At 74.2% G+C, this 115343-nt stretch carries 109 protein-coding genes and 5 tRNA genes (2 of these 114 cut by a window edge); 28 read left to right on the forward strand and 86 right to left on the reverse strand.

Annotation, left to right across the window (positions count from 1 at the left end; genetic code table 11):
- The 3 genes in view from FB380_RS19725 to pyrR are tightly spaced (each overlapping or abutting the next) and all read right to left on the reverse strand, a layout consistent with a single transcriptional unit that may run on beyond the window.
- On the reverse strand, positions 1-579 hold the beginning of the coding sequence (locus tag FB380_RS19725; RefSeq protein ID WP_166756977.1) for a dihydroorotase. The gene continues 702 nt to the left of window position 1, outside the view; 579 of the gene's 1281 nt are visible here — the first part of the coding sequence; the start codon lies at positions 577-579; its stop codon lies off the left edge, out of view.
- Positions 576-1496 carry an aspartate carbamoyltransferase catalytic subunit gene (locus FB380_RS19730; protein WP_166756978.1) on the reverse strand — a complete coding sequence of 307 codons (921 nt, stop codon included), beginning with the start codon at positions 1494-1496 and terminating at the stop codon, positions 576-578. The genes FB380_RS19725 and FB380_RS19730 overlap by 4 nt, the downstream gene beginning before the upstream one ends.
- Entirely contained in the window at positions 1493-2113 is a 621-nt protein-coding gene (gene pyrR / locus FB380_RS19735) for a bifunctional pyr operon transcriptional regulator/uracil phosphoribosyltransferase PyrR (protein ID WP_166756979.1), read from the reverse strand. The genes FB380_RS19730 and pyrR overlap by 4 nt, the downstream gene beginning before the upstream one ends.
- 253 nt (positions 2114-2366) lie before the next feature.
- Here pyrR and bldD point away from each other — a divergent pair, with 253 nt between their 5' ends.
- On the forward strand, positions 2367-2909 hold the full coding sequence (gene bldD, locus FB380_RS19740) for a transcriptional regulator BldD (protein WP_166756980.1): 543 nt from the start codon (positions 2367-2369) through the stop codon (positions 2907-2909).
- A 188-nt stretch (positions 2910-3097) separates the two neighbouring features.
- Here the strand turns inward: bldD and nusB are convergent, their stop codons facing one another.
- The 16 genes from nusB to FB380_RS19820 form a co-directional block, all read right to left on the reverse strand.
- A complete protein-coding gene (gene nusB / locus FB380_RS19745; RefSeq protein WP_166756981.1) occupies positions 3098-3502 on the reverse strand; it encodes a transcription antitermination factor NusB in 405 nt (134 codons plus the stop codon).
- Positions 3503-3506: 4 nt separating this feature from the next.
- A complete protein-coding gene (gene efp / locus FB380_RS19750; protein ID WP_166756982.1) occupies positions 3507-4067 on the reverse strand; it encodes an elongation factor P in 561 nt (186 codons plus the stop codon).
- Positions 4068-5183: a M24 family metallopeptidase gene (locus FB380_RS19755; RefSeq protein WP_166756983.1), complete on the reverse strand. Its 1116-nt coding sequence runs from the start codon at positions 5181-5183 to the stop codon at positions 4068-4070.
- The gene (gene aroQ / locus FB380_RS19760; protein ID WP_166756984.1) at positions 5180-5614 is read right to left on the reverse strand and encodes a type II 3-dehydroquinate dehydratase; all 435 of its coding nucleotides are present in this window, start codon (positions 5612-5614) and stop codon (positions 5180-5182) included. Before aroQ ends, FB380_RS19755 begins: the two co-directional genes overlap by 4 nt.
- Positions 5611-6729 carry a 3-dehydroquinate synthase gene (aroB, locus tag FB380_RS19765; protein ID WP_166756985.1) on the reverse strand — a complete coding sequence of 373 codons (1119 nt, stop codon included), beginning with the start codon at positions 6727-6729 and terminating at the stop codon, positions 5611-5613. Before aroB ends, aroQ begins: the two co-directional genes overlap by 4 nt.
- Positions 6726-7256, reverse strand: coding sequence for a shikimate kinase (locus FB380_RS19770; protein WP_166756986.1), 531 nt, complete (start codon positions 7254-7256; stop codon positions 6726-6728). Before FB380_RS19770 ends, aroB begins: the two co-directional genes overlap by 4 nt.
- A 13-nt stretch (positions 7257-7269) precedes the next feature.
- Entirely contained in the window at positions 7270-8463 is a 1194-nt protein-coding gene (gene aroC / locus FB380_RS19775; RefSeq protein ID WP_166756987.1) for a chorismate synthase, read from the reverse strand.
- Positions 8464-8535: 72 nt separating this feature from the next.
- The gene (locus FB380_RS19780; RefSeq protein WP_166756988.1) at positions 8536-9186 is read right to left on the reverse strand and encodes a prepilin peptidase; all 651 of its coding nucleotides are present in this window, start codon (positions 9184-9186) and stop codon (positions 8536-8538) included.
- A gap of 10 nt (positions 9187-9196) precedes the next feature.
- A complete protein-coding gene (locus FB380_RS19785) occupies positions 9197-9988 on the reverse strand; it encodes a shikimate dehydrogenase (RefSeq protein WP_166756989.1) in 792 nt (263 codons plus the stop codon).
- Between the two features lie 28 nt (positions 9989-10016).
- Positions 10017-12071: an endolytic transglycosylase MltG gene (gene mltG, locus FB380_RS24205; RefSeq protein WP_166756990.1), complete on the reverse strand. Its 2055-nt coding sequence runs from the start codon at positions 12069-12071 to the stop codon at positions 10017-10019.
- Complete coding sequence (gene ruvX, locus FB380_RS19795) at positions 12068-12550, reverse strand: Holliday junction resolvase RuvX (RefSeq protein WP_166756991.1); 483 nt, start codon at positions 12548-12550, stop codon at positions 12068-12070. Before ruvX ends, mltG begins: the two co-directional genes overlap by 4 nt.
- Entirely contained in the window at positions 12540-12920 is a 381-nt protein-coding gene (locus tag FB380_RS19800) for a hypothetical protein (RefSeq protein ID WP_166756992.1), read from the reverse strand. The genes ruvX and FB380_RS19800 overlap by 11 nt, the downstream gene beginning before the upstream one ends.
- A 149-nt stretch (positions 12921-13069) precedes the next feature.
- Complete coding sequence (gene alaS / locus FB380_RS19805) at positions 13070-15739, reverse strand: alanine--tRNA ligase (RefSeq protein ID WP_166756993.1); 2670 nt, start codon at positions 15737-15739, stop codon at positions 13070-13072.
- A 57-nt stretch (positions 15740-15796) separates the two neighbouring features.
- The gene (locus tag FB380_RS19810; RefSeq protein WP_166756994.1) at positions 15797-16096 is read right to left on the reverse strand and encodes a hypothetical protein; all 300 of its coding nucleotides are present in this window, start codon (positions 16094-16096) and stop codon (positions 15797-15799) included.
- Positions 16096-16521, reverse strand: coding sequence for a DUF948 domain-containing protein (locus FB380_RS19815; protein WP_166756995.1), 426 nt, complete (start codon positions 16519-16521; stop codon positions 16096-16098). The genes FB380_RS19810 and FB380_RS19815 overlap by 1 nt, the downstream gene beginning before the upstream one ends.
- A 116-nt stretch (positions 16522-16637) precedes the next feature.
- Positions 16638-17972: a replication-associated recombination protein A gene (locus FB380_RS19820; RefSeq protein ID WP_166756996.1), complete on the reverse strand. Its 1335-nt coding sequence runs from the start codon at positions 17970-17972 to the stop codon at positions 16638-16640.
- 34 nt (positions 17973-18006) lie between these two features.
- On the opposite strand from FB380_RS19820, the gene FB380_RS19825 reads away from it, so the two are divergent.
- Together FB380_RS19825 and FB380_RS19830 are read left to right on the forward strand one after the other, a co-directional pair.
- Positions 18007-18864, forward strand: a complete 858-nt coding sequence (locus FB380_RS19825) for an aldo/keto reductase (RefSeq protein ID WP_166756997.1) — start codon at positions 18007-18009, stop codon at positions 18862-18864.
- A 207-nt stretch (positions 18865-19071) separates the two neighbouring features.
- Positions 19072-19947, forward strand: coding sequence for a DUF559 domain-containing protein (locus FB380_RS19830; RefSeq protein ID WP_229682167.1), 876 nt, complete (start codon positions 19072-19074; stop codon positions 19945-19947).
- A 79-nt stretch (positions 19948-20026) separates the two neighbouring features.
- Here the strand turns inward: FB380_RS19830 and aspS are convergent, their stop codons facing one another.
- The 4 genes from aspS to FB380_RS19850 are packed head-to-tail and all read right to left on the reverse strand — an operon-like array spanning position 20027 to position 24865.
- Entirely contained in the window at positions 20027-21805 is a 1779-nt protein-coding gene (aspS, locus tag FB380_RS19835; RefSeq protein ID WP_166756998.1) for an aspartate--tRNA ligase, read from the reverse strand.
- 45 nt (positions 21806-21850) lie between these two features.
- Entirely contained in the window at positions 21851-22876 is a 1026-nt protein-coding gene (locus tag FB380_RS19840) for an aldo/keto reductase (RefSeq protein ID WP_229682168.1), read from the reverse strand.
- A complete protein-coding gene (hisS, locus tag FB380_RS19845; protein ID WP_166756999.1) occupies positions 22873-24126 on the reverse strand; it encodes a histidine--tRNA ligase in 1254 nt (417 codons plus the stop codon). The genes FB380_RS19840 and hisS overlap by 4 nt, the downstream gene beginning before the upstream one ends.
- Before the next feature lie 55 nt (positions 24127-24181).
- Positions 24182-24865: an MBL fold metallo-hydrolase gene (locus FB380_RS19850; RefSeq protein WP_166757000.1), complete on the reverse strand. Its 684-nt coding sequence runs from the start codon at positions 24863-24865 to the stop codon at positions 24182-24184.
- 161 nt (positions 24866-25026) lie between these two features.
- Here FB380_RS19850 and FB380_RS26090 point away from each other — a divergent pair, with 161 nt between their 5' ends.
- Together FB380_RS26090 and FB380_RS19860 are read left to right on the forward strand one after the other, a co-directional pair.
- Positions 25027-25842, forward strand: coding sequence for a peptidylprolyl isomerase (locus FB380_RS26090; protein WP_166757001.1), 816 nt, complete (start codon positions 25027-25029; stop codon positions 25840-25842).
- 41 nt (positions 25843-25883) lie between these two features.
- Positions 25884-26612, forward strand: a complete 729-nt coding sequence (locus FB380_RS19860) for a class I SAM-dependent methyltransferase (RefSeq protein WP_166757002.1) — start codon at positions 25884-25886, stop codon at positions 26610-26612.
- A gap of 64 nt (positions 26613-26676) precedes the next feature.
- Here FB380_RS19860 and FB380_RS19865 read toward each other — a convergent pair whose 3' ends face one another.
- The 24 genes from FB380_RS19865 to FB380_RS19980 all read right to left on the reverse strand — a co-directional run bounded on the left by FB380_RS19865 (position 26677) and on the right by FB380_RS19980 (position 49077).
- A complete protein-coding gene (locus tag FB380_RS19865) occupies positions 26677-29082 on the reverse strand; it encodes a RelA/SpoT family protein (protein ID WP_166757003.1) in 2406 nt (801 codons plus the stop codon).
- A gap of 102 nt (positions 29083-29184) precedes the next feature.
- Entirely contained in the window at positions 29185-29772 is a 588-nt protein-coding gene (locus FB380_RS19870) for an adenine phosphoribosyltransferase (protein WP_166757269.1), read from the reverse strand.
- Complete coding sequence (secF, locus tag FB380_RS19875) at positions 29769-31358, reverse strand: protein translocase subunit SecF (protein WP_229682169.1); 1590 nt, start codon at positions 31356-31358, stop codon at positions 29769-29771. Before secF ends, FB380_RS19870 begins: the two co-directional genes overlap by 4 nt.
- Positions 31355-33031: a protein translocase subunit SecD gene (gene secD, locus FB380_RS19880; RefSeq protein WP_166757004.1), complete on the reverse strand. Its 1677-nt coding sequence runs from the start codon at positions 33029-33031 to the stop codon at positions 31355-31357. The genes secF and secD overlap by 4 nt, the downstream gene beginning before the upstream one ends.
- 14 nt (positions 33032-33045) lie before the next feature.
- Complete coding sequence (yajC, locus tag FB380_RS19885) at positions 33046-33378, reverse strand: preprotein translocase subunit YajC (protein WP_166757005.1); 333 nt, start codon at positions 33376-33378, stop codon at positions 33046-33048.
- A 161-nt stretch (positions 33379-33539) separates the two neighbouring features.
- Entirely contained in the window at positions 33540-34667 is a 1128-nt protein-coding gene (ruvB, locus tag FB380_RS19890; protein WP_268237752.1) for a Holliday junction branch migration DNA helicase RuvB, read from the reverse strand.
- The gene (gene ruvA / locus FB380_RS19895; RefSeq protein ID WP_166757006.1) at positions 34664-35299 is read right to left on the reverse strand and encodes a Holliday junction branch migration protein RuvA; all 636 of its coding nucleotides are present in this window, start codon (positions 35297-35299) and stop codon (positions 34664-34666) included. The genes ruvB and ruvA overlap by 4 nt, the downstream gene beginning before the upstream one ends.
- The gene (gene ruvC, locus FB380_RS19900) at positions 35296-35877 is read right to left on the reverse strand and encodes a crossover junction endodeoxyribonuclease RuvC (RefSeq protein ID WP_229682170.1); all 582 of its coding nucleotides are present in this window, start codon (positions 35875-35877) and stop codon (positions 35296-35298) included. The genes ruvA and ruvC overlap by 4 nt, the downstream gene beginning before the upstream one ends.
- 197 nt (positions 35878-36074) lie before the next feature.
- The gene (locus FB380_RS19905) at positions 36075-36827 is read right to left on the reverse strand and encodes a YebC/PmpR family DNA-binding transcriptional regulator (RefSeq protein ID WP_166757007.1); all 753 of its coding nucleotides are present in this window, start codon (positions 36825-36827) and stop codon (positions 36075-36077) included.
- Complete coding sequence (gene pdxT / locus FB380_RS19910) at positions 36824-37519, reverse strand: pyridoxal 5'-phosphate synthase glutaminase subunit PdxT (RefSeq protein ID WP_166757008.1); 696 nt, start codon at positions 37517-37519, stop codon at positions 36824-36826. The genes FB380_RS19905 and pdxT overlap by 4 nt, the downstream gene beginning before the upstream one ends.
- Positions 37516-38445: a pyridoxal 5'-phosphate synthase lyase subunit PdxS gene (pdxS, locus tag FB380_RS19915; RefSeq protein WP_425563424.1), complete on the reverse strand. Its 930-nt coding sequence runs from the start codon at positions 38443-38445 to the stop codon at positions 37516-37518. Before pdxS ends, pdxT begins: the two co-directional genes overlap by 4 nt.
- Before the next feature lie 64 nt (positions 38446-38509).
- The gene (locus tag FB380_RS19920; protein WP_166757009.1) at positions 38510-39046 is read right to left on the reverse strand and encodes a hypothetical protein; all 537 of its coding nucleotides are present in this window, start codon (positions 39044-39046) and stop codon (positions 38510-38512) included.
- An 11-nt stretch (positions 39047-39057) separates the two neighbouring features.
- Entirely contained in the window at positions 39058-40284 is a 1227-nt protein-coding gene (locus tag FB380_RS19925) for a glycosyltransferase family 4 protein (RefSeq protein WP_166757010.1), read from the reverse strand.
- Positions 40284-41246 carry a phosphatidylinositol mannoside acyltransferase gene (locus tag FB380_RS19930; protein WP_188959625.1) on the reverse strand — a complete coding sequence of 321 codons (963 nt, stop codon included), beginning with the start codon at positions 41244-41246 and terminating at the stop codon, positions 40284-40286. Before FB380_RS19930 ends, FB380_RS19925 begins: the two co-directional genes overlap by 1 nt.
- Positions 41243-41896 carry a phosphatidylinositol phosphate synthase gene (gene pgsA, locus FB380_RS19935; protein ID WP_166757011.1) on the reverse strand — a complete coding sequence of 218 codons (654 nt, stop codon included), beginning with the start codon at positions 41894-41896 and terminating at the stop codon, positions 41243-41245. Before pgsA ends, FB380_RS19930 begins: the two co-directional genes overlap by 4 nt.
- On the reverse strand, positions 41897-42547 hold the full coding sequence (locus tag FB380_RS19940) for an HIT family protein (RefSeq protein ID WP_229682171.1): 651 nt from the start codon (positions 42545-42547) through the stop codon (positions 41897-41899).
- Positions 42544-44619, reverse strand: a complete 2076-nt coding sequence (gene thrS / locus FB380_RS19945) for a threonine--tRNA ligase (protein ID WP_188959626.1) — start codon at positions 44617-44619, stop codon at positions 42544-42546. The genes FB380_RS19940 and thrS overlap by 4 nt, the downstream gene beginning before the upstream one ends.
- Before the next feature lie 86 nt (positions 44620-44705).
- On the reverse strand, positions 44706-45839 hold the full coding sequence (locus FB380_RS19950) for a CapA family protein (protein WP_229682172.1): 1134 nt from the start codon (positions 45837-45839) through the stop codon (positions 44706-44708).
- A gap of 46 nt (positions 45840-45885) precedes the next feature.
- The gene (locus FB380_RS19955; RefSeq protein WP_229682173.1) at positions 45886-46443 is read right to left on the reverse strand and encodes an MOSC N-terminal beta barrel domain-containing protein; all 558 of its coding nucleotides are present in this window, start codon (positions 46441-46443) and stop codon (positions 45886-45888) included.
- 10 nt (positions 46444-46453) lie between these two features.
- Positions 46454-46861: an HNH endonuclease gene (locus FB380_RS19960; RefSeq protein ID WP_166757012.1), complete on the reverse strand. Its 408-nt coding sequence runs from the start codon at positions 46859-46861 to the stop codon at positions 46454-46456.
- Between the two features lie 98 nt (positions 46862-46959).
- Positions 46960-47031: transfer RNA gene (locus tag FB380_RS19965), tRNA-Val, on the reverse strand.
- Positions 47032-47057: 26 nt separating this feature from the next.
- Positions 47058-47549, reverse strand: a complete 492-nt coding sequence (locus FB380_RS19970) for a TIGR02611 family protein (protein ID WP_166757013.1) — start codon at positions 47547-47549, stop codon at positions 47058-47060.
- A gap of 14 nt (positions 47550-47563) precedes the next feature.
- Entirely contained in the window at positions 47564-48463 is a 900-nt protein-coding gene (locus tag FB380_RS19975; RefSeq protein ID WP_166757014.1) for an anti-sigma factor domain-containing protein, read from the reverse strand.
- Positions 48460-49077 (reverse strand): sigma-70 family RNA polymerase sigma factor, encoded by a 618-nt coding sequence (locus FB380_RS19980; RefSeq protein ID WP_208383708.1) that lies wholly within the window; start codon positions 49075-49077, stop codon positions 48460-48462. The genes FB380_RS19975 and FB380_RS19980 overlap by 4 nt, the downstream gene beginning before the upstream one ends.
- A 173-nt stretch (positions 49078-49250) precedes the next feature.
- Between FB380_RS19980 and FB380_RS19985 the strand changes: the two genes are divergently transcribed.
- The 4 genes from FB380_RS19985 to FB380_RS20000 all read left to right on the forward strand — a co-directional run bounded on the left by FB380_RS19985 (position 49251) and on the right by FB380_RS20000 (position 50204).
- A complete protein-coding gene (locus tag FB380_RS19985) occupies positions 49251-49769 on the forward strand; it encodes an SsgA family sporulation/cell division regulator (RefSeq protein WP_166757016.1) in 519 nt (172 codons plus the stop codon).
- A gap of 119 nt (positions 49770-49888) precedes the next feature.
- Positions 49889-49961: transfer RNA gene (locus tag FB380_RS19990), tRNA-Gly, on the forward strand.
- A gap of 44 nt (positions 49962-50005) precedes the next feature.
- A tRNA-Cys gene (locus FB380_RS19995) sits at positions 50006-50076 on the forward strand.
- 53 nt (positions 50077-50129) lie between these two features.
- Positions 50130-50204: transfer RNA gene (locus FB380_RS20000), tRNA-Val, on the forward strand.
- A 93-nt stretch (positions 50205-50297) separates the two neighbouring features.
- Here the strand turns inward: FB380_RS20000 and FB380_RS20005 are convergent.
- Entirely contained in the window at positions 50298-50789 is a 492-nt protein-coding gene (locus FB380_RS20005; RefSeq protein WP_166757017.1) for a VOC family protein, read from the reverse strand.
- An 81-nt stretch (positions 50790-50870) separates the two neighbouring features.
- Positions 50871-51467: a dephospho-CoA kinase gene (coaE, locus tag FB380_RS20010; protein WP_166757018.1), complete on the reverse strand. Its 597-nt coding sequence runs from the start codon at positions 51465-51467 to the stop codon at positions 50871-50873.
- A 182-nt stretch (positions 51468-51649) separates the two neighbouring features.
- On the opposite strand from coaE, the gene FB380_RS20015 reads away from it, so the two are divergent.
- Complete coding sequence (locus tag FB380_RS20015) at positions 51650-51907, forward strand: hypothetical protein (RefSeq protein ID WP_166757019.1); 258 nt, start codon at positions 51650-51652, stop codon at positions 51905-51907.
- A gap of 437 nt (positions 51908-52344) precedes the next feature.
- Here FB380_RS20015 and rpsA read toward each other — a convergent pair whose 3' ends face one another.
- On the reverse strand, positions 52345-53811 hold the full coding sequence (gene rpsA / locus FB380_RS20020; RefSeq protein ID WP_166757020.1) for a 30S ribosomal protein S1: 1467 nt from the start codon (positions 53809-53811) through the stop codon (positions 52345-52347).
- A gap of 233 nt (positions 53812-54044) precedes the next feature.
- Here rpsA and FB380_RS20025 point away from each other — a divergent pair, with 233 nt between their 5' ends.
- Both FB380_RS20025 and FB380_RS20030 read left to right on the forward strand, forming a co-directional pair.
- Positions 54045-54905, forward strand: a complete 861-nt coding sequence (locus FB380_RS20025; RefSeq protein ID WP_166757021.1) for a class I SAM-dependent methyltransferase — start codon at positions 54045-54047, stop codon at positions 54903-54905.
- Positions 54906-55012: 107 nt separating this feature from the next.
- Complete coding sequence (locus FB380_RS20030; protein WP_166757022.1) at positions 55013-55579, forward strand: 2'-5' RNA ligase family protein; 567 nt, start codon at positions 55013-55015, stop codon at positions 55577-55579.
- A 178-nt stretch (positions 55580-55757) separates the two neighbouring features.
- Here FB380_RS20030 and polA read toward each other — a convergent pair whose 3' ends face one another.
- Entirely contained in the window at positions 55758-58502 is a 2745-nt protein-coding gene (gene polA, locus FB380_RS20035) for a DNA polymerase I (RefSeq protein WP_166757023.1), read from the reverse strand.
- 83 nt (positions 58503-58585) lie between these two features.
- Here polA and FB380_RS20040 point away from each other — a divergent pair, with 83 nt between their 5' ends.
- From FB380_RS20040 to FB380_RS20070, 7 genes are all read left to right on the forward strand, one after another.
- Complete coding sequence (locus FB380_RS20040; RefSeq protein WP_166757024.1) at positions 58586-58993, forward strand: PaaI family thioesterase; 408 nt, start codon at positions 58586-58588, stop codon at positions 58991-58993.
- Between the two features lie 298 nt (positions 58994-59291).
- Positions 59292-60545, forward strand: coding sequence for a branched-chain amino acid ABC transporter permease (locus FB380_RS20045; RefSeq protein ID WP_229682174.1), 1254 nt, complete (start codon positions 59292-59294; stop codon positions 60543-60545).
- A gap of 3 nt (positions 60546-60548) precedes the next feature.
- Positions 60549-61547, forward strand: coding sequence for a branched-chain amino acid ABC transporter permease (locus FB380_RS20050; protein ID WP_166757025.1), 999 nt, complete (start codon positions 60549-60551; stop codon positions 61545-61547).
- Positions 61537-62574, forward strand: coding sequence for an ABC transporter ATP-binding protein (locus tag FB380_RS20055; RefSeq protein ID WP_166757026.1), 1038 nt, complete (start codon positions 61537-61539; stop codon positions 62572-62574). The genes FB380_RS20050 and FB380_RS20055 overlap by 11 nt, the downstream gene beginning before the upstream one ends.
- A 5-nt stretch (positions 62575-62579) precedes the next feature.
- A complete protein-coding gene (locus tag FB380_RS20060) occupies positions 62580-63458 on the forward strand; it encodes an ABC transporter ATP-binding protein (protein WP_229682175.1) in 879 nt (292 codons plus the stop codon).
- A 100-nt stretch (positions 63459-63558) separates the two neighbouring features.
- The gene (locus tag FB380_RS20065) at positions 63559-63882 is read left to right on the forward strand and encodes a hypothetical protein (protein ID WP_166757027.1); all 324 of its coding nucleotides are present in this window, start codon (positions 63559-63561) and stop codon (positions 63880-63882) included.
- Positions 63879-64304 carry a DUF1772 domain-containing protein gene (locus tag FB380_RS20070; RefSeq protein ID WP_166757028.1) on the forward strand — a complete coding sequence of 142 codons (426 nt, stop codon included), beginning with the start codon at positions 63879-63881 and terminating at the stop codon, positions 64302-64304. Before FB380_RS20065 ends, FB380_RS20070 begins: the two co-directional genes overlap by 4 nt.
- Positions 64305-64433: 129 nt before the next feature.
- Here FB380_RS20070 and FB380_RS20075 read toward each other — a convergent pair whose 3' ends face one another.
- Positions 64434-65759 (reverse strand): ABC transporter substrate-binding protein, encoded by a 1326-nt coding sequence (locus FB380_RS20075; protein WP_166757029.1) that lies wholly within the window; start codon positions 65757-65759, stop codon positions 64434-64436.
- Positions 65760-65984: 225 nt separating this feature from the next.
- The gene (locus FB380_RS20080) at positions 65985-66605 is read right to left on the reverse strand and encodes an ANTAR domain-containing response regulator (protein WP_166757030.1); all 621 of its coding nucleotides are present in this window, start codon (positions 66603-66605) and stop codon (positions 65985-65987) included.
- A gap of 68 nt (positions 66606-66673) precedes the next feature.
- Here FB380_RS20080 and FB380_RS20085 point away from each other — a divergent pair.
- Both FB380_RS20085 and FB380_RS20090 read left to right on the forward strand, forming a co-directional pair.
- Positions 66674-66747, forward strand: a tRNA-Leu gene (locus FB380_RS20085).
- A 166-nt stretch (positions 66748-66913) separates the two neighbouring features.
- Positions 66914-68998: an aminotransferase class V-fold PLP-dependent enzyme gene (locus FB380_RS20090; protein ID WP_229682176.1), complete on the forward strand. Its 2085-nt coding sequence runs from the start codon at positions 66914-66916 to the stop codon at positions 68996-68998.
- Between the two features lie 78 nt (positions 68999-69076).
- Here FB380_RS20090 and FB380_RS20095 read toward each other — a convergent pair whose 3' ends face one another.
- The 17 genes from FB380_RS20095 to FB380_RS20175 all read right to left on the reverse strand — a co-directional run bounded on the left by FB380_RS20095 (position 69077) and on the right by FB380_RS20175 (position 92307).
- Positions 69077-69964 carry an acyl-CoA thioesterase gene (locus FB380_RS20095; RefSeq protein WP_229682177.1) on the reverse strand — a complete coding sequence of 296 codons (888 nt, stop codon included), beginning with the start codon at positions 69962-69964 and terminating at the stop codon, positions 69077-69079.
- Positions 69961-71376 (reverse strand): pyruvate kinase, encoded by a 1416-nt coding sequence (gene pyk, locus FB380_RS20100; protein ID WP_166757031.1) that lies wholly within the window; start codon positions 71374-71376, stop codon positions 69961-69963. The genes FB380_RS20095 and pyk overlap by 4 nt, the downstream gene beginning before the upstream one ends.
- Positions 71377-71531: 155 nt before the next feature.
- The gene (locus FB380_RS20105) at positions 71532-73016 is read right to left on the reverse strand and encodes a glutamate synthase subunit beta (RefSeq protein WP_166757032.1); all 1485 of its coding nucleotides are present in this window, start codon (positions 73014-73016) and stop codon (positions 71532-71534) included.
- On the reverse strand, positions 73009-77706 hold the full coding sequence (gene gltB / locus FB380_RS20110; RefSeq protein WP_208383710.1) for a glutamate synthase large subunit: 4698 nt from the start codon (positions 77704-77706) through the stop codon (positions 73009-73011). The genes FB380_RS20105 and gltB overlap by 8 nt, the downstream gene beginning before the upstream one ends.
- A gap of 402 nt (positions 77707-78108) precedes the next feature.
- Positions 78109-79230: a prolipoprotein diacylglyceryl transferase gene (gene lgt, locus FB380_RS20115; RefSeq protein ID WP_166757033.1), complete on the reverse strand. Its 1122-nt coding sequence runs from the start codon at positions 79228-79230 to the stop codon at positions 78109-78111.
- A complete protein-coding gene (trpA, locus tag FB380_RS20120; RefSeq protein WP_166757034.1) occupies positions 79227-80027 on the reverse strand; it encodes a tryptophan synthase subunit alpha in 801 nt (266 codons plus the stop codon). Before trpA ends, lgt begins: the two co-directional genes overlap by 4 nt.
- Positions 80024-81439 (reverse strand): tryptophan synthase subunit beta, encoded by a 1416-nt coding sequence (trpB, locus tag FB380_RS20125; RefSeq protein ID WP_166757035.1) that lies wholly within the window; start codon positions 81437-81439, stop codon positions 80024-80026. The genes trpA and trpB overlap by 4 nt, the downstream gene beginning before the upstream one ends.
- A 118-nt stretch (positions 81440-81557) precedes the next feature.
- Entirely contained in the window at positions 81558-82367 is an 810-nt protein-coding gene (trpC, locus tag FB380_RS20130) for an indole-3-glycerol phosphate synthase TrpC (protein ID WP_166757036.1), read from the reverse strand.
- 167 nt (positions 82368-82534) lie between these two features.
- On the reverse strand, positions 82535-83194 hold the full coding sequence (locus tag FB380_RS20135) for a Trp biosynthesis-associated membrane protein (RefSeq protein ID WP_166757037.1): 660 nt from the start codon (positions 83192-83194) through the stop codon (positions 82535-82537).
- The gene (locus FB380_RS20140; protein ID WP_229682178.1) at positions 83191-84696 is read right to left on the reverse strand and encodes an anthranilate synthase component I; all 1506 of its coding nucleotides are present in this window, start codon (positions 84694-84696) and stop codon (positions 83191-83193) included. The genes FB380_RS20135 and FB380_RS20140 overlap by 4 nt, the downstream gene beginning before the upstream one ends.
- Positions 84693-85067 (reverse strand): phosphoribosyl-AMP cyclohydrolase, encoded by a 375-nt coding sequence (gene hisI, locus FB380_RS20145; protein ID WP_166757038.1) that lies wholly within the window; start codon positions 85065-85067, stop codon positions 84693-84695. Before hisI ends, FB380_RS20140 begins: the two co-directional genes overlap by 4 nt.
- Before the next feature lie 34 nt (positions 85068-85101).
- Positions 85102-85533 (reverse strand): hypothetical protein, encoded by a 432-nt coding sequence (locus tag FB380_RS20150; protein ID WP_166757039.1) that lies wholly within the window; start codon positions 85531-85533, stop codon positions 85102-85104.
- 353 nt (positions 85534-85886) lie between these two features.
- The gene (locus FB380_RS20155) at positions 85887-87542 is read right to left on the reverse strand and encodes an FAD-binding dehydrogenase (protein WP_166757040.1); all 1656 of its coding nucleotides are present in this window, start codon (positions 87540-87542) and stop codon (positions 85887-85889) included.
- Positions 87543-87805: 263 nt separating this feature from the next.
- Complete coding sequence (locus FB380_RS20160) at positions 87806-88225, reverse strand: hypothetical protein (RefSeq protein ID WP_166757041.1); 420 nt, start codon at positions 88223-88225, stop codon at positions 87806-87808.
- A 39-nt stretch (positions 88226-88264) separates the two neighbouring features.
- On the reverse strand, positions 88265-88696 hold the full coding sequence (locus tag FB380_RS20165; protein WP_166757042.1) for a hypothetical protein: 432 nt from the start codon (positions 88694-88696) through the stop codon (positions 88265-88267).
- A gap of 60 nt (positions 88697-88756) precedes the next feature.
- The gene (locus tag FB380_RS20170; RefSeq protein ID WP_229682179.1) at positions 88757-90562 is read right to left on the reverse strand and encodes an ABC transporter ATP-binding protein; all 1806 of its coding nucleotides are present in this window, start codon (positions 90560-90562) and stop codon (positions 88757-88759) included.
- On the reverse strand, positions 90559-92307 hold the full coding sequence (locus FB380_RS20175; protein ID WP_229682180.1) for an ABC transporter ATP-binding protein: 1749 nt from the start codon (positions 92305-92307) through the stop codon (positions 90559-90561). The genes FB380_RS20170 and FB380_RS20175 overlap by 4 nt, the downstream gene beginning before the upstream one ends.
- 232 nt (positions 92308-92539) lie before the next feature.
- Between FB380_RS20175 and FB380_RS20180 the strand changes: the two genes are divergently transcribed.
- A complete protein-coding gene (locus FB380_RS20180) occupies positions 92540-93169 on the forward strand; it encodes a TIGR03085 family metal-binding protein (RefSeq protein ID WP_166757044.1) in 630 nt (209 codons plus the stop codon).
- Between the two features lie 19 nt (positions 93170-93188).
- On the opposite strand, the gene hisF is transcribed toward FB380_RS20180, so the two are convergent.
- Genes hisF through FB380_RS20200 form a run of 4 tightly spaced genes read right to left on the reverse strand, consistent with a single transcriptional unit; the run spans position 93189 to position 95991 of the window.
- Positions 93189-93983: an imidazole glycerol phosphate synthase subunit HisF gene (gene hisF / locus FB380_RS20185; protein WP_166757045.1), complete on the reverse strand. Its 795-nt coding sequence runs from the start codon at positions 93981-93983 to the stop codon at positions 93189-93191.
- Entirely contained in the window at positions 93980-94369 is a 390-nt protein-coding gene (locus FB380_RS20190) for a RidA family protein (RefSeq protein ID WP_166757046.1), read from the reverse strand. The genes hisF and FB380_RS20190 overlap by 4 nt, the downstream gene beginning before the upstream one ends.
- Positions 94366-95097, reverse strand: coding sequence for a bifunctional 1-(5-phosphoribosyl)-5-((5-phosphoribosylamino)methylideneamino)imidazole-4-carboxamide isomerase/phosphoribosylanthranilate isomerase PriA (priA, locus tag FB380_RS20195; protein WP_166757047.1), 732 nt, complete (start codon positions 95095-95097; stop codon positions 94366-94368). The genes FB380_RS20190 and priA overlap by 4 nt, the downstream gene beginning before the upstream one ends.
- Positions 95098-95106: 9 nt before the next feature.
- Positions 95107-95991: a helix-turn-helix domain-containing protein gene (locus FB380_RS20200; RefSeq protein WP_166757048.1), complete on the reverse strand. Its 885-nt coding sequence runs from the start codon at positions 95989-95991 to the stop codon at positions 95107-95109.
- A 38-nt stretch (positions 95992-96029) separates the two neighbouring features.
- Here FB380_RS20200 and FB380_RS20205 point away from each other — a divergent pair, with 38 nt between their 5' ends.
- From FB380_RS20205 to FB380_RS20215, 3 genes are read left to right on the forward strand one after another with little or no spacing between them, the layout of a single operon-like run.
- Positions 96030-96578: a TIGR03086 family metal-binding protein gene (locus FB380_RS20205; protein WP_166757049.1), complete on the forward strand. Its 549-nt coding sequence runs from the start codon at positions 96030-96032 to the stop codon at positions 96576-96578.
- A 33-nt stretch (positions 96579-96611) separates the two neighbouring features.
- The gene (locus tag FB380_RS20210; protein WP_166757050.1) at positions 96612-97211 is read left to right on the forward strand and encodes a nitroreductase family protein; all 600 of its coding nucleotides are present in this window, start codon (positions 96612-96614) and stop codon (positions 97209-97211) included.
- Between the two features lie 16 nt (positions 97212-97227).
- Entirely contained in the window at positions 97228-97995 is a 768-nt protein-coding gene (locus tag FB380_RS20215; RefSeq protein WP_166757051.1) for an SDR family NAD(P)-dependent oxidoreductase, read from the forward strand.
- A 68-nt stretch (positions 97996-98063) separates the two neighbouring features.
- On the opposite strand, the gene hisH is transcribed toward FB380_RS20215, so the two are convergent.
- Genes hisH through hisD form a run of 6 tightly spaced genes read right to left on the reverse strand, consistent with a single transcriptional unit; the run spans position 98064 to position 102585 of the window.
- A complete protein-coding gene (gene hisH / locus FB380_RS20220; protein ID WP_166757052.1) occupies positions 98064-98702 on the reverse strand; it encodes an imidazole glycerol phosphate synthase subunit HisH in 639 nt (212 codons plus the stop codon).
- A gap of 10 nt (positions 98703-98712) precedes the next feature.
- Positions 98713-99342 carry a nucleotidyltransferase family protein gene (locus tag FB380_RS20225; RefSeq protein WP_208383712.1) on the reverse strand — a complete coding sequence of 210 codons (630 nt, stop codon included), beginning with the start codon at positions 99340-99342 and terminating at the stop codon, positions 98713-98715.
- Entirely contained in the window at positions 99339-99515 is a 177-nt protein-coding gene (locus FB380_RS20230) for a hypothetical protein (protein ID WP_166757053.1), read from the reverse strand. The genes FB380_RS20225 and FB380_RS20230 overlap by 4 nt, the downstream gene beginning before the upstream one ends.
- A 27-nt stretch (positions 99516-99542) precedes the next feature.
- The gene (gene hisB / locus FB380_RS20235; RefSeq protein WP_166757054.1) at positions 99543-100139 is read right to left on the reverse strand and encodes an imidazoleglycerol-phosphate dehydratase HisB; all 597 of its coding nucleotides are present in this window, start codon (positions 100137-100139) and stop codon (positions 99543-99545) included.
- A complete protein-coding gene (locus FB380_RS20240; protein WP_166757284.1) occupies positions 100136-101263 on the reverse strand; it encodes a histidinol-phosphate transaminase in 1128 nt (375 codons plus the stop codon). The genes hisB and FB380_RS20240 overlap by 4 nt, the downstream gene beginning before the upstream one ends.
- A 5-nt stretch (positions 101264-101268) precedes the next feature.
- Positions 101269-102585, reverse strand: a complete 1317-nt coding sequence (gene hisD, locus FB380_RS20245; protein WP_166757055.1) for a histidinol dehydrogenase — start codon at positions 102583-102585, stop codon at positions 101269-101271.
- An 80-nt stretch (positions 102586-102665) separates the two neighbouring features.
- Here hisD and FB380_RS20250 point away from each other — a divergent pair, with 80 nt between their 5' ends.
- The gene (locus FB380_RS20250; protein WP_229682181.1) at positions 102666-103613 is read left to right on the forward strand and encodes an LON peptidase substrate-binding domain-containing protein; all 948 of its coding nucleotides are present in this window, start codon (positions 102666-102668) and stop codon (positions 103611-103613) included.
- A gap of 70 nt (positions 103614-103683) precedes the next feature.
- On the opposite strand, the gene FB380_RS20255 is transcribed toward FB380_RS20250, so the two are convergent.
- The 5 genes from FB380_RS20255 to lspA form a co-directional block, all read right to left on the reverse strand.
- Positions 103684-104406, reverse strand: coding sequence for a DUF2567 domain-containing protein (locus FB380_RS20255; protein ID WP_166757056.1), 723 nt, complete (start codon positions 104404-104406; stop codon positions 103684-103686).
- Between the two features lie 109 nt (positions 104407-104515).
- Positions 104516-108070, reverse strand: coding sequence for a DNA polymerase III subunit alpha (gene dnaE / locus FB380_RS20260; protein WP_194505918.1), 3555 nt, complete (start codon positions 108068-108070; stop codon positions 104516-104518).
- 230 nt (positions 108071-108300) lie between these two features.
- Positions 108301-109098 (reverse strand): CPBP family intramembrane glutamic endopeptidase, encoded by a 798-nt coding sequence (locus tag FB380_RS20265; protein WP_166757057.1) that lies wholly within the window; start codon positions 109096-109098, stop codon positions 108301-108303.
- A 12-nt stretch (positions 109099-109110) separates the two neighbouring features.
- Positions 109111-110079, reverse strand: a complete 969-nt coding sequence (locus FB380_RS20270) for an RluA family pseudouridine synthase (protein ID WP_188959628.1) — start codon at positions 110077-110079, stop codon at positions 109111-109113.
- 56 nt (positions 110080-110135) lie between these two features.
- Positions 110136-110714, reverse strand: coding sequence for a signal peptidase II (gene lspA / locus FB380_RS20275; protein ID WP_166757058.1), 579 nt, complete (start codon positions 110712-110714; stop codon positions 110136-110138).
- 326 nt (positions 110715-111040) lie between these two features.
- Here lspA and mqo point away from each other — a divergent pair, with 326 nt between their 5' ends.
- Positions 111041-112525 carry a malate dehydrogenase (quinone) gene (gene mqo / locus FB380_RS20280; RefSeq protein WP_166757059.1) on the forward strand — a complete coding sequence of 495 codons (1485 nt, stop codon included), beginning with the start codon at positions 111041-111043 and terminating at the stop codon, positions 112523-112525.
- Positions 112526-112716: 191 nt separating this feature from the next.
- Here mqo and FB380_RS20285 read toward each other — a convergent pair whose 3' ends face one another.
- The gene (locus FB380_RS20285) at positions 112717-114228 is read right to left on the reverse strand and encodes a potassium/proton antiporter (RefSeq protein ID WP_166757060.1); all 1512 of its coding nucleotides are present in this window, start codon (positions 114226-114228) and stop codon (positions 112717-112719) included.
- A 108-nt stretch (positions 114229-114336) separates the two neighbouring features.
- Here FB380_RS20285 and ileS point away from each other — a divergent pair, with 108 nt between their 5' ends.
- Positions 114337-115343, forward strand: the beginning of a protein-coding gene (ileS, locus tag FB380_RS20290; protein ID WP_229682182.1) for an isoleucine--tRNA ligase. It continues 2137 nt past the right edge of the window; only the first 1007 of its 3144 coding nucleotides appear in the window; its start codon is at positions 114337-114339; its stop codon lies off the right edge, out of view.

Consider the following 115343-nt stretch of genomic DNA (forward strand, 5'->3'; position numbering starts at 1 on the left):
GGCGGAGCGGTCACCCTCGTTCATCTGGGCGCCCACGGTGAGCCGGGGCTCCTCGGCGTGCTGGGCGACGACGCCGTCCAGGGCCTTGACGTACTCCAGGGCCCGGCGCATCAGCGCGGGGTCGGCGACGCAGTGCCCGTCGTCGGAGAACACCCGCACCCGCGCGGCGGAGTCGGCCATCGCGCCGAGCTCGGCCAGCCGTTCCCCGCGCAGGCCGACCGTGACCGCCCCGACCGGGACGACGTCGACCAGCCCGGCCTCCTGGCCCAGCCGCCAGACCTGCTCGACGACGCCGGCGGTGTCGGCGACCGGGTCGGTGTTGGCCATCGCGTGCACCGCGGTGAACCCGCCCAGGGCCGCTGCCCGGCTGCCGGTCTCGACCGTCTCGGCGTCCTCCCGGCCCGGCTCGCGCAGGTGGGTGTGCAGGTCGACCAGGCCCGGCAGCGCGACCAGTCCACCGCCGTCGACGACGTCGTCGTCCCCGGCCAGACCTGGGCCGATCTCGGTGATCCGGCCGTCGGTGATGCGGATGTCCACGGCGTCCTCGCCGTACGGACGGACGTTCGTGATGAGCGTCATTCGGGAGCCCCTCCCAGCAGCAGGTACAGGACGGCCATGCGCACGCTGACGCCGTTGCCGACCTGGTCGACGATGGTGGAGCGGGCGGAGTCGGCCACCTCGGCGGCGATCTCCATGCCGCGGTTCATCGGACCGGGGTGCATGACGATCGCGTGGTCGGGCAGCACCGCCATCCGCCGGGCGTCCAGGCCGTAGCGGCGGCTGTACTCGCGGGCGCTGGGGAAGAACGAGGCGTTCATCCGCTCGGCCTGCACCCGCAGCATCATCACCACGTCGGCCTTGGGCAGGACGGCGTCCAGGTCGTAGGAAACCGCGACCGGCCAGCTGCCGACCCCGACCGGCAGCAGGGTCGGCGGGGCGACCAGGGTGACCTCGGCGCCCAGGGTGGACAGCAGCCAGACGTTGGAGCGGGCCACCCGGCTGTGCAGCACGTCACCGACGACGACCACCCGCACCCCGTCGAGCCGGCCCAGCCGCTGCCGGATCGTGTACGCGTCCAGCAGCGCCTGGGTGGGGTGCTCGTGGGTGCCGTCGCCGGCGTTCACCACGCTGCCCTTGACCCAGGTGGCCAGCCGGTGCGGCGCCCCGGAGGCCCCGTGCCGGACGACGATCCCGTCGGCGCCCATCGCCTCGAGGGTCAGCGCGGTGTCCTTGAGGCTCTCGCCCTTGGAGACGCTGCTGCCCTTGGCGGAGAAGTTGATCACGTCGGCGGAGAGCCGCTTGGCCGCCAGCTCGAAGGAGATCCGGGTGCGGGTCGAGTCCTCGTAGAAGAGGTTGACCACGGTGCGCCCGCGCAGGGTCGGGAGCTTCTTGACCTCCCGGCCGGCCAGCGCCGACTCGATCTGGCCGGCGGTGTCCAGCACCAGGGTCGCGTCGGCCCGGTCCAGGTCGCCGGCCTCCAGCAGGTGCCGCTTCACTGCTCTCCCCCGGTGACCAGGACCTCGTCGAGCCCGTCGATCTCGGCCAGGTGCACCTCGACCTTCTGGGTGCGGGCGGTCGGCACGTTCTTGCCCACGTAGTCGGCCCGGATCGGCAGCTCCCGGTGGCCGCGGTCGACCAGCACCGCCAGCTGCACCGCGCGGGGCCGGCCGAGGTCGCGCAGCGCGTCCAGGGCGGCGCGCACGGACCGGCCGGAGAACAGCACGTCGTCGACGAGCACGACCAGCCGGCCGTCGACCCCGGCCTCCGGCAGCCGGGTGTCCTCCAGCGCACGGACGCCGCGCAGCCGCAGGTCGTCGCGGTAGAGGGTGATGTCGACCGTGCCGACGTCGACCGCGGTGCCGCTGAAGGCCTCGATCCGGGCGGCCAGCCGCCGGGCCAGCGGGGCGCCGCGGGTGGGGATCCCGACGAGCACCAGGTCGGCGAGGCCACCGTCGGCGGCGCCGGCGGGCGAGGCGCTCGCGGCCCGCTCGATGAGCTGGTGGGCGATCCGGTCGACCACCCGGGCGACGTCGTCCGCGCCCAGCAACGGCGGGGGGCCACCGGCGGACGGCTCGGTGGGCGGTGGTGCGGGCAGCTCTGATGACATGGTCATCAAGCCTCCTTCCCCGCCTCACGGGACGGGTCGTTAAAGGAGATCTGCGCCGCCGGCCGGACCGGCCGACGACGGGTGGGACCGGCGACGACGGTACTGCACCGGCGCAGGTGACCCGCATCTCGCCCGGGAGACGGCCGGATGAACGCGATCTGACTCGTTGGGGGTTCCCGGGCTGTCGCCGCACCCGGTCTGCCAGTACTCTGCGTGACCAGAACCGTTCCCTACCGACGACAGTCAGTGAGCAGAGGTCATGAGCACCGACTACTCCAGGGCGCTGGGCGCCCGCCTGCGGGCCATCCGCAACCAGCAAGGGCTGTCGTTGCAGGGCGTGGAGGACAAGTCCCACGGCCGGTGGAAGGCCGTCGTCGTCGGCTCCTACGAGCGCGGCGACCGCGCGGTCACCGTGCAGCGGCTGTCCGAGCTGGCCGTGTTCTACGGCGTGCCCGTCTCCGAGCTGCTGCCCGACCCGCGGCCGAGCTCCGCGGTCACCAAGAGCACCAAGATCGTGCTCAACCTGGAGTCGCTGGGCTCGCTGCCCGCCGACGAGGCCGGCCCGCTGGCCCGCTACGCCTCGACCATCCAGGCGCAGCGGCACGACTACAACGGCAAGGTGCTCTCGATCCGCGCCGAGGACCTCAAGTCGCTGGCGATCATCTACGACATGAGCCCCGACGAGCTGACCACCCGGCTCATCGAGTGGGGCGTGCTGTCCCCGGGTGCCGACGGCGTCGGCTACGCCACCGAGGAGGACGACGACGCGTCCTGGGGCGAACGGCGCCGCACCCCGCGCTGACGCTGCGGTCCTGACGGATCGCAGCGCTGCAGGAGCGGTCCCGACCTGCGTGGAGCCGCTCCCGGCCCTGCGCCGGGCCCGCCGCCGGCCTCAGCGCGCTGACGCGCGCACCGTGGTCAACCTCCGTCGCAGAACGCGAAGAGCCCGCCCTGGACGACCAGGGCGGGCTCTTCGCGCGTGTGCGGCTGCTACGTGGGGATCTCGGCGCGGACGATGCCACCGAGGACGCCGTTCACGTAGCCCGGGGAGTCGTCGGTGGACAGCGCCTTGGCCAGCTCCACCGCCTCGTCGATCACCACCGCGTCGGGGACGTCGTCGACCCACAGCAGCTCGTAGACGGCCATCCGCAGGATGGCCCGGTCCACGTCGGGCAGCCGGTCCAGGGACCAGCCGGAGGCGTGCTCCTCGATCAGCTCGTCGATCCGCGGCTGCTGCCCGACGACGCCCTCGACCAGCCGGACGGCGTGCTCGGGCACCGGTGGGTTGCCGTCGGCGACGCGGTCGCGCAGGACGGCGAGCGGGTCGCTGGAACGCAGGTCGGCCTCGTAGAGGACGTCGACCGCGCGCTTGCGCGCCTTGGAACGGGCGGCCACGAGGTCAGCTGACCCGGCCGAGGTAGCGGCCGTCGCGGGTGTCGACCTTCAGCTTCTCGCCGGTGGTGATGAACAGCGGCACCTGGATCTCCGCCCCCGTCTCCAGGGTCGCGGGCTTCGTGCCGCCGGTGGAGCGGTCGCCCTGCAGGCCCGGGTCGGTGTGCTGGACCACCAGCTCCATCGTCACCGGCAACTCGACGTACAGCGGGGTGCCGTCGTGCACCGCCACGATGACCTCGGTGTTCTCCAGCAGGTAGTCGGCCCCGCCGCCCAGCGTCGCGGCCGAGACCGGGATCTGGTCGAAGGTGTCGCCGTCCATGAAGACGTAGTCGGCGCCGTCCTGGTAGAGGTAGGTCATCGACCGCTTGTCGACGTTCGCCGTCTCGACCTTCGTGCCGGCGTTGAACGTCCGGTCGACGACCTTGCCGGAGAGCACGTTCTTCAGCGTGGTGCGGACGAAGGCGCCGCCCTTGCCCGGCTTCACGTGCTGGAAGTCGGTGACGGTCCACAGCTGGCCGTCGAGGTTGAGGACGGTGCCGTTCTTGAGGTCGTTGGTGGTAGCCATCTAGAGGACCAGCAGTTCCTTGCTCGTGAGGGTCAACAACTCGGGCTCGTCGTCCGTGACGATCAAGGTGTCCTCGATCCGGACACCGCCGTGGCCGGGCAGGTACACGCCTGGCTCCACGGTGACGGCCATGCCAGCGGCCAGGGTACCTGCGCCCGCTGCTCCGATGCCCGGAGCCTCGTGGATCTCCAGCCCGACACCGTGCCCGAGGCCGTGGGTGAAGTGCTCGCCGTGCCCGGCGGCGACGATGACGTCGCGGGCCGCGGCGTCCACCGCGGTCACCTCGGCGCCCACCGCCAGCGCCGCGCGGCCGGCCGCCTGCGAGGCCGCGACCAGCTCGTAGACCTCGCGCTGCCAGTCCGCGGCGTGCCCCAGCACCAGGGTGCGGGTCATGTCGGAGTGGTAGCCGTCGACGGTGGCCCCGAAGTCCAGCTTGAGGAAGTCGCCGGCGCGCAGCTCGGTGGAGTCGGGACGGTGGTGCGGGATGGCGGAGTTCGCCCCGGTCGCCACGATCGTCTCGAAGCTCGGCGCCTCGGCCCCGAGGGCGAGCATCCGGGCGTCCAGCTCCCGGCCCACCTGCAGCTCGGTGCGACCCGGCCGCAGCGCGCCCTCGGCGGCCAACTCGGCCAGCGCGGCGTCGGCGACCGCGCAGGCCCGGCGGAGCGCCTCGACCTCGCCGTCGTCCTTGATCGCGCGCAGCGCCTCGACCGCCCGCCGGACGCTGACCAGCTCCACGGTCGCGCCGTCCTCGCCGAGCAGCCGCTCCAGGCCGTGCAGCTCGTCGACGGTCACCACGTGCGACTCGAACCCGAGCCGGGTCGCGCCGCCGGTGCGGGCCGCGCGGGCCAGTGCCGGCATCGTGGCGCGGTCGACCAGCAGCTCCACGTCGGGCACCTGGGTGCCCGCCTGCGTCGTGTACCGGCCGTCGGTGCCGAACACGTCGCCGCCGGTCGAGCCGTCGACCCGCAGCAGCAGCGCGCCGTTGGAGCCGGTGAACCCGGTCAGGTAACGGACGTTGAGCAGGTCGGTGACCAGGACGGCGTCCAGCCCGGCCGCCGCAGCCGTGGCCCGGAGGCGGTCCCGGCGGGCGGCCTCTCGGCTGGTGTCGCGGGTCATCGCACGCCCTTCGCGGCCAGGTAGCGCAGGGCGAGCTCGTAGCCGACCACACCGAGCCCGGCGATCACGCCGTCGGCGACACCGGAGACGAAGGAGTGGTGCCGGAACTCCTCGCGGGCGTGGATGTTGGTCAGGTGCACCTCGACGACCGGGCCGTGCACCGCCGACAGCGCGTCCCGCAGCACCACCGAGGTGTGCGACCAGCCACCGGGGTTGACCACCACGGCGTCCCCGGCGTCGGTGGCGTCGAAGACCCAGCCGAGCAGCTCGGCCTCGGAGTCGGTCTGCCGGACGACGACGTCCTGGCCCAGCCCGGCGGCCGCCGCCTGGACCAGCTGCACCAGCTCGGCGTACGTGGTCGTCCCGTACTTCTCCGGCTCGCGGGTGCCCAGCCGGCCGAGGTTGGCGCCGTTCAGCACCTGGATGGTCATGCGGGCTCCGTCGGGGTGGAGGGGTGGGTGGACGACGCAGTGTCGGTGGGGTGGGTGGACGGCTCGGAGACCGCCGCCCAGGCGGCGTCCAGCCAGGCCTGGTCGGGATCGGTGAGGATGGCCGGCGCGCCGAGCCCGTCGAGGACGACGAAGCGCAGCGAGGCACCGCGCGCCTTCTTGTCCACCCGCATCACCGACTGCAGCAGGGCCCAGTCGCCCTGGTAGCTGGTGGGCAGACCGAGGGCGGCGACCAGGTCGCGGTGCCGGTCGGCGTCGGCGCGGGAGAGCCGCCCGGCCTGGCAGGCCAGCTCCGCGGCGAACACCAGCCCGACGGCCACCGCCTCCCCGTGCCGCCAGCCGAAGTCCTCCACCCGCTCGATGGCGTGCCCCAGGGTGTGGCCGTAGTTGAGGAACTCCCGGCGACCGGTGTCGTAGAGGTCCGCGGCCACCGCGTCGGCCTTGACCTGCACCGCCCGGGCGATCAGCTCGGCGGTGTCGGCGCGCCCGGTGGGGTCGGCCGCGAGCAGGTCGAGGATGGCGCCGTCGGCGATGAAGCCGCACTTGACCACCTCGGCCAGCCCCGACCGGAACTCCGCCTCGGGCAGCCCGGCCAGCGCGTCGGTGTCGGCGAGCACCGCGGCCGGCGGGTGGAAGGCGCCGACCAGGTTCTTGCCGGCCGCGGTGTTGATGCCGGTCTTGCCGCCGACCGCGGCGTCGACCATGGCCAGCAGGCTGGTCGGCACCTGCACGACGCGGATGCCGCGGGTCCAGGTGGCGGCCAGGAACCCGGCGAGGTCGGTGACCGCTCCCCCGCCGATGCCGACCACGGCGTCGGACCGGGTGAGCCCCAGCCGGCCGAACTCCTCCCAGGCGCCGGCGGCGACCTCGGCGGTCTTCGCGGCCTCGCCGTCGGGGACGACGACCGCCTCCGCGGCGACCCCCGCCTGCTGCAGCGTCTCGACCGCGGCACCGGCCGCGGCGGCCAGCGCCCGGCTGTGCACCACGGCCGCGCGGGCGGTGCCGTCGAGCACCAGGCCGAGCTGCGCCTGCACGCCCGGGCCGATGACCACGTCGTAGGGCCGTTCGCCGCCGACGGTGATCCGCTGGGCGGTCACCGCGTGCCTGCCCCGACGGCGGTGAGCACGTCGGCCACGACGTCCTCGATCGGGCGGGCGGAGGTGACGACGGTCGCGGTGGCGACCTCGGCGTAGAGCGGGGCGCGGGTCTCGAGCATGGTCCGCAGCATGGCGCGTGGGTTGACCGCCAGCAGCGGCCGGTCCCGGGACAGCCCCACCCGCCGGGCCGCCGAGGCGACGTCGACGTCCAGCCACACCACGGCCCGGCCGGCGCGACCGTGGGCGACCAGCCGCTGCCGGGTGGCGGCGCTGGTGACCGCGCCGCCGCCCAGGGCCAGCACGCCGTCGTGCTCGGCCAGCGCCCGGGCCACGGCCTGCTCCTCCAGCGCCCGGAAGTGCGGTTCGCCCTGCTGCACGAAGAGGTCGGCCACCGTCGTCCCGGCCTCGACCTCCACGTCGGCGTCGGTGTCCCGGAAGGCCAGGTCCAGGGCCGCCGCGACCGCCGCGCCCACCGTCGACTTCCCCGACGCCGGCGGGCCGACCACGATCAGCACGGGGCCGGTCACCGGGACGGGCCGCTCATCGGTAGGGCAGCGCGTCGAGGTAGCCCTGCACGTTCCGCCGGGTCTCCGCCACCGAGTCACCGCCGAACTTCTCCAGCACCGCGTCGGCCAGCACGAGGGAGACCATGGCCTCCATCACCACGCTGCCGCGCGGCACCGCGCAGGCGTCGCTGCGCTGGTTGATCGCAACCGCGGCCTCGCCGGTGGCGGTGTCGATCGTGGCCAGGGCGCGAGGGACGGTGCTGATCGGCTTCATCGCGGCGCGCACGCGCAGCACCTCGCCGTTGGTCATGCCGCCCTCGATGCCGCCGGCCCGGTCGGTGCGCCGGGAGAGGCTGCGTCGTCCGTCTGCGGAGTCGTCCACGTCGATCTCGTCGTGGGCGACCGAGCCGCGCCGGCGTGCGGTCTCCAGCCCGTCACCGACCTCGACCGCCTTGACCGACTGCACGCCCATCAGGGCACCGGCCAGCCGGGAGTCCAGCCGGCGGTCCCAGTGCACGTGGCTGCCCAGGCCCGGCGGCAGGCCGTGGACGACGACCTCGATGACCCCGCCCAGGGTGTCGCCGGACCGGCGGGCGTCGTCGATCTCGGCGGTCATCCGGGCGCTGGTGGCCGGGTCGGCGCAGCGCACCGGGTCCTCGTCCAGCCGGGGGTTGTCCTCCGGGCCGGGCAGCACGCCCTCGGGGACGGTGACCGGGCCGATGCCCACCACGTGGCTGACCACCCGCACCCCGAGCACCTGGTGCAGGAACGCCTGCGCCACGGTGCCCAGCGCCACGCGGGCGGCGGTCTCCCGGGCGCTGGCCCGCTCCAGCACCGGGCGGACGTCGTCGAAGCCGTACTTCTGCATGCCCGCGAGGTCGGCGTGGCCGGGCCGGGGGCGGGTGAGCGGGGCGTTGCGCGCCTGCCCCTCGAGCACCTCGGGGTCGACCGGGTCGGCGGCCATGACGCTCTGCCACTTCGGCCACTCGGTGTTGCCGACCTGGACGGCGATCGGGCCGCCCTGGGTCACCCCGTGCCGGACGCCGCCGGTGAGGGTGACGACGTCCTCCTCGAAGCTCATCCGCGCGCTGCGGCCGTGGCCGAGACGGCGGCGGGAGAGCTGGGCGTCGAGGTCGGCCGTCTGCACCCGCACCCCGGCGGGCAGCCCCTCCAGGATGGCGGTGAGCTGTTGACCGTGCGACTCACCTGCGGTCAACCAGCGCAACATGCCCGCGATCCTAGAAGAACGCCCTCCGCCCCCCTCCGCCGCGGGCCGTGGACGGGCTCCCGGAGTGCGGGCTCACGGCAGGGGCGCCGCCAGCGCCAGCGCGACGTAGGCGCCGCCCAGCAGCGGCGGACCGAACGCCACGGCCGTGCGCCACCCGGCCCGCCCCAGGGCGACGAGCAGCAGCGCGCCGAGGGCCCCGAGGACGAACCCGGCCAGCACCCCCGCCGCCAGCACGCTCCACCCCACCCAGCCCAGCAGCAGACCGAGCAGGCCGAGCAGCTTCACGTCGCCGCCCCCGAACCCGCCGGGCTGGACCAGCCGGGCGACGGTGCCCAGCCCCCAGGCGACCGCTGCGGCGGCGACGGCGCGGCCGAGCGCGGGCCAGGTGCCCAGCACGGCGGCGTCCACCGACAACGCGAGGGCGACGACGGCAGCCGCCGGGAGGACGACCCGGTCGGGCAGCCGGTGCCGCGCGACGTCGACCCCGGCCAGCACCACGGCCGCCGCGCCGAACCAGGCCAGGGCGACGGTGGCCGGCCGCGGCCCGGCGAGCGCGGGCGCAGCGGCGAGCGCCGCCGCGCCGGCGACCGCGGTGACCACCACCCGCCGGGACGACGGACGCGCCGCCCGGTCGCGTTCGGCCAGCCGGACCGTGATGGTGGCCAGCCACGGGCCGAGCAGCAGGCCGAGGACGGCGGCGGCGACGGTGAGCACCGCGGTCACCGGGGTGCGGTCAGGCGTCCAGCGCGGCGCGCATGGCCTCGATCGGCGCCGGCCGGCCGGTCATCAGCTCGACCTGGGCGGTGGCCTGCCAGAAGAGCACCTCCAGGCCGCTGATGGTCCGGCCGCCCGCGGCGTCCACGCGCTGGGCCAGCGGCGTCGGCCAGCCGGCGTAGAGCACGTCGAGCACCGTCTGCCCGCGTGACCAGGTGAGCTCGGCGACGGCCTCCTGGCCGGAGACCGGGACCGTGCTGACCACCACCGGCGCGGTGAGCGTGCCGGTGCGGTCCAGCCGCTGGACGTCGGCGCTCACCCCGAGGGCAGCGAGCACGCGGAGCAGGTCACCGGCCCGCGCCGGCTCCCGGACGACGACGTCCACGTGCTGGGCGCCGAGGGAGGCGAGCGCGGTGGCCGCGGCGGCCGCCGTCCCGCCGGCCCCGAGGACGGCGGCGTGCTCGACCTGCTCGACACCGCCCAGCTGGAGGGCCATGCCCACGCCGGCGACGTCGGTGTTCTCCGCCCGCCACCCGGCCTCGGTGCGCAGCAGGGTGTTCGCGGCGCCCAGCAGGCGCGGCAGCTGGTCGACCTCATCGGCCACCGCCACCGCGGCCTGCTTGCAGGGCATGGTCACCGAGAAGCCGCGCCACTCGGGCCCGAGGCCGGCCAGCAGCACCGGCAGCTCCTCGGCTCCCACGTCCAGGGCGTCGTAGCGCCAGTCGTCCAGGCCGAGCGCGGCGTAGGCCGCCCGGTGGAGCAACGGCGACAGGGAGTGCCCGACCGGCCGGCCGAGGACAGCTGCCCTCATGCCGGCCGGACCGGGGTGCGACCGGGTGTCAATTGCCCGGGTTGTCCCGCAGCCACTGCTGGAACAGCAGCACGTTCTGCTGGTGCTCGGCGCCGGTGGCGGCGAAGCGGGTCTCCCCGGTGTCGGGGTCGACCACCACGAAGAAGCGCCAGTCGCCCGGGGTGGGGGCCAGCACCGCGCGCAGCGCCTCCTCACCGGGGTTGTTGATGGCGCCGGGCGGCAGGCCCGGGTGGACGTAGGTGTTGTAGAGGGAGGGGTTGGCGCGGTCCTCGGCGCTGGTGGTGATCCCGGCCTTGTCGTTGGCGTAGTTCACCGTGGTGTCCAGCTGCAGCGGCATGCCGTCGGCCAGCCGGTTCTCCAGCACCCGGGCGACCTTGCCCATGTCCTCGATCGAGCCGGCCTCGGCCTGCACCAGGCTGGCCTTGGTCAGCACCGTGAGCCGCTGCTCCACCGGGATCTGCAGCTCGGTGAGCACCTGGTCGGTGCGCGCCACCATCTCGCTGAGCACCTCGACCGCGGTCTCGCCGGGCTCGATGTCGTAGGTGGCCGGGAAGAGGAAGCCCTCCAGCAGGCCGTTGGCGTAGGCGGGCAGCCCCAGCTGCGCGGGGTCGGCGGCCGCCGCCTCCAGCTCGGCGAGCGGCAGACCGGTCTCGTCGGCCAGTCGCTGCAGCACCTGGGTGACGCGCAGGCCCTCGGGGAGAGTGACCCGGGTGACCTGGCGGGACGCCGGGTCCAGCAGCAGGTCGAGGGCGGCCTGCCCGGACATCTGCTGGCGCAGGCGGTAGACGCCGGGCTGGATGCCGGTCGCGGCCGGGTTGGCCTCGGCCGCCTCGGTGAACGGCGCCACCGAGGCGATGACGTCGGCCTCGACCAGCGTGTTGCCGATGGCCCGCAGCGAGTCGCCGGGCTCGACCCGGACGTCGACCTCGCCGGTGCCGGTGCCGGTGTAGTCCTCGGCCACCGGGTTCACCTGGTTCCAGAGGGCCTTGCCACCGACGACGATCCCCGCGATCAGCGCGGCCAGGACGACCAGGGACAGGCCGACGACCACCGGGCCCCGGCGCCGGCGGCGTCCACCGCGCCCGCGGCGACCGCCGCCGACCCCGCCGTCGTCGTGTCCGTCGTGGTCGTCGTAGTACTCGTCGTGGTGCTCGTCGTGGTCACCGCCGCCGACGACGTCGAGGCCGCCGGTCTGCGGGGCCGCGGAGGCGTCCGGGGCGAAGGGACCGTCGTCGTGGGGGTCGTGATGATCGGGGTCGAGGTCGCCCTCGTCGCGCCCGTCTCGTTCGGAGACCATCCGCCAGCCCTCCTCGTCCGGGTCGGGGCCGTCGACGGTCAGTGCGGCGTGCACCACGGTCGCCGGCTCATCGACAGGCGTGTCCCGAGATGCGGTGTGCACCTCGGCGCCGCGCTCCCCGGTGACGAGCCCGGCCAGCGCACCGGAGGGCCCGCTCGTCGGGACCGACGACGGTCCAACCGGCCCGGGAACGGGACGGTTGGCTGCCGACAGCCAACCAGGGTCGGTCCCGGCGTCGGCGAACCGGTCCGCCCGGACGTGGTCGGCGGTGCTGGGTTCGGTGGGCGGCCGGGGGGTCGGGACGCGCCGGCCGGCGGCCGGACCGGTGCCGTGCGCCGCTCCGCCGAGGGCCGGGACGGCCGGCGGTGCGGCCGGCATCTCGGTGGTCCGCGGGACGGCGACCTCCCGGGCGCGTGCGCCGGGGACGGCCCCGACCGGGCCCCGGGGAGCCGCCGCAGCCGAGGGGGCCGCGCTGCGCCGAGCGAGGTCGAAGGCGCTCACGTCGAGGCCGGCGGCCGCGAGACCGGCGTCGGCGATGCCGGAGGCGGCGAGCCCGGTGATCTCCACGTCGGCGACGTCGACACCACCGCCCACCGCGCGGATCCCGGCACCGGTGTCCGGGGCGTACCGGCGGCGTCGGCGCGGGCGGAGCGTGGCGTCGGCGGGGTCGTCGGGCAGCTGCAGGGTCGCAGCGCCCGCCCAGGCGGCCAGGAAGTCGGCTGCCGGGCGCCCGGCATCGGCGTCGGAGTGGCGGCCGCCCGGAGGCGGCTGGATCGGGCCCGTCACGAGTGGCGCCCCCTGAGGTCGGGGCCAGTGCGTCGTCGCTCGTCGAGATGGCTCTGCAGGATCACCACGGCCGCCGCCTGGTCGATCACCGAGCGCTGGCGGCGGGCATCGATGCCGCCGGCGCGCAGGTGACTCGCTGCGGTCACGGTGGAGAGCCTCTCGTCGACGAGGTGCACCGGGACGTTCCCGATGCGACTGGCCAGGGCTTCAGCGTATGCACTGGCATCTCTTGCCGACGCGCCCGACGCTCCGGACAGGTGCTTTGGCAATCCCACAACCACCTCGACCACCTCGTGTGTCACAACCAGCTCAGCGAGGTGGTCCAGGTCCCGCTCGTCCTTCGCGCGCCGGACCGTCTCCAGCGGGCTGGCCAGCATGCCGGTGGCGTCGGACAGCGCGAGCCCGACGCGGACGGTCCCGACGTCGACCCCGAGTCGACGGCCGGGCACCCAGGCCGGCCCGGTTCCCTCAGTCGCCATCGCGGGCGCCCTCGTGCCGCGGCACGGCTGCGGGGTGGGGGCGGGCAGCCCGGGGCACCCGCGGCGGGTAACCGCCGAGCTCGAGCCGACCGGTCTCCGGCGGCCGGGCGGCAGGCTGCTGGACGGTGACCGGCGGCCCGGCGGGTGGCCCACCGGGCCCGGGGACCGGGAAGGGCACCCGCTCGGTGCGGTGCCGGCCGTCGTGCCCACCGTCCTGCACAGCACCGTCACGCACAGCACCGTCGCCCGCGGCGCCGTCCTGCACGGCGCCGTCCTGCATGGCTCCCTCACGCCCGGCGCCGTTCTGCCCGGCGCCGTCCTGCACAGCGCCGTCCTGCACAGCGCCGTCCTGCACAACGCCCTCACGCACGGCACCGTCCTGCACAGCGCCGTCCGGGGCGGCGCCGTCCCTGGGCGGCGTGGCGGTGTCCGCTCGCGCGGCGGCCGGCACCGGCGGGCGACCGGCCCGCCTGGTCCGCTCCTCCACGGGCCCGGTGCCGAACCCGTCGGACGCCTCGCTCACGTCGTGGCCGCTCCGATCATCTGCTCGACGGCCGCCAGGGCGGCAGGGATGCCGGAGGGGTCGGTACCGCCACCCTGCGCCACGTCGGCCTTGCCACCACCGCGACCGCCCACCGCCGGCGCCGCAGCCCGCAGCAGGTCGTTCGCCGACAGGCCCTGCTGCTGCGCCGCCGGGTTGACGGCGGCCACCAGTGCCACCTTGCCGTCCGCGGCCGAGGCGAGCAACACCGCCGCCGCCCGTTCACCGAGCCGACCGCGGACGTCCAGGGCGAGGCCGCGCAGGTCGCCACCGGACAGCCCGGCCGGCGCGCCGGTCACGACGGCCACCCCGCCGAGGTCGCGGGCGCCGGCAGCCAGGTCCCCGGCGGCCGCCAGGGTCTGCCGGGCGCGCAGGTCGGCGAGCTCCTTGTCGGCCTCGCGCAGCCGCTCCAGCATCCCGCTCACCCGGTCGGCGATGCCGTCCTGCGGGGTCTTGAGCAGGTCTGCGAGCTGACGGACGAGATCGCGCTCCCGCGCCAGGTACCGGAAGCCCTCCAGGCCCACCGCGGCCTCGACCCGGCGGGCCCCAGAGCCGACCGAGCTCTCCCCGGTCAGCGCGAGGGTGCCGATCTGCGCGCTGCCGTGCACGTGGGTGCCACCGCAGAGCTCCCGGGACCACTCGCCGCCGATCTCCACGACCCGCACCTGCTCGCCGTAGGTCTCGCCGAACAGCGCCAGGGCGCCGAACTCCCGCGCCTCGGGCAGCGTCATGTACAGCGCGCGGACCCCGTGGTCGGCCCGGACGGCGGCGTTGGCGACGTCCTCGACGTCGATCCGCTGCTGCGCGGACAGCGCGCCCTGCCAGGCGAAGTCCAGTCGCAGGTAGCCCGGCCGGTTGTAGGACCCGGACTGCAGCGCCTGCGGGCCCAGCACCTGGCGCAGCGCGGCGTGCACCACGTGCGTGCCGGAGTGCGCCTGGCAGGCGGAGAGCCGCCACTCGCGGTCGACCTGGGCGGTGAGCTCGGTGCCGGCCCGCAGCTCCCCCTCCAGCACCCGCACCTGGTGGGCGACCAGGCCCTTGACCGGGCGCTGGACGTCGATGACCTCGGCCCGGCCGCCGTCCCAGGTCAGCTCGCCGGCATCGGCGACCTGGCCACCGGACTCGGCGTAGAAGGGCGTCCGGTCCAGCACGACCCGGGTGACCGAGCCCGGCCCGACGACCGGCTCGCCGTCGGTGTCCTCCTCGTCGACCACCCCGAGCACGCGGGAGTCGGTGCGCAGGGTGTCGTAGGCGCGCCAGTCGGTGGGCCCGTGCTCGCCCAGCAGTCGCCGGTAGGCCAGCACGTCGACCGCGCCGGTGCGCTTGGCGCGGGCGTCCGCGCGGGCCCGGTCCCGCTGCTCCTTCATCAGGGCACGGAAGCCGTCCTCGTCGACGGTCACGCCCTGCTCGGCGGCCATCTCCAGGGTCACGTCGATCGGGAAGCCGTAGGTGTCGTGCAGCGAGAAGGCCTGCTCCCCCGACAGCGCGGGGGTGCCGGCCTTCCGCGCCTGGCCGACGGCGGTGTCGAACAGCGCCGTGCCGGCGGTGAGGGTGCGCCGGAACGCCTCCTCCTCGGCATAGGCGATCCCCGAGATGCGGGCGAAGTCGGTGGCCAGCTCGGGGTAGCTGGGGCTCATCGCGTCGCGGGAGACCGGCAGCAGCTCCGGCAGCGACGCCTCCTCGACCCCGAGCAGCTTCATCGACCGGACGGCGCGGCGGAGCAGCCGGCGCAGGATGTAGCCCCGCCCCTCGTTGCCCGGCGTCACGCCGTCGCCGATGAGCATCAGGCCGCTGCGCACGTGGTCGGCGACGACCCGCAGCCGCACGTCGGCCTCGTGGTCGGCGCCGTACCGCACGCCGGCGAGCTCGGCGGCCCGGTGCAGCACGGGCGCGACCTGGTCGATCTCGTACATGTTGTCGACGCCCTGGAGCAGGAAGGCCACCCGCTCCAGGCCCATGCCGGTGTCGATGTTCTTCTTCGGCAGCTCACCGAGGATCGGGAACTCCTTGCCCTCCCCCGGGCCCCGCTCGAACTGCATGAAGACCAGGTTCCAGATCTCCAGGTACCGGTCACCGGTGGGATCGGACTCCGGCCCGCCCTCGGGGCCGTAGGCCGGCCCGCGGTCGTAGTGGATCTCCGAGCAGGGCCCGGCCGGGCCGGCCGCGCCGGTGGACCAGTAGTTGTCGTCCTTGCCGCGTCGCTGGATGCGCTCGGCCGGGACGTAGGCCCGCCAGGCGTCGAACGCCTCGTCGTCGTCCAGGTAGACCGTGGGCCAGATCCGCTCGGCCTCCAGCCCCAGGCCGCCGTCCTCGACCTTGCCCGTCACCAGCTCCCAGGCGAACTGGATCGCCTCGGCCTTGAAGTAGTCGCCGAAGGAGAAGTTGCCGTTCATCTGGAAGAACGTGCCGTGCCGGGTGGTCTTGCCCACCTCCTCGATGTCGAGGGTGCGCACGCACTTCTGCACGCTGGTGGCGCGCGGGTACGGCGCCGGCTCACGGCCGGTGAGGTACGGGATGAACGGCACCATCCCGGCCACCGTGAACAGCAGCGAGGGGTCCGGCGACACCAGCGAGGCGCTCGGGACGACGGTGTGCCCCCGCTGCTCGAAGTGCTCCAGGAAGCGGCGGCGGATCTCGGCGGTCTGCATGCGGGTGGTCTCGGTCCTTCAGCGCGGGGTGGGCGCAGGCGCCCGGGGGGAGGTGGTTCAGCTGTCCGCGGCGTGTGCCCCGCCACGGCGGGGCAGGGCGGCAGGCAGGTCGGCAGCGCCGCTCTCCGGCAGCGGGGCGTCGAGGCCCGTGCCGGCACGCAGCTCGTCCTCCCGCACCGCGGCGGCGGCGCGGACGTCGGCGCCGAAGTCACCGATCGCCTCGGCCAGGTCGCGCAGCCCGTCGGCGAGGTTGGCGGCCAGGCTCTGCGGGGTCAGCTTCTCCGCGGTCTGCGACAGCTTGCGGACGACGAGCGCACCGATGGTGATGCCCATGGCCAGCCAGAACAGCCGGCGCATCAGGCGGCCCGCCGGGCGCCGCGGCGAGCCCGCCGCTCGGCCTTGTCCCGGGCGGCGGCGTCAGCGACGGCCTGCCCCTCGCGCTTCTTGCGGGCCGCGCTGCGCACGCCGTAGCTGAAGGCGGCGACCTTGATCAGCGGGCTGCCCAGGGTGGCGGCGAACACGCTGGTCAGCGCGGCGACGTTGCTGGAGACGTTCGCGGCGTTGCCGGTGATGTCGTCGACCCGCTCGAGGTTGGCGTTGACGTGGGTGACCGTCGTGGACGCCTGGCTCAGGATCGGCTGGCTCTGCTCCCGGACCTGGCGGATGGTCAGCGTCGTCTCGTCCAGGGTGCGCCCGAGCTTGAGCAGCGGCACCGCCACCAGGACCACCAGCAGCACCAAGGCACCGGCTGCGATCAGCCCGGCCCACTCTCCTGCAGACACTCGAGGGTCCCCTTCGTCTTCTCGTGCACGTCGCCGGTGACGGCCCACCGGTCGGGCAACCCTAACCGCCGGCACCGACAGCGAGCGCTGACGTTCGGGACGGCGACCGCCCGGGCTCAGCCGCGGCGGCGGACGATCGCCCGGAGCTTGGCCAGCCGGGCCCCGATCTGGGCCTCCACCCCGCGCCCGGTGGGCCGGTAGTAGTCCCTGCCCACCAGCGCGTCGGGCGGGTACTGCTGCGGGACGACGCCGTCGGGGTGGGCGTGCGGGTAGACGTAGGTCTTCCCGTGCCCGAGCTTCTTCGCCCCGGCGTAGTGCGCGTCGCGCAGCCCCGGTGGCACCGGCCCGGCCAGCCCGGCGCGCACGTCGGCGACCGACTCCCCCATGGCGGTGGTGATCGCGTTGGACTTCGGGGCGGTGGCCAGGTGGACGACGGCGTGCGCCAGCGGGAAGTGCCCTTCGGGCATGCCGATGAAGGCGACCGCGTCGGCGGCGGCGACCGCGGTGAGCAGCGCGGTCGGGTCGGCCATGCCGATGTCCTCGCTCGCCGAGATCACCAGCCGGCGGGCGATGAAGCGCGGGTCCTCCCCCGCCTCCACCATCCGGGCCAGGTAGTGCAGCGCGGCGTCGACGTCGCTGCCCCGGATGCTCTTGATCAGCGCGCTGGCGATGTCGTAGTGCTGGTCACCGGAGCGGTCGTAGCGCACCGCGGCCTGCGCGACCGCCGTCTCCAGGGTGGCGAGGTCCAGGACGTCGGAGCCGGCCGCCCGGGCCGCCCCGGCGCCGCTCTCCAGCGCGGTCAGCGCCTTGCGCGCGTCGCCGCCGGCCACCCGCAGCAGGTGCTCCTCGGCCTCCGCGGTCAGCGTCACCGCGCCGTCCAGGCCGCGTTCGCTGGTCAGCGCCCGACGCAGCACGGTGCGCACGTCCTCGTCGTCCAGTGACTGCAACGCGAGCACCAGGCTGCGGGACAGCAGCGGGCTGACCACGGAGAAGAACGGGTTCTCGGTGGTGGCGGCGATCAGGCTGACGATCCGGTCCTCGACCGCGGAGAGCAGCGAGTCCTGCTGGGTCTTGGAGAAGCGGTGCACCTCGTCGATGAACAGCACGGTGCGCCGGCCGGCGTGGGTCAGCTCCCGCTTGGCGTTCGCGATGACGGCACGGACCTCCTTGACCCCGGAGTCCAGTGCCGACAGCTGCACGAAGGAGCGCTGGGTGGCCAGCGAGATGACGTGCGCCAGCGTCGTCTTGCCGGTGCCGGGCGGGCCGTAGAGCACCAGGGACATCGGCTCGTCGGCCTCCACGAGCCGGCGCAACGGAGCCCGCGCGCCGAGCAGGTGCTGCTGGCCGACCACCTCGTCCAGGGACTGCGGCCGCATCCGGACCGCCAGCGGCGCACCCGGGTCGACCGGCGGCGGGCCGTCCTCCGGAGCCGGGTCGAACAGCGACGTCACGGTTGCGACGCTACCTGCGGGGCACGACGGTCCCATGCAGAAGCGACGCATCGGCAACCGGACGGTCAGCGCGGTGGGGCTGGGGGCGATGCCCCTGTCCACCAAGGACCCCCGCCCCTCGCCGGAGGAGGCCGAGGCCGTGGTGCACGCCGCGCTGGACGCCGGCGTGACCGTGATCGACACCGCCGACGCCTATTCACGGGACGAGGCGGAGTTCGGCCACAACGAGGAGCTGGTCGCCCGCGCGCTGGCCTCCTACGGCTCCGCGGGCGACGTGCTGGTCGCGACCAAGGGCGGCCACACCCGGCGCGGCGCGGAGTGGGAGCTGGACGGGTCACCGGCGTACCTGCGCCGGGCCTGCGAGGCCTCCCTGCGCCGGCTGGGCGTCGAGGCGATCGGGCTCTACCAGTTCCACCGACCCGACCCGGTGACGCCGTGGGAGGAGTCGATGGGGGCGCTCCGCGAGCTCGTGGACGACGGCCTGGTGCAGCTGGCCGGCATCTCCAACGCCGACGTCGGCCAGATCGACGCGGCCCGGGCGATCGTCGGCGACGCGCTGGTCAGCGTGCAGAACCAGTTCTCCCCCGGCTGGCGGTCCTCGGCCGGCGAGCTGGCGCACTGCGCGCAGCACGGGCTGGCGTTCCTGCCGTGGAGCCCGTTCGGCGGGGTCTCGGCCGCCAAGGAGCTGGGCTCCACGGCCGCAGAGTTCGCCGCCGTCGCCGACGAGCTGGGCGTCTCGGTGTACCAGGTGACGCTGGCCTGGCACCTGGCCCAGGCCGACGTCGTCGTGCCCATCCCCGGCGCCTCCCGTGCCGAGTCGATCACCGACTCCGCCGCAGCCGCCGACCTCCAGCTGACCGACGACCAGCTCTCCCGCCTCAACGCCGCCTGACCCTCACCCTCATGTTCACCCTGAGGGTGCGCCACCCGCCCGGTGGTGAGTGCGCAGTAGTGGTCGTCGACACGGCGGGACACGCCGCGCTGGGCGACGACAACTGCTCACTCGCCGCCGGGAGCCGGGTTCTCCACAGCCTCCTGAGTCCTCCACAGATCGCGCTCGGCTCTCGGGTGGCCGTCATGTCCGGCCGAGCCTGGCGGCATGACCACGGGGCTGCCGCCGATCTACACCCGCCAGGACGCCGATGCAGCAGGGCTGACCCGGGCGGAGCTGCGGGACGACGGCGTCCGGGTCAGCCGCGGGGCGTACGTCTCCCGGTCCCTACCGCTGACCGTGCACGCGCGGTGCCGGTCACTCGTCGCCGTCCTGCCCGCCGGCGCGGCGTTCAGCCACGCCACGGCAGCCGGGCTCCTCGGCGCACCGGTACGCGACGCCCGCCCGATCCACGTCGTGGTGGCGCCTGGCAGCCCACGCCCCCGGCGCCGCGGGCTGCAGGTGCACGTCCGTGACCTGACGGCAGCCGACCGGGTCGCCCATCGCGGGCTGCCGCTGACCAGTGGCGCCCAGAGCTGGCTCGACCTCGCCGCCGACACCGCGCCGGACGAGCTCGTGGCCATCGGGGACGCCCTCTGCCGGGCCGGGCATCTCAGCACGGCGCGGCTGGCAGAGCGTCTCGCGCAGGCAGGACGCACGCGCGGCGTCGTGCGCGCCCGGCACTGCGCTCCGCTGCTGACGCCGCTGGCCGCCTCCCGCCCGGAGAGCCTGATCCGGTACTGGCTGCTGGACAGCGACCTGCCGGCACCCGAGGTGCAGGTGCCGGTGTTCGACCACCGGGGCGTCGCGGTCGTGCACGGCGACCTCGGTTACAGCCGCTGGAAGATCGCGATCGAGTACGAGGGCCGTCAGCACGCCGAGTGGCGGCAGTTCGGTCGGGACGTCGACCGTTACTCGTTCATGGCCAGCCGTGGCTGGCTGGTGCTGCGCTTCGGCGCCGTCCACCTGGATCGCCGCGCGACCGTGCTCGACCGCGTCGGCGCCGCCCTGCTCAGCCGGGGCGCCCTGCCGGGCCGAGCGTGAGTGTGCAGTTGTGGTCGCCGACACGGCGGGACACGCCGCGCCGGGCGACCACAACTGCTCACTCGACTGCTGCGGAGCGTCAGGCCTTCGTGGGGTCGGTGGGGCCGGGGGCTCCGGGCTCGCCGGGGGCGGGCTCGGCGTCGGGGTCGACGTCGATGCCGGCCTCCTTGCGCTGCGCGGCGGTGATCGGCGTGGGGGCGCCGGTCAGCGGGTCGTAGCCGGCGCCGGTCTTCGGGAAGGCGATGACCTCGCGGATCGAGTCGACGCCGGCCAGCAGCGCCACCGTGCGGTCCCAGCCGATGGCCGCGCCGGCGTGCGGCGGGGGCCCGTAGTCGAAGGCCTCCAGGAACCAGCCGAACTGGGCCCGGGCCTCCTCCTGGGTCATGCCGAGGGTCTGGAACACCCGCTCCTGCAGCGCGGCGTCGGCGATGCGGACCGAGCCGCTCATCAGCTCGTTGCCGTTGCAGACCAGGTCGTAGGCGTCGGACAGCGCCGCGCCCTTGTCCTCGGCGAACCGCTCCCGCCACTCCGGCGTGGGCGAGGTGAACGGGTGGTGCATGAACGTCCAGTCGCCGTCCTCGGTCTCCTCGAACATCGGGAAGTCGACGACGAACAGGAACGACCACGAGCCCGGTGTGATGAGCTCCAGCCGCTTGGCGATCTCGTTGCGCGCCGCCCCGAGCAGCTCCTGGGCGCCCCGACGCGGCCCGGCGGCGAAGAAGACGCAGTCCCCCGGCTCAGCCCCCACGGCCTCGACCAGCCCGGCCCGCTCGGCCTCGGAGATGTTCTTCGACACCGGGCCACCGAGCGTGCCGTCCTCGGCGATGGTCACGTAGGCCAGGCCCTTGTGCCCGCGCGAGCGCGCCCAGTCCTGCCAGGCGTCAAAGGCCCGCCGCGGCTGCGAGCCACCGCCGGGCATCACGATCGCGCCGACGTAGGGCGCCTGGAACACCCGGAACGGGGTGTCCGCGAAGTACGACGTCAGCTCGGTCAGCTCGATGCCGAAGCGCAGGTCGGGCTTGTCGGAGCCGAACCGGTCCATCGCCTCGCGGTAGGTCATCCGCGGGATCTCCGGCACCGTGTAGGAGGCCAGCTCCTGCCACAGCGCCCGGATGACGTCCTCGGCGACGGCGAGCACGTCGTCGCGGTCGACGAAGCTCATCTCGAAGTCCAGCTGGGTGAACTCCGGCTGCCGGTCGGCGCGGAAGTCCTCGTCCCGGAAGCAGCGGGCGATCTGGTAATAGCGCTCCAGGCCGCCGATCATCAGCAGCTGCTTGAACAGCTGCGGCGACTGCGGCAGGGCGTACCAGTGGCCCGGCTGCAACCGCACCGGGACGACGAAGTCGCGGGCGCCCTCGGGGGTGGAGCGGGTCAGCGACGGCGTCTCCACCTCGGTGAACCCGTGCCCGGCCATGACGCCGCGGGCGATCCGGTTGACCTCGCTGCGCAGCCGCAGCACCGACGCCGGCCCCTGACGGCGCAGGTCCAGGTAGCGGTGGGCGTACCGGACGTCGTCGCCGGCCGCCTGCGCCGTCTCGATCGGGAACGGCAGCGGCGCGGACGCCGAGAGCACCTGCAGCGTGCTGGCGACGACCTCGATCTCCCCGGTGGGCAGCTCGGGGTTCTCGTTGCCGGCCGGGCGCCGCTGGACGTCGCCGGTCACGAGCACGCAGTACTCGTTGCGCAGCGCGTGCGCCTCCTCCTCGCGGACGACGACCTGGGCGTAGCCCGAGGCGTCGCGCAGGTCGAGGAAGACGACCCCGCCGTGGTCGCGCCGGCGGGCGACCCAGCCGGCGAGGGTGACCGTGGAACCGGCGTCGGTCGCGCGGAGCGTGCCGGCGTCGTGGGTGCGGAGCAAGGTGATGCCTTTCTCAGGGAGTGCGAGAGCAGGGGATGCGGTGGGTCACCAGCGGTCGTGCACGTGGGCGCGGATGCGCTCGTCGTACACCCGCTCGAGGTCGGCGAGCTGGCCGGCGGTGAGCGACGGCAGCGAGGCGGCGGCGACGTTGCCCAGCGCCTGCTGCACGTTGCGCGCGCCCGGGATGACGGTCGTGACGCCGGGCTGGTCGATGACCCAGCGCAGCGCGAACGCGGCGGTGGTCACGTCGGGACCGGCGACCTCGGCGACCTCGCGGGCGGCGGCGACGCCCACCTCGAAGGGCACCCCGGCGAAGGTCTCGCCGACGTCGAAGGCCTCACCGTTGCGGTTGAAGTTCCGGTGGTCGTCGGCGGCGAAGGTGGTGTCGGTGGAGTACTTGCCCGACAGCAGGCCACTGGCCAGCGGCACCCGGGCGAGGATGCCGACCTCGGCGCGCTGGGCGGCGGGCAGCAGCTGCTCCAGCGGCTTGCGCCGGAAGACGTTGAGGATCACCTGAATCGACTGCACGCCCGGGTGCTGCAGGGCGGTCAGGCCCTCGGCGACGGTCTCGACCGAGACGCCGTAGGCGGCGATCGCCTGCTCCTCGACCAGCGCGTCGAGGGTCTCGTAGACCCGCTCGTCGGAGTAGACGGCCGGGGGCGGGCAGTGCAGCTGCACCAGGTCGAGGGTGTCGACGCCGAGGTTGCGCCGGGACCGGTCGATCCAGGCGCGCAGGTTCTCGGGCGTGTAGGTCTCGGCGACGAACGGGTCGGCGCGGCGGCCGGCCTTGGTGGCCACGAAGGGGCGCTCGCCGCGGGCGGCCAGCGCCTTGCGGATGCGCTCCTCGGAACGGCCGTCGCCGTAGACGTCGGCGGTGTCCAGCAGGGTGACCCCGGCGTCCAGCGCGGCGTCGAGGACGGCCGCGGCGTCGTCCTCGGTGACGTCGCCCCAGTCGCCACCCAGCTGCCAGGTGCCCAGACCGACGACGGAGACGTCGGCGCCGGTGCGGCCCAGGGGCCGGGTCTCGAGGGGGGTGTTGGCGGACTCGGCGATGCCGTCGGTGACTGTCACGCACCCACCGTCGCACGCACCCGGTCGAACAGCTCACCCAGGGGGACGGCGACCTGCTCGTGCGACCGCAGGTCGCGCAGCTGGGCGACCCCCTCGGCGAGGTCCCGGTCACCGAGCACCACCGCGTGCGAGGCACCGGACCGGTCGGCGGCCTTCATCGCGCCCTTGAGCCCGCGGTCGCCGTAGACGGTGTCGGCCGAGATGCCGGCCTCCCGCAGCTGCCCGACGAGCGTCACGGCGAGCCGCTTGGCCTCCGCCCCCAGCGGGACGACGAACGCCTGCACGCCGGCCGACGTGGCGATGTCCAGCCCCTCGGCCTGCACCGCCAGCAGGGTGCGGTCGACCCCGACGGCGTAGCCGATGCCGGAGAGGTCGGGCCCCCCGAGCGCGGCCGACAGCCCGTCGTAGCGGCCGCCGCCGCCGATCGCCGACTGCGAGCCCAGCCCCGAGTGGACGAGCTCGAACGTCGTCTTCGTGTAGTAGTCCAGCCCGCGCACCAGCCTCGGGGCCTCGGTCCAGCTGACCCCGAGGTCGGTGAGGTGCTCGCGGACGGCGTCGTAGTGGGCCTTCGTCGAGTCCGACAGGTGGTCGACCATCAGCGGGGCGTCGTCCAGCTGGGCCTGCACCTCGGGCCGCTTGTCGTCCAGCACCCGCAGCGGGTTGATCTCCGCGCGGCGCCGGGTGTCCTCGTCCAGGTCCAGCTTCGCCAGGAAGGCCACGAGCAGCTCGCGGTACTGCGGCCGGCAGGTGGCGTCGCCCAGCGAGGTCAGCTGCAGCTCGAAGTCGCGCAGCCCCAGGTCGCGGAAGCCCTGCACGGCCAGCGCCACCACCTCGGCGTCCAGCGCCGGGTCGTCGACGCCGAGGGCCTCGCAGTCGACCTGGGTGAAGTGCCGGTAGCGGCCGGCCTGCGGGCGCTCGTAGCGGAACGCCGAGCCGACCGCCCACAGCTTCACCGGCAGCGCACCGGAGTAGAGCCGGTGCTCGATGAAGGACCGCATCAGCCCGGCGGTCAGCTCGGGCCGCAGCGTCAGCGACCGGCCACCGCGGTCGGTGAACGTGTACATCTCCTTGGAGACGACGTCGGTGGACTCCCCCACCCCGCGGGAGAAGACGGCGGTGTCCTCGAACGTCGGCGTCTCGATGTAGCCGTAGCCCGCCCGCCGCAGCGGCGCGGTGAGGGTGTCGCGGACGGCGAGGAACTGCGCCGAGGCCGGGGGCAGCGTGTCGAACGTGCCCTTGGGAGCCCGCATGGGCTCGGTCACTGTGCCATCACTCGCTTCGCTCGTCGGTCCGGGCGGGGCCCGCTCACAGGCCCCGTCCCTTCGGTGCCCCGGCGGCTTGCGCCAGGTAGGGGTTGGTGGCGCGCTCGCGCCCGATCGTGGTGGCCGGCCCGTGCCCGGGGAGGACGACGGTCTCGTCGTCCAGCGGCAGGACGACGTCGCGCAGCGAGCCGAGCATGTCCGGCCAGGACCCGCCGGGCAGGTCGACCCGGCCGACGGAACCGGCGAACAGCACGTCGCCGGCGAGCAGGCCCGGGGCCTCCCCGAGGTCCAGGGAGAAGACGACGGAACCGCGGGTGTGGCCCGGGGCGTGCCGCACGGTGAGGTCGACGCCGGCCAGCGAGATCGTCGCGCCGTCGGCGAGCGGGAGGACGTCGGCCGGGTCCGGGAGCCGGACGCCGGTGATCAGCGGGGCGAGCTGCGGGCCGTGCCAGCGCGCCGGGTCCGACAGCATGCCGCTGTCCTCGGGGTGCAGGTAGGCGGGGATGTCGTAGCCGTCGCAGACCGGCAGCACCGAGAAGGTGTGGTCGAGGTGGCCGTGGGTGAGCACGACCGCCACCGGCTTGAGCCCGTCGTCGGCCAGCATCCGGGCCAGCGGCTGGACGGCGTCCATCCCCGGGTCGACGACGACGCACTCCTGCCCGGCCCCGGTGGCGACGGCGTAGCAGTTGGTGCCGAACGCGCCGGCGGGGAAGGAGCGGATGAGCACCCGTGCAGGTTACGCGGGCGACATCGGCCCAGCTGGCGCTGCCAGGGAGCCGCCAGGGAACGCACCTACACTCCGCAGTCGACATCCACCGCGGTGTGGGCACGCGGCCCAGGTCCGCGTCCGCCGGCGGCAGCGCGCAGAGCCCGAGGAGCCCGAGAAGAGTGCCGACCAACAAGCAGCGTCGTCAGGCCGCGCAGAAGCGGCTCCAGCGCCAGCTCGAGCGGCGCGAGGAGCTCGCCAAGAAGCGCCGGCGCAACCTGCTGGTCGGGGTGACCGTCCTCGCCGTGGTCGCCGTGCTCAGCGCGGTGTTCCTGATCACCGGCCTGGGCGGCGACGACGCCGAGGACACCGCGGCCGCCCCGGAGAGCACCTCGGAGTCCCCCGAGACCACCCCGGTCGTGGACGGCAGCGACGGGACCTGCGACTTCGTCCCGGACACCTCCGGCAGCGCCACCCTCACCGACGTCGGCATCCCGCCGGCCGAGGTGCCGACCACCGCCACCACGGACCTGACGCTGGCCACCTCCGCCGGTGACATCGGGCTGACCCTGGACCAGGCGAACGCCCCCTGCGCCTCGGCGAGCATGGCCTACCTGGCGCAGCAGGGCTTCTTCGACGGCACGCCCTGCCACCGGCTGACCAGTGGCGGCCTGAGCGTGCTGCAGTGCGGCGACCCCAGCGGCACCGGCACCGGTGGGCCCACCTACGACTTCCCGACCCAGGTCACCGGCTCGGAGACCTACCCCCGCGGCACGCTGGCCATGGCCAACGCCGGGCAGGGCACCGACGCCAGCCAGTTCTTCCTGGTCTTCGCCGACAGCCAGCTGCAACCGGACTACACGGTCGTCGGCACGGTCGACGAGGCCGGGCTGGCCACGCTGGACGCCATCGCGGCCGCCGGCATTGCGGGGGGTGCCTCCGACGGCGCACCGGCGACGCCGGTGACCATCGAGTCGGCGACCGTCGCCGCACCCTGACCGTTCGCGGGGCCGCGTGGTCGCCCGCACACTGGGGCATGATGGACGCCGACCGCTACGCCGGCTTCCCGGCGGGGTTCTTCGACCGCAGCGACGACGGGCCGGACGCCGGGTTCTACGACCGGCCCCGGCTCGTCACGCACATCGACGAGGGGGCGATCGCCGCCGTCGGTGAGCTGTACGCCGAGCTGGGCATCGACGGCGCCGCGCCGGGTCCCGACGGCTCCGCGCCGGGTCCCGACGGCTCCGCGCCGGGTCCCGACGGCTCCGCGCCGGGTCCCGACGGCTCCGCCCGACGGCCGACGCGGGTGCTGGACCTGATGTCCTCGTGGGTGTCGCACTTCCGCACGCCGCCGGCCGAGCTGGTGGTGCTCGGGATGAACGACGAGGAGCTCGCCGCCAACCCGGCCGCGACGCAGCGGCTGGTGCACGACCTGAACGCCGACCCCCGTGTGCCGCTGCCCGACGCCGACGTCGACGCCGCGGTCTGCTGCGTCTCGATCGACTACCTCACCCGCCCCGTCGAGGTGCTGGCCGAGGTGGGCCGGGTGCTGCGCCCGGGCGGCCCGCTGGCGATCACCTTCTCCGACCGCTGCTTCCCCACCAAGGCGGTGCGCGGCTGGCTGGCCACCGACGACCGGCAGCACGGCGCCGTCGTCGCCGAGCTGGTGCGGCGCACCGGCCGGTTCACCGAGCCGACGGTCTCCCTGCGCACCCCGCCGGGCCCCGGCGACCCGCTCTACGCCGTCGTCGCCACCCGGCTCCCCTGACGGAGGACCACTCCCTCGCCCCCCACCGCTCGCACGCTCGCGGCGGGGCCCCGCGAGGCCGCCTCTAGGCGGTGACGCGCTCCACGTCGAAGACGCCGTCGACGTTGCGCACCGTCTGCAGCACCGAGCCCAGGTGGGCCGGGTCGGCGAGCTCGAAGGTGAACCGGCTGATCGCCACCCGGTCGCGGCTGGTCTGCACCGACGCGGAGAGGATGTTGACCCGCTCGTCGGCCAGCGCCCGGGTGACGTCGGAGAGCAGCCGGTGCCGGTCCAGCGCCTCGACCTGGATCGCCACCAGGAACACCGCCCCCGGCTGGGAGGCCCAGTCGACCTCGACCAGCCGCTCGGGCTTGGCCTGCAGGTCCGCGGCGTTGGTGCAGTCGGTGCGGTGCACGCTCACGCCGCCACCGCGGGTCACGAAGCCCAGGATGTCGTCGCCGGGCACCGGCGTGCAGCACTTGGCGAGCTTGGCCCACACGTCGTGCATCCCGTGCACGACCACGCCCGGGTCACCGCTGGCGGTGCGGGCGACGGTCCGCTTGGTCGGGATCGCCGTCTCGGCGATGTCCTCCGTCGCGCCCTCGGACCCGCCGAGGGCGGTGAGCAGCTTCTCGACCAGCGAGTGCGCCGAGACCTGGTTCTCCCCGACCGCGGCGTACAGCGCGCTGACGTCGGGGTAGTGCAGGTCGGCGGCGAGGGTGGCCAGGGACTCCCCGCCCAGCAGGCGCTGCAGGGGCAGGCCGGCCTTGCGCATCGCCTTGGTCAGCGCGTCCTTGCCGGCCTCGACGGCGTCCTCGCGACGCTCCTTGGTGAACCACTGGCGGATCTTGGTGCGGGCCCGCGAGCTGCCCACGAAGGTCAGCCAGTCCTTCGACGGCGCGGCGCTCGGCGACCGGGAGGTGAAGACCTCCACGACGTCGCCGTTGGACAGCCGGCTGTCCAGGGAGACCAGGTTGCCGTTGACCCGGGCCCCGATGCACCGGTGCCCGACCTCGGTGTGCACGGCGTAGGCGAAGTCGACCGGCGTCGACTCCCCCGGCAGGCTGATCACGTCGCCCTTGGGCGTGAAGACGAAGACCTCCTGCGGACCGAGGTCGTAGCGGAGCGTCTCCAGGAACTCGCCGGGCTCCTGCGCCTCGCGCTGCCAGTCCAGCAGCTGACGCAGCCACAGCATGTCGTCGCCCGGTGCACCCGGCGCCGGGGTCAGGTCGGCCTTGCCGCCGGCGGCCCGGGCCTTCTCCTTGTACTTCCAGTGCGCCGCGATCCCGTACTCCGCCGTGCGGTGCATGTCGTGGGTGCGGATCTGCAGCTCGACCGGCTTGCCCTGCGGGCCGATGACCGTCGTGTGCAGCGACTGGTACATGTTGAACTTCGGCATCGCCACGAAGTCCTTGAACCGGCCCGGTACCGGCTGCCAGTGCGCGTGCATGATTCCCAGCGCGGCGTAGACGTCGCGGACGGACTCGACCAGGATCCGGATGCCGACGAGGTCCCAGATGTCGGTGAAGTCCCGGCCGCGGACGATCATCTTCTGGTAGATCGAGTAGTAGTGCTTGGGCCGGCCGGTGACGGCCGCCTCGATCTTCGCCGCCTTCAGCTGCTCGGTCACCGCCGAGGTGACCTCGGCCAGGTAGGTGTCCCGGGACGGCGCGCGCTCGGCCACCAGCCGCACGATCTCGTCGTACCGCTTCGGGTACAGCGTGGCGAACGCGAGGTCCTCGAGCTCCCACTTGATCGTGTTCATGCCCAGCCGGTGGGCCAGCGGGGCCAGGATCTCCAGCGTCTCGCGCGCCTTCTTCTCCTGCTTCTCCGGCGGGAGGAAGCGCAGCGTGCGCATGTTGTGCAGCCGGTCGGCGAGCTTGATGACCAGCACCCGGGGGTCGCGGGACATCGCGACGATCATCTTGCGGATCGTCTCGGCCTGGGCCCCGTCGCCGAACTTGACCTTGTCGATCTTGGTGACGCCGTCGACCAGGTGCGCCACCTGGGGGCCGAAGTCGGCGGTGATCGACTCCAGCGTGGTGCCGGTGTCCTCGACCGTGTCGTGCAGCAGCGCGGCGACCAGCGTCGTGGTGTCCATGCCCAGCCCGGCGAGCACCGTGGCAACGGCGAGCGGGTGGGTGATGTAGGGGTCGCCGCTCTTGCGCTTCTGCTCCGCGTGCGCAGCCTCGGCCACGTCGTAGGCCCGCTGCAGCAGCGCGAGGTCGGCCTTCGGGTGGCTCTGCCGGTGCAGCACCGACAACGGCTCCAGCACCGGGCGGATCCCGGTCGACCGCTGCCCGGCGACGATCCGGCGGGCCAGCCGGTCACGGACCCGCCGGCGGGGGACGGTCTCGGCCTCCCCACCCGGCTCCGGGGCCACGTCGTCGGGACGGCGGACGGCGGGCCGCTCGGGCAGCGCCACCCGGGGCGGCGCCTCCTCGGCGGCGGGCGCGCCGGACGTCTGCGGTGCGACGACGTCAGAGGCCACGGGTGCTCCTGCACTGTTGAGGAGGGTGGACCCTGCCCATGTTAGCCGCGCCCGACCGGGTCGCGCCCCCTGCGCTCACCCCCGGGTGGGGTGCCGTCGGACTCAGACCCGCCAGAGCGCGTGCACCGGGTGCGGCGAGATGCGCTCCCGCCCGCCGAGCGCCATGAGCTCGACGACGACGGCCACCGCGGTGACCACCCCGCCGAGCCGCTCCACCAGGGCGATCGCGGCCTGCAGCGTGCCCCCGGTGGCCAGCACGTCGTCGACGAGCAGCACCCGCTGGCCGGGCCGGATCGAGTCGGTGTGCAGCTCCAGCGTCGCCGTCCCGTACTCCAGGGCGTACTCGGCGGCGACGACCTCGCGGGGCAGCTTGCCGGCCTTGCGCACCGGGAGGACGCCGGTCCCGGCGTCCAGCGCGACGGCGGCGGCGAGCAGGAAGCCCCGCGCCTCGACACCGGCGACGACGTCGAAGCCGGGCCCGCCGTCGGCGGCACCGAGCGCGGCCGCCCGCGGGTCGACGTCGGCGGGCTCGGTGAGCGCGTCGACCACCCGCCGGAACGCCCCGGGGTCGGCGAAGACCGGGGTCAGGTCGCGGAACAGCACCCCGGGCTCGGGGAAGTCGGGCACGTCGACCGAGAAGGCGGCCACCAGCTCGTCGATCGGCAGCTCGCCGTCCCGGAGGGTGCTCATCGCCGCTTCCGCCCCGCCGGACGCTGTCCCGGCCGGCTCGGCCGCTGACCGGGCCGCGGCGTGGTGGTCCCGCCCCGGGGGCTGGGGCGGACCGAGGCCGGCGACTCGACCTGCACGTCGGCCATCGGCTGACCCGGCAGGGTCTCCTCCCGCTCGGCGACCGCCACGGCGGACCGACGGGTGGCCCCGCTCCCCCGCCGGGCCGTCGCCACGGGGGCGTCCACCCGGGCGCCGCCCTGGCGGGCCTCGGCCGACCGGCGGGCGAGCACCCGCCGGCGCAGCGCCTGCTGCTCGGGCCGGCGCTCCTCCAGCTCGGCGAGCACCGGGGTGGCCAGGAAGATCGAGCTGTAGGTGCCCGCGGCCAGGCCGACGAAGAGCACCAGGGCGAGGTCCTTCAGCGTGCCGGCCCCGAGCAGACCGGCGCCGACGAACAGCAGCCCGGCCACCGGCAGCAGCGCGATGACCGAGGTGTTGATCGACCGCATGAGCGTCTGGTTGACCGCCAGGTTCGCGGCCTCGCCGTAGGTCGAGCGAGCGCTCTTCTCCAGGTCCTTGGTGTTCTCGTCGACCTTGTCGAAGACCACGACGGTGTCGTACAGCGAGAAGCCCAGGATCGTCAGCAGCCCGATGACCGTCGAGGGGGTGACCTCGAACCCGACCAGCGCGTAGATGCCCGCGGTGACCACGATGTCGTGCAGCAGCGCGACGATGGCGGCGATCGCCATCGTCGGCCGGAACCGCACCGCGAGGAAGGCCACCACCGCGACCAGGAAGACGGCCAGGGCGATGAGCGCCTGGTTGGTGACGTCGCCACCCCAGTCCGCGCTCACCGACTGCGGGCTCACCTGGGACGGGTCGACGCCGGCCGCCTCGGCGACCGCGGCCACGACGGCGGTCTCGGTCTCGTTGTCCAGGGCGCTGGTGCGCAGCAGGACGGAGTCGCCGCCGACCACCTGGGCGCTGGCCACCTGGGCCCCGGCGTCCTCGGCGGCCTGGCGGACCTCGCTGAGCTCCGTGCTGGCGGCCGGCACCCGCACGCTGTTGCCGCCGGCGAACTCGATGCCGAAGTTGAAGCCCCGGACGATCATCAGCCCGACGCACAGCACCATCACGACGGCGGTCACCCGGAACCAGAAGCGCCGCTTGCCGACGACGTCCAGGCCGGCCTCGCCGTTGTAGAGCCGGTGCGCCAGGGACGCCCGGGGCCGTGCCCGGGTGGCGGCGGGGGCCGTTCCCTCGGCGGGCAGCCCGGCGTCGGCGAGCGCCTGGTCGCCGGTGCTGTCGTCGGCGGCCTCGTCGCGCACCTCGGCGTCCGCGACACCGTCGTCCTCGAGCCGGTCGTCCGCGAGCCCGTCGTCCGCGGGCCCGTCGTCCGCGAGCCCGTCGTCGTGGGCCCTGTCGTCCTCGGCTCCGTGGCCGGCCGTCAGCGGTGCGTCCTCCCGCTCGTCGGCCGGGACGGCCGGCGCCCCGTCGGGGCGTCCAGCCGGGGTCCCGAAGGCGGTCGAGCCGGTACGGGCCGGCGCCTCCTCCGGCGTGGGGCCCTCGGGGACGGCGTCGTCGGCGCCGGTCCGGTCGCGGGGGGTCATCGGTTGCTCCCGTTCGTGCTGCTGCCGGAGGCGGCGCCGACCAGCTCGGGGTCGCGCCGCGGCGGCCCGGCGGGGCGCCGGCTGTGGTCGACCTGGCCGAGCCCGGAGAAGCGGTTGCTCCCGAAGCCCTTGACCCGGCTGAGCACCGCCATGAGCGGATGGGTGAAGAGGAACACGACGATCAGGTCGAGCACCGTGGACAGGCCGAGGGTGAACGCGAAGCCCTTCACGTCACCGATCGCCAGCCAGTACAGGATCGCCGCGGCGAGGAAGCTCACCGCGTCGGCGGAGAGGATCGTCCGGCGGGCGCGCACCCAGGCGCGGGGGGTGGCACTGCGCAGACTGCGCCCCTCGCGCACCTCGTCCTTGAGCCGCTCGAAGTAGACGACGAACGAGTCGGCCGTGATGCCGATCGACACGATGAACCCGGCGATGCCGGCGAGGCTCAGCGCGAAGCCGATCTCCCGGCTGAGGAGCACCAGGCTGGCGTAGACCACGACCGCCGACAGCACCAGGCTGGCGATCATGACCAGGCCGAGCAGCCGGTAGTAGAGCAGCGCGTAGACGAACACCAGCGCCACGCCGATGGCGCCGGCGATGAGGCCGGCGCGCAGCTGCTCGCTGCCCAGCTCGGTGGTGATGGTCTGCGCCGTCGCCTGGCTGAAGGTCAGCGGCAGGGCGCCGTACCGGAGCTGGTTGGCCAGCTCGGTGGCGGCGGCCTGGTCGAAGCTGCCGGAGATCTGGGTGGTGCCACCGGTGATCGCGGAGTTGATGGTGGGCGCCGAGACGACCCGGCCGTCCAGGGTGATGGCGACGTTGTTGCCGACGTTGGCGGTCGTGTAGTCCGCCCACGCCGCGGAGCCGGCCGAGGTGAAGTCGAGGTTGACGACCCACTCGCCGGTGGTGACGTCGGTGCCGGCCGTGGCGTCGGAGACGTCGGTCCCCTCGATGACGGCGGGGCCCAGCAGGAACTTCGCGGTGCCGTCGTCGGAGCAGGCGGCGATGTAGGACTCCGGCTGGTCGACCTCGGTGCTCGTGGTGTCACAGGTGAGCGTCGCGTACTCGGCGACCGCCTCCTCCTGGGTGACGGGCGGCGCATCCGGGTCGGCGACGGCCTCTTCGCCGGCCGCGGCGTCGGTGGCGGCCGGGTCCGTGGCGGCGGGATCGGTCGCCGCCGGGTCCGTGGCCGCGGGGTCCGTGGCGGCGGGATCGGTCGCGGCGGGGTCGGTCGCGGCGGGGTCCGTCGTGGCGGGGTCCGTCGCCGCCGGGTCCGTGGCGGCGGGGTCGGTCGCGGCCGCCGCCTCCGGGCCGCCGAGGACCGGCCGGAACCGCAGCTGCGCGGTCGCGCCGAGCTCCCGGGCCCGCTCGCCGTCGTCACCCGGCACCGAGATGACGATGTTGCTGTCGCCCTCGGTGACCACCTCGGCCTCGGCCACGCCCAGGCCGTTGACGCGCTGCTCGATGATCTGACGGGCGAGCTCGAGGTCCTCCTGGTCCGGGGCCTGCCCGTCCGGCGTGCGGGCGGCGAGGGTCACCGTCGTCCCGCCCTGCAGGTCGAGCCCGAGCTGCGGGGTGCGCTGGTCGCCGGTCAGGAAGACCAGGGCGTACAGCGCGGCGACGATCGCGAGGAACGCCGCGAAGTACCGGCGGGCGGGGAGCTGGCGGGCGGCCATGCGTGGGACCCGGCTCAGCGGGTGCGGTCGGTGGGGTCGCCGTCGCCGTCGGTGCCGGTCGCCCCCTCGGGCGGGACGACGCCGGACGCCGGCTGGCGGATCTCCATGACCGCCGGGCGGGCGACGGTGATGACGACCCCCGGGGCGACCTGGAGGTCGACGGTGCCCTCGCCGAGCGAGGCGACCGTGCCGTGGATGCCGCTGGTCAGCATGACCGGGGTACCCACGGTCAGCGAGGCCTGCAGCGCCTCCGCGTTCGCCTGCATCTTCTTGCGCTGCCGGGCGGGCAGCACGATCAGCAGGCCGAAGGCCAGGACGAGCAGGATCAACGGGAAGAACTGTTCCACGACGGGTGAGCCTCTCTACCGCAGCGAGTCGCGCGGTGGGTGCGGCCCGGGATCGGACCGCTCGGGTACATCGGTGCCGGCGCACGCCCGCCTGCGCAGGGAGTGGCTCCGGGGCGGGGGCGCCCCGGCCGCAGCCGGGTTGCGCGCCAGCGCGGAGGAGTCTAGGCGTCGAAGAGGGTCTGTGACGACGGCGCGTCCGACGGCGGGTCCGCTGTGCCCCCACCGAGCGAGACGCCACCGCGGGGCAGCGGGTGGCCCAGGTGCCGGAAGGCAGCCTCCGTCGCGACCCGGCCCCGGGGCGTGCGCGCGAGCAGCCCGGCGCGCACCAGGAAGGGCTCGCAGACCTCCTCGACGGTGTGCGGCTCCTCCCCCACGGCCACCGCGAGGGTGGCCACCCCCACCGGTCCGCCGCCGAACTTGGTCACCAGCGCGTCGAGCACCGACCGGTCCAGCCGGTCCAGGCCGAGGTCGTCGACGTCGTAGAGCGACAGGGCGGCCCGGGCCACCTCCAGGCTGACCCGACCGTCGGCCCGCACCTCGGCGAAGTCCCGCACCCGGCGCAGCAGCCGGTTGGCGATCCGCGGGGTGCCTCGGGAGCGCCCGGCGATCTCCAGCGACCCCTCCGGGGACAGCTCGACGCCGAGCAGGTCGGCGCTGCGGGCCAGCACCCGCTGCAGGTCGGCGACCTCGTAGAACTCCATCTGCCCGACGAAGCCGAACCGGTCGCGCAGCGGCCCGGTGAGCAGCCCGGCGCGGGTGGTGGCCCCGACCAGGGTGAAGGGGTGGATCTCCAGCGGGATGGCCGTGGCGCCGGGCCCCTTGCCGACGACGACGTCGACCCGGAAGTCCTCCATCGCCATGTACAGCAGTTCCTCGGCCGGACGGGCGATCCGGTGGATCTCGTCGATGAACAGCACGTCACCGGGGCCCAGGTTGGACAGCATCGCGGCCAGGTCACCCGAGCGCTCGATGGCGGGCCCGCTGGTGATCTTCACCGCGGTGCCCAGCTCGGAGCCGATGATCAGCGCGAGGCTGGTCTTGCCGAGCCCGGGCGGGCCGGACAGCAGCACGTGGTCCGGTGGCCGGCCACGGCGCTTGGCGCCCTCGAGCACGAGGTCCAGCTGGCGGGCGACCTTGGGCTGGCCGATGAAGTCGGCCAGCGAGTTCGGGCGCAGCGCCGACTCGACGACCCGCTCCTCCTCACCGGCCCGGGGGTCGACGGCGTCGTCGGGGAACCGCCCCGGCCCGGCGTCGGCGGCCGACAGCCCGCGGTCGAACGGGGAGCTCACGACCGGCCCAGGATCTGCAGCGCCTGCCGCAGCAGCACCGCGACCTGCACGCCACCGGCCAGCTGCTGCTCCTCGGCCACCGGCTCCAGGGCGGTGACCGCGGTGTCGGCCTCCCGGCTGGTCCAGCCCAGCCCGACCAGCGCCGCGCCGAGCTGGTCACGCCACGGGGCCACCGGGGTCACCGCGCCGAGACCCTGGGCCGGCGGGCCGTCCAGCGAGGTGTCCGAGGCCGTCGTGCCGAGCCGATCGCGCAGCTCCAGCACCAGCCGCTCGGCGCCCTTCTTCCCGATGCCGGGGACCTGCATCAGCGCCTTGAGGTCGCCCATCGACACCGCGCGGCGCACCTCGCGCGGCGGGTGGATGGCCAGCACCGCCTGGGCGAGCCGCGGGCCCACGCCGTTGGCGGTCTGCAGCAGTTCGAACAGCTGCCGCTCGTCGTCGTCGGCGAAGCCGTAGAGGGTGAGGGAGTCCTCGCGGACCACCAGGCTCGTCGACAGCCGGGCCTGCTCCCCCACCGCCAGCCGGGCGATCGTGCCGGGCGTGCACTGCACGGACAGGCCCACGCCACCGACCTCGACGACCGCGCCGTCGGGCGAGACCGCAGCCACCCGGCCGTTCACCGAGGCGATCATCGCGCCGACACCCCCGTCCAGCGCGGCAGGGTCGCCGGGCGGACCGGCGCACCGATGCCACCGGCCAGGGCCGCGACCCGCAGCCGCTGCTGCGCCGGGCCGCGCCACACGTGGCAGACGGCCAGCGCGAGTGCGTCGGCGGCGTCCGCGGGCTTGGGGGCGGTGGCGAGCCCGAGCACCCGGGTGACCATCAGGGTGACCTGGTCCTTGTCCGCGCGGCCGTTGCCGGAGATGGCGGCCTTGACCTCGCTGGGCGTGTGCCAGGCGACCGGCACGTCGGCCTGCGCCGCGGCCAGCGCAGCGACCCCGGCGGCCTGCGCGGTGCCCGTCGCCGTCCCCTTGTTGTTCTGGGTGAACACCCGCTCGATCGCCACGGCGGTCGGCCGGTGCGCACGGAGGAGTGCGGTCACCGCGGTGTGCACCTCCAGCAGACGCAGTTCCAGGTCCAGGTCGGGCGAGGTGCGCACGACGCCGACCCCCAGCGCCTCCGGCCGCGCCCCGGGGCGCCCCTCGACCACGCCCCACCCACACCGGGTGAGCCCCGGGTCGATGCCGAGCACCCGCATGAGGACCTCCACCAGCCGACGAACACGTGTTCGAACCACGCTAACCGCCGAACCCGGGGACGTCGCCCTCCGACACGCCCCGCGACGTCACCGACCGGCCCCGCTGCAGGGGCCCGCGCTGAGCCTGCGAAGCGTGGGGGGCAGCCGGTGGAAGGACCCCCTCGCCCCCCAGCACTCGCGAGCTCGCACCGGGACCCTGCGAGGGGGCCTCAAGCGTCGATGGTCTCCATGACCTCGTCGGAGACGTCGTAGTTCGCGTACACGTTCTGCACGTCGTCCAGGTCCTCGAGGGCGTCGATGAGCCGGAAGACCTTGCCGGCCCCGTCGGCGTCCAGCTCGACCTGCACGCTGGGCAGGAAGCCCATGTCCGCCGAGTCGTAGTCGATGCCGGCGTCCTGCAGGGCGGTGCGCACGGCGACCAGGTCGGTGGGCTCGCAGATCACTTCGAGGGTGTCACCCAGGTCGCGGACCTCCTCCGCGCCGGCGTCCAGCACGGCCATCAGCACGTCGTCCTCGGTGGTGCCCGTCGCGGGGACCACCACGACGCCCTTGCGGGAGAACAGGTAGGAGACCGACCCCGGGTCGGCCATGTTCCCGCCGTTGCGGGTCATCGCCGTGCGCACCTCCATCGCCGACCGGTTCTTGTTGTCGGTGAGGCACTCGATGAGCACGGCGACGCCGCCGGCGGCGTAGCCCTCGTAGGTGATGCTCTGGTAGTCGACCCCGCCGGCCTCCAGGCCGCCGCCGCGCTTGACCGCACGGTCGATGTTGTCGTTGGGCACCGAGCTCTTCTTCGCCTTCTGGACGGCGTCGTAGAGCGTCGGGTTGCCCGACAGGTCAGCGCCGCCGGTGCGCGCTGCGACCTCGATGTTCTTGATCAGCTTGGCGAAGAGCTTGCCGCGCTTGGCATCGATGCCAGCCTTCTTGTGCTTGGTCGTCGCCCACTTGGAATGCCCGCTCACGACGTTCTCCCTCCACTGCCCGCGTCCGCTCCGGCGCCGGCACTGCTCGCATGGTCTCGTGCCCTCATCGCCGTCGCCTCCCGCACCAGCTCCACGAACAGCGCGTGCACCCGGCTGTCGCCGGTGAGCTCGGGGTGGAAGCTGGTGGCCACCAGCCGGCCCTGACGGACGGCGACGATCTTACCGTCGGCCGGTCCGCCCTCCACCCGGCCGAGCACCTCGACGTCCGGGCCCGCCTGCTCGACCCACGGCGCCCGGATGAACACCGCGTGCACCGGCGCACCGGGGACGCCGGCCAGCCGCACGTCGGTCTCGAACGAGTCGACCTGCCGGCCGAAGGCGTTGCGGCGCACCGTCACGTCCAGGCCGCCGATGGTGACCTGGTCGGGCGGGGCGTCGAGCACCGTGTCGGCCAGCATGATCATCCCAGCGCACGACCCGTAGGCGGGCAGCCCGGCCCGGACGGCGTCCCGGAGCGGCTGCAGCATGCCGAAGCGCGAGGCGAGCTTGGCCATCGTGGTGGACTCCCCGCCGGGTACGACCAGCCCGTCGACCTCGGCCAGCTCGGCGGGCCGCCGCACCGGCCGGGCCTCGGCACCGGCTGCCCGCAGCGCGGCCAGGTGCTCGCGCACGTCACCCTGCAGCGCGAGCACCCCCACCACCGGGGACGTTCCTACCTGCGCGTCGCTCACCAACCGCGGGTGGCGTAGCGCTCGCTCTCCGGGAGCGTGGAGACGTTGATGCCCACCATCGGCTCACCGAGACCGCGGGAGACCTTGGCGATCACGGCCGGGTCGTCGAAGAAGGTGGTGGCCTGCACGATCGCGGCGGCGCGCTGGGCCGGGTCACCGGACTTGAAGATGCCCGAGCCGACGAACACGCCCTGGGCGCCCAGCTGCATCATCATCGCCGCGTCCGCCGGGGTGGCGATGCCGCCGGCGGTGAACAGGACGACGGGCAGCTCGCCGGTGCGGGCGACCTCGGCCACCAGGTCGTACGGGGCCCGCAGCTCCTTCGCGGCGACGAACAGCTCGGTCTCGTCCAGCGTCGTCAGCCGCTTGATGCCGGCCCGGATGGACCGCATGTGCCGGGTGGCCTCGACCACGTTGCCGGTGCCGGCCTCGCCCTTGGACCGGATCATCGCCGCGCCCTCGGAGATCCGGCGCAGCGCCTCGCCCAGGTCGGTGGCGCCGCAGACGAAGGGCACGGTGAACGCGCTCTTGACGATGTGGTGGGCCTCGTCGGCCGGGGTCAGCACCTCGGACTCGTCGACGTAGTCGACACCGAGGGCCTGCAGCACCTGGGCCTCGACGAAGTGACCGATCCGGGCCTTGGCCATCACCGGGATGGAGACCGCGCCGATGATGCCCTCGATCATGTCCGGGTCGCTCATCCGGGCGATGCCGCCCTCGACGCGGATGTCGGCGGGCACCCGCTCCAGGGCCATCACCGCGACCGCGCCGGCGTCCTCGGCGATCTTCGCCTGCTCGGGGGTGACGACGTCCATGATGACGCCGCCCTTCAGCTGCTCGGCCATGCCGCGCTTGACGCGCTCGGTGCCGGTGCCGGTGGGCGCGTCGGTGGGCCGGTCGGTGGGCTCGGTGTGGTTCAGGGACACGCTGCTGCCTCGCAGGTCGTCGGGCCGGGGACCGGCGGGAGGGGACGACCCAGCGTACGGCGGGTCAGCGGACACCCCGCGCGGCGCCGGAGCCGGGGGAGGTGAGCAGCGCGTCCAGGCCGTCGTCGATGTCGAAGTACCGGGGCAGCGGCCGGGCGGCGTGCAGCCGCAGCACCCGGGCGAGCCGGCCCCGGCGCAACGTGCGGGTGTCCCGGACGGCGTCGTTGTAGAACCGCCGGGCCAGGCCCACCCGCATGCCGGCGTCCTGCAACTCCGGGGTCAGCACCCCGGCGGGCACCCGGCGGAGCAGCCGGCCGACCAGGTTCTCGGCGGCCTCGCGGTCGCCGGCCGACGGCGTGCGCGCACCCGCTGCGGCGGCGGCCAGGGCGCCGGCGAGCTCGGGGCCGAGGTCCTCGGCGTGTTCCCGGGCCAGCGCCGCGGCCAGCTCGGCCCGGCGCAGCAGGCCGACGTCGAGCACCTCCCGCGCCCGGCGGACCCGCCCGGCCAGCCGGCGCAGCCGGGTGAGCGTCCAGAGCGCCCAGGTGAGCACCAGGACGACCAGCAGCCCGGCGGCGAGCAGCAGCCAGGTCGCGGTCGTCATGGGATCCGAGGCTAGCGGCGCGCCCGCCTCCGGAACGGCCCGGACGGCCCGAGCCCACCGGTGGCGTCGGGCACGTCGCCCAGCAGCGCGGCGTCGTCGGTGGCGGAGGTGGTGACCCCGGTGCCGCCCGGCGGGGCGACCGTCTCGTAGACGGCGAGGATCCGCTGGGCGACCACCGCCCAGTCGTAGTCGGCCACCGCCCGCCGGCCGGCCGCCTGCAGCTCGGCCCGTCGAGCCGGGTCGGCCAGCAGCCCACCGAGCGCCGAGGCCAGCGCGGCCGCGTCCCCGCGCCGGACGAGGACGCCGGCGGAGCCGTCCTCCAGCACCCGGGCGAAGGCGTCCAGGTCGCTGGCGACCACGGGGGCGCCGGCCGCCATCGCCTCCAGCAGGATCACGCCGAAGGACTCCCCCAGCAGGTTCGGGGCGCAGTACACGTCGACCGAGCGGAGGAAGGCGGCCTTGGCCGGCTCGTCGAGCTCGCCGAGCACGGTGACGCGCGGGCGCAGCTCGTCGGTGACCAGCTCGTCCAGCTCGTCGGGATCGCCGCGGCCGGCGACGAGCAGGCGGGCCGCCGGGTGCTCGGCGACCACCGTGCGCATCGCCTCCAGCAGCACCGGCAGGCCCTTGCGCGGTTCGTCGTAGCGGCCGAGGAACCCGATCGTCGGTGCCGCGGAGGCCCGCGCGTGGCCGGGCAGCGTCGGCCCGTCGGCGAAGGCCGACACGTGCACCCCGTTCGGGATGACCACCGCGTCCCCGCCCAGGTGCTCCACCTGGACGCGGCGGGCGAAGTCGGAGACCGCGATCCGCCCGCTGACCCGCTCCAGCCAGGGGCGGGCCACCGGGCCCAGCGCGGCCAGCACCTTGGACCGGGTGGTCGCCGCGTGGAAGGTGGCCACGATCGGGCCGTCGGCGACCACGCAGACGAGCAGGGAGAGCGAGACCGACGCCGGCTCGTGCACGTGGACGACGTCGAAGTGCCCCTCCCGCAGCCAGCGCCGGGCCCGGGCCGCCGCGACCGGGCCGAAGGAGATGCTGGCCATCGAGCCGTTGTACGGGACCGGCACCGCCCGGCCGGCCCAGGTGACGTGCTCGGCCGGCAGGCTCTCCTCGCGCTCGGCGGGGGTGAGCACCTCCACGGAGTGGCCGAGGGAGCGCAGCGTCTCGGCGAGGTCCCGCACGTGGTACTGCACGCCGCCGGGGACGTCCCACGAGTAGGGGCAGACCAGCCCGATCCGCATCACCCCACCTCCGCCGGGGCTGCGGGCCCGGCCGGGAGGGCGGGCGCGCGGCCCTCGGGGCCCACCTCGGGCCAGACCCGGCCGAGCACGTGCCAGTCCTCGGGACGCTCGGCGATGGTCGTGGCGAAGGCGTCGGCCACCTGCTGGGTCGCCCGGGCCACCCGGTCCCGCAGCCGCCCGGGCCCGTCGAGCGGCACCGCTGGGTGGACGACGAGCCGCCAGCCCGCGCCGTCGAACTGGCAGACCGCGGGCAGCAGCGTGGCCCCGGTCTGAGCGGCGACCAGCGCCGGGCCCCCGGGCATCGTCGTCCGGCGGCCGAAGAAGGTGACCGGCACACCGCTGCCGGAGAGGTCGCGGTCCATCAGCAGGCACGCGGTGCCGCCGTCGGCCAGCCACTCCCGCAGCACGGTGGCGCTGGGTCGCTCCCCGCCGGTCAGCGGCACGACCCGCATGCCCAGCCGTTCCCGGAAGGCGACGAACCGGCGGTACAGCGACTCCGGCCGCAGCCGCTCGGCGACGGTCACGAAGGGGCCGCCCAGCCAGGCGATGAGCCACACCCCGGCGGCGTCCCAGTTCCCGCTGTGCGGCAGGGCCAGGACGATGCCGCGGCCCTGCGCACGGGCCTGCTCCACGTGCTCCCGGCCGCGCAGCTGCGAGCCGGCGAGGATGCGCTCGGGAGAGATCGTGGGCAGCCGGAAGGCCTCCTGCCAGTACCGGGCGTAGGACTGCACCGCCCGCCGGGTGAGGTCGTCCAGCGCGGCGTCGTCCAGGCCGCCGCCGGTCACGACGTCCAGGTTCGCCCGCAGCTGCCGGACGCCCCGGCCGCCCCGGCGGGCGGCGAGCGCTCCCCCTGCGGCGGCGCCGGCCCGGGCCACCGGTTCGGGCAGCAGCCGGACGGCGCGCCAGCCGGCCGCGTACCCGGCGTCGGTGAGCCGGGCGAGCAGGTCGGCGCGGCGGCTCACGGCGCGGGACGCCCGGACGCCCCGCCGGGCGGCGACGTCGGCAGCTGCTGGCCGCGGGACTCCCGGCGGACCGCCGCGAACCGCTGCGCCACCGTCACGGCGCTGCCGGCCAGCAGCACCCAGAGCGCGACGTGCACCGCGTACGGGATGCCCAGGCCGGTGAACCCCGTGCCGACCAGCACCAGGATGAGCCGCTCGGTGCGCTCGACGATGCCGACGTCGGCCGACAGCCCGACGCCCTCGGCGCGGGCCTTGACGTAGGAGGTGAGCACCCCGAGCACCAGGCACAGCAGGGCGAGCAGCACCAGCAGCCGGTTGTCCCCCGCCCCGGAGAACCACCAGACCAGCCCGCCGAAGATGGCGGCGTCGGCGGCCCGGTCACCGGTGGAGTCCAGCACCGCGCCGAACACCGAGCCGCCTCCGCGGGCCCGGGCCAGGGCGCCGTCGAGCATGTCCAGCAGCACGAAGACGGTGACGGCGAGCGCGCCCCAGAAGAGCAGGCCGTTCCCGATCAGGAAGACCGCCGAGGCCACCGCGCCGAGCGTGCCGGTGAGGGTGACCGCATCGGCGGTGACCCCGGCCCGGACCAGGCCGCGCACCACGGGCGCCCAGAAACGGCCGACGGCGGGCCGGAGGTTGACGCCGAGCACTCAGGCCACCGTCGGGTGCGGCTCGGGACCGGTCGACCGACCCGGGTCCGGCTGCTCCGGGCCCGGCTGGCCCGTCCCGGGCCGGCCTGCGGCCGGCCAGGCGCCGGCCAGCAGGGCCCGGGTCTCGGCGAGCACCTGCGGCAGCACCCGGGTCAACCCGACCACCGGCATGAAGTTGGTGTCCCCACCCCAGCGCGGCACGGCGTGCTGGTGCAGGTGGTCGGCGATCCCGGCGCCGGCCACCGAGCCCTGGTTCATCCCGATGTTGAACCCGTGCGCGCCGCTCACCGACCGCACCACGCGCATCGCCGTCTGGGTGAAGGCACCGAGCTCGGCGACCTCGGCGAGGGTCAGGTCGGTGTAGTCGGGGACGTGCCGGTACGGCACGACCATCAGGTGGCCGGCGTTGTACGGGTAGAGGTTCAGGACGGCGAACACCGTCGCACCCCGGGCCACGATCAGGCCGTCCTCGTCCGACATCGCCGGGATCAGGCAGAACGGGCAGTCGTGGTCGCCGCTCGGCTTGTTCTCCCCGCGGATGTAGGCCATCCGGTAGGGGGTCCACAGGTGCTCGAACCCCGACGTCGGGCCGTCGTCGTCGTTGCGCACCGGCACCCGGTACGCAGCCGCCCCGTCCCTGTCCTCGCTCATCCGACCACCATCGGGGTCTCTGCGGTCGGGTCGGTGTTGCGCCGCTCCTCGACCCAGGCGACGACCTGGGCCACCGCCTCGGCCACCGGGACGCCGTTGCGCTGCGAGCCGTCGCGGTAGCGGAAGGACACCGCGCCGGCCTCGGCGTCGGTGGCCCCGGCGATCAGCACGAAGGGCACCTTCTGCTTGCTGGCGGTGCGGATCTTCTTCTGCATCCGGTCGTCGGAGTCGTCGACCTCCACCCGGACGCCGCGCTGGCGCAGCTGCAGGGCGACGTCGGTCAGGTACGGCACCTGCTCGTCGGTGATCGGGATGCCGACCACCTGGACCGGGGCGAGCCAGGCCGGGAAGGCGCCGGCGTAGTGCTCGGTCAGCACCCCGAAGAAGCGCTCGATCGAACCGAACAGCGCCCGGTGCAGCATCACCGGCCGCTGCCGGGAGCCGTCGGCGGCGGTGTACTCCAGGCCGAAGCGCTCGGGCAGGTTGAAGTCCACCTGGATGGTCGACATCTGCCAGGTGCGCCCGATCGCGTCCCGGGCCTGCACCGAGATCTTCGGGCCGTAGAACGCGGCGCCGCCCGGGTCGGGGAACAGCTCCAGGCCGGAGTCCACCGCGGCCTGCCGAAGTGCCTCGGTGGCGCGCTCCCAGCCCTCGTCGGTGCCCACCGACTTCTCCGGGTTGCGGGTGGACAGCTCCAGGTAGAAGTCGCTCAGCCCGTAGTCGGCCAGCAGCCCCAGCACGAAGTCCAGCAGCCCGCGCAGCTCGCCGGCCATCTGCTCGGGGGTGCAGTAGATGTGCGCGTCGTCCTGGGTGAACCCGCGGGCCCGGGTGAGGCCGTGCACGACGCCGGACTTCTCGTAGCGGTACACGGTGCCGAACTCGAACAACCGCAGCGGCAGCTCCCGGTAGGAGCGGCCGCGGGAGTCGAACACCAGGTTGTGCATCGGGCAGTTCATCGGCTTGAGGTAGTAGTCCTGCCCCTGCCGCCGGACGTTGCCCTCGCTGTCGCGCTCCTCGTCCAGCTGCATCGCCGGGTACATGCCCTCGGCGTACCAGTCCAGGTGGCCGGAGGTCTCGAACAGCTGCCCCTTGGTGATGTGCGGGGTGTTGACGAAGGAGTAGCCGGCCTCCTCGTGGCGCCGCTGGCTGTACTTCTCCAGCTCGCGCCGGATGATCCCGCCCTTGGGGTGGAAGACCGCGAGCCCGGAGCCGACCTCGTCGGGGAAGCTGAACAGGTCAAGCTCCGCACCCAGCCGGCGGTGGTCGCGGCGCTCGGCCTCGGCCTGCTGCTCCTGGTACGCCTTGAGCGCGTCCTTGCTCTCCCAGGCCGTGCCGTAGACCCGCTGCAGCTGCGGGTTCTTCTCACTCCCCCGCCAGTAGGCGGCAGCGCTGCGGGTCAGCGCGAAGGCCGGGATCGTGCTGGTCCGCGGCAGGTGCGGGCCGCGGCACAGGTCGGTCCAGACCCGCTCCCCGGTGCGCGGGTCGAGGTTGTCGTACATGGTCAGCTGCGCGCCGCCCACCTCGACGTCCGCGCCCTCGGCGGCCTCGACGGCCCCTTCCTGACCGGCACCGCCCTTGAGGCCGATCAGCTCGAGCTTGTACGGCTCGTGCGCCAGCTCGGACCGGGCCTCGTCGTCGCCGATCTCCCGGCGGCTGAAGTTCTGCCCCTGCTTCACGATCGCCTGCATGCGCTTCTCCAGCGCCTGCAGGTCCTCGGGGGTGAACGGCCGCTCGGGGTCGAAGTCGTAGTAGAAGCCGTTCTCCACCGGCGGGCCGATGCCCAGCCGGGTGCCCGGGAAGAGGTCCTGCACCGCCTGGGCAAGCACGTGCGCGGTCGAGTGCCGGATGACCGCGCGGCCGTCGGCGCTGGCGGCGGCCACCGGCTCGACCTCGACGTCGGCGTCCGGCACCCAGGCGAGGTCCTTGAGGTCACCGGAGACGGGCTCGCGGACGACGACCGCGCCGTCGGGGCCCTTCAGCGGCACCCCGGCGTCCTTGAGCGCCTGCAGCGCCGTCGTCCCGGCCGGGACCCGGATCGGGGCGACGGCGGTGGGCGAAGGCGGGGTGGACACGGACTGCTCCTGACGGTCGGGGTGGCGGGCATCGCTTGACACCACGTGTGACAACCGAGACTAGTGCGCCGCCGTGCCCGCCCCGATCACCCCGGGACGATCGCCAGCCCGTCGGCGACCGCACCACGGGAGTCCAGCACCGCACCGATCCGCGCGGCGCTCTCCGGGTCGGCGGGCACCAGCCGGACGGCGTCGTCCCCGACCTCGATCCGCACCGGCACCGCCTCGGCCTCCGACACGGTGAACCGGCCGTCCTCGCCACGGGTGAAGGTGAACCGGGCGATCACCGAGTCCTCGGTGTCGTACCCGCGGGTGCTGTGCTCGGCCAGGTGGTTGCCCAGGCCGTAGGCCACCCACTCCCCGTCGACCTGCTCGAACGGCTGGACGACGTGCGCGTGGTGGCCGAGCACCAGGTCGACGTCCGGGGAGGCGAGCAGCGTGCGCACCGCCTGCTCCTGGGCCGCCGTCGGCTCGTGGTCGTACTCGGCGCAGCAGTGCACGCTGGCCACCACCAGCTCCGCGCCGGCGGCCCGGGCGGCGGCCGCGTCGGCCAGCACGCCGCTGACGTCGGGCACGGCGAAGGTGTCGACGGCGAAGGGCGCCTCGGCTGGGAGGGCCACCCCGTTGAGCGAGAACGTCGTGGCCACGTGCCCGACGCGCACTCCCCCGACGTCGACGACCACCGGCTGCTCGCTCTCCGCCGCGCTGCGGTGGGTGCCGGTGTGCGCGATCCCCGCGGCGTCGAGCGCGTCCAGGGTGCGGACCAGCCCGTCGAAGCCGTCGTCCAGGGAGTGGTTGGAGGCGGTGGAGCACAGGTCGTACCCGGCGTCGGCCAGGGCGTCGACGATCTCGGGCTGGACGGCGAAGGAGGGGTAGCCGGAGTAGGGGCCGCCCACCGGCGCGACCGGTGTCTCCAGGTGACAGATCGCCAGGTCGGCGGCCTGCAGCACCGGCGCGATCCCCGCGAAGACGGCGGAGAAGTCCCAGCTGCCGTCGGGCTGCTGCGCCCCGGAGGTGAGCGCGCGGCCCTGGTGCACCAGCACGTCCCCGGTGGCGACCAGGGTGAACGAGTCGGGGGCCGGCGGGGCCGCGGGCGCCGAGGACGACGGTGTGGCCGGCTCGGCGGCCGGGGTGGCGGGCGCGGCGGCCGGGGCCGGCTCGTCGCTGCCACAGCCGGCCAGCAGCGCCAGGAGCAGGGCCAGCGCAGCTCTCCGGGTCACGATCGGTGAGGTTAGCCACCACGGGCCCCGGCGCCGGTACGGGCGCTCAGTCGAGCAGCAGCACCGGGTCACCCTCGGCCACCAGGCCGGGGGTCCGGACCTCGGCGTACACGCCCAGGCAGTGCTTCGGGGTGCGGACCACGTCGAGCTCCGCGGTGCCGATCCGCACCCGCCGGCCGACCCAGGACCGCTCGTCCTGCCCGCCGCTCAGGTGCAGCAGCAGGTTGGCGCGCGGGTCGTCGGCCGAGCAGCCCTCGGGAACGTCGCCGGCCGCGGCCCGGTCGATCGCGGTGCGGGACACCAGGTGGACGGCGGCCGCGTCGACCTGCGGCCCACCCGAGGACGCGATCAGCCGGACCGGCCGGCCCAGCACCTCCGTCAGCGTGATCGTGTCCGCCTCGGTGTCGCCAGTGGGCACGACCTCACGCATCCGGGGGGTGATCTTCACGGTGACCCGCTCGCCGCTCCCGGCCTCCACCACCGACCACGCCCGGTCGCCGCGCAGCCCGGCGTCCGAGACCTCCGCGGCCGGGACCACCCGCCCGGCCAGGGACTTCACCGGGTACACCGAGATCTGGCCGACCTGCCCCACCGTGTCGCTCACCGCGCCGACGCTACGCGGGCCGGGACCGGGCGGCCTGCCCGGTCGGCGGGTCACCCCGGCGCCGCAGCCGGCGCAGCTGGGCCTCCAGGTAGGGCCGGGCCCGTCGCTGCCCACCGCGCTCGGCGATGGCGCCGTCCAGGGCGGTCAGCACCCGGTCCAGCCGGAGCTCGTCGGGGGTCCAGCCGCGCCGCTCGCACTCCTCCAGCCACGGGACCGGCGCGGTGTGCCCGCGCTCGGAGTTGCAGCGCCGGCAGGCGGCCACCTCGTTCTCCAGCCAGGACGGCCCGCCCTTGACCCGCGGCACCACGTGCTCGGTGGTCGGCACCACCTGCGGGCCGAAGGCCCGGCCGCACCACACGCAGGTGGGCCCGTCCCGCTCGACGGCGACCCGCAGTCGGGCCGCCCGGTCCAGTGCCATCGCCACCCATGGTGCGCCGCGCCCCGGAGTCGTGCCCCTGGGACGACGAAGGGGCCAGGATCCCCCGTCTCCGGGTTCACCTGGCCCCTTGCAGCCGGTGGGCGATACTGGGATCGAACCAGTGACCTCTTCGGTGTGAACGAAGCGCTCTACCGCTGAGCCAATCGCCCGGTGCGTCGAACATCTTGCCAGATGCTCAACGCCAGAGCGGCACCCACCCCGGCACCCAGTCCGGCACGCCGGTCAGGTGCAGGGTCACGAGCAGCACGCCGCAGACGAACGCCGCGGTCAGCGCGGCGACGGCCAGGCGCACGACCACCGGCTGGCGGTTCAGCCAGGCCGTCCACCGGGCCACGTGCCGACGGGTGAACTCCAGCACCCGCTCGGCCCAGGTGAACTCGGTGGCGAGCAGGAACAACCCTGCGATCACGGTCAGCCAGCCGGGCCCCGGCAGCGGGATGGTGACGATGCCGAAGGCCACGACCAGGCCACCGAGCAGCCCGACGCCGCCCCGGTAGGGGGTGTCCAGGCTGCGGCGGGCGGCGATCCAGCGGCGCCAGCCCGCCTCGGCGACCCGCTCGCGCAGGCTGTGCACGCCGTCGGCGTCGTACCGGGCGCGGCGCTCCTGAGCGGTCTCGGGCGCCTCCGGCTCCGGCCGGCCCGACACGTGCTCACCCGGCACCGCCATCGTGTCCTGTCCGTTCAGCTGGTCACCTGCCCGGTCGCGACGATGTCCGTCGGTTCCGACGGAGCCTGCCGACCGGGCTCGATGCTGATGCCGTACGCGGGGTACTCGTCCAGCCCGGTCTCCACCGAGCCTACGGTCCGCAGGTCCATCTCAGAAGTCACCACGTCGAACGTCCCGATGGCCACGGGGGGACCATCCGGCAACCCCCAGACGACGTAGGTGGTGTCACCGCTGTCGTTGACCGGCAGGCCGTCGGCCACCACCTGCAGCGCTCCGTCCCGGGCGACGACGGTCGCGACGTCCTCGCCGTCCTCCTCGGCCAGCGGGGCGATGACGGCCTGCCCGGGCTCCAGGAGGGCGTCGAGCACCCGGTCCTGCTCGGCCGCTGCGGCCACGGCCTCGTCGCGTGCGCTGGTCAGCGCGACGTTCCAGGCGCCCAGCGCCAGCACCGCCGCCACCGCGGCGGCGACCAACGCGGTCGGGAGCACCCGCCGCCACGCCGGGCGTGGATCGGCGACCCGGGTCGGCAGCGGCAGCTGGAGGTCCCGTGCGGACGTGCTGCCCGCACCGGTCGGCCAGGGGCCGGGCCGGTCGGCGGGCCGGGTCGGCGCCGCCGGTGGCTGCTCGCGCCGACGCCCGGCCGGGGGCGTCTGCGGGAGCTGCTCGGTCTCCTCGACCGCCGCGCGCAGGCGGTCCCGCAGCCCGTCCGACGGCTCGGCCGGTGGCAGGTCGCGGGACATCGCGGCCATCACCTCGGCGGTCTCGGCGACCGTGTCGGCACAGCGGTCGCAGTCGGCGAGGTGCGCGGCGAAGAGGTCCTCGTCCTCGGGCTCGAGCGCGTGCAGCGCCCAGCCGACGGCCAGCTCGTCCCAGCTGCGGTGCTCGTCGTCCCGGTTGCCCAGGGGGGCGGTCATCGGGGAGCTCCGTCGGCCGGGGTGACGCCGGTGCCGAGGGTGTCCTTGAGCCGGCGCATGCCGGCGAGCATCCGGGTCTTCACCGTCCCCAGGGGGATGCCGGTCAGGGCGGCCACCTCGCGCTGGGTGTACCCGCCGTAGTAGGCCAAGGTCAGCGCCTCCCGTTGCGGATCGGGCAGGGAACGCAGCGCCGTCCGCACCCGGCCGGCCTCCACCCGCTCCCACGCCTCGTCCTCGACGTCGTGGTTCTCGGTCGGTGCCGCGAGCGCCATGTCCTCCTCGGCCCGCGCGGTGCGGCGGCGCTGCGACTCCTCGCGGCGGACGGCGTCCACCGCCTTGTGGTGGACCATCGTCAGCACCCACGAGGCGACGCTGCCCCGGCTGCCGTCGAAGGCGCTCGGGTTGCGCCAGATGCCGAGGAAGACGTCCTGGAGCACGTCCTCGGCCAGCGTGTCGTCGGCCAGCACCCGGCGGGCCAGGGCGAACGCCGGGCGCCGGAAGCGCAGGTAGAGGTCATCGACCGCCGTGCGGTCGCCAGCCGCCATCCGGCGGACCAGCTCGAGGTCGGCGGCGCCGTCCTCGGGACTGCGCACTGGTCGGCTCACGAGGCCCATGGTCACACGTGGCGTTCGGCGCGTCGGCCCTGATCGGTTCGCCCCCTCACCACGGTCCCGGCGACCGCGGTGGGCCCGTGTCGGCTGGCCACGCGTGGGACGCATGTGACTGGTGTGACGCGACACGCCGGGACCATGCGTGACCGAGGGCAGTTCTGGGTCGTTAAGGAGGCATGGCTCGCCACTCGATGTCCGGTTGCACCGCACGGACGACGTTCCACCTCATCGGCCCCCAGTCCTGGACGGCGGTCCCGGCCGCGCTGGTCTACGACTCCACCGACCCGTTCGCCGTGCGCGTCCGGTTCGGCGACGACGACGACCGTGCCCACGACGACGGCTCCGCGTACGAGGCCGCCGGTGCCGACGACGCCGGCTCCGACACCGCCCCGGACGAGGACGGCGGCGTCGAGTGGCTGCTCAGCCGCGACCTCCTGCGCGCGGGCCTGGTCGGGCCGGTCGGCGAGGGCGACGTCCGGCTGTGGCCGGCACGCGGCGGACTGGACGTGCTGTTCCTGCAACTGCGCGCCCCCTCGGGCGAGGCGCTGTTCGAGGTCTCGGGGGCCGCGGTCGGCCAGTTCCTGCGCGAGACCGACGCTCTGGTCCCGGTCGGCACGGAGAGCGAGCTGATGCGGGTCGACGACGAGCTGACCGCCCTCCTGCGCGGCGGCACCGACAACCCCACGTCGCACTGACCCCCGCACGGCGCTGACCTGCAGGAACCCCCGTCCCGACACCCCCTGGACCCCCCGGGTTTGGAGCCCCAGAACGGGTCGGTTAGAGTTCTCCACGTAACGCGGACTTGATCCGCAACGCGGACGTGGCTCAGTTGGTAGAGCATCACCTTGCCAAGGTGAGGGTCGCGGGTTCGAATCCCGTCGTCCGCTCGGGAACCCCCGGGCGCTGGTCGCGAGACCGGCGCCCGGCCTGCGGTGGAGTGGCCGAGAGGCGAGGCAACGGCCTGCAAAGCCGTCTACACGGGTTCAAATCCCGTCTCCACCTCGTCTCCTCCACGGAGCACGAGTGTGGAGGCAGGCCGGTCGGCAGACCGGTAGGGGCGATTGGCGCAGCGGTAGCGCGCTTCCCTGACACGGAAGAGGTCACTGGTTCGATCCCAGTATCGCCCACCAGCACAGAAGGCCCCAGGTCCACGGACCTGGGGCCTTCTGTGCTGGTGGGCGACGGGTCCGCCGGCGACCTCGGGCTCCTGTGATCATCCCCACTCAGCCGACCGGCACACCGTCGGCCGCGGCACGCAGGGCAGCGAGGTCGAGCTTGCGCATCCCGAGCATGGCCTGCACGGCCCGCTGGGCCCGCGCCGGATCGGGGTCGGCGAACACCTCCGCCATGCCGGCCGGGACGACCTGCCAGGACAGCCCGTACCGGTCCTTGAGCCACCCGCACTCGCTCTCCTGTCCCCCGTCCCCGATGAGCCGGTCCCAGAAGCGGTCGACCTCGGCCTGGTCGGCGCAGTCGATCTGGAACGACACGGCCTCGGTGAAGGGGAACTGCGGTCCGCCGTTGATCCCCACGAAGCGCTGGCCGGCCACCTCGAACTCGACGCTCATCACCGACCCGGCCGGGCCGGGCGCGCCCTCCGGGTAGCGGGCCACGCTGAGCAGCCGGCCCTCCCCGAAGACGTCGACGTAGTAGTGCGCCGCCTCCTCCGCCTGGCTGTCGAACCACAGGTTCGGGACGATCTTCTGCTGCGCCATCTCGACTCTCCTCCGCGACCGGGACCCCGCACCGGGGCCTGCACGAGAGGACCGCGCCGGCCGGCGGAACTGATCGCGGGGTCAGCACGTCGCGGGCTCCACGTGCTCGGACCAGAAGCGATCCACCTGCGCGGCCAGCTCCTCCGGCGGACCGTCGTTGCGCAACACGACGTCGGCGACCGCCCGGCGCTGCTCGTCGGTGGCCTGGCTGGCGATCCGGGCCCGCGCGTCGGCAGCGGACAGCCCCCGGTCCACCAGCCGGGCGACCCGGGTCTCCGGGTCGGTCTGCACGACGAGCACCAGGTCGAAGGACGCCGCCTGCCCCGTCTCGACCAGCAGGGGCACGTCCTGGACCACGACCGACCCCGGCGGTGCCGCAGCGGCCAGCTCAGCTGCACGCGCGCGCACCCGGGGATGGACGATCGCGTCCAACCGGGCCCGCGCCGCGGGATCGGCGAAGACCACCGCGGCGAGCGCAGCCCGGTCCAGCGCGCCGTCCCCGGTCAGCACCCCGGGCCCGAACTCCTCGGCGATCGCGGCCAGCCCCGTCGTCCCCGGTGCCACCGCCTCGCGGGCGAGCCGGTCGGCGTCCACGACGACGGCACCCCGTTCGGCCAGCAGGGCCGCGACGGTGCTCTTGCCCGAACCGATGCCGCCGGTCAGCCCGATCTTCACCACGGTGCGACCTTAGGAGCAGCCCCGTCCTCGCGCAGGGTCCTCCCGCACGGCGAGGGCCCCTCAGGTCTCGGCGAGGTCACGGCCCCGGCGGCCCCGGCGCGTCGCACCAGTCACACCAGTCACAGGACCTACCTTTCGTCCCGGTGGACTTCCCCCGCCACAGGAGAGAGGCAGACCCGACCATGTCCCGTTCCACGCTCGATGGCGCACTGTCGACCGCTGGCACTCCCCGCCGTGGTCGGCACCGGATCGACGCCCCCGGCGGGGTGCGCTGCTCCGACCTCCCCGGCGTGCGCGAGCGCCTGCCGCAGGGCAGCCGCGGGGCCGCGTTCTTCCGCGCCCTGATGCCGAGCGTGCGCTCCGGTCGGCACACCTGGGACTTCCTGGCCAACGCCGGCGGTCGCCCGCGCACCGCGTTCGCCATCATCCTCAGCCTCTGACCCAGGTCCCGCCCGTCCCCACCGCCGGCGAGCTCACGGCAGGGGACGGCGGGAGGGCCTGACCGAGGGGCACCACCCCCGCTGCCTGCCCTGCGACGGCTCACGGACGAGCCGGCACGCAGCCGCGGTCCGACAGCTCACGGCCGAGCCCCAGGACCCGACGACCCCGTCGACCGCACGGTCGGCGGGGTCGTCGCCGTCCGGGGCCCACGGTCGGCGGAGTCGACGCCGTCCCGGCCCACCCTCCGTCAGCGGGCCGTCCCTGTCCGGGAAGGACGGTCAGCGGGCCGTCAGCGGCTGGCGACGCGGTCGTCCGGTCCGACGACGCCCAGGCTCGCGACGCGTGGACGGCGGCCACCTGGCGCAGAGACGACCGTGCGCCGCCCACCCGGAGGTGGACGGCGCACGGTCAGGTGCTGCTCAGACGAGCTGCGAGGTCACTCGCCGCCGGCGAGCTTGGCCCGCAGGGCCGCCAGCGCCTCGTCGGAGGCCAGGGTGCCACCGGTCGAGGGGGCGTCCGGCGCGTCGACCGGCTCGCTGGAGTAGCTGCCACCGGCCGCAGCCTCGGCGTCGGCCTCCTTGGCCGCCGCGATCTGCTTGCGGTGCGCCTCGAACCGGGCCTGCGCCTCGGCGTACTGCCGCTCCCACGTCTCGCGGGCCTCGTCGTAGCCCTCGAGCCACTCGCCGGTGGAGGCGTCGAAGCCCTCGGGGTAGACGTAGTTGCCCTGCTCGTCGTACTGGGCGGCCATGCCGTAGGCGGCCGGGTCGAACTGCTCCTCGTCGCCGACGACGCCCTCGTTGGCCTGCTTGAGGGACAGCGAGATGCGGCGGCGGTCCAGGTCGATGTCGATGACCTTGACGAGGATCTCGTCGCCGACCTGCACGACCTGCTCCGGGATCTCCACGTGGCGCTCGGCCAGCTCGGAGATGTGCACCAGGCCCTCGATGCCCTCGTCGACGCGCACGAACGCACCGAAGGGGACGAGCTTGGTGACCTTGCCCGGCACGACCTGACCGATCTGGTGCGTGCGGGCGAACTGACGCCACGGGTCCTCCTGCGTCGCCTTCAGCGACAGGGAGACCCGCTCACGGTCCAGGTCGACGTCGAGGACCTCGACGGTGACCTCCTGACCGACCTCGACGACCTCGGAGGGGTGGTCGATGTGCTTCCAGGACAGCTCGGAGACGTGCACCAGACCGTCGACGCCACCCAGGTCCACGAAGGCACCGAAGTTGACGATCGAGGAGACGACGCCCGTGCGGACCTGGCCCTTGGCGAGCTTGTTGAGGAACTCGCTGCGGACCTCGGACTGGGTCTGCTCCAGCCACTGGCGACGGGAGAGGACGACGTTGTTGCGGTTCTTGTCCAGCTCGATGATCTTCGCCTCGAGCTCGCGGCCCACGTAGGGCTGCAGGTCGCGGACGCGACGCATCTCGACGAGCGAGGCGGGCAGGAAGCCGCGCAGCCCGATGTCGAGGATCAGGCCGCCCTTGACGACCTCGATGACGGTGCCGGTGACGACCTCGTCGGCTTCCTTCTTGGCCTCGATCGTGCCCCAGGCGCGCTCGTACTGAGCCCGCTTCTTGGACAGGATGAGCCGGCCTTCCTTGTCCTCCTTCTGGAGGACGAGGGCTTCCACCTCGTCGCCGACCTTGACGACCTCGGTCGGGTCGACGTCGTGCTTGATGGACAGCTCACGCGAGGGGATGACGCCCTCGGTCTTGTAGCCGATGTCCAGCAGCACCTCGTCCCGGTCGACCTTGACGATCACGCCTTCGACGATGTCGCCGTCGTTGAAGTACTTGATGGTCTGGTCGATCGCGGCGAGGAAGTCCTCGGCGGTGCCGATGTCGTTGACCGCGATCTGGGGGGTGCTGTCGGGACGGACCTGAGTGGAGGTCATGTGGTCGAGTGCTCCGGACGGGGGATGCGTAGGGACAAGGAGTTCACCCGCGGGCCAGGCGGACCACGGGGAGGTTCACGGGAGACGGCGATGCCGGCCCTCGTGACGGAGGGCCGACGCCACAGACCTCTGGCGTGCCCACCATCGTACGGACCTGGCGATTGCCGGTCCACCAGGGGGCGGGCCCGGCCGGCCCGGTCACCCGCACGACGGCGTGTCACCATCGGCGCGTCATGGACAGCACCCCCGCGCACCCCTCCGCCGCCCCTCTCCCACTGGCCGTGGACGGGTACCCGGCAGCCGGTGGCGTGACCCGCCGGGCGGCCGGTCCGGCCGAGTCCGCCCGGGCGAACCGGGGCTGGTGGGACGCCGCCGCACCGGCCTACCTGGCCGAGCACGGCGGCGACCTCGGCGACGCCGACTTCCTCTGGTGCCCCGAGGGGCTGCGGGAGGCCGACGCGCACCTGCTGGGCGAGGTCGCCGGGCGCCGGGTGCTGGAGATCGGCTGCGGGTCGGCGCCCTGCTCCCGCTGGCTGCGCACGGCCGGCGCCTCCCCGGTGGCGCTGGACGTCTCCGGGGGCATGCTCGCCCGCGCGGCCGAGCTGAACCGGTCCACCGGCATCGCCGTCCCCCTGCTCCAGGCCGACGCGGGTGCGCTGCCCCTGGCCGACGCGAGCGTGGACCTGGCCTGCTCGGCGTTCGGCGGGCTGCCGTTCGTCGCCGACGCCACGGCGGTGCTGACCGAGGTCGCCCGGGTGCTGCGGCCGGGCGGACGGCTGGTCGCCTCGGTGAACCACCCGATGCGGTGGCCGATGCCGGACTCTCCCGACCCGGCCGACCTGCGCGTCGTCTCCTCCTACTTCGACCGCGCGCCGTACGTGGAGACCGACGAGGCCGGGACGACGGTGTACGTGGAGCACCACCGCACGATCGGCGACTGGGTACGGGCGGTCGTCGGCGCCGGGTTCGTGCTCGGCGACCTGATCGAGCCGGAGTGGACGCCCGGCCGCACCGAGACCTGGGGGCAGTGGTCCCCGGAGCGGGGTGCCCTGATGCCGGGGACGCTGATCCTGGTCTGCCACCTGCCCGGCTGAGCGGCGGGACCGGCCGCCGACCTGCCGATCGGGGTCCGGACCTGCGAGGCTGGGCCGCGACGCCGGGCCCGGCCCGGGACGCGGGACCGGAGCGAGGGAGCCACGCGGTGGACCAGACAGCACAGACCGTCCTGGAAGACGCCACCGAGAGCGCCGTGGTCGTGCTCGTCCCGGACGCCGACCCGCTGGTCGACGTACACCGTCAGCAGTTCGACGTGTCTGCCTCGTGGGGCGTGCCCGCGCACCTGGCGGTCATCTACCCGTTCGTCACCCCACGCCAGGTGGACGACGCGCTGCTGGACGGCCTGACCGAGCTCCTCGCCTCGGTGCCCGCCTTCGACTGCACGTTCACCAACACCGCCTGGTTCGGGGAGGAGATGCTCTACCTGGCGCCCGACCCCGAGGAGCCGTTCCGCCGGCTGACCCGGGTGGTGGCCGAGGCCTACCCCGACCACCCGCCCTACCGCGGCGCACACGGCGAGCCGAAGCCGCACCTGAGCATCGGGCAGCGTCGCCAGGGCGACCTGGCCGGCCTGCAGCACGCCCAGGAGGTGCTCTGCGCAGCGATGCCGCTGCGGACCCACATCGACACGGCCGCGCTGTACGCCGGCACGCGCGCGGCCGGCTCCTGGCAGCGGGTCTGCACCTTCCCCCTGGCCCGCGCCGCCGCCTGACCCCCTAGCTGACCGTCCCGCCTGTGGCCCCGGTGCAGGGGCCCACGCCGAGCCTGCGAGGCGTGGGCAGGAGGACCTCGTCCCTCTCTTCCCCCCTCGCACGCTCGGGGCGAGCCATGGCCCCGGTGCAGGGGCCCACGCCGAACCTGCGAGGCGTGGGGAGCCTCGGGGTCCTTCCTCAGTGGGCGGCGTCGTCCCAGCTGGTGCCGAAGCCGACCGAGACCTCCAGCGGGACCGACAGCTGCGCCGCGCCGGCCATCTCGCGCCGCACCAGCGCCTCGAGGGTCTCCCGCTCCCCCGCCGCGACCTCGAGCACCAGCTCGTCGTGGACCTGCAGAAGCATCCGCGAACGCAGCCCCTCGGCCGCGATGGCCCGCTCCACGTTGAGCATCGCCACCTTGATGACGTCGGCGGCCGACCCCTGGATCGGCGCGTTGAGCGCCATCCGCTCGGCCATCTCCCGGCGCTGCCGGTTGTCGCTGGTCAGGTCGGGCAGGTAGCGGCGCCGGCCCAGCGTCGTCTCGGTGTAGCCGGTCTGCCGGGCGTCGTCCACGACCCCGTCGAGGTAGTCGCGGATGCCGCCGAAGCGCTCGAAGTAGGCGTGCATCTGACCGCGCGCCTCCTCCGGGGTGATCCGCAGCTGCTGGGACAGCCCGTAGGCGCTCAGCCCGTAGGCCAGGCCGTAGCTCATCGCCTTGATCCGGCGGCGCATCTCCGGGTCGACCTGCTCGATCGGGATGTCGAACGCCCGCGAGGCGACGAAGGAGTGCAGGTCCTCACCCGACGTGAAGGCCTCGATCAGGCCGGCGTCCTCCGACAGGTGGGCCATGATCCGCATCTCGATCTGGCTGTAGTCGGCGGTCATCAGCGACTCGTAGCCCGAGCCCACGACGAAGGCCTGCCGGATCCGGCGGCCCTCGGCGCTGCGGATCGGGATGTTCTGCAGGTTCGGGTCGGTGGAGGACAGCCGGCCGGTCGCCGCGATCGTCTGCTGGTAGGTGGTGTGCACCCGCCCCACCTCGTCGACCATCGGGATCAGCCCGTCGATGACGGTGCGCAGCCGGGTGACGTCCCGGTGCCGCAGCAGGTGCTCGAGGAACGGGTGCCCGGTGGAGGCCAGCAACGAGGTCAGTGCCTCGGCGTCAGTGGTGTAGCCGGTCTTGTTCTTCTTCGTCTTGGGCAGCCCGAGCTCGTCGAAGAGGACCGCCTGCAGCTGCTTGGGCGAGCCGAGGTTGATCTCCTTGCCGATGACCGCGTAGGCCTCGTCGGCCGCCTCGGTCACCGCGGCCGCGAACTCGCGCTGCAGCTCGTGCAGGGAGTCCAGGTCCGCGGCGATGCCCCGGTGCTCCATGGCGGCGAGCACCCGGGTCAGCGGCAGCTCGATGTCCCCGAGCAGCTGGTCGCCGCCCTTCTGACCGAGCACCTGCTCCAGGGCGTCGGACAGGTCGTTGACCGCCACCGCCTTGAGCACGTCGGCGTGCGCGGCGGCCGCGGCGACGTCCTCCTCCGAGGGGCCGAGCCCGTCGAGGGTCAGCTGGCCCTCCGGCTCCGCGGCGTCCTTGAGCTCGCGGCGCAGGTAGCGCACCGCCAGGTCACCGAGGTCGAAGGAGCGCTGCCCGGGGTTGACCAGGTAGGCCGCGAGCGCGGTGTCACTGACCATGCCCTGCAGGTCCCAGCCGCGGTTCCAGACGGCCAGCAGCGGCCCCTTGACCTCGTGCACGACCTTGGGGGTCGCCGGGTCGGCCAGCCAGCCGGCCAGCGCCTGCTCGTCGGCGGCGTCCAGGTCGGGGCCCAGGTCGACGAAGGTGGCGTGGTCGTCGGCGGCGGCCAGCGCGAGGCCGGTGAGCTCGCCGACGCCCCGGCCCCACGTGCCCCGGAAGACGACGCCGGTGTGCCCGGTGCGTGCGTGGGTGGCGAGCCAGTCGCCCAGCTCACCGGGGGCGAGCCGGTCGGCGGTCACCTCGAACCCGCCGTCGACCTCTGGCTCCGGCGTGGCGAGGGTGGCGAAGAGCCGGTCGCGCAGCACCCGGAACTGCAGGTTGTCGAAGAGGGTGTGGACCTCGTTGCGGTCCCAGGGCTGGACGGCGAGGTCCTGCGGACCGACCTCGAGCGGCACCGCGCGGTCGAGCTCGGTGAGCCGGCGGTTCTGCAGGACGGAGGACAGGTGCTCCCGCAGCTTCTCCCCGACCTTGCCCTTGACCGTGTCGACCTGGTCGACCAGTGCGTTCAGCGACCCGTACTCGCGCACCCACTTGGCGGCGGTCTTCTCCCCCACGCTCGGGATGTTGGGCAGGTTGTCGCTGGGGTCGCCGCGCAGCGCGGCGAAGTCGGGGTACTGGGTCGGGGTCAGGCCGTACTTGGCCTCGACCTCCTCCGGGGTGAACCGGGTCAGGTCGGAGACGCCCTTGCGCGGGTACAGCACCGTGACGTGCTCGTTGACCAGCTGCAGCGCGTCCCGGTCGCCGGTGCAGATCAGCACGTCCATGCCCTGCTCGACCGCCTGCACGGTGAGGGTGGCGATGACGTCGTCGGCCTCGTAGTTCTCCGCGGTGATCACCGGCACGTGCAGCGCGCCGAGGACCTCCTGCACCAGGCTCACCTGCCCGCGGAAGTCGGTCGGGCTCTCCGCGCGGTTGGCCTTGTAGTCGGCGTAGATCTCGCTGCGGAAGGTCTTCCGGCTGACGTCGAAGGCCACCGCGAGGTGACTGGGCTGCTCGTCGCGCAGCACGTTGATCAGCATCGACGTGAAGCCGTAGACGGCGTTGGTCGGCTGCCCGGTGGTGGTGGAGAAGTTCTCCACCGGGAGGGCGAAGAACGCCCGGTACGCCAGCGAGTGGCCGTCGAGCAGCAGCAGCCGCGGACGGACACCGGGGGCCGGGTCGGAGGCTGTCGTGCTGGCTGGGGTGCTCACCGGTGCGGACATCGACCACGAGCTTAAGGGCGCCCACCGACACCCCGGGCGGGCACACGAGCCGACCACGGACCGCCGGTGGCTACGGTGCGCGGATGACGACCGCGCGTCCGGACTGGCTGCCGTCCGACACCCAGGGGCCCCTGGACGACAAGCTCGGTATCCGGATCACCGACTTCACCCCCGAGCGGCTGGTGGCGACCATGCCGGTCGCCGGGAACGAACAGCCCTTCGGCCTGCTGCACGGCGGGGCCACCTGCGCCCTGGCCGAGAGCATCGGGTCCTGGGCGGCGATGCTGCACGCCGGGCCCGGCGGCACCGTGGTCGGCATCGAGCTGAACGCCAGCTACCTGCGCGCCGCCACCTCCGGCCTGGTGACCGCCGTCTGCACGCCGGTCCGGCGCGGCCGCACGCTGGCGACCTTCCTCATCTCGGTCAGCGACGAGGCCGGCCGTCCGACGGCCAGCGCACGCCTCACCTGCCTGATCCGCCCCGCCCGCTGAACCCGCGCCCGCACCTCCGCGGCCAGCCGATCGGCGACGACGGCGGCGCGACACGTCGCTCCCCGACTACCCGCGAGTAGCACATCGGCGTGTCGCAGAAGGGTCACAGTGTGTCCCAGCAGGTCGATGCCCGTAACGCGAGTGGGTTACTGTCCCGCCTCACATTCAACGGCTGGGAGGTCGAGTGACGCACGCGCCCCACCGTGCCGCGAGGTACGGGGAACGCAGCTCCACCCGGGAGGACCGGTCCGCATCCCGGCGGAGCGAGCGCCGGCGGCGCCGCACCCACCGCCCCCTGGTGCTGGCCCTGCTCATCGCCGCCTTCGGGATGGCCTTCGCGACCCTCGTGCCCGGCATCGCCTCCGCGGCGGAGGCCGGCGAGCAGGTCCGCGGCACGCTGCAGACCAGCCTGAGCGGCCCGATCGAAGGGGTCACCGTCGAGGTGGCCACGCCCGACGGCGACACCGTGGACACCGTCCAGACCGACGAGGACGGCCGGTGGGAGGTCGACCTGCCCGGCCCCGGCCAGTACGTCGTCAGCGTCGACCCCGACGACCTGCCAGAGGGTGTGGTGGTCAACGGCGAGCCCAGCCGCACCGTCACCGTCGACGCGGGGCGGGCGCAGCCGGTCAACATCGGCCTCAACGACGGCAGCCGCAACGACGGGGGCGGCACCATCCGGGCCGTCCAGCTGTTCGTCGACGGCCTGCGCTTCGGGCTCCTGATCGCCATGGCGGCGGTCGGCCTGTCGCTCATCTACGGCACCACCGGGCTGACCAACTTCGCCCACGGTGAGCTGGTCACCATCGGCGCCATCGCCGCCTGGTACATCAACGTGCAGGGCGGGGTCCCGCTCATCCCGGCCGCCTTGCTGGCCATGGTGGTCGGCGGCGTCATCGGTGCCCTCAACGAGCTGGCCATCTGGCGGCCGCTGCGGCGCCGCGGCACCGGGCTCATCGCGGCGCTCGTCGTCTCGATCGGGCTCTCCCTGGCGCTGCGCTACAGCTACCAGATCTTCTACGGCGGGTTCTCCAACCCCTACGCCGACTACCAGGGTCAGCGGGCCAGGAGCTACGGCCTGTTCACCCTGCAGGACCGGGACATCGCCTCGATCGTCATCGCGGTCGTCGTGCTGGTCCTGGTGGCGCTCATGCTGCAGCGCACCAAGATCGGCAAGGCCATGCGCGCGGTGTCGGACAACCGGGACCTGGCGGCGTCCTCCGGGATCGACGTCAACCGGGTCGTCCTCTTCGTGTGGGTGCTCGGCGGTGCGCTCGCCGCGCTCGGCGGGGTGCTCCTCGGTCTCTCCGACCAGGTCCAGTGGGACATGGGCTTCCGGCTGCTGCTGCTGATGTTCGCCGGGGTCACCCTCGGTGGGCTCGGGACCGCCTACGGCGCCCTGCTCGGCAGCCTGATCGTCGGCGTCTTCGTGCAGATGTCCACCCTCGTCATCCCGAATGACATGAAGTACGTCGGAGGGCTGCTCCTCTTGATCGTCATCCTCGTCGTCCGTCCCCAGGGCATCCTGGGCAGCCGCGCCAGGATCGGCTGACCGATGGCCGACCTCCTCAACGCGTTCGCGATCGCGGGCAAGGCGTTCTTCGGGTTCCAGGCGATCTTCTTCGCCCTGCTCGCCATCGGCATCAACGTGCACTTCGGGTACACGGGCCTGCTCAACTTCGGCCAGATCGCCTTCGCCATGCTCGGCGGCTTCGGCATCGCCATCTCGGTGAGCCAGTGGGGGCTGCCCTTCTGGGTCGGGGTGCTCGTCGGGGTCCTCGCCGCCGTCGTGCTCGCCCTCCTGCTGGGCCTGCCCACGCTGCGCCTGCGGGCCGACTACCTCGCCATCGTCACCATCGCCACCGCCGAGGGGCTGAGACTGGTCTTCCGATCGGTCTCCGCCACCCCGGTCACCGGTGGCACCCGCGGGCTGTCGGCGTTCAACCGCGACTTCATCGCCCTGGCCCCCTGGGACACCGCCCGCCGGTACGACCTGCTGGGCACCACCTGGAGCGGCGGCGAACTCTGGGTCTGCACGGTCGGGTGGATCCTGGTGGCGCTGTGCTCGCTGCTGGTCTGGGCGCTCATGCGCTCCCCCTGGGGCCGGGTGGTGAAGGCCATCCGGGAGGACGAGGACGCCGTCCGCTCGCTGGGCAAGAACGTCTACGCCTACAAGATGCAGGCGCTGGTCCTCGGCGGGATCTTCGGCGCCTTCGGCGGCATGGTCTACGCCGTCGGCACCGGGTCGGCCATCCCCGACCAGTACCAGAACGCCAACACCTTCCTGGCCTACGCGGCGCTGATCCTCGGTGGCGCCGCACGGGTGCTCGGCCCGGTCATCGGGTCCATGCTGCTGCTGTTCATCCTGCAGTTCGCCGACACCGGGCTGCGCTCGCTGATCGCCAACGGGGTCATCCCCTCGGAGCTGCTCTCCTCCACCGACGTCGCGCAGCTGCGCTACGTGCTGGTCGGGATCGGGCTCATGCTGTTGTTGGTGTTCCGGCCCCAGGGCATCTTCGGTGACCGACGAGAGGTGATGCTCGATGCCCGCTGACCCCGCTCCCCACGGCGCGCACGCCGCACGGCCCGACGGGACCCCCGGCACGACGCCGCTGGCCGGCGCCACCCGCGCCGAGCCCCGGCGGGAGGCCCAGGCCGCCCTCCGCGACGTCCCCTGGGAGGTCGGCGTCGCCAAGCCCGACCCGGCGATCGTCGTCGACCACGTCACCCGCACCTTCGGTGGGCTCACCGCGGTGTCCGTCGACCACCTGGAGATCCAGCGCGGTGGCATCACCGGGCTGATCGGGCCCAACGGTGCGGGCAAGACGACGCTGTTCAACCTGCTCACCGGGTTCGACCAGCCCAACACCGGCACCTGGTCGTTCAACGGCCGCGAGCTGGGCAAGCTCAGCCCGCACCAGGTCGCCCGGCTCGGCGTCGTCCGCACCTTCCAGCTGACCAAGGCGCTGTCCCGGCTCACCGTGCTGCAGAACATGCTGCTCGGCGCCCAGGGGCAGTCCGGGGAGAGCTTCCTGCGGGCCCTCGTGCCGGGGACCTGGCGCGCCCAGGAGAAGGCCAACACCGAACGCGCGATGGACCTGCTCCGGCGGTTCAAGCTCGACGCCAAGAAGGACGACTTCGCCGGCAGCCTGTCCGGTGGTCAGCGCAAGCTGCTCGAGATGGCCCGAGCACTGATGAGCGAGCCGCAGGTGGTGATGCTCGACGAGCCGATGGCCGGGGTGAACCCGGCGCTGACCCAGAGCCTGCTGGGCCACGTCAAGGACCTCCGCGAGGAGGGCATGACGGTCATCTTCGTCGAGCACGACATGGACGTCGTCCGGGACATCAGCGACTGGGTGGTCGTCATGGCCGCCGGCAAGGTCATCGCCGAAGGCGCACCGGACTCCATCAGCCAGAACAAGGCCGTGGTCGACGCCTACCTCGGCGCGCACCACGACGCCCCCCTGACCGAGGACGAGGAAGACCGCTTCCTCGCCGAGGACCAGGCGGCCGCGCGGGCGCAGCGCGAGGACGTCATCAGCTCCGACCAGGGCCGCCGCACGAGGAGGGCAGGACGATGACTGGCATGGACACACCGGGTCCGCCGGAGGACCGGAGGTTCTCCGTGCCGGAGTCCGAGCAGGACCGGCCGGTCGCCGACGACCCCGGCCCCGGCACCGCGGTGGCCATGTCCCCGGCGGAGAAGGCGGCCACCCGGGAGGAGCACCAGCGTCTCGCCGAGGGCGCGCTGGTGCGCGCCGACAACCTGGTGGCCGGCTACGTCCCCGGGGTCAACATCCTCAACGGCACCGACTTCTACCTCGCCGACGGCGAGCTGGTCGGCATCATCGGACCCAACGGCGCCGGCAAGTCCACGCTGCTCAAGGCGCTGTTCGGGTTGATCCCGGTGCGGTCCGGCGCGGTGACGCTGCGCGGCGAGGACATCACGTCCGCCCCGGCCCACCGGCTGGTCTCGCTCGGCGTCGGCTACGTCCCGCAGAACAACAACGTGTTCCCCTCTCTCACCATCGAGGAGAACATGCAGATGGGCGTCTACCTGCGGCCCAAGACGTTCAAGGAGCGGTTCGACTACGTCGCCGAGCTGTTCCCGCTGCTAGGCGACCGTCGCAAGGGCAAGGCCGGCGCCCTCTCCGGTGGTGAGCGGCAGATGGTGGCCATGGGCCGTGCGCTGATGATGGACCCCTCCGTGCTGCTGCTGGACGAGCCCTCCGCGGGCCTCTCCCCGGTGCTGCAGGACGAGGTGTTCATCCGCTGCCGGCGGATCAACGCCACCGGCGTCTCGATCATCATGGTCGAGCAGAACGCCCGCCGGTGCCTGCAGATCTGCCACCGGGGCTACGTGCTCGACCAGGGCCGAAACGCCTACACCGACTCGGGCAAGTCGCTGATGAACGACCCGAAGGTGATCGAGCTCTACCTGGGGACCCTCGCCAAGGCCCAGTGACCCCGCTCGCCGCTCCGCACGACGGCGCCGTTCCCTGCCGGGGAGCGGCGCCGTCGTGCGTCCGCGGGCAGCGCCGGCCAGCGGCGGCGAGACTGGGCCGGTGCCCGACCGCGCCGCGCTGCTGACCCGCTACCGCGAGCTGGTGCTGGACGTGCTCCCCGCCCGGGCCCGCGCGGAGGGCTGGGTGGTGACCGCGGACCACTGCTTCGGCCGCATCGTGCTCGACCACGCGGTCGGGAGGCGCTGGTACGACGTCCTGGACCGCCGCCGCTCCCCCGCCTTCGCGCAGCTGGACGACGACCAGCTGACCACCGCCGTCCGCCTCGCCGAGGCCATGGCCGCCCAGGGCGACCCGCTGGTGCGCCGGCTGGACGAGCAGAGCCTCGCCTGGCGCGGGAAGCGACCCAAGGCCGCGCGCGGGTGAGCGAGGCGCTGCCGCTCGTCCACCTGGCCCTGGTGGCGGCCTACGCGGGCCTGCAGTGGACGGTGCGCGGGCTGGTCTACCCGCAGTTCCCCGCCGTCCCGACCGAGGCGTTCCGGGACTTCCACGCCCGGCACTCCCGGCTGATCAGCCGGCTGGTCGGACCACTGTTCGCCGGTCAGGCGGTGACGACGGGCTGGCTGCTCACCGGCGTGGCCGGGGCCCCGTGGCCGCCCGTGGTGCTCTCGGCCGGGGCGCTGGCGGGCGTGCTGCTGCTCACGGCGCTGGGTGCGGTGCCGCTGCACCGGCAGCTGGGCCGCGGCTTCTCCGTCGACGTCCACCGCCGTCTCGTCCGGGTGGACACGGCCCGGACCGCCGCCGCGACCGGGAACGTGCTGGCAGCCGGGTGGCTGGCGTTCGGCTGACCGAGCGGCCGGGCGTGCGCCGGGACACGCGGACAGCACTGCGGCCCGGCACCTCGAGGGTGCCGGGCCGCAGCCTGGAACGGTGGAACGGGATCAGCGCCGTGGGGTCACGGCACCTCGTGCCTCAGCTCAGCGCTGGGGCCCGATGCCCTGGGCGTTGAGGCCCTGGATGATCCGCGAGGACTCCTCGAACCCGATGACCACGACGGCGTCGGGGTTGAAGTCGACCATCTGCTGGACCTCGGAGTCGAAGTTCGCCGCCTGCGGGTCGTAGGTGACGTACTGGATGCTGTCCTCGGACAGACCGCCGGCGATCAGGTTGTCCCGGGTGTTCTCGGCCAGACCGGTGCCGTACGGGTCGTTGATCGCCAGGATGCCGACGGTGTTGTTGCCGTCCTCGGCGATCAGGTCGGCCAGCGCGCGGGCCTGCAGGGTGTCCGGGGGCGCGGTGCGGAAGTACAGCCCGTTGTCGTTGTACTCGGTGAACTGGTCGGAGGTGTTCGCCGGCGAGATCTGCAGGACACCGGCACCGGTGATGGTGTCGATGACCGTGAGGCTCACCCCGGACGACGCGGCACCGACGATGGCGTCGACGTTGGACTGCAGCAGCCGGTCGACCGTCTGGGTGGCGGTGTCGGTCGAGGCGTCACCGGAGTCACCCTCGACGAGCTGCACCGGCTGGCCGAGCACGCCACCGGCCTCGTTGACCTCGTTGATCGCGAGCTGAGCGCCGGCGACCTCGGGCGGGCCGAGGAAGGCCAGGTTCCCGGTCAGCGGCAGCAGCGTGCCGATCACCAGCGGGTCGCCCGTGGCGCCCGGCGCGGCGTAGGCCGGGCCCTCGTCGGTGGCGGCGTTGGCCTCGTCGCCGGCGATGACGAAGTCAGTCGCCGCGTCGTCGAGGGCGTTGTCCTCGCCGAACTGCAGGATCCCGAAGCTGGCCTGGGCCGGCTCCCCGGCCTCGGCGAAGCTCAGCGGGCCGCTGACGCCGTCGTAGTCGACGTTGCCGCCGGCGTTGATGATCTCCACGCAGGCGGAGAAGCTGTCGCAGGTCTCGCCGCCGAAGGTGAGGCCGTTGAGGTAGGGCGCGAAGACGGTGGCGTCGCTGCTGCCGGCGGCCTGGGCCGCCAGGGCGGTCAAGATGACGGCGTCGTAGGTCTCACCCGCGTAGTTGTAGTCCTGCAGCTCCGGGTCGACCGCGAGCAGGCGGTCGGTGAAGTCGCCGGACAGCTCGGTCAGCGGCGTCGTGCCGCGCATCCCGGCCAGCGCACCCTCGTCGGAGAAGTCCTCACCGAGGGCGTTGCCCATGTTGCCGTCGGTGCCGTAGACGTTGACCTGCTTCTCGCCGCTCGCCGCGTCGTCGGTCCCGCCGCCCTCGTCGCTGCCGCCACAGGCGGTCAGCGCGAGGAGGGCAGCACCGGAGAGGGCGGTCGCGCGGGCGAACGTGCCTGTGCGCATCAAGGAACTCCCAGTGAGGTGTGTGCTCCACGCTCCCCCGCAGGCCTCATCACCTGTCGGGGAGCCGATCAGTGCGGAGAACCTAACTGCCCGCCGGGTGCGCGGAACCACCCTCGACTGCACCGTGATGAGGTCGTGACCTGCACGTTGCGCAGTCGCCACACCGTCGGCGCGCGCGACACACCGGCGCAACGCGCCGGGAACAGGACGCCCCGGCGCCGCCGGTCAGGAGCCGGCGGGAGCGGCGGGGTTGGTCTCGCCGGTCGGCTCGGAGTCGGTCTCGAGGATCGCCTGGGCCAGGGCCCTCATCGACGTGCGCTCGTTCATCGCCGTCCGCTGGATCCAGCGGAACGCCTCGGCCTCGGTCATGCCCCGCTCGGACATGAGCCGCCCCTTGGCCCGCTCGACGACCTTGCGGGCCTCCAGGCGCTCCTTGAGGTCGCTCACCTCGGCGTCCAGCGCGTGCATCTCCTGGAAGCGGCCGACCGCGACCTCGATGGCGGGCACCAGGTCGTTCTTGGAGAACGGCTTGACCAGGTAGGCCATCGCACCGGCGTCGCGGGCGCGCTCGACGAGCTCGCGCTGGCTGAAGGCCGTCAGCACGATCACCGGCGCGATGCGCGCAGCAGCGATCTGCTCGGCCGCGGCCAGGCCGTCGAGGACGGGCATCTGGACGTCGAGGACGACGAGGTCCGGGCGCAGCAGCTGCGCCTGCTCGACGGCGGCCTGGCCGTCGCCGACCTCGGCGACGACGACGTAGCCCTCCTCCTCCAGCATCTCCTTGAGGTCGAGGCGGATGAGGGCCTCGTCCTCAGCGATGAGGACCCGGGTCGGTGCGTTGGTCACCAGGTGATCCTATCGGCCGCGGCGGGCCACACCTCGCCAGATACGCTGCTGCTCACCCGGTTGAGCTGGCCCCCGTACCCCAATCGGCAGAGGGAGCGGATTCAAAACCCGCGCAGTGTGCGTTCGAGTCGCACCGGGGGCACTCCAGGACCAGCACGACGTAGGACGGGTCACCGCCCGCGCAGACTGCGTCCGAGCCGCAGCCGGGGCCCACCACCCGGCACCACACGAGTCCGCCTGACCGGCCAGGAGCACCCGCCCGGTGAGGCCACCGGGACCCCGTCGGCACCGGCGCCTATGTTGGCCCCGTGACCGGCCACATGACCCCTGAGGAGTTCCGCCAGCACGGCCACGAGGTCGTCGACTGGATCGCCGACTACTGGGCCGGCATCGCCGCGCACCCGGTCCGGTCGCAGGTCTCCCCCGGCGACGTCCGGGCCATGCTGCCGGCGACCGCACCCGAGCAGGGGGAGCCGGTCTCCGCCGTGCTGGCCGACCTCGAGCGCGTCGTGCTCCCCGGCGTGACGCACTGGCAGCACCCCGGCTTCTTCGGGTACTTCCCGGCCAACACCTCCGGCCCCTCGGTGCTCGGCGACCTGCTCTCCGCCGGCCTCGGCGTGCAGGGCATGTCCTGGGTGACCAGCCCGGCCGCCACCGAGCTCGAGCAGCACGTCATGGACTGGTTCGCCGACCTCCTCGGCCTGCCGGCCTCCTTCCGGACCACCGGCACCGGCGGCGGCGTGGTGCAGGACTCCAGCTCCGGCGCCAACCTGGTGGCGCTGCTGGCCGCGCTGCACCGGGTGAGCAAGGGGGCGACGCTGCGCCAGGGGGTCCGCCCCGAGGACTTCACCGTCTACGTCTCGGCCGAGACGCACAGCTCGATGGAGAAGGCCGCCCGGATCGCCGGGCTGGGCACCGACTCGATCCGGGTCGTCGAGGTCGACGCCGAGCTGGCCATGAGCCCCCGGGCGCTCGAGCAGCGGCTGGAGCGCGACGTGGCCCGCGGGTTCGTCCCGGTGCTGATCTGCGCCACCATCGGGACGACGTCGACGACCGCGATCGACCCGCTGGCCGAACTCGGCCCCATCTGCCAGCGCTTCGGCGCGTGGCTGCACGTCGACGCCGCCTACGCCGGGGTCAGCGCCGTCGTCCCCGAGCTGCGCCCGCTGCAGGCCGGCGTCGAGTGGGCCGACAGCTACACGACCGACGCGCACAAGTGGCTGCTCACCGGCTTCGACGCGACGCTGTTCTGGGTCGCCGACCGGGCCGCGCTCACCGGGGCCCTGTCGATCCTCCCCGAGTACCTGCGCAACGCCGCCACCGACACCGGCGCGGTCGTCGACTACCGCGACTGGCAGATCGAGCTGGGCCGCCGGTTCCGGGCGCTGAAGCTGTGGTTCGTGGTCCGCTGGTACGGCGCCGAGGGGCTGCGGGAGCACATCCGCAGCCACGTCGCGCTGGCCCAGGAGCTGGCCGGCTGGGCGCGCGCCGACGACCGGTTCGACGTCGTCGCGCCGCACCCGCTGTCGCTTGTCTGCCTGCAGCCGCGCTGGGCACGCGGCGTGGACGCCGACGTCGCGACCATGACGTTGCTGGACCGGCTCAACGACGGCGGCGAGGTCTTCCTGACGCACACCACCGTCGCCGGCCGGGCGGTGCTGCGGGTGGCCATCGGCGCGCCGGCGACCACCCGGGCCCACGTCGAGCGGCTGTGGACGCTGCTGCGGGAGGGCCACGACTGGCTGGCCAACGACTTCGCCGAGCAGCAGGCCGAGCAGCGGGCCCGCGAGGTGGCCGAGCGCCAGGCCGCCGCGGAGAAGGCCGCCGCCGAGGCGGCCGCCGCAGAGCAGGCTGCCGCCGAGCAGGCTGCTGGGGAGCTGGCTGCCGCCGCAGAGCGGGCGGCTGCGGAGCAGGCCGCAGCCGATGGAGCAGCCGGCGACCAGGCGGCGGAACCGGCCGCCGAGCCGGCGGACGCGCCCAGCGGAGCCGGGTCCGCAGCCCCGCATGTGGCACCAGCCACCGAGCCAGGGTCCGGAGCCGCACAGGAGGCCCCGACCGACGAGGGCTCGACCGGAGAGGCCTCGCCCGGCGAGCCTCCGACCGACGACGCAGCACCTGCCGACGCAGCGACCGGCGAAGGCACGACCGGCGACCCAGCGGCCGCCGAGGCGCCGAACAACGAGGACTCGGTCGGCTATGCCGCGGCCTCCGAGGGGCCGACCGGCAACAGCACGACCGACGAGACAGCGGCCGCCGAGGCAGCGACCGGCGAGGGCACGACCGGCGACACCCCCACCGTCGAGACGCCCGCTGCCTGGGACGAGACGGCAGCGCAGGCGAGCGCGCAGACCGACCTCGCCGCACCGGTGGAGTCCAGCGACCCGGCCAGGTGACCCGGCGGCGGTCGTGCGCTCAGCGGGGTGCCGGGGAACCGGTCACCCAGGTGGGCGCACGACCGTGACGGGCCGGGCTCAGCCGAGGGAGCGGATGAGGCCCTCCTGGGCGACGGTGGCCACGTGCGTGCCGTCGGCCGACCAGATCTGCCCGAAGCACAGCGCCCGCCCGCTCGCGGCGGCCGGGCTGTCGGTCTCGTAGAGGAACCACTCGTCGGCGCGCACCGGCCGGTGGAACCAGACGGCGTGGTCCAGGCTGGCGCCCACGATCGAGCCGCTCCAGCCGCCGCCGTTGCGGGCCAGCCCGGCCGAGAGCAGGGTCAGGTCGCTGACGAAGGTCAGCGCCGCGGCGTGCACGGCGTCGTCGTCGGGGAGCCGGCCGGCCACCCGGAACCAGACCCGGAACGCGGTGTCCGGGGGCAGCCGCGGCTGCGGGTCGAACGGGTCGGCGAGGTACCGCTGCTCCACCGCGCGGCCGATCGCCGCGGATGCGGCCCCCTGCTTCGGGTGCGCCGCGGTGACCTCGGCCAGCCCGGGCAGGCCCTCGGGCCCGGGCACGTCGGGCATCGGCAGGGAGTGCTCGACGACGGCCCGCTCCCCCGCGGTGAAGTCGGCGGTCAGCGCGAAGATCGCGACGTCGGAGCCCTTGCGGGTCTGCCGGGCCACGACCCGCCGGGTGCTGAAGGAGCGCCCCTCGCGGATGCGGTCGACCTCGTAGCGGATCTCCTCGTGCGGGTCGCCGGGGCGGAGGAAGTACGAGTGCAGCGAGTGCACCACCCGCCCCGGCGCCACCGTCGCGTTCGCAGCGGTCAGGGCCTGGGCGGCGACCTGACCCCCGAAGATGCGCTGCAGCGGCGTGCTGGGGGTCTGGCCGACGTAGACGTCCGGGCCGCGCTCCTCCAGGTCCAGGACGACCATCAGCTCCGCAGCCGGGGTCTCCCCCGGCTGCGCGACCCCGGCCGTCACGCCTCGGTCCCCACCTCGTGCACCCGCACCAGGTTGGTGGAGCCCGCGGTGTTCGGCGGGCTCCCGGCGACGATGACGACCTTGTCGCCCTCCTTCAGCCGGCCGATGGACAGCAGCGAGAAGTCGACCTGCCCGACCATGTCGTCGGTGTGGGTCACCTCCGGCACCAGGAAGGTCTCCACACCCCAGGAGAGCGCCAGCCGGCTGCGGACCGCCGGGTCGGTGGTGAAGGCGAGGATCGGCAGCCGGGTGTGCAGCGCGGCGAGCAGCTGCGCGGTCTTGCCGGTCAGCGTGAAGGCGGCCAGGGCCGAGACGTCGAGGGCCTCACCGATGTCCTTGGCGGCCCGCACGATCGCGCCGGACCGCTGGCGCGGCGGCACGAGCAGCTCGGGCACCCGCACGGCGTCGGACTCGACCGCGTCGATGATCCGCTCCATCGTCTTGACCGCGACGACGGGGAACTTGCCCACCGAGGTCTCCCCCGAGAGCATCACCGCGTCCGCGCCGTCCAGCACGGCGTTGGCGACGTCGGAGGCCTCGGCCCGGGTGGGCCGGGAGGCGCTGATCATCGACTCGAGCATCTGGGTCGCGACGATGACCGGCTTGTTCCGCTCGCGGGCGACCTGCACCGCGCGCTTCTGCACCAGCGGCACCTGCTCCAGCGGCAGCTCGACACCCAGGTCGCCGCGGGCCACCATGACGCCGTCGAAGGCCTCGACGATCGCCTCGAGGTTCTCGACCGCCTCCGGCTTCTCCAGCTTGGCGATCACCGGCACCTCGACGTCCTCCTGGCGCATGATCTCGCGCACCAGCTCGACGTCGCGAGCGTGCCGGACGAAAGACAGCGCGATGAAGTCGACGCCCAGGGAGAGCGCGAAGCGCAGGTCCTCGGCGTCCTTGTCCGACAGCGCCGGGACGCTGACGGCGACGCCGGGCAGGGACAGGCCCTTGTTGTTGGAGACCTGACCGCCCTCGAGCACCAGGCACCACACGTCGGGGCCGTCGACCTCGACCACGGTCAGGGCGAGCTTGCCGTCGTCGACCAGGAGCCGGTCACCGACCCGCACGTCGTTGGCGAGGTCCTTGTAGGTGGTGGAGACCCGCTCGGGGGTGCCCGGGACGTCCTCGACGGTCACGCACACCCGGCTGCCGGTCGACCAGGTGACCGGGCCGTCGACGAACGTGCCCAGCCGGATCTTGGGGCCCTGCAGGTCGGCCAGGATGGCGACGGCGCGACCGACCTTGTCGGAGGCCTCGCGCACGAGCCGGTAGGCCGTCTCGTGGTCGGCGTGCTTCCCGTGGCTGAAGTTGAGGCGGGCGACGTCCATGCCGGCCTCGACGAGGGCGGTGATCTGGTCCAGGGAACCGGTCGCCGGGCCCAGCGTGCAGACGATCTTCGCGCGACGAGACATGAGGCAAAACTAGTCGCCCCCCGGGCGGGCACAGCGGACCGGGTCCGTCGTGTCCCCCCGAGGGGCAGCAGTCGTTCAAGACGTCCTGACGTGCTGGAACGCCCTCCGCAGGCCCGCGGCGTGCGTTGCACGTCGTGGGGGGCGAGGGCCCTCCGTCAGCGCAGCGGGACGGCGTCCGGGGTGACCGGCCGGGGCAGCATCGAGTTGCCGGTCAGCCAGGTGTCGACGGCGGCGGCCGCGGCGCGCCCCTCGGCGATGGCCCAGACGATCAGCGACTGCCCGCGGCCCATGTCCCCGGCCACGAACACCCCGGGGACGCTGGACATGTACTCGGCGTCCCGGGCCACCCGCCCGCGCTCGTCGACGCCGCAGCCCAGCTCCTCGACCAGCCCGGTGGTCTCCGGCCCGGTGTACCCCAGCGCCAGCAGCACCAGGTCGGCCGGCAGCTCCTGGGTGCTGCCCGGCTTGGGCCGGCGCTGGCCGTCCACGATCTCGATCTCGACGACCTCGATCGCCCGGACCCGGCCCTGCTCGTCGGCGAGGAACGCCTCGGTGTTGACGGCGAACAACCGCTCGCCGCCCTCCTCGTGCGCCGGGGAGACGCGCAGGATCATCTCGTAGGTCGGCCAGGGGTTGTCCTCGGGCCGGGTGCCCGAGGGCGCCGGCTTGTAGTCCAGCTGCGCCACCGAGGCCGCACCCTGCCGGTGGGCGGTGCCCAGGCAGTCGGCGCCGGTGTCACCGCCGCCGATGATGACCACGTTCTTGCCCTTGGCCGACAGCGGCGGGTCCTCGAGCTCGCCGAGCGCCTGGCGGTTGCCGTGCGGCAGGTACTCCATGGCGAAGTGCACGCCGTCCAGCTCCCGGCCCGGCAGGGGCAGGTCACGCGCCACCGGGGTGCCGATCGCCAGCACGACGGCGTCGTGCTCGGCCTGCAGCTGCTCGGTGGTCAGGCTGCCCGCGCTGCCGCCGACGGTGACGTCGGTGACGAACCGGGTGCCCTCGGCGCGCATCTGGTCCAGCCGCCGGTCGAGGTGGCGCTTCTCCATCTTGAACTCGGGGATGCCGTAGCGGATCAGCCCGCCGATCCGGTCGTCCCGCTCGTAGACGGTGACCTCGCGACCGGCCCGGGTGAGCTGCTGGGCGGCGGCCAGGCCGGCCGGCCCGGAGCCGATGACGGCGACCTTCTTGCCGGTGAGCTCGGCCGGCGGCTGCGGGGTGACCCAGCCGTTGACGAACGCCTGGTCGATGATCTCCCACTCGATCTGCTTGATCGTGACCGGCGCGTTCTCCAGGTTCAGCACGCACGCCGACTCGCACGGCGCGGGGCACAGCTTCCCGGTGAACTCGGGGAAGTTGTTCGTCGCGTGCAGCCGCTCGATCGCCTCCTGCCAGTCGTCCCGGCGGGCGAGGTCGTTCCACTCCGGGATTAGGTTGCCCAGCGGGCAGCCGTGGTGGCAGAAGGGGATGCCGCAGTCCATGCAGCGCGCCGCCTGGTCGCGGACCGCCTGCACCGGGAAGACGGCGTCCTCACCCGTGTCCCGGGTCAGGTACACCTCCTTCCAGTCCAGCAGGCGCAGGTCGACCGGCCGCCGCGGCGGCATCTGCCGGTCGAACCTCAGGAACCCGGTGCTGTCAACCACGAGCTGCCTCCATCACGGCTCGGTCCACGTCGTACCCCGCGGCCTCGGCGGCCCGCCGGGCCTCCATGGCACGCCGGTAGTCACGCGGCATGATCACGCTGAAACGCCCCGACCAGCGGCCCCAGTCGGCCAGCAGGCTGGTCGCGACGGCCGAGTCGGTGGCCTCGCGGTAGCGCTCGAGGACGTCGCGCAGCCAGGCCGAGCCCTGCCCGTCCAGCGCCTCGACGTCCACCATCTCGGTGTTGACCCGGTGCCGGGCGAGGTCCAGCACGTAGCCGATCCCGCCGGACATGCCCGCGGCGATGTTGCGCCCGGTCGGCCCGAGGATCACCGCGGTGCCGCCGGTCATGTACTCCAGCGCGTGGTCACCGACGCCCTCGACGACGGCCAGCGCCCCGGAGTTGCGGACGCAGAACCGTTCGCCCACCCGGCCGCGCAGGAACACCTCGCCGGCGGTGGCGCCGTAGCCGATCACGTTGCCGGCGATGACGTTGTCCTCGGCGGCGAAGCTCGCCTCCGGCGCCGGGCGGACGACGATCCGGCCACCGGACAGCCCCTTGCCGACGTAGTCGTTGGCGTCACCCACGAGCGTCATGCTGATCCCGCGCGGCAGGAACGCCCCGAAGGACTGACCCGCCGACCCGGTGAAGGTGAGGTCGATCGTGCCGTCGGGCAGGCCCTCGCCGCCGAACCGCCGGGTGACCATCGAGCCCAGCATCGTGCCGACGGTGCGGTTCACGTTGCGCACCGGCAGCTCCAGGTGCACCGGGCGGGCGTCGAGCAGGGCGCCCTCGCACAGCTGGATCAGCGTCTGGTCCAGGGCGACGTCCAGCCCGTGGTCCTGGTCGCGGACCTTGCGCCGCGGCGTGCCCTCGGGCAGCTCCGGCACGGCCAGGATCGGCCGCAGGTCCAGCCCGGAGGCCTTCCAGTGGTCCACGGCCGGCGTGACGTCGAGCAGTTCGGCGTGGCCCACGGCCTCGTCGATGGAGCGGAAGCCCAGCTCGGCGAGGTAGCCGCGCACCTGCTCGGCCAGGAACTCGAAGTAGGTCACCACGAACTCGGCCTTGCCGGTGAACCGCTTGCGCAGCTCCGGGTTCTGGGTGGCGATGCCGACCGGGCAGGTGTCCAGGTGGCAGACGCGCATCATCACGCAGCCCTCGACCACCAGCGGTGCGGTGGCGAAGCCGAACTCCTCGGCCCCGAGCAGTGCGGCGACGATGACGTCCCGGCCGGTCTTCATCTGCCCGTCGACCTGCACCACGATCCGGTCGCGCAGCCCGTTGGCCAGCAGCGTCTGCTGCGTCTCGGCCAGCCCGATCTCCCAGGGGATGCCGGCGTGCTTGAGCGAGGTCAGCGGCGCCGCACCGGTGCCGCCATCGAAGCCGGAGACCAGGACGACGTCGGCCTTGGCCTTGCTGACCCCGGCCGCGACCGTGCCGATCCCGGACTCCGCGACCAGCTTGACGTGCACCCGCGCCTCGTCGTTGGCGTTCTTGAGGTCGTGGATGAGCTGCTTGAGGTCCTCGATCGAGTAGATGTCGTGGTGCGGCGGCGGGCTGATCAGGCCGACGCCGGGCGTGGAGTGCCGGGTGCGGGCCACCCACGGGTAGACCTTGCTGCCCGGCAGCTGACCGCCCTCACCGGGCTTGGCGCCCTGGGCCATCTTGATCTGGATGTCGTCGGCGTTGACCAGGTACTCGCTGGTGACGCCGAACCGCCCGCTGGCCACCTGCTTGATCGAGGAGCGGCGCAGGTCGCCGTTGGGGTCGGCGGTGAAGCGGTCGGGGTCCTCCCCGCCCTCGCCGGTGTTCGACCGGCCACCCAGCCGGTTCATCGCGATCGCCAGCGTCTCGTGCGCCTCGGCGGAGATGGAGCCGTAGCTCATCGCACCGGTCTGGAAGCGCTTGACGATCTCGCTGACCGGCTCGACCTCCTCCAGCGGGACGGCGGGCCGCTCACCGGTCTTGAGGGCGAACAGGCCACGCAGCGTGGCCGCGTCGGCCGAGAGCCCGTCGACGGTGTCGGTGTACCGCTGGAAGACGTCGTACTGCCGGGACCTGGTGGCGTGCTGGAGCAGGAACACCGTCTCGGGGTTGAACAGGTGCACCTCGCCCTCGCGGCGCCACTGGTACTCCCCGCCGGTCTCCAGCCGCCGGTGCGCCTTCTCGGTCGGGTTGCTCGGGTAGGCGAGGCGGTGCCGCATCACCACCTCCTCGGCGAGCACGTCGAGCCCGACGCCGTCGAGGGTGGCCGACGTCCCGGTGAAGTACTCGTCGACGACGGCCTTGGACAGGCCGACCGTCTCGAAGATCTGCGCCATCGTGTACGAGCCGACGGTGCTGATGCCCATCTTGCTCATCACCTTCAGCACGCCCTTGCCCATGGCCTTGACCACGTTGCGGACGGCCTGGGCGGGCTGCACGCCGGTGAGCGTGCCGGTGCGGATGAGGTCCTCGACGCTCTCGAACGCCAGGTAGGGGTTCACCGCGGCGGCGCCGTAGCCCAGCAGCAGTGCGACGTGGTGCACCTCGCGGCAGTCGCCGGACTCCACGACCAGGCCGACCTGCATGCGGGTGCGCTCGCGCACCAGGTGGTGGTGCACCGCGGCGGTCATCAGCAGCGACGGGATGGGGGCGCGCTTCTCGTCGCAGTCGCGGTCGGAGAGCACGATGACCCGCGCGCCGGCGGCGATCGCCTTGCTGACCTTGGTGCGCAGGTCCTGGACCGCCTGGGCCAGCGCCTCGCCCCCGCCGGCGACGTCGAAGTGGCCGGTGATCCGGACGGCGGCGAAACCGGGCAGGTCGCCGTCGTCGTCGATGTGCAGGATCTTGGCCAGCTCGTCGTTGTCGATGACCGGGTAGGGCAGGAACAGCTGCCGGCAGGAGGCCGGGGTGGCGTCGAGCAGGTTCTGCTCGGGACCGAAGGTGCGCCCCAGGCTGGTGACCAGCTCCTCCCGGATGGCGTCCAGCGGCGGGTTGGTGACCTGGGCGAACAGCTGGGTGAAGTAGTCGTAGAGCTGACGCGAGCGCTCCGACAGCGAGGCGATCGGGGTGTCGGTGCCCATCGAGCCGATCGGCTCGGCGCCGCTGGCGGCCATCGGCTGCACCAGGATGCGCAGCTCCTCCTCGGTGTAGCCGAAGAGCATCTGGCGCCGGACGACGGACTCGTGACTGGGCCGGGAGCGACGGCGCTCGGGCAGCTGCGGGAGGTGCACCTGCCCGGCGTGCAGCCAGTCGTCGTAGGGCTCGGCGGTGGCCAGGGCGCCCTTGACCTCCTCGTCGGAGACGATCCGGCCGGCGGCGGTGTCGACGAGGAACATCCGGCCCGGCTGCAGCCGGCCCTTGGCGACCACGTCGGCGGCCGGGATGTCGAGCACGCCGGCCTCGCTGGCCAGCACGACCAGGTCGTCCTTCGTGCGCCACCAGCGACCCGGGCGCAGTCCGTTGCGGTCCAGCACCGCGCCGATCAGGCTGCCGTCGGTGAACGCGACGCAGGCGGGCCCGTCCCAGGGCTCCATGATCGAGGAGTGGAACCGGTAGAAGGCGCGGCGGGCCGCGTCCATCTCGTCGTGGTTCTCCCACGCCTCGGGGATCATCATCAGCACCGCGTGCGGCAGTGAGCGCCCCGACAGGTGCAGCAGCTCGAGCACCTCGTCGAAGGTCGCCGAGTCGCTGAAGTCGCTGGCGGTGACCGGGAAGATCCGCTCCAGGCCCAGCTCGCTCGCCGGGCCGGCCGGGCCGTCGAACAGCCCGGTCTCCAGCTTGGCCTCGCGGGCCCGCATCCGGTTCCGGTTGCCCTTGATGGTGTTGATCTCGCCGTTGTGGGCGATGAACCGGAACGGGTGCGCCAGCGGCCAGCTGGGGAAGGTGTTGGTGGAGAACCGGCTGTGCACCAGCGCGATCGCCGACTCGTACCGCTCGTCGGTCAGGTCGGGGAAGAACGCCGGCAGCTGGTCGGTGGTCAGCATGCCCTTGTAGGTGATCGTCCGGGAGGACAGCGAGGCGATGTAGCAGCTCGTGCCGGCGTCCCGGGCGGCGCGCTCGACCCGCTTGCGCAGCACGAAGGCGCGACGCTCCAGCCGGGTCACCCCGTGCGGGGCGGCGGTGCCGCCGAAGGCGCGGGAGTCGGCGCGGGCACCGATGGTCTCGGCGACGAACAGCTGGGCGAAGTGCGGCATGACCCGCCGGGCGGTGGGCCCGAGGTCGGCGGCGTCCGGGTCGACCGGCAGCTCACGCCAGCCCAGGACGGTCAGGCCCTCCTCGGCGGCGAGCCCGGCGACGGCGTCGACGACGGAGGCCCGCTCGGTCTCGTCGCTGGGGAGGAAGGCGATGCCGACGGCGTACTCGCCCAGCGGCGGCAGGTCGAAGTCGACGCTCGCCCGCAGCAGCCCGTCGGGGACCTGGGTGAGGATCCCGGCCCCGTCACCGGAGTTGGGCTCGGAACCCGCGGCACCCCGGTGGTCGAGGTTGTGCAGCGCGGTGAGCCCGGCCGCGACGATCGTCCGGGAACGGCGGCCCCGGGCGTCGGCGACGAAGGCGACACCACAGGCGTCGTGCTCGTTCGCCGGGTCGTAGAGCCCGGAGGCGGCCGGCAGCGCGGAGAAGGGCACCGCCGGTGCGGCTGGCGGCGTGGCCGGCACGGATGCGGCCGGGGACGGCGTTCCCGCGGAGGGGGCGGCGAGGTCAGACATGTCACTCCCGTCGTCGGCTGGCCGCGGCGCCGGCCGCACCGCCCGGGGGTCCGGGTCGGCGGGTGGCGCTGGTGCGGGGGGTCGCAGACCCCGCCGGGTGGTCAGAGCGGGTGGGTGGTGCAGGGAGGACCGGGGAGGGTCCGACGAGTGGGGCAGCGGAGGCCGGCGGACACGGTACGTCGATCCGGCTCCGTGGGCCCGCGCACCCGCGGGGGCGGGTGGCCGCGGGATGGTCGTGCGCGGGGCAGCGCTGGCCCGGTCCGACGTCGCCGGCCGGCCCAGGATCACTGGTCGGCCGAGGTCGAGCGTACACAGCGGGGACATGAGCGCGACATGTCGACCAGGTGTCGGGAAAGTCTCCGCCGGCCGCGCCGGACGCCGGCCGACGCGGCCGCGACCGGGTCAGCCGGCCGGGGGCGAGCCACCCTCGTCGGTCCGGGCGCCGGTCCGGCCCTCGACCACCTCGCCGGTGGCCTTCTCGCCAGCCGGCTCCCCCGCCGCGCCGCTCGCGGCCGTGGCACCCGAGGCCGTGGCACCTGCGCCGCCGGTGGCCGCACCGCCGGTGCCCGCACCGCCGGTGCCCGCACCGCCGGTGCCCGCGCTGCCGGTGGCCGTCGCGGGAGCCGACGCCGCAGCGGGGACGCCCTCGCCGGCCTTCTCCGCGCCGCGGGTGATCACCTCACGGGGCCTGCCACGGTTGACGATCATGTACGCGACGGCCAGCAGGCCGACGATGACCGAGGTGAACACGTTGAGCCGCAGCCCGAGGAACTGCTCGGCGGTGTCGATCCGGAGCATCTCGATCCACACCCGACCGGCGCAGTAGGCGGCCACGTAGAGCGCGAAGGCCCGCCCGTGGGAGAGCCGGTAGCGGCGGTCGGCCCAGATGACCAGGGCCGCGACACCGACGTTCCACAGCAGCTCGTACAGGAACGTGGGGTGGAAGGTGCCCAGCACCAGCGGCTCGCCGTCCGGGCCGGTGAGCGCCTGACCGGCGGAGGCGTCCCAGCGGTAGATCGTCAGCGCCCACGGGAGGTCGGTGGCGCTGCCGTAGAGCTCGTTGTTGAACCAGTTGCCCAGCCGGCCCACCGCCTGGGCGAGCACGATGCCCGGGGCGATGGCGTCAGCCCAGGCCGGCAGCGGGATGCCCCGCCGCCGGCAGCCGATCCACGCACCGACCCCACCGAGCGCGATGGCACCCCAGATGCCGAGGCCGCCCTCCCAGATGGCGAAGGCCCGGACCGGGTCGCCACCCTCGCCGAAGTAGGGCTCCGGGGTGGTGATCACGTGGTAGATCCGGCCACCGACGATGCCGAAGGGCACCGCCCAGACGGCGATGTCCAGCACGTCGCCCGGGGCGCCACCGCGGGCCACCCAGCGCCGTTCACCCAGCCAGCAGGCCAGCACGATGCCGGCGATGATGCACAGCGCGTAGGCGCGCAGCGGGAACGGCCCGATCTCCCAGACCCCCTGGGTGGGGCTGGGGATCGAGGCGAGGACGGCGGCGTCCGCCAGCAGGGTCATGCCCGTACCTCCGCACGACGGACGCCCTCGGCGAGCTCGGCGGACAGGGCCCGCACGCCCTCGGTGCCGAGGCCGTCGAGCAGCCGCCGGACGTAGGCGGACCCGACGATCACCCCGTCGGCGAACCCGGCGACCTCGGCCGCCTGGTCACCGGTGGAGACCCCCAGGCCGACGCACACCGGGGGCTCGCCGGCGGCCGCCCGGGTGCGGGCGACCAGCCGCTCCGCGGCGTCCCCGACGGTGGCCCGGCTGCCGGTGACGCCCATCGTGGAGGCGGCGTAGACGAAGCCCCGGCAGGCGGCGACGGTGGCGGCCAGCCGGGCGTCGGTGGACGACGGCGCGACCAGGAAGACCCGGTCCAGCCCGACCCGGTCGCTGGCGGCCAGCCACGCACCGGCCTCGTCGGGGATGAGGTCGGGGGTGATGGCGCCGGCGCCGCCGGCCGCGGCCAGGTCGTCGGCGAACCGGTCGACCCCGTAGCGCTCGATGGGGTTCCAGTAGCTCATCACCACCGGCACCGCGCCGGCGGCGGCGACCGCGGCGACGGCGCGCAGCACGTCGGCCATGCCGACCCCGGCCCGGACGGCGACGTCGACGGCCTCCTGGATCACCGGCCCGTCCATCCCCGGGTCGGAGTACGGGACCCCGATCTCGACGACGTCGGCCCCACCGTCCACCGCCGCGACCATGGCCGCGATGGAAGTGTCGACGTCGGGGTAGCCCACCGGCAGGTAGGCGATCAGCGCCGCCCGCCCCTCGGCCTGCGCCGCGGCGATCCGCTCCTGCAGCGCGCTCATGCCTGCTCCCCCGCGTCCTGCCCGGCCACGGCCCGGCCGTTGCTGACCGCGCCCTCGGTGGTGTGCTGGTCGGTGTCCATCCCCGGCCCGGGCTCCGCGCCCCGGCCGGCCTCGACCGCCCGCTCGTCGGAGTCGGTCGGCGCCGTCCGGTCGGCGAGGTCGAACCAGGCGCTGGCGGTCTCGACGTCCTTGTCCCCGCGGCCGGAGAGGTTCACCAGCAGCACCGGGACCTCGTCCCCCTCGCTCCGCTGCGCCGCCAGCTCCCGGCCGACGACCATCGCGCCGGCCAGCGCGTGCGCCGACTCGATCGCCGGGATGATCCCCTCGGTGCGGCACAGCAGGGCGAAGGCCTCCATCGCCTCGGCGTCGGTGACCGGCCGGTACTCCGCGCGCCCGATGTCGTGCAGGAAGGCGTGCTCGGGGCCGACACCCGGGTAGTCCAGGCCGGCGGAGATGGAGTGCGACTCCACGGTCTGCCCGTTGTCGTCCTGCAGCAGGTAGGAGCGCGCGCCGTGCAGCACCCCGGGGTCTCCCCCGGTGATGGTGGCCGCGTGCCGGCCGGTGTCCACGCCGTCCCCGCCGGCCTCCAGGCCGACCAGCCGGACGGCCTCGTCGGGCACGAAGGCGGTGAAGATGCCGATCGCGTTGGACCCGCCACCGACGCAGGCCAGGACGACGTCGGGCAGCCGCTGCTCCCGCTCGAGCAGCTGGGCCCGCGCCTCGTCGCCGATCACCCGCTGGAAGTCCCGCACCATCATCGGGAACGGGTGCGGGCCGGCGACGGTGCCGAAGACGTAGTTCGTCGTCTCCACGTTCGTCACCCAGTCGCGGAACGCCTCGTTGATCGCGTCCTTGAGCGTGCGCGAGCCGGTGGTCACCGGGATCACCTCGGCGCCCAGCAGCCGCATCCGGGCGACGTTGAGCGCCTGGCGGCGGGTGTCCTCCTCGCCCATGTAGACGGTGCAGGACAGCCCCATGAGGGCGGCAGCCGTGGCGGTGGCGACCCCGTGCTGGCCGGCGCCGGTCTCGGCGATGACCCGGGTCTTGCCGATCCGCTTGGTGAGCAGGGCCTGGCCGAGCACGTTGTTGATCTTGTGCGAGCCGGTGTGGTTGAGGTCCTCGCGCTTGAGCAGCACCCGCACGCCACCGCAGTGCTCGGCGAACTTCGGCACCTCGGTGACCGGGCTGGGCCGGCCGGTGTAGTCGCGCTGCAGGCGGGCGAACTCGTCGAGGAAGGCGGGGTCGACCCGCATCGTCTCGTAGGCCGCGGTCAGCTCGTCCAGCGCGGCGATCAGCGCCTCCGGGACGAACCGGCCGCCGAAGACACCGAAGTGCCCCGTGGCGTCCGGCCACTCCGCGGACGCCGTGGCGTCGGGGACGTCAGGGGCCGGGGCGTGCGCGGAGAGGGTCATGCCCCCAAGCGTAGGGACCTCTCCGCCCTCGGCCGCCCGCAGGCTCGCGGCGGGCCCGCTGGCCCTCCTGCAGGGTCCCACCGTGAGCCTGCGAACGGTGGGGCAGGAGGGCCCTTCCTCAGCGGCTGGTGCGGGGGGTCGCCGGGTGGGACCCGGCGGTGACCAGGTCGGCGACCGCCTGGCGCGGGTCGCCGGCGGTGACCAGGCCCTCACCGACCAGCACGGCATCGGCGCCCGCCCCGGCGTAGCTGATCAGGTCGTGCGGGCCGCGCACGCCGGACTCGGCGATCTTGACGACCTCGCTGGGCAGGCCGGGGGCGATCCGCTCGAAGGTGGAGCGGTCGACCGACAGGGTGGTCAGGTCGCGGGCGTTGACGCCGATCACCGAGGCGCCGGCGGCGAGCGCGCGGTCGGCCTCGGCCTCGCTGTGCACCTCGACCAGGGCGGTCATGCCGAGGGACTCGATCCGCTCGAGCAGGCCGATGAGCACCGGCTGGTCGAGTGCGGCCACGATGAGCAGGACCAGGTCGGCACCGTGCGCCCGGGCCTCGTGCACCTGGTAGCTGCTGACCACGAAGTCCTTGTTGAGCACCGGCACCTCGACAGCGGCCCGGACGGCGGCCAGGTCGGCGTGCGACCCGCCGAACCGGCGGCCCTCGGTCAGCACGCTGATCACCCGCGCGCCGCCGGCGGCGTACTGGGCGGCGAGTGCGGCCGGGTCGGCGATGGCGGCGAGGTCGCCCTTGCTCGGGCTGCGCCGCTTGACCTCGGCGATCACGCCGACGCCCGGGGCCCGGAGGGCGGCGAGGGCGTCCAGGGCGGGCCTGGCGTCGCGGGCCGCGGCCTGGACCTCGGTCAGCGGGGTGGTGGCCTGACGGGCAGCGACGTCCTCGCGGACACCGGCGACGATCTCGTCGAGGACGCTCATGACCCCTCCTCGGACCTCTCAGGATGTGGCACCGGACCGGCCCCCACCACTCGGACCGCGCGGATCACTCTAGAGACGGCTCAGGTCCGGTTCCGTCCGGGGGGCCGTGCACGGTGCCGGGACGGTCCGGGTGTAGGTGCCGATGACCGACCGGCGCGGACCGGTCCTCAGACCGTCGGGTCGTCCCCGCGGTCCAGTGCCTTCCACGCCGCCTGGTGCCGGTCCTCGTCGGTCTCCGGACGGGCGGGGCGGGCCGGCCGGGCCGGCGCGGCGGTCGTCCCCGCCGGCTGGCCGGTCCGCTCGTACCGTCGCCCCATGCCCGGCCAGTCCCGGCCGCGCAGCACCACCAGGGCCCCCGACAGCACACCGAGCACGCCGGCGACCAGGGCCACCGCGGGCCAGGTGGCCACGGGGTCGATGGACACCTGGGCCTGCCCCAGCCCGACCTCCGACGTCACGCCGGTGGCGTCGAGGTCCAGCGAGCCGGTGACCGCCCGCAGGCCCGACCAGCCGAGCACCCCACCGGAGACCGCCACCAGCAGGCCGACCACCACCCGGCCGGCCCCGCGGACGGCGATGACCGCGACCGCGGCGGCCAGCAGCAGCAGCCCGCAGGCGGCCACCAGCGGGGCGGCCTGGCTGCCGGTCAGCACCTCCGCCGTCGGCGGCAGCGGCGGTTCGCGCACGACCGTGACGTCAGCCCACCGCTCCCCGGACGCGGACAGCGCCAGCCCACCGGAGAGCGCGCACAGTCCGACGGCGACGGTGAGCTCCCGCCGCGCCCGGGACGCGGTCGGCGGTGTGGCGGGAGGGGCTGACCCGCTCACGTCAGCTCCCGCAGCCCCTCCGCGGTGGCGATCGCCGACAGCACGGCCCGGGCCTTGTGCCGGGTCTCGGCCTCCTCGGTGGCCGGGTCGCTGTCGGCCACGATGCCCGCGCCGGCCTGCACGTAGGCGTGGCCGTCGTGCAGCACCGCGGTGCGGATGGCGATCGCCATGTCCATGTCGCCGCTGGCGTCCACGTAGCCGACCGTGCCGGCGTAGAGCGCCCGGCGGGTGGGCTCCAGGGACTCGATGACCTCCATGGCCCGCGGCTTGGGCGCCCCGGAGACGGTGCCGGCCGGGAAGGTCGCGTCGAAGACGTCCAGCGCGTCCCGGTCCGCCGTCACCTGGCCGGCCACCGTGGAGACCAGGTGCATGACGTGGCTGTACCGCTCCACCCGCATGAAGTCGGCGACCTCGACGGTGCCCGGCTCGCTCACCCGGCCCAGGTCGTTGCGGGCCAGGTCGACCAGCATCACGTGCTCGGCCCGCTCCTTGGGGTCGGCCAGCAGCTCCTCGGTGAGCCGCACGTCGTCCTCCGGGGTGGCGCCGCGCGGCCGGGTGCCGGCCGGGGGGTGCACCACGGCCCGCTGCCCCGTCACGGTGACCAGCGCCTCCGGGGAGGAGCCGACGACGTCGAACGGCGACTGCCGCCCGGCGAAGCGCAGCAGGTACATGTACGGCGAGGGGTTGGTGGCCCGCAGCACCCGGTAGAGGTCCAGGGCGTCGACGTCGGTGGCCAGCTCGAAGCGCTGGGCGAGCACCGTCTGGAAGACGTCACCGGCGCGGACGTGCTCGCGCACCCGCTCGACGCCGGCCTCGTACTCCCCGGGCCCCATGTTGCTGGTCACCGGCGGCGCATCGGCGGTCTCGACCGTCGCGACCGCCGGTGGTGCGGCCTCGGCCAGGGCCGCGGCCATCGCGTCGAGCCGGGCGACCGCGTCGTCGTACCCACCCGCTGCACCGCCGAGCACGTTGGCGATGAGCAGCACGGTGCCGTCGGTGTGGTCGAGCACCGCGAGGTCGGTGACCAGCATGAGCGCCAGCTCGGGCATGCCCAGGTCGTCCACGGCGGTCTGCGGCAGCCGCTCCAGCCGGCGCACGACGTCGTAGCCGAGGTAGCCCACCAGCCCGCCGGTCAGCGGCGGCAGACCGGGGGTGCGCGGCGAGCGGAGCCGGCGGGCCAGGGTGCGGACGGCGGCCAGCGGGTCCTCGGGGAGGTCGTCGGTGAGCCCGGGCAGCGGGTCGCCGAGCCACGCCGTCGTCCCGTCCACCTCGGTGAGCACGCCGGCGCTGCGCACGCCGACGAAGCTGTACCGCGACCACTGCTTGCCCTGCTCGGCCGACTCCAGGAGGACGGTGCCCGGGCGGTTGCGGGCCAGCTTGCGGTAGATGCCCACCGCCGTCTCGCTGTCGGCGAGCAGCCGGCGGGTGACCGGGACGACGGGGGCGTCCAGGTGCGCGAACTCGGCGGGGGTCGGGGAGGTGCGGCCCAGCTGCAGGCTCACGCCGGTGCCCCGGGCGTGGCCGGCAGCGGTCGGGAGAAGCAGCTGCGCGTGCCGGTGTGGCAGGCCGGTCCCTCCTGGTCGACGAGGACCAGCAGGGCGTCGCCGTCGCAGTCCAGCCGCACGTCGCGCACCCACTGCCGGTGGCCGGAGGTCTCCCCCTTGACCCAGTACTCGCCGCGGCTGCGGGACCAGTAGGTGGCCCGGCCGGTGGTGAGCGTGCGGTGCAGCGCCTCGTCGTCCATCCAGGCGACCATCAGCACCTCGCCGGTGTCGTGCTGCTGCACGACGGCGGCGACGAGGCCGGCGGGGTCGCGGCGCAGCAGCGTGGCGACGGCGGGGTCCAGGGCGGTGTCGGGGGCAGGGGCGGACATGCGCTGATCGTCCCACCCGGTGCGCTGCGGCCGGTCAGGCCCCGGGCCGGGGCGCTGCTGCGGCCCACTCCTCCCCCGCCGGTGCCGGTGGGCCGGCCCGCCGCGCCCACGCCCGGGCGTCGGGCAGGAAGGTCAGCCCGGCCGCCGCGCCCGCGAGGGCCAGGTAGAGGAGCGGGACGAAGCCGAGGGCGTCCCCGACGGTGCGGGAGGCGAGGTCGTCGAGCACGAGCACCCAGTACAGGCAGAGGGCGAGCTGGACGGCGCAGGCGGCGAGCAGCCACCGGCGGTCGCCGTTCAGCTGCCGCAGCCCGCCGACGACCAGCAGCGTCACCAGGGCGAGCTGGGCCAGCGCCGTCCAGGTGCCGACCCCGGCCGAGGGCCCCCGGGCGAGGCTGAGCAGCGCGCTGAACGCCAGCCCGTAGATCGTGCCGAGCACCACCAGCACCGCCGAGACGAACGCGAGCACCGAGGCGGCGATGACGGTCCCCGGGCGGGCCGGACCCCGGGGCGCGCCCCAGCCCGGCGGCGGCCCCCAGCCCGGCGGACCCCACGCGGGCGGACCCCAGCCCGGCGGCGGGGGCCATCCCGGCGGAGCGGTCCACGGCGGCGGCCCGTAGGTGGAGGGGTGGCCGTGTCCCTGTCCCGGCGGCCCGTAGGACGGCGGGCCGGGCTCCTGCCCCGGCCACCCGTAGGGCGATGGCGGGCCGTGGCCCGGCTGCCCGGGCGCCCCGTGGGCCGGCGGCCGGCCGTGGCCCGGCTGCTGCGGCGGCCCGTAGGACGGCGGGCCGGTGTAGGGCACGGCGTCCCAGTCGGGCGTGGTCACAGCGCCGCCACCAGTGCCCGCCCGGCCACCCGGCCGGAGAAGATGCAGCCGCCGAGGAAGGTGCCCTCCAGCGAGCGGTAGCCGTGCATCCCCCCGCCGCCGAACCCGGCGACCTCCCCGGCCGCGTACAGCCCGGGGAACGGTGCCCCGTCGGCCCGCAGCACCCGGCCGGACAGGTCGGTCTCCAGGCCGCCGAGGGACTTGCGGGTCAGCACGTTCAGCCGGACGGCGATCAGCGGCCCCGCGTCGGGGTCCAGCAGCCGGTGCGGCGCGGCGACCCGGATCAGCTTGTCGCCCAGGAAGGTGCGGGCCTGGCGCATCGCCGTCACCTGCAGGTCCTTGGTGAAGGTGTTGGCGATCTCCCGGTCCCGGGCGACCACCTCCCGCTCCACGGTGGCCAGGTCGACGTGCGGGGAGTCGCCGGTGAGCCGGTTCATCCCGGCCACCAGCTCGGGCAGGGTGCGCTCGACGACGAAGTCCTCGCCGTCGTCCAGGAACCGCTGCACCGGGGCGGCCGCGCCCGGGCGCACCCGGGTGAGCAGCAGCTTGAGGTCCTTGCCCGTCAGGTCGGGGTTCTGCTCGGAGCCGGAGAGGGTGAACTCCTTCTCCACGATCTTCTGGGTGAGCAGGAACCAGGTGTGCTCGTGGCCGGTCGTGCCGATGTGCGCGAGCGTGCCGAGGGTGTCGAAGCCGGGGAACAGCGGCACCGGCAGCCGGGTGCCGGTGGCGTCGAGCCACAGCGAGGAGGGGCCGGGGAGGATCCGGATGCCGTGGTGGGCCCAGATCGGTGAGTGGTTGGCGATGCCCTCGGTGTAGTGCCACATCCGGTCGGGGTTGACCACCCGGCCCCCGGCGCCCTGGGCGATCTCCAGCATCCGGCCGTCGACGTGCGCCGGGACGCCGGAGAGCAGCCGCTTCGGCACCGGGCCCAGCCGCGCCGGCCAGTTCTTGCGCACGAGGTCGTGGTTGCCGCCGATGCCGCCGGAGGTGACGACGACGGCCTGCGCCGCGTACTCGAACTCACCGACCTCGGTGCGGGAGCTGGCGACACCGCGCGGCACGTCGCTGGGCTCCAGGACCGCGCCGCGCACCCCGGTGACCGCGCCGCCGGTGACCACGAGGCCGTCGACCCGGTGCCGGTGCCGGACGTCGACCAGGCCGCGGGCGGCGGCGGCGGCGACCCGGCGCAGGAAGGGGGCGAGCACGCCCGGCCCGGTGCCCCAGGTGATGTGGAAGCGGGGGACGGAGTTGCCGTGCCCGAGCGCGGTGTACCCGCCGCGCTCGGCCCAGCCCACGACCGGGAAGAACCGGACGCCCTGCGCACGCAGCCAGGCACGCTTCTCCCCCGCGGCGAACTGCAGGTAGGCCTCGGCCCACTGGCGGGGCCAGTGGTCCTCCGCGCGGTCGAAGCCGGCGGTGCCCAGCCAGTCCTGCCGGGCCAGCTCCAGGGAGTCCTTCACCCGCAGCCGGCGCTGCTCGGGGCTGTCGACGAGGAACAGCCCACCGAAGGACCAGTGCGCCTGCCCACCGAGGGAGGCGGCCGGTTCCTGGTCCAGCAGCAGCACCCGCTTCCCGGCGTCGGCCAGCTCGGCGGTGGCCACCAACCCGGCCAGCCCCGCCCCCACCACGATCACGTCAGCGTCGTTGCCCACCCCGGGGACGCTAGCCGGGCATCCGCCGCCGGGGCGAGCGACGGCCCGGGACGGCGGCGGCGGGTTCCGGCACCGGCCGGACCGGCGCCGGTGGGGTGGTCAGCGGAGCGCCCGCGCGGACGGTGCCGAGCGGCTGACGATCCACGGTCGGAGCCGGTCGCCTTCCCCGGTCGGCGCCGAGCAGCTGACGGTCGTGGCGGCGGCCGGAGCCGGTCGGGCATGCCCAACAGGTGCGGGACGCCACCCGAGGCCGGGGCGGCCGGTCAACCCGGGGCCTCGTCGGCCGGCCCCGCGGCCCAGCGCCGGGCACCGGCGGAGGACCCCAGCAGCAGGGCCAGGAGCGGGCCGGCCAGCACGAGGGCCAGCGCCTGGACCGTCTCGCCCACCGGCTCGGGCCGGCCTGTCGACGACGCGACCACCAGCAGCGGGTAGCCGACCAGGGTGGCCACCGCGGCCCCCACCTGCAGCCGGTAGCCCCGCCGCCGGGTCGACCGGTGGGCGCCGACCAGGTGCGCGACCGCCAGGGCGAGCAGCACCGGCCAGGACCAGCGCTCCACCCCGTCGAGCTCCGGGGCGTAGCTGACGACGACCACTGACAACGCGATCAGCGGGAGGGCGCTCAGCCCGCCCGCCAGACCGGCGAGGAGCGCGGTCGCCGGGATGTCCTGGTCCGTGTCGGTCACCCTCCGGACGCTAGGGGCGCCGACCGGCGAGCGGGGTGGTCAGCCGCGATCTGTGGACAGCCGGGCAGCCCGACGGGCGGCGACCCAGCCCCGGACGCCGGGCAGCGCGGCCAGCAGCGCCGTCCCCGCCGGCAGCGCCCAGATCAGCGGCATCAGCCCGTCGGAGTCCGCGATCAGCCCCTCCGCGACGATCACCCAGCCGAGCACCCCGGCCAGGGCGGCGGCGGGGAGGAACACCGCCAGCCAGCTGCGGCCGAGCACGAGCAGCACCGCCCCGACGAGCAGCCAGACCGACAGCAGCACCGGGACGGCGACGACCAGCCAGCCGCCGCCGTCGAACCGGCCGTTGGAGAACGCCAGGGCGAGCAGGGCGAACAGGGCGGTCGCCAGCGCGGCGGCGACCGCCAGCGGGACGGCGAGGAGGACCGGCACCGGGGGGCGGCGGCGGACGGGGACGTCGACGGCGGGCACGACCGGCAACCTAGAGCCCGCGAGCCGCCGCTCCCGGCCGCCCCGCCGGGACGGCCGAGGTCAGACCGGCTCGGCCTGCCGGCCGGAGCTGCGCCGCCAGGAGGCGTGCAGCCGGGCGTACGGGCCGTCGGCGTCCACGAGCTCGGCGTGCGTGCCGCGCTGGACCACCCGGCCGGCGTCGACGACCAGCACCTCGTCGGCCCGCTCCGCGGTGGACAGCCGGTGCGCGATGGTCAGCGTGGTGCGCCCGCTGGTGAGCGCGTCCAGCGCCCGGGTCAGCCGCATCTCGGTGGCCGGGTCGACCGCGCTGGTGGCCTCGTCGAGCACCAGCAGGTCCGGGTCGGCCACGTAGGCGCGGGCCACGGCGACCAGCTGCCGCTCCCCCGCCGACAGCGACTCCCCGCGCTGGCCCACCGGCGTGCCGACGCCGTCGGGCAGCCCGGCCAGCCAGTCGCCCAGGCCGAGCTCGTCGAAGGCGGCCCCGATCTGCTGGTCGGTCAGGCCGGGCCGGCCGTAGCGCACGTTGTCCGCCACCGAGGCGTCGAACAGGAAGCCGTCCTGCGGCACCATCACCACCCGCTCGCGCAGCGACGCGAAGGCGACCTGGTCCAGCGGCACGCCGCCGACCAGGACCCGGCCACCGGTGGGGTCCATCAGCCGGGTGACGAGCTTGGCGAACGTCGTCTTGCCCGAACCGGTCTCCCCGACGATCGCGATCCGGGTCCGGGCGGCGATGGTCAGGTCGACGCCGTCCAGCGCTTTGGCGCCACCCGCGGCGTAGGCGAACGAGACGTCGTCGAAGCGCACGTCCAGCGGGCCGTCGGGCAGCGGCCGGCCGTCGGCGGGGTCCTGCACGTCGGGCTCGGTGTCGAGCACGTCGAGGACCCGGCGGAACCCGGCGACGGCGTTCTGCGCCTCGTTGAGCACCTCGCTGGCGGTCTGCACCGGTGCCACGAACAGCGTGACCAGGAACAGGAAGGCGACCAGGGTGCCGGCGGAGATGTCCCCGGCGATGCCGAGCAGCACGCCGACCACGACGACCGCCGCGTTGGCGACGGCGGCGATGAACTCCCCGCTGACGTAGACGCCGGCGGTCACCTTCTGCGCGTGCACCGAGGCGCGGTAGTGCCGGTCGATGGCGCCGTCGATGCGGGCCGCCGTCCGGGCGCGGACGCCGTAGGCGCGCACCGTGGGGGCGCCGACGACCGACTCGCCCACGGCGGCCAGCACGTCGCCGACCCGCTCGCGCACGACGCCGTAGACCTCGGCGAGGCGGCGGGCGAAGAACTTGACCGCCATGCCCAGCGGGACGAAGCAGACCAGCACCAGCAGGGTCAGCTGCCAGGAGTAGACGGCCATGACGACGGTGGCCACGACGAGCTGGCCCACGCTGACCAGCCCGAGCACCCCGCCCCACTGCATGAACACCGACAGCTGGTCGACGTCGCTGGTGACCCGGGAGACCAGCGAGCCCCGCCGCTGGCCCTGCTGGTGCAGCACCGACAGGTCGTGCACGTGCCGGAACGCCCGGACCCGCAGGCCGGCCAGCGCCGTCTCGGTGGTGCGGAACAGCCGCACGTTCATCCGGTAGACGGCGATGCTGGTGACCACCACGACGAGCGCGCAGAGCGCGACCAGGTCCCGGACCAGGTCGATGTCCGGGCCACCGGGTGCGCCCAGCCCGCGGTCCAGGGTCTGCTGCACCGCGATCGGGACGACCACCCGGCCGGCGGTGGCGAGCAGCGCGAGGGCGAAGGTGGCGGGCAGGCCCTGCCGAAACTCCGGCATCATCCGCAGGCCCCGGCGCAGGGTGGCGGTGGCGCTCTCCGCCCGGTGGTCGGTGGCCAGCACCGGCTGGTCGCTCACGCCGACACCCCCGCCGGCTCACGCTCGGCCGGGCCGGGCTCGGGGGGCTGGTAGGCGTGCACGAGCCGGGCGTAGCCGGGCACCTGGGCGAGCAGCTCGGCGTGGGTGCCGCGGGCGACCAGCCGGCCGTTCTCCAGCCAGAGCACCTCGTCGGCCAGCGCGATGGTGGCCTGCCGGTAGGCGACGACGACGACGGTCGCCGGCCGGTCGGCGGCGCGCAGCGCGTCCAGGATCCGGGCCTCCACCGACGGGTCGACGGCGCTGGTCGCGTCGTCCAGGACCAGCAGCCGGGGCCGGCGGACGACGGCACGGGCCAGCGCGAGCCGCTGCCGCTGGCCACCGGAGAGGCTGGCGCCGCGCTCCCCGACCCGGGTGTCCAGGCCGTCGGGGAGCCGGGCGACGAACTCGTCGGCGGCGGCGATCCGCAGCGCCTCGTGGACCTGCTCGTCGGTGTAGGGCCCGCCCAGGGTCACGTTGTCGCGGATGGTGTCGTCGAACAGGAAGGTCGTCTGGGCGACGAAGGCGACCTGGTCGCTGACCTCCCCCTCGCGGAGGGTGCGCAGGTCGACGCCGTCGAGCTGCACCGCCCCGGCGTCCGGGTCGGTCAGCCGGACCAGCAGCCCAACGAGGGTGGACTTGCCGGCGCCGGTCGGGCCGACGACGGCGAGCGTGCGCCCGGCGCCGACCTCGAAGCCGACGCCGTCCAGGGTCGGCCGGGTGGCGCCGGGGTAGCGGAAGCCGACGTCGGTCAGGGCGAGCACGGCGCCCTGGTCGCCGGACGGCGCGGCATCGGGGCCGTGCGGGATCTCGCCGGTGGCCTCCAGCACGGGGGTGACCCGGTCGAAGCCGGCCATCGCCCGGGGCAGGTCGGCCAGCACCCAGCCGATGGCGCGGATCGGCAGCGCCAGCAGGGTGAACAGGTAGGCGATGGAGACCAGGTCGCCGGCGTCGGCGGCGCCGGCCGCGACCCGCTGGGCCCCGATCAGCAGGACGGCCAGGGTGCCCAGGTTCGGCAGCGCCTCCATCAGCGGGTCGAACAGGCCACGGACCCGGCCGACCGCGATCAGCCCGTCGCGCAGCTCGTCGGCCTTGGCCGCGAAACGGGTGGTCTCGGTGGTCTCCCGGCCCAGCGTCTTGACCACGAGGGCGGCGTCGAAGCTCTCGTGGGCGATCTCGCTGACCTCGGCCCGGAGCTGCTGGGCGCGGGCCATCCGGGGCGACATGACCTGGCTGTAGACGGCGTTCATCACGAACACCAGCGGGAAGACGACCAGCCCGACCAGGGCCAGCAGGGGGTCGGTGAGCACCAGGGCGACGCTGGTGATGGCGACCATCACCAGGGCGCCGCAGGCGAAGGGCAGCGGCGCGACGAAGAACCAGGCCGACTCGACGTCGGAGTTGGCGTTGGAGAGCAGCTGGCCGGTGGGGTGCTGCTGGTGCCAGGACAGCGGCAGCCGGAGGTACTGGCCGGTGACCCGGCGGCGGTAGTCGGCCTGCAGCCGGTAGGACATCATCCCGGCGAACAGCCGCCGGCCGATGATGCCGATGATCTTGAGGACGGCGACGACCAGGATCGCCAGCGCGGCGAGCGTGAGGGCGGCCGTGGTGGTGGCCCCCTCGTCGAAGGCCGGCAGCAGCACCCGGTCGGTGATCCCGCCGATCACGTACGCGCTGGCGACGGTCATCCCGCCGTAGAGGCTGCTGCCCAGGAACGCGAGCACGAAGATGCCCGGTTGCTCGCGCACGGCGCGGCGCACGTGACGGAGCCCGCGCCGGACGACGGCGTCTCTGCGGCGCGGCACAGGTGTCCTCCAGGGGGTCGGGCGGTGGATGCGGCCAGCCTACTCGCGTTGCTTAGGCGCCCTAACGGAATTGCCGCCGGGCGCCCACCGGCCCGGCACGACCGGTCCGCGGTACCGGTCACGAGCTGGTCTCGTCGGCGGGCCCCCGGTGCCGCAACGGCGATAACCTCGGTCCGTGCCGACCTCCGCCGTGCCCGTGTCGCAGTCGGAGCGGGCCGCCCTGGCCGACCTGCTGGAGCAGCTGGGGCCCGACCGGCCGACCTGCTGCGAGGGCTGGGCGACCCAGGACATGGCCGCCCACCTGGTCGTGCGCGACCGCCGCCCCGACGCCATGCCGGGCTTCGTGCTGGGCGGGCCGTTCGCCAGGTGGACCGGCAGGGTGCACGGCCGCGCCCGCGCGCGGCAGGACTACGACCGGCTGGTCGACGAGCTGCGGTCCGGGCCGCCGGCGTGGGTGCCGACGTCCTGGCCGGCGGTGGACCGGCTGGTCAACACCGCGGAGATGGTGATCCACCACGAGGACGTCCGGCGGGCCCAGCCCGGGTGGGCGCCCCGGGAACTGCCCCGGACGGTGCAGGACCAGCTGTGGCGGAGCGTCCCGGTCCTGGCCCGCGGCCGCGCCTCGCAGCGGCCGACCGCCGGCCTGCTGGTGCGGCGCAGCGACGTCCCCGACGGCTCGGCCGGCAGCGAGCGCCGGCTGCACGACGGCGAGCCGACGACGACGGTGACCGGGGCCCCGCTGGAGGTGCTGCTCTGGGTGAGCGGCCGCCGCGAGGTCGCCTGCGTGGACCTCACCGTCGACTGACCGCGAGCCAGCCGGCCGCTCACCCGAGCGGGCGGTCGGCCTCCTGCCGGATCGGCACCCCGGCGGCGGCGAGGCCCTGCTTGACGTCGCCGACCCGCAGCTGGCCGAAGTGGAAGACGCTGGCCGCCAGGACCGCGTCGGCGCCGGCCGCCACCGCCGGCGGGAAGTGGTCGACCGCGCCCGCTCCCCCGCTGGCGATCAGCGGCACGGTGACCTCGCGGCGCACCGCGGAGATCAGGTCGGTGTCGAAGCCGGTGCGGGTGCCGTCGGCGTCCATCGAGTTCAGCAGCACCTCACCGACGCCCAGCTGCGCGGCCTGCACCACCCACTCCACGGCGTCCCGGCCGGTGCCGCGGCGGCCGCCGTGGGTGGTGACCTCGAAGCCGGAGTCGGTCCGCGCGCCGTCACGCACCCGGCGGGCGTCCAGGGACAGCACGAGCACCTGGTTGCCGAACCGGTCGGCGATCTCGGCGATGAGCTCCGGCCGGGTGACCGCCGCGGTGTTCACCGCGATCTTGTCCGCGCCGTTGCGCAGCAGCCGGTCGACGTCGGCGACGCTGCGCACCCCACCCCCGACGGTCAGCGGGATGAAGACGCTCTCCGCGGTGCGCCGGACGACGTCGTAGGTCGTCTCCCGGTCACCGGAGCTCGCGGTGATGTCCAGGAAGGTCAGCTCGTCGGCGCCCTCGGCGTCGTAGACCCGGGCCATCTCCACCGGGTCACCGGCGTCGACCAGGTCGACGAAGTTGACGCCCTTCACCACCCGGCCGGCGTCGACGTCCAGGCAGGGGATCACCCGCACGGCCAGGCTCACGCCGCACCCCGTACTGCGTCCGCCTCGACCTCGACCAGCATCGCGGGGTCGATCAGCGCGGCGACCTGCACCATCGCGGTGGCCGGCCGGACGTCGCCGAAGAACTCCCCGTGCACGCGTCCGACCTCCTCCCAGCGGCTGATGTCGGTGACGTACACGCGGGTGCGGACGACGTCGCCGAGGGCGAACCCGGCGTCGGCGAGCGCCCGCGCGATGGTGCTGAGCGCGACCCGGGTCTGGGCGCCGGCGTCTCCGGGGTGCGCCACCTGACCGTCCACGGTCGCCGTGGTGCCGCTGACGTACGCGGTGTCCCCGGCGACGACGACCCGGCTGTAGCCGACCACCGCCTCCCAGGGGGCTCCCGAGCCCAGCCGGAGCGCGGTCATGCCAGCTCCCCGGTCAGCGCGAGCGCCTCGGGCAACGTGAACTGGCCGGCGTAGAGCGCCTTGCCGACGATCGAGCCCTCGACGCCGATGCCGGTCAGCCCGGCCAGCGCGCGGATGTCGTCCAGCGAGCTGACGCCCCCGGAGGCGATCACCGGGCGCGGGGTGGCGGCGCAGACCTCGCGCAGCAGCTCCAGGTTCGGGCCGCGCAGCGTGCCGTCCTTGGTGATGTCGGTGACCACGTAGCGGGCGCAGCCCTCGGCGTCCAGCCGGGCGAGGGTCTCGTACAGCTCGCCGCCCTCCTTGGTCCAGCCGCGGGCGGCCAGCCGGGTGCCGCGCACGTCCAGGCCGACGGCGACCCGGTCGCCGTGCTCGGCGATCGCCCGCGCGCACCACTCCGGGGACTCCAGCGCCGCGGTGCCCAGGTTGACCCGGCGGCAGCCGGTGGACAGTGCCGCGGCCAGCGACTCGTCGTCCCGGATGCCACCGGAGAGCTCCACGTCGACGTCCAGCTGCCCGACCACGCGGGCCAGCAGCTCCCGGTTCGAGCCACGCCCGAAGGCGGCGTCCAGGTCGACCAGGTGCACCCACTCGGCGCCGTCGCGCTGCCAGGCCAGGGCCGCCTCGAGCGGGTCGCCGTAGGAGGTCTCGCTGCCGGCCTCCCCCTGGACCAGGCGGACGGCGAGGCCGTCGGCGACGTCGACGGCGGGGAGCAGCTGGAGCTTCGGCACGTGCACAGCCTAGGAGACGGGCGGCCGGGCCCCGCGCGAGCTGCCGGCCGCGTACCGGGCGGCGAACTGCCCGGGTGGGACGCCGGTGACCCGGGCGAAGTCGCGGGTGAGGTGGGCCTGGTCGGCGTAGCCGAGCGACGCCGCCACCCCGGCGAGGCCGGCCGGGCCCTCGCGCAGCCGCTCGGCGGCCTCCTGCAGCCGCCTCCGCTGGATCAGCCACTTCGGGGTCAGCCCGAGCCGGCGGTGGACCAGCCGCTGCAGGGCCCGCTCGGAGAGGCCGAAGCGCTCGCAGACCTGGGCGACGCGGAGGACCTCCCGGTCGCCCTCCACGTAGGCCACCACCCGGTTGACCAGCTCCCCGTCGGCGTCGACCGGCAGCAGCGGCCGCAGCGCGTCCCCGAAGGCGTCCATGGCGGCGGCGTGCGCGGCCGGCGCGTGCGGGTCGGGGGCCATCGCGGCGCGGACCCGGGCCGTCAGGGTCTCCCCCGCCGGGCCGAGCACCTCGGCGACGTCGACGTGCCGGTCGGTGTGGTCGCTCATCGGCCCGCCGGCGACGAGGAAGCCGGCGGCCGGTGCGCACATGACGCCGACCGCCCAGCCGGTGCCGGTCAGCGTCGTGGTGGACAGCCCGGAGACCACGCCGTAGAAGCGGGCGTAGTCGGCGGACACGACGACGAGGGACACCGGGTACTGCAGCACCCGCTGCGGGGCTTCCTGCCCCGGGGGCACCGACCAGACCGGGATCCAGAACCGTTGCAGCAGCCCGTCGAACGCGGGGTCCGCCGGGTACCGGTGGATGACGTGCGAGGCGTCGCCCGGGTCCTTCAGGTGGGCACGCTCGACGGGGTCCCGCGGGGTCGCGTCCCCGGCCGGGGACGGGCTGTCGGCTTTCATCAAGACCGAGCCTCCCGCACGCTCCTACGTTCCCGGGCATGACCTCTCCCGCCACGAGCTACGCCGCAGCCGACCGTCCCCTCACCGCGTTGCTGGACACCGTGCCCCCGACCGGCTGGTCCCGCCCGTCCCCGTGCGACGGCTGGACCGCCGCCGACGTCGTCGGGCACCTGATCGGCACCCAGCGGCACTTCCTCGGCACGCACGGCGTGGACCTGGGCGAGGCACCGGACGTCGCCGCCGACCCGGCGCTCGCCTGGCGCCGGCACGCCGAACGGGTCACCCGCGTCGCGTCCGACGAGACCGTCGCCGCCCGGGAGTTCGACGGCCACTTCGGCCGCACCACGGTCGGCGCCGCCCTCGTCCAGTTCTACGTGTGGGACATGGTCGTGCACCGCTGGGACGTCGCCCGCGCCGTCGGCGCCGACGCCGGCCTCACCGACGAGGAGCTGGACCGGATCGAGACCGGCGCCGACGGCTTCGGACCCGCCCTCCACATGGACGGCGTCTGCCGTCCGGCCCTGGACGTGCCCGCGGACGCCGACCGGCGGACGCGCGCGCTGGCCCGGCTCGGCCGCAGCGCCTGACCGCCCGCGGCGGCCGTGCGGCAGGCTGACGCCGTGGAGTTCGCTGACGTCGTCCGCCGCCGGCGCATGGTGCGGGACTACGACCCCGACCGGCCGGTGCCCCCCGAGGTGCGCGAGCGGCTGCTCGAGCACGCGATCCGGGCGCCGTCGGCCGGGTTCAGCCAGGGCTGGGCGTTCCTGGTGCTGGAGACGCCGGAGGAACGGGACCGCTTCTGGGCGGCGACCACCGGGCCCGGTGCCCCCGACGGCTGGCTGACCCGGATGCGCCGGGCACCGCTGCTGGTCGTGCCGCTGTCGCACAAGGCCGCCTACCTGGAGCGCTACGCGGAGCCCGACAAGGGCTGGACCGACCGCGACGAGGCCCGCTGGCCGGTGCCCTACTGGGACGTCGACACCGGGATGGCCTCGCTGCTGATGCTGCTCACCGCGGTCGACGAGGGGCTGGGCGCCTGCTTCTTCGGCGTGCCACCCGAACGGATCGACGGCTTCCGCGAGGCGTTCGGCGTACCGGCGGCCTACACCCCGATCGGCTGCATCTCGGTCGGCTACCCCGGCAGCGAGGACAAGCGGTCGCCGTCGCTGAAGCGTGGGCGGCGGGGGCTGGACGAGGTCGTGCACCGGGGCAGCTGGTGACTGGTTGACTCCCCCCGTGGCCCCGCAGACCCCGAGTTCCCGCGCCGTCCTGGTGACTGGCGCCTCCCGCGGCATCGGCCGCGCGATCGCGCTGGCGTTCGCCGGCCAGGGCGACCGGGTGGCGGTGCACTGGGGTGGGTCCCGCGAACGGGCCGAGCAGGTGCTCGCCGAGCTGCCCGGCGACGGGCACGTGCTGGTGCAGGCCGACCTGACCGACCCCGACGCCGTCGGGCGGATGGTCGACGAGGCCGCCGCGGCGCTGGGTGGGTTGCACGTGCTGGTCAACAACGCCGGCGTCTTCACCGCCCACCCGCCGCTGGAGACCAGCTACGACGAGTGGCAGGCGGCCTGGCAGCACACCCTCGCGGTCAACCTCGTCGGCCCGGCCAACGCGACCTTCCGCGCGCTGCCGCACCTGATCGCCGCCGGTGGCGGCGCGGTGGTCAACGTCTCCAGCAGGGGCGCCTTCCGCGGGGAGCCGGCCAACCCCGCCTACGGCGCGTCCAAGGCGGGGCTCAACGCCTTCGGCCAGTCGATGGCACTCGCGCTGGCCCCGCACGGCATCACGGTGGGCACCGTGGCGCCGGGCTTCGTGCAGACGGAGATGGCCCGGGAGGTCCTCGACGGCCCGGGCGGGGACGCCGTCCGCGCGCAGTCGCCCTACGGCCGGGTCGCCGACCCGGCGGAGGTCGCCTCCGCGGTGCTGTGGCTGGCCTCCCCCGGCGCCCGCTTCTCCACCGGCACGATCATCGACGTCAACGGCGCCAGCTACCTGCGCAGCTGAAGAAGGACCCCACTGCCCCCCACCACTCGCAAGCTCGCGGCGGGCCCCTGCAGCGGGGCCAGGGAGGCTCAGTCGAGGGTGGCGAGCCAGTTGGTGAGCAGCTGGGCGCCGGCGTCGCCGCTCTTCTCGGGGTGGAACTGGGTCGCCGACAGCGGCCCGTTCTCCACGCCGGCGACGAACCGGTCGCCGTGCTCAGCCCAGGTGACCGCCGGCGGGGTCAGCCGGCCGGTGACACCGGGCTCGGCGAGCGGGAACTCCCGCACCCCGTAGGAGTGCACGAAGTAGAAGCGCTGCCCCTCCAGGCCGGCGAACAGCGTCGACCCCTCCGGGGCCTCCACCGTGTTCCAGCCCATGTGGGGCAGCACGGGGGCGTGCAGCTGCTCCACGACGCCGGGCCACTCCCCGCAGCCCTCGGTGTCCTGGCCGTGCTCGACGCCCCGCTCGAACAGGATCTGCATGCCCACGCAGATGCCGAGCACCGGACGCCCGCCGGCCAGCCGGCGGCCGATGACCTTCGGCCCGTCGACGGCGCGCAGCCCGTCCATGCAGGCGGCGTAGGCGCCCACCCCGGGGACGACGAGACCGTCGGCCGCCAGGGCGGCCTCCGGGTCGGCGGACACGGTGACGTCCGCGCCGACCCGGGTCAGTGCCCGCTCGGCCGAACGCAGGTTGCCCGACCCGTAGTCGAGGACGACGACCTTCTTCACAGCTGCCACGCTACCCACCAGCTCCGGACGGGTCCGCGGTGTTCCACGGCAGCACTGTGAGCTGCGGCCACTCGGCCAGCCAGCGGGCCGCCTTGGTCTCGTACACGTGCCGGGGCGCCAGCCGCCGGTTCGGCCGCACGACCATCCCGAACAGGTCGTCCAGCCCCCGCGGCGCGTAGACCTCCGGGTCCGCGGCACCGGCGCGCACGCCGACCATGCAGCAGACGGCCGCGAAGGAGTCGATCGCGTCGCGGCAGTCGCGGAACGGCGCCGGGGCCGGGCCGCCGAACCGCTGCGCGTACCAGAGGTGCACCCGGGCCTCGTTCCGCACCTCGACCGGCACCGGGAGGTCGCCGAAGAGCTCGGCGGCCCGGCGGATGACGGCGTCCTCGGCGTCCCAGGAGGTGTCCGGGTCGAAGTAGAAGAGGTCGGCGTCGCGCACGCCGGCGTCGGCGGGACGGCCGGTCAGCCCGTTCCACACCGACTGGAACAGCACCCCCGCCGTCAGCCACAGGTCCGGCACGCCCAGCGTGGGCGCCCGCTCCAGCACCGCGGTCACCGTCGGGTTCGCCGTGACCAGCGCGAGGAGGCGGGACTCGTCCGCGCCGGGCACGGGGCGCGGCGGACGTGCCCCGCTCACACCAGGTAGAGCACCCCGGCCGCCGTCGCCAGCAGCGCCGCGACCAGCAGGACGACGGCGAAGGCCACCTGCACCCCGGTCCGCCCGTCGGTGTCGGAGTCGGCCTTGAAGATGCTGTACGCGCCGCCGAGCAGGAACCCGCCGACGACCAGGAGTGCGACGCCGAAGGTCACGAGGTCACGCCGCCGGAGGGCACGAGGTCACAGAGCGCCCTTGGTCGAGGGCACGTCGGTGACCCGCGGGTCGAGCGCGACGGCGGTGCGCAGCGCGCGGGCCAGGGCCTTGAACTGGCCCTCGACGATGTGGTGGGCGTCCCGGCCGGCGTAGAGCACCCGCACGTGCAGGCTGATCCGTGCGTTGAACGCGAAGGACTCCAGCACGTGCTTGGTCAGGCTGGTCGGGTAGTCCGCCCCGATCATCGGCGTCATGTTCTCGGGCTCGGCGTGCACGAAGTACGGCCGGCCGGAGAGGTCGACGGCGGCCTGCACCAGCACCTCGTCCATCGGGATGGTGGCGTCGCCGTAGCGGGTGATGCCGCGCTTGTCGCCGAGCGCCTCGGCGAAGGCCTGGCCCAGCGCGATGGCGACGTCCTCGACCGTGTGGTGGGCGTCGATGTGCAGGTCACCGTCGGCGTGGACGGTCAGGTCGATGCCGCTGTGCTTGGACAGCGCGGTGAGCATGTGGTCGTAGAACCCGACGCCGGTGGCGACGTCCGCCGCACCCGTGCCGTCGAGGTCGACCTCGACCACGAGCTTGGTCTCCTTGGTCGTGCGTTCGACCCGTGCAGTGCGGTTCATGCCGTCGATCCTCCCAGAGAGCTGCGGTGCGCCGGTGCGACCTCACCCAGCGCGGTGAGGAACGCGTCGGTCTCCTCGGTGGTGCCGGCGGTGACCCGCAGCCAGCCGGGCAGGCCGACGTCACGCACGAGGACGCCGCGGTCCAGCAGCGCCTGCCAGGCCGCGCCGGCGTCGGCGAAGTGCCCGAACAGCACGAAGTTTGCGTCGCTGGGCACGCTGGTCAGCCCCATGCCCGGCAGCGCCTCGACGATCCGGTCGCGCTCGGCGCGCACCAGGTCGACCGTGGCCAGCAGCTGCTCGGTGTGCGCCAGCGCCGCCCGCGCCGCGGCCTGGGTCAGGGAGCTGAGGTGGTACGGCAGCCGGACGAGCTGGAGGGCCTCGACGACGCCTGCGTCGGCGGCCAGGTAGCCCAGCCGCAGCCCCGCCATGCCGAAGGCCTTGCTCATCGTGCGGCTGACGATCAGCCTGGGGCGCCCGGGCAGCAGCGAGAGCGCCGAGACCGTGCCGGTGCGGGCGAACTCGGTGTAGGCCTCGTCGACGACCAGCACGCCGGCGCCGTCGTCGTAGCTGGTCGCCTCGTACAGCGCGGCGATGGTGTCCAGCTCGACCGCGGTGCCGGTCGGGTTGTTCGGGCTGGTCACGAAGACGACGTCGGGCCGCACCTCGCGCACCTGGGCGGCAGCCGCCGCCGGGTCGATGGTGAAGTCGGGGCGGCGGTGCCCGTCGACCCAGGCGGTGCCGGTGCCCGCGCTGAGGATCGGGTGCATCGAGTAGGACGGCGTGAAGCCCAGCGCCGTCCGGCCGGCGCCGCCGAAGGTCTGCAGCACCTGCTGGAGCACCTCGTTGGAGCCGTTGGCCGCCCACACCTGCGCGGGCTCCACCTGCTCGCCGCTGGTCCGGGTCAGGTAGCCGGCCAGGTCGGCCCGCAGCGCCGTGGCGTCCCGGTCGGGGTAGCGGTTCAGGCCGCTGGCCGCCTCGGCCAGCGCCACCTGCAGGTCCGCCAGCAGCGCCGGGGGCAACGGGTGGGGGTTCTCGTTGGTGTTGAGCCGGTGCTCGGCCGGTGGCTGCGGCGCGCCGTACGGCGACCGGCCACGCAGCTCCGGCCGCAACGGGAGCGCCTCCATCGCCGTCACGACCGGGACGGCGACTGCTGCCGGGCCCGCACCGCAGCGGCGTGCGCCGGCAGGTCCTCGGCTCCGGCCAGCGCGTCGATGTGCGGGGCGACCTCGGCGAGGGCCTGCTCGTCGTACTCCACGACGTGGATGCCGCGCAGGAACGACTGGACGCTCAGCCCGCTGGAGTGCCGGGCGCAGCCGCCGGTGGGCAGCACGTGGTTGGAGCCGGCGGCGTAGTCGCCGAGGGAGACCGGCGCCCACGGCCCGACGAAGACCGCCCCGGCGTTGCGCACCCGCATCGCCACCTCGCGGGCGTCGCGGGTCTGGATCTCCAGGTGCTCGGCGGCGTAGGCGTCGACCACGGCCAGCCCGGCGTCCAGGTCGTCGACCAGGACGATGCCCGACTGGGTGCCGCCGAGGGCGGTGGTGATCCGGTCGCTGTGCTTGGTGGCGGCCACCTGGCCGGGCACCAGGTCCAGGACGGCGTCGGCGAGCTCCTCGCTGGTGGTCACCAGCACCGCACCGGCCAGCGGGTCGTGCTCGGCCTGGCTGATCAGGTCGGCGGCGACGTGCACCGGGTCGGCGGTGTCGTCGGCCAGGACGGCGACCTCGGTGGGGCCGGCCTCGGAGTCGATGCCGATCAGCCCGCGCAGCAGCCGCTTGGCCGCGGTCGTGTAGACGTTGCCCGGCCCGGTGACCAGGTCGACCGGCGCACAGGGGCCCGCGCCGTAGCCGAAGACGGCGATCGCCTGGGCCCCGCCGACCGCGTACACCTCGGTGACGCCCAGCAGCGCGCACGCCGCCAGCACCCCGGGGTCGGGCAGGCCGCCGTTGTCCCGCTGCGGTGGGCTGGCCACCGCGATCGAGGTGACCCCGGCCAGCTGCGCCGGGACGACGTTCATCACCACCGAGCTCAGCAGCGGCGCCAGCCCGCCGGGCACGTAGAGCCCGACCCGACGCACCGGCACCCAGCGCTCGGTGACCGTGCCGCCGCGGACCACGTCGGTGGTCACGTCGGTGCGGCGCTGGTCGGCGTGCACGATCCGCACCCGGCGGATCGACTCCTCCAGCGCGGCGCGGACGGCGGGGTCGACGGTGGCCAGCGCCTCGTCCAGCGCGGCCTGCGGCACGGCCAGGTCGGGGACGTCGACGCCGTCCAGCCGGGCGGTGATCTCGCGGACCGCCTCGGCGCCGCGCAGCCGCACGTCCTCGCAGATGGGCCGGACGACGTCCAGCACCGAGTCGATGTCGACCCCGGCGCGGGGCAGCAACTGGGCGAGCTCACGCGGCCCGGGCAGAGCAGGACCACGCAGGTCGATGCGGGACAGCACGGAGCACCTCCGGGTACGACGGGAGAACACCCCACGGTAGACGGCGGGTGGACCGGCCCCGCTGCCCGTAGGCTCCCGGCGTGGCCGAGGACGGGACCGGAGACCGGGAGGTCATCCCGCTGTTCCCCTTGGAGACCCCGCTGTTCCCCGGCGTCGTGCTGCCGCTGCAGATCTTCGAGCCCCGCTACCGCCAGCTCGTCGCCGACCTCTCCGCGCTGCCGGAGGGGGCGCCGCGCCAGTTCGGGGTCGTGGCGATCCGCCAGGGCTGGGAGGTGGAACGAGTCGCACCCGCCGAGGCCCTGTTCGACGTGGGCTGCACCGCGGTGCTGCGGGTGGTCGCCCCCCAGTCCGACGGCGGCTACCAGGTGGTGTCGGTCGGTGATGCGCGGTTCCGGCTGCTCGAGGTGCTGGCACCGGCCGACCTGGACGAGCACGCGGTGCCCGCCGGCGGCGGGGACACCGACGCCGGCGCCGGTGCCCCGCCGACGTACCTGCGGGCGGTCGTCGAGTGGCTCCACGAGGAGGAGGCGGCCGAGGAGGCCGCCGGGGACGCCGAGGGGCTGATCGGCCTGGACCCGGTCCACGGGCCGGAGCCCGACGACGTCGTCACCGACGTGGCCCGCGGCTCGCTGGAGCTGCTGGCCGGCAACGTCCGGGACCTCTTCGCCCGGTACGTGGCCGACGTCGCGATCCGCCAGGGCGGGGGCGACGGGCTGCCCGACGAGGTGCTGGACGCACTCACCTCCGAGGACCTGGTGCCCGAGGACGACGCCGCCCCGGCCGGGATCGCCGACACCGCGGCCCTGCTGCGGGAGGTCAGCGACGACGCCCGTGGGCTGTCCTACCTGGTGGCCTCGGCGGCCCTGCTGACCACCGAGGACCGGCAGGCGCTGCTGGCCGAGTCCGCGACCCGCCGCCGGCTGGCCATGGAGTCCCGGATGCTGCGCCGGGAGCTCACCCTGCTGCGCACCCTCGGGGCGGTGCCGGTGCCGCTGCGCCAGTTCGCCACCCCGATGACCCCGAACTGAAGAACCCCCACCCCTCACAGCCTCACGGTGGGCCCCTGCACGGGGGCCTGAGGACGGGGTCCTCCCACTGCTACCGGCGGCGCGGGACCGCCGGCGGGACGGGCGGGAGCGGCGGGCGGAGGAACTGCTGCTGCGCGGGACGCGGGGGGCCGTCGTCGGGGCGGCCGAGGTCGTCGTCCGGCGTGAGCGCGGTGGCGACCAGGTAGGTGAGGACGGCGACGAACGGGCCGACGGCCAGCGCCGCGGTCGCGGCCAGGTCCACCCCGGTGGTGACCGTGGCCCCGACCTCGGCAAGCTCCGCCTCGGTGGGGCCGGCCCCGAGCCACTCCCCCAGCTGCCAGGCGACGACGCCGGCGCCGACCATCCCGGTGGCCAGGGCGACCAGCACCGGCACGCCGCGACGGCCGCGGACCTGCCACGCCAGGACGCCGGCCACCAGCCCCAGCCCGGCCAGCAGGAGCACGTACACGCCGTCGTCGGCCATGAACACCTCGGCGCTCGGCACCCCGACGACGGGCACCGGCTGGGTCTCGGTGACCCGGTAGTCGACCCGCGGGGCCAGCCAGGCCCACAGGGCACCGGCCGCCAGGCCGGCGACCGTCGACGCCAGCACGGTGACCAGTCCGGCCCGCAGGTCCGCGCGGCTGCCCCGCAGGCCGGGCCCCCATGCCGCCCGGATCGCCGGCCGCCGGGGCGGGTCGTCCGGTCGGGGTGGCGCCGGCCGGGGTGCCGGCGGGGCGCCGGGACCGGCCGGTGCACCCGGCGCCGGCCCGGCGGTGCGGGGATCGGTCACCGGTCCAGTGTCGCTGTCCCGGCTGTGCGCCCGGCGGCTGGCCGACCCACCGGCCCCCGGCGGGGGTCCGCCGCGGGCCGGCGAGCAGGAGCCAGCGGCGGGCCCGCCGTCACAGGAGGGCGACGCTGGTGGGCCCCAGCAGTGCCTTGATGTCACCCATCAGCGCGGTGCTCGGGCGGACCCGCAGCCCCTGGTCCAGCCGCAGCACCGTCTCTCGGCCGCCGTTGAGCAGCTTCAGCTGGACCTCCGTGGTGCCCGGGTGGCTGCCCAGCACCTCGCGGAGCCGCTCCACCACCGGTGGGGTGCAGCGGGCCGCCGGCATGGAGACCAGCACGGGCCCGCGGGGCCCCTCGGTCAGCTCCGGGACGGTGACCTCGGAGGCGAACAGCGACGGGGTGTCGTCCCGGCGGTTGATCCGGCCCTTGACCACGACGATCTGGTCGCGGACCACCTTGTCCGAGACCTGGGCCCAGGTCTTGGGGAAGAACAGCACCTCCAGCCCGGCCTCGAGGTCCTCGATGGTGGCGATGGCCCACGGCGCGCCCTGCTTGTTGGTACGGGGCCCGACCGCGGTGAGGATGCCGGCGACCGTGACGTTGGCGCCGTCCTCGACGCCGCCGGAGAGGATCTCGGCCAGCGCCGTGTCGGCGTGCGAGGTGAGCACGTGCTCGACCCCGTGCAGCGGGTGGTCGGAGACGTAGAGACCGAGCATGTCCCGCTCGAACACGAGCTTCTCCGACTTGGACCAGTCGGCGGTGGGGATGGCGATGTCCAGCGAGGAGCCGAACGGGTCCTCGGCGGTCTCGCCGAAGCTGCCGAACAGGTCGAACTGGCCCTCGGCCTCCTTGCGCTTGAGGCCCATCGCCTGGTCGACGGCGTTGGCGTGGATCGCGGCGATGCCCTGCCGGGAGTGGCCCATCGAGTCGAACGCGCCGGCCTTGGCCAGGGACTCGATGACCTTCTTGTTGCAGGCCACCGTGTCGATCTTGCGCATGAAGTCGGCGAAGTCCTTGAACGCGCCCTTCTCCTCGCGCGCCCGCACGATCGAGTCGACGACGTTGGTCCCGACGTTGCGCACCGACGCCATGCCGAAGCGGATGTCGTTGCCGACGGCGGTGAAGTCCCAGGAGGACTCGTTGACGTCCGGCGGGAGCACCTTGATGCCCATCCGGCGGCACTCGGCCAGGTACACCGGTCGCCGGTCCTTGTCGTCGCCGACGCTGGTGAGCAGCCCGGCCATGTACTCGGCCGGGTAGTTGGCCTTCAGGTACGCGGTCCAGTACGAGACCAGCCCGTAGGCCGCCGAGTGCGCCTTGTTGAACGCGTAGTCGGCGAACGGGACCAGGATGTCCCAGAGCGTCTTGACCGCGGCGGCGGAGAAGCCGTTGGCCTTCATGCCGGCCTCGAAGCCGACGAACTCGGCGTCCAGCACCGACTTCTTCTTCTTGCCCATCGCGCGGCGCAGCAGGTCGGCCTTGCCGAGGGAGTACCCGGCGACCTTCTGCGCGATCGCCATGACCTGCTCCTGGTACACGATCAGGCCGTAGGTCTGCCCCAGGATCTCCTCGAGCGGCTCGGCCAGCTCCGGGTGGATCGGGGTGATCTCCTGCTGGCCGTTCTTGCGCAGCGCGTAGTTGGTGTGCGAGTTGGCACCCATCGGGCCGGGCCGGTAGAGCGCGCCGACGGCGGAGATGTCCTCGAAGTTGTCCGGGCGCATCAGCCGCAGCAGCGACCGCATCGGGCCGCCGTCGAACTGGAACACCCCGAGGGTGTCGCCGCGGCCCAGCAGCTCGTAGGTCTTCTTGTCGGTGAGGTCCTTGCTGATCTCGTCGAGGTCGACCGGGTCCTTGCCGTTGATGACGATGTTGCGCAGCGCGTCGTCGATCACGGTCAGGTTGCGCAGGCCCAGGAAGTCCATCTTGAGCAGGCCGAGGGTCTCGCAGGTCGGGTAGTCGAACTGCGTGATCACCGCGCCGTCGGCCTCGCGCCGCATGATCGGGATGCTGTCGATCAGCGGGTAGCGGCCGATGATGACCCCGGCCGCGTGCACGCCCCACTGCCGCTTCAGCCCCTCGAGCTTGCGGGCCTGGTCGACGACCTCGGCGGCACCCGGGTCGGACTCGTAGCGGGCCCGGAACTCCCCGGCCTCCTTGTAGCGGTCGTGCTTGGGGTCGAAGATCCCCGACAGCGGGATGTCCTTGCCCATGACGCCGGGGGGCATCAGCTTGGTCAGCTCGTCGCCCACCGAGTAGGGCCGGTCGAGCACCCGGGCGGCGTCCTTGATCGCGGCCTTGGCCTTGATGGTGCCGTAGGTGACGATCTGGCTGACCCGCTCCTCGCCGTACTTCTCCGAGACGTAGCGGATCACCTCGCCCCGGCGGCGGTCGTCGAAGTCGATGTCGACGTCGGGCATGGAGACGCGCTCGGGGTTGAGGAACCGCTCGAAGATCAGCCCGTGCTGCAGCGGGTCGAGGTCGGTGATGCCCATCGCGAAGGCGGCCATCGAGCCGGCGGCCGAGCCGCGGCCCGGGCCGACCCGGATGCCGTTGTCCTTGGCCCAGTTGATGAAGTCGGCGACCACGAGGAAGTACCCCGGGAAGCCCATCTGGGTGATGATCCCGACCTCGTAGTCGGCCTGCTTGCGCACGTGGTCGGGGATGCCGGCCGGGTAGCGCTTGTGCAGCCCCGCCTCGACCTCCTTGACGAACCAGGAGGTCTCGTCCTCGCCCTCGGGCAGCGGGAACCGGGGCATCAGGTCGGCGCCCTCGGTGAAGGTCACCTCGCACTGCTCGGCGATCAGCAGGGTGTTGTCGCAGGCCTCGGGGTGCTCGGAGAACAGCGCGCGCATCTCGGCGGCCGACTTCAGGTAGTAGCCGTCGCCGTTGAACTTGAAGCGGTTGGGCTCGTTGAGCCGCGAGCCGGTCTGGATGCACAGCAGGGCGTCGTGGGCGTCGGCGTCCTCACGGCGGGTGTAGTGCAGGTCGTTGGTGCCCAGCAGCGGGATGCCCAGCTCCCGGGCGATCTCCAGCAGGGCGGGCTTGGTCCGCTTCTCGATCGACAGCCCGTGGTCCATGACCTCGGCGTAGAAGTTCTCCCGCCCGAAGATGTCCTGGAAGTCGGCGGCCGCCTGCCGGGCGCGGTCGACCTTGCCCGCCCGCAGCCACATGTTGACCTCGCCGGAGGGGCACCCGGTGGTGGCGATGAGGCCCTTGCCGTACTTCTCCAGCAGGTCGCGGTCGAACCGGGGCTTGCGGTACTGCCCCTCCAGGCTGGCCAGCGAGGAGAGCCGGAAGAGGTTGTGCATGCCCTCGGTGGTCTTGGCCAGCAGGGTCATGTGCGTGTAGGCGGCCTTGCCGCGGTTGGACCCGCCGTCGCCCTCCTCGTCGATCAGCTTGTCGCCGAACTCGAAGGGGGCGCGGTCGAAGCGCGAACCGGGCGTGTAGTAGCCCTCCATGCCGATGATCGGCTTCACGCCGGCGGCCTTGGCGGTCTTGTAGAAGTCGTAGGCGCCGAAGACGTTGCCGTGGTCGGTCATCGCCAGCGCCGGCATGCCCTCCTCGGCCGCGGCCCTGGTGACCTCACCGAGCTTGGCCGCCCCGTCGAGCATCGAGTACTCGGTGTGCACGTGCAGGTGCACGAAGTTCTCTGCGGACGGGGTGCTCACGGTGCGTGGTGCTCCTCACGGGTCGCGTCGGCCCGGTCCGGCGGGGCGGCCGGAGCCGACGTGGTCGTTCTCGTGACCGGCGGGGAAGGCCGTTCAGCGGTGTCGCTCCGTGCTGCTCGGGAGCGAGGGACCGGTGCTGTCGATCCTCGCACCGCAGAGGTCTACCAGCGAGCACCGACAGGAACGTTTCTCGGCGATCCGGACCACTCCGTCACGCCTCCCGCGCGGCCTCAGCGGACGGCGGCCGGCAGCGCGGAGGAGGGCACGAAGAGGAACCGCAGGTCGATCGCGGCGTGCAGCAGCACCGGCAGCAGCAGCGACCCCGTGTCCAGGTACACCCCGGCCAGCACGCTCCCCAGGACGCCGGTGGTCAGCACCCCGGCCGGCCCCTGGTAGGCGTGCGCCACCCCGAACGCGAGCCCGGCGACAGCGACCAGCACCAGGGTCGGCAGCCCCGGGGCCAGCGCGGCCACCACGGCGAGGAAGAAGCCGCGGTAGAGCCACTCCTCGCACACCCCCGCGGTCACCCCGACCAGCCCGAACAGCCGGCGCTCGGAGCGGCTGCGGGGCAGCAGCGCCAGCGTCGAGTGCCCGGGCGGCTCGGCGTGCCGGGCCTCGCCGGGGCGCGAGCGGCGCAGCGTCTCCGGCGGCGGCCCGGCCACGGCGCCGCCGCGCAGCGCCCGGGTGGTCAGCACGACCAGGAGCACGAGCGCCGCGACGGCCAGCCAGGTGACCACCCCGGGCGCGCCGGTCGGCCAGCGCAGCCCCACCTGGGCCGCGCTCACCCCGGGGGCGGCGAGCCACACCACGACGGCGACCAGCGCCAGGCCCCACTCGAGCACCAGCAGCCGGCGGTAGAACGAGCGGCGGGCGGCCGGGTCGGTGCGCAGCCGCCCCTCGAACCGCCGGTGCAGCACGTACCCGACGAACGGCTCCCCCACGACCAGGTAGACGGCGATGATCACCGCCGCCAGCTGCGCGTCACCGAAGTCGGCGAGCGCAGCAGGGAGGTCGGGGGCTGCGGACACGAGGCGGGTGCCTCAGTTCTCGGCGCGCAGGACAGCCAGGGCGCCGGCCAGGTCGGCCGGGTGGTCGCTGGTGAACTCCACCCAGCGCCCGTCGGCGGGGTGGGCGAACCCGAGCCGCACCGCGTGCAGCCACTGGCGCTCCACCCCGAGCCGGGCGGCCAGCGTGGGGTCGGCGCCGTAGGTCATGTCCCCGACGCAGGGGTGGCGCAGCGCGGAGAAGTGCACCCGGATCTGGTGGGTGCGGCCCGTCTCCAGGTGGACGTCGACGAGGCTGGCCGACGGGAAGGCCTCCACCACCTCGTAGTGGGTGACCGACGGGCGACCGCCGGTGACCACCGCGAAGCGCCAGTCGTGCTTGGGGTGCCGGTCGATCGGGGCGTCGATCGTGCCCTTGGACGGGTCGGGGTGCCCCTGCACCAGCGCCTGGTAGCCCTTGTCGACGGTGCGCTCCTTGAACGCCGCCTTCAGCAGGGTGTACGCCCGCTCGCTCTTGGCCACGACCATGAGGCCGGTGGTCGCGGCGTCCAGGCGGTGCACGATGCCCTGCCGCTCGGCCGCGCCGCTGGTGGAGATCCGGTAGCCGGCTGCGGCCAGCCCGCCGGTGACCGTCGGACCGGTCCAGCCGGGGCTGCCGTGCGCGGCGACCCCGACCGGCTTGTCGATGACCACGACGTCGTCGTCGTCGTGCACCACCGCCAGCCCGGCGACCGGCACCGGCGGGGCCGGCTCACCCGGCGGTGGCGGCAGCTCCACCTCCAGCCAGCTGCCCGCGGTCAGCCGGTCGCCCTTGCCGCGGGCCCGCCCGTCGACGACCACGGCGCCGCCGTCGGCCAGCTCGGCGGCCACGGCGCGGGAGACGCCGAACAGGCGCACCAGGGCCTGGTCGACCCGCTGGCCCTCGAGCCCGTCGGGGACGGGCAGCGACCGGTGCTCACCGGGTCGCCCGCCGGCGGAGGGGGCCTGGCCGGGACTGCTGGTCACCCTCCCATTGTGACGGGTGGGACTCCCCTCCCGTCCGCCGCCGGGCCGACCGGCGCTCAGCCGGCGACGGTGTCCGGCCGGTCGCTGCTGCGGCTGCCGTCGAACTCGATGCCCCGGAAGGCGAGCAGCGCACCGAGCACGCCGCCGCAGACGATCGCGGAGTCGGCGATGTTGAAGATCGGGAAGACCTGGCCGTAGGGGTCGAACACCGAGATGAAGTCGACGACGCCGCCCTCGAGGAACCCCGGGTCACGGAACACCCGGTCGATCAGGTTGCCCAGCGCACCGCCCAGCACCAGGCCGAGGGTGACCGCCCAGCCGGTCGAGTACATCCGCCGCGCGCTGCGCACGATCACCACGACCACGACCAGGGCGATCAGGCTGAACACCACCGTGGCGCCCTCGGCGAAGGAGAAGGCCGCCCCCGTGTTGCGCGCCTCGGTGAGGTACAGCGCCCCGCCGAGCAGCCGCAGCGGCTCCCGGTCGGACAGCGTCGCCACGACGACGAGCTTCGTGGCCAGGTCCAGCGCCAGGACGACGGCGGCCAGGACCAGGAGCAGGCGTGCCCGGGAACGGCCCCCCGGCGCGGCGGCCGCCGGGGTCGCACCCGTCGAGGAGTCGGGCTGCTCGGACATCGCCGTCCTCCCCCGCTGGCGGCCCCGGTGACCACGTCGACGACGACGATAGCGGCCGGCCGGCGTGGTCCCGGCGGACCGCCGCGGTCCCCCGGTGCCGCGCGCCCGCGGGGAGGGGGCACGATCGGTGTCCGTCGTCCAGGCGTCGCGCACCGACCCGTCCCGGGGTCGACGCTGCACGCGCCGGCGACGCAGGGGACCCTGGGACGGGCGCCCCTGTGATGCATCTCATCCCCTCAGATCGGGGGGTCGCCCCGGTTCGGGACGTGTCGTCCGCCGACGCGGACGACGATGGACCGGTACGTACTCAGTCACGGAGGCAGATCTTGACCACGGATGGTTCCTCGAACCCCGACGTAGTCCTCGTCGGCGGCGGCATCATGAGCGCGACGCTCTCCGCGCTGCTGGGCGTCGTGGCGCCGGACTGGACCGTCGCGGTCTTCGAGTCCGCCGACCAGGTCGCGGGCGAGAGCTCCGACGCGTGGAACAACGCCGGCACCGGCCACTCGGCCCTCTGCGAGCTGAACTACACCCCCGCGGCACCCGACGGGCACGTGGACACGGCCAAGGCCGTCGGGATCAACGAGCAGTTCCAGGTGTCCCGCCAGTTCTGGTCGCACCTGGTGCGGTCGGGCCTGACCGACTCCCCCAAGCGGTTCATCACCTCCGTGCCGCACGTCAGCTTCGTGACCGGCGAGGCCGGGCGGCAGTACATGCGCACCCGGTACGACGCGCTGTCCGCCGAGCCGCTGTTCGCGGAGATGGAGTACACCGACGACCGCGACGTCCTCGCCTCGTGGGTGCCGCTGATGATGGCCGGCCGGCCCGCCGGGGAGGTCGCCGCCGCGACCCGCTCGCTGGCCGGCACCGACGTCAACTTCGGGGCGCTGACCCGGCTGCTGCTGGACGCCGCCGTCAGCCGCGGCGTCGAGCTGCACACCTCCACCCGGGTCCGCAAGGTGCGCCGCGAGTCCGACGGGCGCTGGGCGGTCACCGTCCGCTCCGGCTCGGGCCGCAGCCGCACCGTGCGCACCCGCTTCCTCTTCGTCGGGGCCGGCGGCGGGGCGCTGCCGCTCCTGCAGGGCGCCGGCATCCCGGAGATCCGCGGGTTCGGCGGGTTCCCGGTCAGCGGCCAGTTCCTGCGCACCCGCTCCCCGGAGCTGGTCGGCCAGCACCAGGCCAAGGTCTACGGCCAGGCGAAGGTCGGCGCCCCGCCGATGTCGGTGCCGCACCTGGACCTGCGGCTGATCGACGGCGAGCAGGCGCTGCTGTTCGGGCCCTACGCCGGCTTCTCCCCCAAGTTCCTCAAGGCCGGCTCGATGTGGGACCTGCCGAAGTCGGTGCGCAGCGGCAACCTGGGCTCCATGCTCGGCGCCGGGATCGCCAACATCCCGCTGACGAAGTACCTGATCGGCCAGGTCCTGCAGTCGACCAGCGCCCGGTTCCGCGCGCTGGAGGAGTTCGTCCCGACCGCCGAGCAGGACGACTGGGAGCTCATCACCGCCGGCCAGCGGGTGCAGGTCATCAAGCAGGACCCGACGACGGGTCGCGGGGTGCTGCAGTTCGGCACCGAGCTGATCGTGGGTGCCGAGGGCTCGATCGCCGGGCTGCTGGGCGCCTCACCCGGCGCCTCCACCGCCACCTCGGCGATGCTCACGCTGCTGGAGCGCTGCTTCCCGGAGCGGATGGACACCTGGCGCCCGCTGCTGCAGGAGGCCATCCCCTCCTACGGCCACAAGCTGTCCCAGGAGCCGGCGCTGCTGGCCGAGGTCCGCGCCGACACCACCAAGACCCTGGAGCTCGAGGGCTGAGCGCCCAGGTCGCGGAGCCCGGAGGGCTCCCGACCTGGGCGCTCGACCGCAAGCCGAAGCGGGTCCTTGCGGGCCGGAGGCCGCTGAGCTGTGCCGTCGCGGGGCCGGAGGCTCCCGACGGCACCGCTCCCAGCGGCTCATCGTGACCGGGGCACGGCACCTGGCCGCGGTGTCGGCCGGAGGCCGACAGATCAATCAGTCTCGCTGGGCTGGCCGCTCTCCCCGCGCCAGGTGGCCAGCCGGCCGGCGCGGCTGACCGCGCGCAGTCGCCGCTCCGCCTCCTGGCGGGAGCCGCGCGCGGACACCAGCAGCGCCTGGTCGCCGTGCATCAGCCGAGTGGACCGGTCGGGGACGAACGGCTTGCCGTCCCGGACGACGAGGACCACCGCGGCGTCTTCGGGCAGCCGCAGCTCGGGCAGGTAGACGCCGTGCAGCCGCGACGTCTCGGGAACCCGCAGCTGCATCAGCTCGGCGCCGAGCTCGTCGAGCGGGGCGGACTCGACGTCGATGTCCCGTGGGGTGACCGGGGTGGCCAGCCGGAGCAGCCGCGCGACCGCCGGCAGCGACCAGCCCTGCACGACGGTGAAGACGACGACGAGCACGAAGACCGTGTCGAACACCCGGGTCGCGCCGGGCACCTGGGCGGCGATCGGGAACGTCGCGAGCACGATGGGGACCGCGCCGCGCAGCCCGGCCCAGGAGATGAACAGCTGCTGGGCGATCGGGATGCGGAACCAGACGACGCTCAGCAGCACCGACAGCGGTCGGGCGACCAGCAGCAGCGCGCCGCCCACGAGCAGCGCCGGCAGCAGGGCGTCGGGCAGCCGGGCCGGGGAGACCAGCAGCCCCAGCAGCACGAACAGCCCGATCTGGGCGAGGCTGGCCAGCCCCTCGGCGAACCCGATCGTGCCGGCCCGGTGCGGCAGCGCGGCGTTGCCCAGCACCAGGCCGCAGAGGTAGACGGCGACGAAGCCGGAGGTGTGCAGCAGGTCGGCGGAGGCGAACGCCAGCACGCACAGCGCCACGGTGGCCAGCGGGTAGAAGCCGACCAGCGGCAGGGCGGCCCGCCGGAGCAGCCAGGCCCCACCGAACCCGATCCCGACGCCGATCGCCGTCCCGCCGGCCAGCTCACCGAGCACCTCGGCCACGACGAGGTACCAGACCGAGGTGTCCCCGCCGGTGAGCTGCTCGCTGAGCACCAGGACGAGCAGGATGACCGGGGCGTCGTTGAGGCCGGACTCCAGTTCCAGCGCCGCGACCATCCGCCGGGGCAGCGGGATCCGGCGCAGGGTGGAGAAGACGGCGGCCGCGTCGGTCGAGGTGACCACCGCACCCAGCAGCAGCGCGAACGGCCAGTCGAAGTCCAGCAGCCAGACGGCGATCGAGGAGACGACGGCGATGCTGACCACCACGCCGACGGTGGCCAGCGCGATGCCCGGGCCCACCGCCCGGCGGACGTCGGACCAGCGGGTGGTCAGGCCTCCCTCGGCCAGGATCACCACCAGCGCGGCGACGCCGAGGGTCTGGGTGAGGCCGACGTCCTCGAACTCGACGCCGAGGCCGCTCTCCCCCAGCGCCACCCCGAACGCCAGGTAGAGCAGCAGCGACGGGAGCCCGATCCGGTCGGCCAGCCGCAGCGCGACCGCAGCGAGGAGCACGACGAGGGCACCGACGGCCAGCGCGACGGTGACCGTCGTGTTCATCGGCGAGCCCCCATGGGGGCAGTCTCCCGTACCGGCGTCCCCGGCTGGGGACGGCCGCGGAGCGGCGGCTGCGCGGGGGCGGTGGCGGGGTCGGGGATGATGGACGGCGTGAGCGTTCCCCCCGGCCCGTTCCGGGCCCTCCCCCCGCAGGTCGACCTGCCGGCCCTCGAGCACGAGGTCCTCGAGCAGTGGGAGGCCGACAAGGTCTTCGCCCGGTCGCTGGAAGGCTCCGCCGACCGGCCGCAGTGGGTCTTCTACGAGGGCCCGCCGACGGCCAACGGCCGCCCCGGCACCCACCACATCGAGGCGCGGGCGTTCAAGGACGTCTTCCCCCGGTTCAAGACGATGCAGGGCTTCTCCGTCCCCCGGCGTGCCGGCTGGGACTGCCACGGCCTGCCGGTGGAGATCGCGGTGGAGCAGGAGCTCGGCTTCGCCGGCAAGCCGGACATCGAGCGGTACGGGATCGCGGAGTTCAACGCCCGCTGCCGGGAGTCGGTGGAGCGGCACGTCGGCGCCTTCGCCGAGCTGACCCAGCGGATGGGCTACTGGGTCGACATGTCGACGGCCTACCGCACCATGGACGCCAGCTACATCGAGAGCGTCTGGTGGTCGCTGCAGCAGGTGTTCGACAAGGGCCTGCTGGTGGAGGACCACCGGGTCGCCCCGTACTGCCCGCGCTGCGGCACCGGCCTGAGCGACCACGAGGTGGCCCAGGGCTACGAGACGCTGACCGACCCCTCGGTCTACGTCCGGCTGCCGGTGACCAGCGGCGACTGGGCCGGCGAGGCCGACCTGCTGATCTGGACGACGACGCCGTGGACGCTGCCGTCGAACACCGCGGTCGCCGTGCACCCCGACGTCACCTACGTGGTGGCCCGCACCGACGACGGGACGTTCGTCGTCGCCGAGCCGCTGCTGACCGCCGCGCTCGGGGAGGGCGCGGAGGTGCTGGCCCGCACCACCGGCCGGGACTGGGAGCGGGTGCACTACCAGCGGCCGTTCGAGCTGGTCGACTTCCCGGAGGGCGACTCGCACTTCGTCGTCCTGGCCGAGTACGTCACCACCGAGGACGGCACCGGGCTGGTGCACCAGTCCCCCGCCTTCGGCGCCGACGA

Origin of the sequence: Modestobacter marinus (assembly GCF_011758655.1) — a bacterium.
GTDB classification, from domain to species: Bacteria; Actinomycetota; Actinomycetes; order Mycobacteriales; family Geodermatophilaceae; genus Modestobacter; species Modestobacter marinus.

Bases quoted from the DNA above. Each gene is read 5' to 3' on its own strand.
- FB380_RS20005 (WP_166757017.1), bottom strand. From the start codon at position 50,789: ATGGCGCAGCAGAAGATCGTCCCGAACCTGTGGTTCGACAGCCAGGCG.
- FB380_RS19870 (WP_166757269.1), bottom strand. From the start codon at position 29,772: ATGAGCACCCTCCGGGACGGCGAGCTGCCGATCGACGAGCTGGTGGCC.
- FB380_RS19920 (WP_166757009.1), bottom strand. From the start codon at position 39,046: ATGACGACCGCGACCTGGCTGCTGCTCGCCGCCGGGCTGCTGGTCGTC.
- FB380_RS20055 (WP_166757026.1), top strand. From the start codon at position 61,537: ATGCCCGCTGACCCCGCTCCCCACGGCGCGCACGCCGCACGGCCCGAC.
- hisI (WP_166757038.1), bottom strand. From the start codon at position 85,067: ATGTCCGCCCCTGCCCCCGACACCGCCCTGGACCCCGCCGTCGCCACG.
- FB380_RS19830 (WP_229682167.1), top strand. From the start codon at position 19,072: ATGACCACGGGGCTGCCGCCGATCTACACCCGCCAGGACGCCGATGCA.
- alaS (WP_166756993.1), bottom strand. From the start codon at position 15,739: ATGCAGACCGCCGAGATCCGCCGCCGCTTCCTGGAGCACTTCGAGCAG.
- FB380_RS20205 (WP_166757049.1), top strand. From the start codon at position 96,030: ATGACCTCTCCCGCCACGAGCTACGCCGCAGCCGACCGTCCCCTCACC.
- hisB (WP_166757054.1), bottom strand. From the start codon at position 100,139: ATGAACCGCACTGCACGGGTCGAACGCACGACCAAGGAGACCAAGCTC.
- FB380_RS19980 (WP_208383708.1), bottom strand. From the start codon at position 49,077: ATGGGCCTCGTGAGCCGACCAGTGCGCAGTCCCGAGGACGGCGCCGCC.
- FB380_RS19755 (WP_166756983.1), bottom strand. From the start codon at position 5,183: ATGACCCGCGACACCAGCCGAGAGGCCGCCCGCCGGGACCGCCTCCGG.
- FB380_RS19985 (WP_166757016.1), top strand. From the start codon at position 49,251: ATGGCTCGCCACTCGATGTCCGGTTGCACCGCACGGACGACGTTCCAC.
- rpsA (WP_166757020.1), bottom strand. From the start codon at position 53,811: ATGACCTCCACTCAGGTCCGTCCCGACAGCACCCCCCAGATCGCGGTC.
- FB380_RS19940 (WP_229682171.1), bottom strand. From the start codon at position 42,547: ATGAGCGAGGACAGGGACGGGGCGGCTGCGTACCGGGTGCCGGTGCGC.
- lspA (WP_166757058.1), bottom strand. From the start codon at position 110,714: ATGTCCGAGCAGCCCGACTCCTCGACGGGTGCGACCCCGGCGGCCGCC.
- FB380_RS20200 (WP_166757048.1), bottom strand. From the start codon at position 95,991: ATGAAAGCCGACAGCCCGTCCCCGGCCGGGGACGCGACCCCGCGGGAC.
- FB380_RS20015 (WP_166757019.1), top strand. From the start codon at position 51,650: ATGTCCCGTTCCACGCTCGATGGCGCACTGTCGACCGCTGGCACTCCC.
- ruvX (WP_166756991.1), bottom strand. From the start codon at position 12,550: ATGGCGACTGAGGGAACCGGGCCGGCCTGGGTGCCCGGCCGTCGACTC.
- FB380_RS20240 (WP_166757284.1), bottom strand. From the start codon at position 101,263: ATGGAGGCGCTCCCGTTGCGGCCGGAGCTGCGTGGCCGGTCGCCGTAC.
- FB380_RS20060 (WP_229682175.1), top strand. From the start codon at position 62,580: ATGGACACACCGGGTCCGCCGGAGGACCGGAGGTTCTCCGTGCCGGAG.
- aroQ (WP_166756984.1), bottom strand. From the start codon at position 5,614: ATGACCATCCAGGTGCTGAACGGCGCCAACCTCGGCCGGCTGGGCACC.
- secF (WP_229682169.1), bottom strand. From the start codon at position 31,358: ATGACCCCCCGCGACCGGACCGGCGCCGACGACGCCGTCCCCGAGGGC.
- FB380_RS20040 (WP_166757024.1), top strand. From the start codon at position 58,586: ATGACGACCGCGCGTCCGGACTGGCTGCCGTCCGACACCCAGGGGCCC.
- FB380_RS20285 (WP_166757060.1), bottom strand. From the start codon at position 114,228: ATGAACACGACGGTCACCGTCGCGCTGGCCGTCGGTGCCCTCGTCGTG.
- bldD (WP_166756980.1), top strand. From the start codon at position 2,367: ATGAGCACCGACTACTCCAGGGCGCTGGGCGCCCGCCTGCGGGCCATC.
- ruvA (WP_166757006.1), bottom strand. From the start codon at position 35,299: ATGATCGCCTCGGTGAACGGCCGGGTGGCTGCGGTCTCGCCCGACGGC.
- FB380_RS19785 (WP_166756989.1), bottom strand. From the start codon at position 9,988: ATGAGGGCAGCTGTCCTCGGCCGGCCGGTCGGGCACTCCCTGTCGCCG.
- FB380_RS19810 (WP_166756994.1), bottom strand. From the start codon at position 16,096: ATGCGCCGGCTGTTCTGGCTGGCCATGGGCATCACCATCGGTGCGCTC.
- FB380_RS19975 (WP_166757014.1), bottom strand. From the start codon at position 48,463: ATGACCGCCCCCCTGGGCAACCGGGACGACGAGCACCGCAGCTGGGAC.
- FB380_RS19960 (WP_166757012.1), bottom strand. From the start codon at position 46,861: ATGGCACTGGACCGGGCGGCCCGACTGCGGGTCGCCGTCGAGCGGGAC.
- FB380_RS20025 (WP_166757021.1), top strand. From the start codon at position 54,045: ATGGACAGCACCCCCGCGCACCCCTCCGCCGCCCCTCTCCCACTGGCC.
- pyk (WP_166757031.1), bottom strand. From the start codon at position 71,376: ATGTCTCGTCGCGCGAAGATCGTCTGCACGCTGGGCCCGGCGACCGGT.
- trpB (WP_166757035.1), bottom strand. From the start codon at position 81,439: ATGACCCTCTCCGCGCACGCCCCGGCCCCTGACGTCCCCGACGCCACG.
- lgt (WP_166757033.1), bottom strand. From the start codon at position 79,230: ATGACCCTGCTGGCGGACGCCGCCGTCCTCGCCTCGATCCCCAGCCCC.
- FB380_RS20050 (WP_166757025.1), top strand. From the start codon at position 60,549: ATGGCCGACCTCCTCAACGCGTTCGCGATCGCGGGCAAGGCGTTCTTC.
- hisS (WP_166756999.1), bottom strand. From the start codon at position 24,126: ATGCGGGCTCCCAAGGGCACGTTCGACACGCTGCCCCCGGCCTCGGCG.
- gltB (WP_208383710.1), bottom strand. From the start codon at position 77,706: ATGTCTGACCTCGCCGCCCCCTCCGCGGGAACGCCGTCCCCGGCCGCA.
- efp (WP_166756982.1), bottom strand. From the start codon at position 4,067: ATGGCTACCACCAACGACCTCAAGAACGGCACCGTCCTCAACCTCGAC.
- FB380_RS20075 (WP_166757029.1), bottom strand. From the start codon at position 65,759: ATGCGCACAGGCACGTTCGCCCGCGCGACCGCCCTCTCCGGTGCTGCC.
- pyrR (WP_166756979.1), bottom strand. From the start codon at position 2,113: ATGACCATGTCATCAGAGCTGCCCGCACCACCGCCCACCGAGCCGTCC.
- FB380_RS19925 (WP_166757010.1), bottom strand. From the start codon at position 40,284: ATGCGGATCGGGCTGGTCTGCCCCTACTCGTGGGACGTCCCCGGCGGC.
- FB380_RS19860 (WP_166757002.1), top strand. From the start codon at position 25,884: ATGGACGCCGACCGCTACGCCGGCTTCCCGGCGGGGTTCTTCGACCGC.
- secD (WP_166757004.1), bottom strand. From the start codon at position 33,031: ATGGCCGCCCGCCAGCTCCCCGCCCGCCGGTACTTCGCGGCGTTCCTC.
- polA (WP_166757023.1), bottom strand. From the start codon at position 58,502: ATGTCCGCACCGGTGAGCACCCCAGCCAGCACGACAGCCTCCGACCCG.
- aroC (WP_166756987.1), bottom strand. From the start codon at position 8,463: ATGTTGCGCTGGTTGACCGCAGGTGAGTCGCACGGTCAACAGCTCACC.
- FB380_RS19825 (WP_166756997.1), top strand. From the start codon at position 18,007: ATGCAGAAGCGACGCATCGGCAACCGGACGGTCAGCGCGGTGGGGCTG.
- FB380_RS20190 (WP_166757046.1), bottom strand. From the start codon at position 94,369: ATGACCGCGCTCCGGCTGGGCTCGGGAGCCCCCTGGGAGGCGGTGGTC.
- FB380_RS19970 (WP_166757013.1), bottom strand. From the start codon at position 47,549: ATGGCGGTGCCGGGTGAGCACGTGTCGGGCCGGCCGGAGCCGGAGGCG.
- trpA (WP_166757034.1), bottom strand. From the start codon at position 80,027: ATGAGCGCGCTGCAGGAGCGGATCGCCGCGGCGCAGGCCGAGGGGCGG.
- trpC (WP_166757036.1), bottom strand. From the start codon at position 82,367: ATGAGCGTCCTCGACGAGATCGTCGCCGGTGTCCGCGAGGACGTCGCT.